The organism is Verrucosispora sioxanthis (genome assembly GCF_010560025.1).
In the GTDB taxonomy this organism is placed as follows: domain Bacteria; phylum Actinomycetota; class Actinomycetes; order Mycobacteriales; family Micromonosporaceae; genus Micromonospora; species Micromonospora palythoicola.
This window is the reverse complement of record NZ_SAIY01000010.1, coordinates 113890-229232: the sequence shown is the minus strand read 5'-3', so window position 1 is coordinate 229232 and position 115343 is coordinate 113890. Positions and strand designations below refer to the sequence as shown.

At 70.1% G+C, this 115343-nt stretch carries 86 protein-coding genes, 2 tRNA genes and 8 pseudogenes (2 of these 96 only partly in view); 31 read left to right on the top strand and 65 right to left on the bottom strand.

Annotated features, from left to right (window positions below; genetic code table 11):
- The 3 genes in view from ENC19_RS25185 to ENC19_RS25175 are tightly spaced (each overlapping or abutting the next) and all read right to left on the bottom strand, a layout consistent with a single transcriptional unit that may run on beyond the window.
- Positions 1-552: the 5' portion of a hypothetical protein gene (locus ENC19_RS25185; RefSeq protein WP_164449528.1), read on the bottom strand. It extends 144 nt beyond the left edge of the window; only the first 552 of its 696 coding nucleotides appear in the window; its start codon is at positions 550-552; its stop codon lies off the left edge, out of view.
- Positions 549-1469, bottom strand: a complete 921-nt coding sequence (locus tag ENC19_RS25180; RefSeq protein WP_164449527.1) for an ABC transporter ATP-binding protein — start codon at positions 1467-1469, stop codon at positions 549-551. Before ENC19_RS25180 ends, ENC19_RS25185 begins: the two co-directional genes overlap by 4 nt.
- A complete protein-coding gene (locus ENC19_RS25175; protein ID WP_235945090.1) occupies positions 1466-1840 on the bottom strand; it encodes a GntR family transcriptional regulator in 375 nt (124 codons plus the stop codon). Before ENC19_RS25175 ends, ENC19_RS25180 begins: the two co-directional genes overlap by 4 nt.
- 137 nt (positions 1841-1977) lie before the next feature.
- Here ENC19_RS25175 and ENC19_RS25170 point away from each other — a divergent pair, with 137 nt between their 5' ends.
- From ENC19_RS25170 to ENC19_RS25165, 3 genes are read left to right on the top strand one after another with little or no spacing between them, the layout of a single operon-like run.
- On the top strand, positions 1978-2421 hold the full coding sequence (locus ENC19_RS25170; protein WP_235945089.1) for a sigma factor: 444 nt from the start codon (positions 1978-1980) through the stop codon (positions 2419-2421).
- Positions 2376-2504: a hypothetical protein gene (locus ENC19_RS31120; protein WP_268968090.1), complete on the top strand. Its 129-nt coding sequence runs from the start codon at positions 2376-2378 to the stop codon at positions 2502-2504. The genes ENC19_RS25170 and ENC19_RS31120 overlap by 46 nt, the downstream gene beginning before the upstream one ends.
- Positions 2501-3664, top strand: coding sequence for a hypothetical protein (locus ENC19_RS25165; RefSeq protein ID WP_164449526.1), 1164 nt, complete (start codon positions 2501-2503; stop codon positions 3662-3664). The genes ENC19_RS31120 and ENC19_RS25165 overlap by 4 nt, the downstream gene beginning before the upstream one ends.
- Before the next feature lie 94 nt (positions 3665-3758).
- On the opposite strand, the gene ENC19_RS25160 is transcribed toward ENC19_RS25165, so the two are convergent.
- Together ENC19_RS25160 and ENC19_RS25155 are read right to left on the bottom strand one after the other, a co-directional pair.
- Positions 3759-4796 (bottom strand): hypothetical protein, encoded by a 1038-nt coding sequence (locus ENC19_RS25160; RefSeq protein ID WP_164449525.1) that lies wholly within the window; start codon positions 4794-4796, stop codon positions 3759-3761.
- On the bottom strand, positions 4796-5065 hold the full coding sequence (locus ENC19_RS25155; RefSeq protein WP_164449524.1) for a hypothetical protein: 270 nt from the start codon (positions 5063-5065) through the stop codon (positions 4796-4798). Before ENC19_RS25155 ends, ENC19_RS25160 begins: the two co-directional genes overlap by 1 nt.
- Before the next feature lie 269 nt (positions 5066-5334).
- On the opposite strand from ENC19_RS25155, the gene ENC19_RS25150 reads away from it, so the two are divergent.
- From ENC19_RS25150 to ENC19_RS25140, 3 genes are all read left to right on the top strand, one after another.
- Positions 5335-5697, top strand: a complete 363-nt coding sequence (locus ENC19_RS25150) for a YciI family protein (protein WP_164449523.1) — start codon at positions 5335-5337, stop codon at positions 5695-5697.
- Positions 5694-6971, top strand: a complete 1278-nt coding sequence (locus tag ENC19_RS25145; RefSeq protein ID WP_164449562.1) for an RNA polymerase sigma factor — start codon at positions 5694-5696, stop codon at positions 6969-6971. Before ENC19_RS25150 ends, ENC19_RS25145 begins: the two co-directional genes overlap by 4 nt.
- Before the next feature lie 77 nt (positions 6972-7048).
- Positions 7049-7738 carry a dihydrofolate reductase family protein gene (locus ENC19_RS25140; RefSeq protein ID WP_164449522.1) on the top strand — a complete coding sequence of 230 codons (690 nt, stop codon included), beginning with the start codon at positions 7049-7051 and terminating at the stop codon, positions 7736-7738.
- Between the two features lie 25 nt (positions 7739-7763).
- Here ENC19_RS25140 and ENC19_RS25135 read toward each other — a convergent pair whose 3' ends face one another.
- Positions 7764-9002 (bottom strand): acyl-CoA thioesterase/bile acid-CoA:amino acid N-acyltransferase family protein, encoded by a 1239-nt coding sequence (locus ENC19_RS25135; RefSeq protein ID WP_164449521.1) that lies wholly within the window; start codon positions 9000-9002, stop codon positions 7764-7766.
- A gap of 42 nt (positions 9003-9044) precedes the next feature.
- Complete coding sequence (locus ENC19_RS25130; protein ID WP_164449561.1) at positions 9045-9941, bottom strand: aminoglycoside phosphotransferase family protein; 897 nt, start codon at positions 9939-9941, stop codon at positions 9045-9047.
- Positions 9942-10128: 187 nt separating this feature from the next.
- Here ENC19_RS25130 and ENC19_RS25125 point away from each other — a divergent pair, with 187 nt between their 5' ends.
- Positions 10129-11214: a hypothetical protein gene (locus tag ENC19_RS25125; RefSeq protein ID WP_235945088.1), complete on the top strand. Its 1086-nt coding sequence runs from the start codon at positions 10129-10131 to the stop codon at positions 11212-11214.
- A gap of 65 nt (positions 11215-11279) precedes the next feature.
- Here the strand turns inward: ENC19_RS25125 and ENC19_RS25120 are convergent.
- Positions 11280-12188: pseudogene (locus ENC19_RS25120) on the bottom strand (LysR substrate-binding domain-containing protein).
- A 70-nt stretch (positions 12189-12258) separates the two neighbouring features.
- Between ENC19_RS25120 and ENC19_RS25115 the strand changes: the two are divergent.
- The 5 genes and pseudogenes from ENC19_RS25115 (at position 12259) to ENC19_RS25095 (ending at position 17868) form a co-directional block, all read left to right on the top strand.
- Positions 12259-13135: pseudogene (locus ENC19_RS25115) on the top strand (dihydrodipicolinate synthase family protein).
- Positions 13136-13251: 116 nt separating this feature from the next.
- Entirely contained in the window at positions 13252-13659 is a 408-nt protein-coding gene (locus ENC19_RS25110) for a YciI family protein (protein WP_164449520.1), read from the top strand.
- Positions 13660-13665: 6 nt separating this feature from the next.
- Positions 13666-14811: an RNA polymerase sigma factor gene (locus ENC19_RS25105; protein WP_164449519.1), complete on the top strand. Its 1146-nt coding sequence runs from the start codon at positions 13666-13668 to the stop codon at positions 14809-14811.
- Between the two features lie 208 nt (positions 14812-15019).
- A complete protein-coding gene (locus ENC19_RS25100; RefSeq protein ID WP_281603296.1) occupies positions 15020-15598 on the top strand; it encodes a LemA family protein in 579 nt (192 codons plus the stop codon).
- Between the two features lie 14 nt (positions 15599-15612).
- Entirely contained in the window at positions 15613-17868 is a 2256-nt protein-coding gene (locus ENC19_RS25095; RefSeq protein ID WP_164449518.1) for a DUF2207 family protein, read from the top strand.
- Positions 17869-17961: 93 nt separating this feature from the next.
- On the opposite strand, the gene ENC19_RS25090 is transcribed toward ENC19_RS25095, so the two are convergent.
- From ENC19_RS25090 to ENC19_RS25055, 8 genes are all read right to left on the bottom strand, one after another.
- Positions 17962-18726: an ABC transporter permease gene (locus ENC19_RS25090; RefSeq protein WP_164449517.1), complete on the bottom strand. Its 765-nt coding sequence runs from the start codon at positions 18724-18726 to the stop codon at positions 17962-17964.
- On the bottom strand, positions 18723-19538 hold the full coding sequence (locus ENC19_RS25085; RefSeq protein ID WP_164449516.1) for an ABC transporter ATP-binding protein: 816 nt from the start codon (positions 19536-19538) through the stop codon (positions 18723-18725). Before ENC19_RS25085 ends, ENC19_RS25090 begins: the two co-directional genes overlap by 4 nt.
- Positions 19535-19915: a DUF1048 domain-containing protein gene (locus ENC19_RS25080; RefSeq protein WP_164449515.1), complete on the bottom strand. Its 381-nt coding sequence runs from the start codon at positions 19913-19915 to the stop codon at positions 19535-19537. Before ENC19_RS25080 ends, ENC19_RS25085 begins: the two co-directional genes overlap by 4 nt.
- 2 nt (positions 19916-19917) lie before the next feature.
- A complete protein-coding gene (locus ENC19_RS25075; RefSeq protein ID WP_164449514.1) occupies positions 19918-20265 on the bottom strand; it encodes a PadR family transcriptional regulator in 348 nt (115 codons plus the stop codon).
- A gap of 370 nt (positions 20266-20635) precedes the next feature.
- Positions 20636-20860, bottom strand: a complete 225-nt coding sequence (locus ENC19_RS25070) for a hypothetical protein (RefSeq protein ID WP_235945087.1) — start codon at positions 20858-20860, stop codon at positions 20636-20638.
- A gap of 267 nt (positions 20861-21127) precedes the next feature.
- Positions 21128-21304, bottom strand: a complete 177-nt coding sequence (gene rpmF, locus ENC19_RS25065) for a 50S ribosomal protein L32 (protein WP_164449513.1) — start codon at positions 21302-21304, stop codon at positions 21128-21130.
- Between the two features lie 282 nt (positions 21305-21586).
- On the bottom strand, positions 21587-22105 hold the full coding sequence (locus tag ENC19_RS25060; RefSeq protein WP_164449512.1) for a 2'-5' RNA ligase family protein: 519 nt from the start codon (positions 22103-22105) through the stop codon (positions 21587-21589).
- Between the two features lie 237 nt (positions 22106-22342).
- Positions 22343-24157: an RICIN domain-containing protein gene (locus ENC19_RS25055; protein WP_164449511.1), complete on the bottom strand. Its 1815-nt coding sequence runs from the start codon at positions 24155-24157 to the stop codon at positions 22343-22345.
- A 495-nt stretch (positions 24158-24652) separates the two neighbouring features.
- On the opposite strand from ENC19_RS25055, the gene ENC19_RS25050 reads away from it, so the two are divergent.
- Positions 24653-25267 carry a sigma-70 family RNA polymerase sigma factor gene (locus tag ENC19_RS25050; protein ID WP_281603293.1) on the top strand — a complete coding sequence of 205 codons (615 nt, stop codon included), beginning with the start codon at positions 24653-24655 and terminating at the stop codon, positions 25265-25267.
- 69 nt (positions 25268-25336) lie between these two features.
- The gene (locus ENC19_RS25045; protein WP_164449509.1) at positions 25337-26074 is read left to right on the top strand and encodes an anti-sigma factor; all 738 of its coding nucleotides are present in this window, start codon (positions 25337-25339) and stop codon (positions 26072-26074) included.
- Here ENC19_RS25045 and ENC19_RS25040 read toward each other — a convergent pair.
- Positions 26026-27141: a CE1758 family FMN-dependent luciferase-like monooxygenase gene (locus tag ENC19_RS25040; RefSeq protein WP_164449508.1), complete on the bottom strand. Its 1116-nt coding sequence runs from the start codon at positions 27139-27141 to the stop codon at positions 26026-26028. The two genes, ENC19_RS25045 and ENC19_RS25040, sit on opposite strands and share 49 nt — an antisense overlap.
- Before the next feature lie 143 nt (positions 27142-27284).
- Between ENC19_RS25040 and ENC19_RS25035 the strand changes: the two genes are divergently transcribed.
- The 3 genes and pseudogenes from ENC19_RS25035 (at position 27285) to ENC19_RS30630 (ending at position 30600) form a co-directional block, all read left to right on the top strand.
- Positions 27285-29039, top strand: a complete 1755-nt coding sequence (locus tag ENC19_RS25035; RefSeq protein ID WP_164449507.1) for a S8 family serine peptidase — start codon at positions 27285-27287, stop codon at positions 29037-29039.
- 109 nt (positions 29040-29148) lie between these two features.
- Positions 29149-29373 (top strand): annotated as a pseudogene (locus ENC19_RS31945) (zf-HC2 domain-containing protein); the annotation flags it as partial.
- A 783-nt stretch (positions 29374-30156) separates the two neighbouring features.
- Entirely contained in the window at positions 30157-30600 is a 444-nt protein-coding gene (locus tag ENC19_RS30630; protein ID WP_216592951.1) for a hypothetical protein, read from the top strand.
- Between the two features lie 83 nt (positions 30601-30683).
- Here the strand turns inward: ENC19_RS30630 and ENC19_RS25025 are convergent, their stop codons facing one another.
- The 6 genes from ENC19_RS25025 to ENC19_RS25000 all read right to left on the bottom strand — a co-directional run bounded on the left by ENC19_RS25025 (position 30684) and on the right by ENC19_RS25000 (position 44885).
- Positions 30684-38288 (bottom strand): hypothetical protein, encoded by a 7605-nt coding sequence (locus tag ENC19_RS25025; RefSeq protein WP_164449505.1) that lies wholly within the window; start codon positions 38286-38288, stop codon positions 30684-30686.
- A gap of 45 nt (positions 38289-38333) precedes the next feature.
- Complete coding sequence (locus ENC19_RS25020) at positions 38334-40544, bottom strand: hypothetical protein (protein WP_164449504.1); 2211 nt, start codon at positions 40542-40544, stop codon at positions 38334-38336.
- A gap of 19 nt (positions 40545-40563) precedes the next feature.
- Positions 40564-40878: a YbaB/EbfC family nucleoid-associated protein gene (locus ENC19_RS25015; RefSeq protein WP_164449503.1), complete on the bottom strand. Its 315-nt coding sequence runs from the start codon at positions 40876-40878 to the stop codon at positions 40564-40566.
- 126 nt (positions 40879-41004) lie between these two features.
- Positions 41005-41316: a WXG100 family type VII secretion target gene (locus ENC19_RS25010; RefSeq protein ID WP_164449502.1), complete on the bottom strand. Its 312-nt coding sequence runs from the start codon at positions 41314-41316 to the stop codon at positions 41005-41007.
- 24 nt (positions 41317-41340) lie between these two features.
- Positions 41341-41661, bottom strand: a complete 321-nt coding sequence (locus ENC19_RS25005) for a WXG100 family type VII secretion target (protein WP_164449501.1) — start codon at positions 41659-41661, stop codon at positions 41341-41343.
- A gap of 164 nt (positions 41662-41825) precedes the next feature.
- Positions 41826-44885, bottom strand: coding sequence for an RHS repeat domain-containing protein (locus ENC19_RS25000; protein ID WP_164449500.1), 3060 nt, complete (start codon positions 44883-44885; stop codon positions 41826-41828).
- A gap of 199 nt (positions 44886-45084) precedes the next feature.
- On the opposite strand from ENC19_RS25000, the gene ENC19_RS31580 reads away from it, so the two are divergent.
- On the top strand, positions 45085-45684 hold the full coding sequence (locus ENC19_RS31580) for a response regulator transcription factor (RefSeq protein ID WP_164449499.1): 600 nt from the start codon (positions 45085-45087) through the stop codon (positions 45682-45684).
- A gap of 18 nt (positions 45685-45702) precedes the next feature.
- Here the strand turns inward: ENC19_RS31580 and ENC19_RS24990 are convergent, their stop codons facing one another.
- From ENC19_RS24990 to ENC19_RS24960, 7 genes are all read right to left on the bottom strand, one after another.
- On the bottom strand, positions 45703-47061 hold the full coding sequence (locus ENC19_RS24990; protein ID WP_164449498.1) for an EsaB/YukD family protein: 1359 nt from the start codon (positions 47059-47061) through the stop codon (positions 45703-45705).
- A 7-nt stretch (positions 47062-47068) separates the two neighbouring features.
- Positions 47069-51091 (bottom strand): type VII secretion protein EccCa, encoded by a 4023-nt coding sequence (eccCa, locus tag ENC19_RS24985; protein ID WP_164449497.1) that lies wholly within the window; start codon positions 51089-51091, stop codon positions 47069-47071.
- A gap of 8 nt (positions 51092-51099) precedes the next feature.
- Positions 51100-53859, bottom strand: a complete 2760-nt coding sequence (locus tag ENC19_RS24980) for a right-handed parallel beta-helix repeat-containing protein (protein WP_164449496.1) — start codon at positions 53857-53859, stop codon at positions 51100-51102.
- The gene (locus tag ENC19_RS24975; protein WP_164449495.1) at positions 53849-54649 is read right to left on the bottom strand and encodes a hypothetical protein; all 801 of its coding nucleotides are present in this window, start codon (positions 54647-54649) and stop codon (positions 53849-53851) included. Before ENC19_RS24975 ends, ENC19_RS24980 begins: the two co-directional genes overlap by 11 nt.
- Before the next feature lie 147 nt (positions 54650-54796).
- Positions 54797-55621, bottom strand: a complete 825-nt coding sequence (locus ENC19_RS24970) for a hypothetical protein (protein ID WP_164449494.1) — start codon at positions 55619-55621, stop codon at positions 54797-54799.
- A 109-nt stretch (positions 55622-55730) separates the two neighbouring features.
- Complete coding sequence (locus ENC19_RS24965; protein WP_164449493.1) at positions 55731-64442, bottom strand: hypothetical protein; 8712 nt, start codon at positions 64440-64442, stop codon at positions 55731-55733.
- Positions 64443-64445: 3 nt separating this feature from the next.
- Entirely contained in the window at positions 64446-64934 is a 489-nt protein-coding gene (locus ENC19_RS24960) for a hypothetical protein (RefSeq protein WP_164449492.1), read from the bottom strand.
- Between the two features lie 125 nt (positions 64935-65059).
- On the opposite strand from ENC19_RS24960, the gene ENC19_RS24955 reads away from it, so the two are divergent.
- Positions 65060-65740, top strand: coding sequence for a hypothetical protein (locus ENC19_RS24955; RefSeq protein ID WP_164449491.1), 681 nt, complete (start codon positions 65060-65062; stop codon positions 65738-65740).
- 166 nt (positions 65741-65906) lie between these two features.
- Complete coding sequence (locus ENC19_RS24950; protein WP_328824376.1) at positions 65907-67001, top strand: hypothetical protein; 1095 nt, start codon at positions 65907-65909, stop codon at positions 66999-67001.
- Positions 67002-67145: 144 nt separating this feature from the next.
- On the opposite strand, the gene ENC19_RS31940 is transcribed toward ENC19_RS24950, so the two are convergent.
- On the bottom strand, positions 67146-67211 hold the full coding sequence (locus ENC19_RS31940) for a hypothetical protein (protein WP_164449557.1): 66 nt from the start codon (positions 67209-67211) through the stop codon (positions 67146-67148).
- Positions 67195-67395 (bottom strand): annotated as a pseudogene (locus ENC19_RS24940) (VapC toxin family PIN domain ribonuclease); the annotation flags it as partial. The gene ENC19_RS31940 and the pseudogene ENC19_RS24940, both read right to left, overlap by 17 nt.
- A gap of 176 nt (positions 67396-67571) precedes the next feature.
- Here ENC19_RS24940 and ENC19_RS24935 point away from each other — a divergent pair.
- From ENC19_RS24935 to ENC19_RS24925, 3 genes are all read left to right on the top strand, one after another.
- Positions 67572-67940, top strand: a complete 369-nt coding sequence (locus tag ENC19_RS24935) for a hypothetical protein (RefSeq protein ID WP_164449490.1) — start codon at positions 67572-67574, stop codon at positions 67938-67940.
- Positions 67941-68385: 445 nt separating this feature from the next.
- Entirely contained in the window at positions 68386-68880 is a 495-nt protein-coding gene (locus ENC19_RS24930; protein ID WP_164449489.1) for a hypothetical protein, read from the top strand.
- A gap of 128 nt (positions 68881-69008) precedes the next feature.
- Positions 69009-70349: a hypothetical protein gene (locus ENC19_RS24925; RefSeq protein ID WP_208021012.1), complete on the top strand. Its 1341-nt coding sequence runs from the start codon at positions 69009-69011 to the stop codon at positions 70347-70349.
- A 158-nt stretch (positions 70350-70507) separates the two neighbouring features.
- Here ENC19_RS24925 and ENC19_RS24920 read toward each other — a convergent pair whose 3' ends face one another.
- The 6 genes from ENC19_RS24920 to ENC19_RS24895 all read right to left on the bottom strand — a co-directional run bounded on the left by ENC19_RS24920 (position 70508) and on the right by ENC19_RS24895 (position 72323).
- Entirely contained in the window at positions 70508-70735 is a 228-nt protein-coding gene (locus tag ENC19_RS24920) for a helix-turn-helix domain-containing protein (RefSeq protein ID WP_281604468.1), read from the bottom strand.
- Positions 70736-70753: 18 nt separating this feature from the next.
- Positions 70754-70999, bottom strand: coding sequence for a hypothetical protein (locus ENC19_RS24915; RefSeq protein ID WP_164449486.1), 246 nt, complete (start codon positions 70997-70999; stop codon positions 70754-70756).
- 87 nt (positions 71000-71086) lie between these two features.
- Positions 71087-71473, bottom strand: a complete 387-nt coding sequence (locus tag ENC19_RS24910) for a hypothetical protein (RefSeq protein WP_164449485.1) — start codon at positions 71471-71473, stop codon at positions 71087-71089.
- Positions 71401-71778 (bottom strand): APC family permease, encoded by a 378-nt coding sequence (locus tag ENC19_RS24905; protein WP_164449484.1) that lies wholly within the window; start codon positions 71776-71778, stop codon positions 71401-71403. The genes ENC19_RS24910 and ENC19_RS24905 overlap by 73 nt, the downstream gene beginning before the upstream one ends.
- A gap of 37 nt (positions 71779-71815) precedes the next feature.
- Complete coding sequence (locus ENC19_RS24900; RefSeq protein WP_164449483.1) at positions 71816-72034, bottom strand: hypothetical protein; 219 nt, start codon at positions 72032-72034, stop codon at positions 71816-71818.
- A gap of 139 nt (positions 72035-72173) precedes the next feature.
- Positions 72174-72323, bottom strand: coding sequence for a hypothetical protein (locus ENC19_RS24895; protein ID WP_164449374.1), 150 nt, complete (start codon positions 72321-72323; stop codon positions 72174-72176).
- Between the two features lie 218 nt (positions 72324-72541).
- On the opposite strand from ENC19_RS24895, the gene ENC19_RS24890 reads away from it, so the two are divergent.
- A complete protein-coding gene (locus tag ENC19_RS24890; protein WP_164449482.1) occupies positions 72542-73771 on the top strand; it encodes an IS110 family RNA-guided transposase in 1230 nt (409 codons plus the stop codon).
- A 464-nt stretch (positions 73772-74235) separates the two neighbouring features.
- On the opposite strand, the pseudogene ENC19_RS24885 reads toward ENC19_RS24890, so the two are convergent.
- The 9 genes and pseudogenes from ENC19_RS24885 to ENC19_RS24845 all read right to left on the bottom strand — a co-directional run.
- Positions 74236-74637: pseudogene (locus tag ENC19_RS24885) on the bottom strand (type II toxin-antitoxin system VapC family toxin); the annotation flags it as partial.
- A complete protein-coding gene (locus ENC19_RS24880) occupies positions 74619-74873 on the bottom strand; it encodes a FitA-like ribbon-helix-helix domain-containing protein (RefSeq protein ID WP_013730933.1) in 255 nt (84 codons plus the stop codon). The pseudogene ENC19_RS24885 and the gene ENC19_RS24880, both read right to left, overlap by 19 nt.
- Before the next feature lie 220 nt (positions 74874-75093).
- Entirely contained in the window at positions 75094-75408 is a 315-nt protein-coding gene (locus ENC19_RS24875) for a transcriptional regulator (protein ID WP_164449481.1), read from the bottom strand.
- Positions 75408-75799, bottom strand: a pseudogene (locus tag ENC19_RS24870) (type II toxin-antitoxin system RelE/ParE family toxin). Before ENC19_RS24870 ends, ENC19_RS24875 begins: the two are co-directional and overlap by 1 nt.
- An 80-nt stretch (positions 75800-75879) precedes the next feature.
- A tRNA-Ile gene (locus ENC19_RS24865) sits at positions 75880-75956 on the bottom strand.
- Positions 75957-76106: 150 nt separating this feature from the next.
- Positions 76107-77804 (bottom strand): M16 family metallopeptidase, encoded by a 1698-nt coding sequence (locus ENC19_RS24860; RefSeq protein WP_164449480.1) that lies wholly within the window; start codon positions 77802-77804, stop codon positions 76107-76109.
- Complete coding sequence (locus ENC19_RS24855; protein WP_235945084.1) at positions 77801-78751, bottom strand: tetratricopeptide repeat protein; 951 nt, start codon at positions 78749-78751, stop codon at positions 77801-77803. The genes ENC19_RS24860 and ENC19_RS24855 overlap by 4 nt, the downstream gene beginning before the upstream one ends.
- A gap of 46 nt (positions 78752-78797) precedes the next feature.
- A pseudogene (locus ENC19_RS24850) lies at positions 78798-80032 on the bottom strand (NAD(P)/FAD-dependent oxidoreductase).
- 289 nt (positions 80033-80321) lie between these two features.
- Positions 80322-80394 (bottom strand) — tRNA-Asn (locus ENC19_RS24845).
- 275 nt (positions 80395-80669) lie between these two features.
- Here ENC19_RS24845 and ENC19_RS24840 point away from each other — a divergent pair.
- Both ENC19_RS24840 and ENC19_RS24835 read left to right on the top strand, forming a co-directional pair.
- A complete protein-coding gene (locus tag ENC19_RS24840; RefSeq protein WP_164449478.1) occupies positions 80670-81053 on the top strand; it encodes a hypothetical protein in 384 nt (127 codons plus the stop codon).
- Positions 81054-81210: 157 nt separating this feature from the next.
- Positions 81211-82389: an ROK family transcriptional regulator gene (locus ENC19_RS24835; protein WP_164449477.1), complete on the top strand. Its 1179-nt coding sequence runs from the start codon at positions 81211-81213 to the stop codon at positions 82387-82389.
- Positions 82390-82434: 45 nt separating this feature from the next.
- Here ENC19_RS24835 and ENC19_RS24830 read toward each other — a convergent pair whose 3' ends face one another.
- The 3 genes from ENC19_RS24830 to ENC19_RS24820 all read right to left on the bottom strand — a co-directional run bounded on the left by ENC19_RS24830 (position 82435) and on the right by ENC19_RS24820 (position 88330).
- A complete protein-coding gene (locus ENC19_RS24830; protein ID WP_164449476.1) occupies positions 82435-83442 on the bottom strand; it encodes a sugar phosphate isomerase/epimerase family protein in 1008 nt (335 codons plus the stop codon).
- A 251-nt stretch (positions 83443-83693) separates the two neighbouring features.
- Entirely contained in the window at positions 83694-85412 is a 1719-nt protein-coding gene (locus ENC19_RS24825; protein ID WP_164449475.1) for a ThuA domain-containing protein, read from the bottom strand.
- A gap of 77 nt (positions 85413-85489) precedes the next feature.
- A complete protein-coding gene (locus ENC19_RS24820; protein WP_164449556.1) occupies positions 85490-88330 on the bottom strand; it encodes a PQQ-dependent sugar dehydrogenase in 2841 nt (946 codons plus the stop codon).
- Positions 88331-88772: 442 nt separating this feature from the next.
- Here ENC19_RS24820 and ENC19_RS24815 point away from each other — a divergent pair, with 442 nt between their 5' ends.
- A complete protein-coding gene (locus ENC19_RS24815) occupies positions 88773-89246 on the top strand; it encodes a hypothetical protein (protein ID WP_164449474.1) in 474 nt (157 codons plus the stop codon).
- 132 nt (positions 89247-89378) lie between these two features.
- A complete protein-coding gene (locus tag ENC19_RS24810; RefSeq protein ID WP_164449473.1) occupies positions 89379-93422 on the top strand; it encodes an SGNH/GDSL hydrolase family protein in 4044 nt (1347 codons plus the stop codon).
- Between the two features lie 65 nt (positions 93423-93487).
- On the opposite strand, the gene ENC19_RS24805 is transcribed toward ENC19_RS24810, so the two are convergent.
- The 15 genes and pseudogenes from ENC19_RS24805 to ENC19_RS24735 form a co-directional block, all read right to left on the bottom strand.
- Positions 93488-93958 (bottom strand): hypothetical protein, encoded by a 471-nt coding sequence (locus ENC19_RS24805; protein WP_164449472.1) that lies wholly within the window; start codon positions 93956-93958, stop codon positions 93488-93490.
- A gap of 207 nt (positions 93959-94165) precedes the next feature.
- Positions 94166-95233, bottom strand: coding sequence for a polyprenyl synthetase family protein (locus tag ENC19_RS24800; RefSeq protein WP_164449471.1), 1068 nt, complete (start codon positions 95231-95233; stop codon positions 94166-94168).
- Positions 95230-96618: an alkaline phosphatase family protein gene (locus ENC19_RS24795; protein WP_164449470.1), complete on the bottom strand. Its 1389-nt coding sequence runs from the start codon at positions 96616-96618 to the stop codon at positions 95230-95232. Before ENC19_RS24795 ends, ENC19_RS24800 begins: the two co-directional genes overlap by 4 nt.
- 58 nt (positions 96619-96676) lie before the next feature.
- The gene (gene eboE, locus ENC19_RS24790; protein ID WP_164449469.1) at positions 96677-97951 is read right to left on the bottom strand and encodes a metabolite traffic protein EboE; all 1275 of its coding nucleotides are present in this window, start codon (positions 97949-97951) and stop codon (positions 96677-96679) included.
- Entirely contained in the window at positions 97951-98802 is an 852-nt protein-coding gene (locus ENC19_RS24785) for a TatD family hydrolase (protein ID WP_164449468.1), read from the bottom strand. The genes eboE and ENC19_RS24785 overlap by 1 nt, the downstream gene beginning before the upstream one ends.
- Positions 98802-99419, bottom strand: coding sequence for an EboA domain-containing protein (locus ENC19_RS24780; protein WP_164449467.1), 618 nt, complete (start codon positions 99417-99419; stop codon positions 98802-98804). The genes ENC19_RS24785 and ENC19_RS24780 overlap by 1 nt, the downstream gene beginning before the upstream one ends.
- Positions 99420-99489: 70 nt before the next feature.
- Positions 99490-100419, bottom strand: coding sequence for a sugar phosphate isomerase/epimerase family protein (locus ENC19_RS24775; RefSeq protein WP_164449466.1), 930 nt, complete (start codon positions 100417-100419; stop codon positions 99490-99492).
- Positions 100416-101391 (bottom strand): annotated as a pseudogene (locus tag ENC19_RS31935) (SCO3242 family prenyltransferase). The gene ENC19_RS24775 and the pseudogene ENC19_RS31935 overlap by 4 nt, the downstream one beginning before the upstream one ends.
- Complete coding sequence (locus ENC19_RS24765; RefSeq protein ID WP_164449465.1) at positions 101375-102535, bottom strand: inositol-3-phosphate synthase; 1161 nt, start codon at positions 102533-102535, stop codon at positions 101375-101377. Before ENC19_RS24765 ends, ENC19_RS31935 begins: the two are co-directional and overlap by 17 nt.
- 501 nt (positions 102536-103036) lie before the next feature.
- Positions 103037-104212, bottom strand: coding sequence for a Gfo/Idh/MocA family protein (locus ENC19_RS24760; RefSeq protein WP_373688945.1), 1176 nt, complete (start codon positions 104210-104212; stop codon positions 103037-103039).
- Between the two features lie 54 nt (positions 104213-104266).
- Positions 104267-105319 carry a substrate-binding domain-containing protein gene (locus ENC19_RS24755; RefSeq protein ID WP_164449463.1) on the bottom strand — a complete coding sequence of 351 codons (1053 nt, stop codon included), beginning with the start codon at positions 105317-105319 and terminating at the stop codon, positions 104267-104269.
- Positions 105320-105408: 89 nt separating this feature from the next.
- Positions 105409-106527, bottom strand: coding sequence for an ABC transporter permease (locus ENC19_RS24750; protein ID WP_164449462.1), 1119 nt, complete (start codon positions 106525-106527; stop codon positions 105409-105411).
- Complete coding sequence (locus tag ENC19_RS24745; protein ID WP_164449461.1) at positions 106524-108098, bottom strand: sugar ABC transporter ATP-binding protein; 1575 nt, start codon at positions 108096-108098, stop codon at positions 106524-106526. Before ENC19_RS24745 ends, ENC19_RS24750 begins: the two co-directional genes overlap by 4 nt.
- Positions 108095-109273 carry an ROK family transcriptional regulator gene (locus ENC19_RS24740; protein ID WP_164449460.1) on the bottom strand — a complete coding sequence of 393 codons (1179 nt, stop codon included), beginning with the start codon at positions 109271-109273 and terminating at the stop codon, positions 108095-108097. Before ENC19_RS24740 ends, ENC19_RS24745 begins: the two co-directional genes overlap by 4 nt.
- A gap of 183 nt (positions 109274-109456) precedes the next feature.
- Positions 109457-110581: a YihY/virulence factor BrkB family protein gene (locus ENC19_RS24735; protein ID WP_235945083.1), complete on the bottom strand. Its 1125-nt coding sequence runs from the start codon at positions 110579-110581 to the stop codon at positions 109457-109459.
- Between the two features lie 699 nt (positions 110582-111280).
- Between ENC19_RS24735 and ENC19_RS24730 the strand changes: the two genes are divergently transcribed.
- From ENC19_RS24730 to ENC19_RS24720, 3 genes are all read left to right on the top strand, one after another.
- Positions 111281-113386, top strand: a complete 2106-nt coding sequence (locus ENC19_RS24730; protein WP_328824372.1) for a TRAP transporter permease — start codon at positions 111281-111283, stop codon at positions 113384-113386.
- Positions 113383-114423 carry a TAXI family TRAP transporter solute-binding subunit gene (locus tag ENC19_RS24725; protein ID WP_166459080.1) on the top strand — a complete coding sequence of 347 codons (1041 nt, stop codon included), beginning with the start codon at positions 113383-113385 and terminating at the stop codon, positions 114421-114423. The genes ENC19_RS24730 and ENC19_RS24725 overlap by 4 nt, the downstream gene beginning before the upstream one ends.
- 62 nt (positions 114424-114485) lie before the next feature.
- A protein-coding gene (locus ENC19_RS24720) for a sensor histidine kinase (RefSeq protein ID WP_164449458.1) crosses the window boundary here: on the top strand, positions 114486-115343 show its start. 1557 nt of this gene lie beyond the right edge of the window; only the first 858 of its 2415 coding nucleotides appear in the window; its start codon is at positions 114486-114488; its stop codon lies off the right edge, out of view.

The following is a 115343-nucleotide window of genomic DNA, read 5'->3' as shown; positions in this document are numbered from 1 at the left end:
GAGCACGACGAGCCCGCCGATTGCGGCCAACGCGACGGTGCTCAGCATCAGCAGGCCGTTGACGCCCCAGCGCTTGAAGACCAGCGCGATCGCGATGCCGATGAAGCCGAGCAGCAGGAACGGGATCGCGAAGGCGAGGAACCGCAGCACCGGATGCTCGACCAGCGGGAAGGGCACGCCGAAGAAGCGCAGGTTGACGCCCCACCCGTCGGTGGCTTCTTCGATCACTGCGAGCAGGTAGAGCACCGCCGCGTAGCTGATCGCCTGCCCGGCGAAGTGGATCACGTTGCCGAGGTAGAAGCTGCGGCGGGAGACGCCGAGCCCGAGCGCGAACGGGAACTCCTGGGTGATCGCGTTGATGCTGGCGACGAACATCACGACGTAGATGCTCATCAGCCCACCGGTGGTCGGCTCGAAGTCGTCGTTCTCGTTCATCGCGCTGAACAGCGCCAGGTTGATGGAGAAACTGAGCGCGAGGATCCCCCAGGGCCAGCCGACCACACTGCGCCAGCCGACGAACTGTAGACGGGCCACGGTCAGGGCGCGGTTCATCGGACGGCCTCCTTGTCGGCCGCGGCGGTGCTACCGGCCGCGTGTCCGTTGTGCGAGGTGGTCAGGCGTACGACGATGTCCTGGAGCGAGGACGCTTCGAGGTCGAGACCCAGCGACCGGGCGCGGTCGTGCGCGGCCGGGCCGAAGTCGCCGCGTACGGTGGCCCGGGCCGTGCCGCCGAGCGAGGCCCGGTGCAGTTCGGTGCCGGTACGGGTGAACTCGTCCACCGCCGCGACCGGGCCGGAGACGGTGACCACCTGGCCGCGCAGGGCCTCCGCCTCGACGTCGAGCAGGAGCCGGCCCTGGTCGATCAGCAGGACGTGCTCGATCAGGTCGCTGACCTCGTCGATGAGATGGGTCGACAGCACGATGGTGCGGGGATGTTCGGCGTAGTCGGCCAGCAGGTGGTCGTAGAAGAGTTGCCGGGCCACGGCGTCCAGGCCCAGGTAGGGCTCGTCGAAGAAGGTGAGTGGGGCGCGTGAGGCGAGCCCGACGACGATGCCGAGCGCGGAGAGCATGCCTCGGGAGAGCTTGCGGACGTTGCGCCCGCGCGGCAACTGGAACACGTCGACCAGCCGCTGGGCGAGTTCCTCGTCCCAGCCTGGATACACCAGGCGGGCCGCCCGCAGGACGTGCGTGACCCGCAGGTGCGACGGGTAGGTCTGGCTCTCCTTGATAAAGGAGATCCGGGAGAGCACCTGTTCGTTCTCGTACGGGTGCTGCCCGAAGACGCTGACCTCGCCGCTGGTGGCGAAGTTCTGCGCGGTGAGGATCTGCATCAGGGTGGTCTTGCCGGCCCCGTTGCGTCCCAGCAGGCCGTGGATCCGATGCTCGGCAAGGGAGAAGCTGACCCCGTCCAGCGCGGTGACTCCCCGGTACCGCTTGGTCAGCTCGGTGACGGTGACGACCGCGCTCATCGGCCCTCCTCCCAAGTGTCGATCATGCTCTTGAGTTCGGCCGGTTCGATGCCGAGCTTGCGCGCCTCGGTCAGCAGCGGCCGGACGTACTGTCGGGCGAACTCGTCGCGGCGCCGGCCGCGGAGCTTCGCCCGGGCGCCGGGAGAGACGAACATGCCGATTCCTCGCTTCTTGTAGAGAGTTCCGTCGTCGACCAGCTTGTTGACCCCCTTGGCGGCGGTCGCGGGGTTGATCCGGTGGAAGGCGGCCAGCTCGTTGGTCGAGGGCACCTGGCTCTCCTCGGCGAGCGTCCCGTCCAGGATCGAGTTCTCCAGCAGCTCCGCGATCTGGAGGAAGATCGGCCGGCCGTCCTCCATCACGTCCTCCACCATCCCCAGTCGCCACACTGGTTGGCTGGTTCATTACTCATGTAATTAACCATGCAACCTGAACGGCGTCGCTGTCAAGGGACGGGTGACGGCGTTAACCTTCCGGCCCGACCGACGCGTCTACCTGTCGGGAGGTACGCATGACCGACAGGTACCCGGCACCACCGGAGGGCTTCGCCGACTTCGTGACGGCCCGGTCCGCCGCGCTGCTGCGCTCCGCCTGGCTGCTCACCGGAGACGCCGGCCGCGCCGAGGACCTGCTCCAGACCGTGCTGGCCGGGGCGTGGCGACGCTGGTCGACCGTGGTCGCGGCCGGGCACCCCGAGGCGTACCTGCGGCGGGCCCTGTTCACCACCTACGTCTCCTGGTGGCGGCGCCGGTGGCGGGCCGAGTTCCCGGCCGCCACGCCACCGGAGGACACCGGACCCAGTGACCTGGCCCGCGAGTCCGCCGACCGGGACGCGGTCCGCCGGGCGCTGGCCCGGCTCAGCCGCCAGCAGCGGGCGATCGTGGTGCTGCGCTACGTCGAGGACCCTCCGTGGAACGGACCGCCCAGGTGCTGGGCTGTTCGCCGAACACGGTGAAGGTGCAGTCGTCGCGTGCCCTGCGCAGCCTGCGTACCGATCCGGACCTGAGCCTGTTCACCAACCGGGAGGTCGTACCGTGACCCGCGACGACGAAGACATCCGAGGACTGCTCGCCGGGGCCGTACCACCGCTGGCCGCACCGCCGGACCGGGTGGCCGAGGTCGGCGTCCGGGTACGCCGGCACCGCCGCCGGATGGCCGGCGGCGCGGCGGCGGCGGTCGCGCTGACCGTCGGCCTGGGCGTGGGCCTGCCGGCGCTTGTGGCCGGTCCCGGACGCGACGACGTCATCCCACTCGTCACCCCCGGCCCGCGCGGTGACGCCAACTGCCCGACCGACCTCGTCGGGCGTCCGGACCTGGCGTCCGTACGCTACGGCGACGACGAGCCGCTGGTGCCGACCGGCGCGGTGGAGATCACCAGCTGCCAGGTTCCGGTCGGTGGCGGACTCCGCCCGGCGGACCGGATCGGCCCCCGGACCCTCACCACCGGCGTCGACGAGATCGTCCGGCTGCTCAACGCCCAGCCACCGACCCAGCAGGACGGTCGAGGTCGACCTCGACCGGACGGCGACTTCGCGTGTGCCCTGATGGCGCGCTACGAGGAGACCGTCCTGGTGCTGCGCTACCCGGACCGGGACCCGGTCACGGTCTGGACGGACGCCAACTGCGGAGTCGCGGTCACCGCCACCCACGGCCGGGGAGCGGACTTCGGGGTGCTCAGGGCGTTCCTCGACAGGTACCGGGCGCAACTGGCCACGACCACCGACCCGGCCACCGTCACCACCCCGGCCTGCGTGGACACCTTTCCCATCGAGCGGATGCGGAAGAACTCCGAGGACTACCCGCTGGATCGGATCAGGCTGAACAACAGCGCCACGTACCCGATCCTGCCGACCCGGCTGATCGAGGTCACCGCCTGCCGGTACGAGGTGCGCGGCGACACCGGCGAGCTGGTCGGGCAGCAGCGGCGGCGCGCCGGGGCGGACGAGGTACGGGCCGTACTCAACCAGGCGTTCGACAGGTCGGCGAAGGGCAGCGACTGCGGCGACTGGCCGGACTACCAGGAGCCCAGTGTCTTCGACACGCTGACCGTGGCCGACGCCACCGGCGAGACTGCCGAGTTCTGGATCCGGCACGAGCCGTGCCGCAGCGCCCGCCACGCCTACAGCTCCAGCCGGCAGCTCAGCGCGCAACTGCTGGCGGCCGTCACGGACCTGCTCGGCCAGCCGCCGTCGCGGTGAGCCGGTGACCCGGGTCGGACCTGACGGGGGTCGGCCCGCCGCGTACGCCGACCCGGTCCGGCAGTCACGCCGGACCGGGCCGGCGTACCGGAACTCAGCCGTACGGCGGCCGGGCGTACGCGGCCCGCAGCGCGGCCAGCCCGGTCGACTTCGGGCTGAGGGTGCCCCAGCCGGAGTTGAAGTAGTTCGTCCGGGCGATCAGCGGGCCGCGCTCGGCGTTGAGCTGGGCGATGGCCGGCGGCACGGTGGCGATCCAGGCCGCCTGGTCGGGAATCTCGATGACCCGTACGCCCCACTCGGCGATGAGCACCGGACGGGACAACGCGACCGGACCCAGATCGGCCACCGCCCAGTCCTTGGTGCGCCGGAACCGTTCCAGCGCGGTGTGGCTGGCATGTGTGGCGTAGACGTTCCACTGGAGGTAGTCCAGCCGGGTCATCAACGCCTCCGGGTGGGTGCGCCGGAAGCAGTCCCGGTTGAAGCCGCCGACCCCGACCGAGAAGGTGCTGCCCTGCGGCAGCCCCTTGGCCTGGAACCAGTTGACGATGTACGTCACCGCCTGCACCGCCCGGGCGTCCGACTCGGCCCAGGTGTACGCCTTGCCGGCCTCCGTGGTGCCGAACTCGTGATCGGTGTCCAGCTCGGAGGCGAGCTGGATGTTCACCCCGAAGCCCATCGTCCGGTACTGCGACAGCGCCCGGGCGAACAACCCGTCGCACTGCCCGGCGATGACCTGGCCGTAGCCGTACGCCTTCGGCCAGACCGCGCCGGGCCGCTGCTGGATGGTCATCGCCGGAGCGGGCACGGTGTACCGCACCCCGTCCACGGTGAAGGTCTGCGGCCCGGTGTCGGGCGCGCCGTAGTGCTTCAGTTCGAGCACCATGTTGATCTGCACCCCGGCCCGCCCCAGAGTGATCAGCCAGGGTCGCTCGTAGCCGGGAAAGATGTAGGCGTCGGCGAAGCTGCGGTACTGGGTCAGCGACCGGAAGTTGCCGCGGGTGATGTCGGCCGTCGGATCCGCACCACCGGAGAGGTAGTAGCCGCCCAGCACCGGCGGCAGCACGGTGTAGGCGACGCTGGCGGTGGCGGTCCGACTGGCGGAGTCGCGCACGGTGACGGTCACCCGTGGCATCACGCCACCGCCCGGAAGACGGCCACCGCGCCGTCGTCGGAGACCCGGGACCAGGTACGCCCCGAGTCGTCGGCGACGGTGACGGTGAGCGGGTCGATCACGGCGGTCACCGAGACTGGGGCGCTGCGGTTGCCCTGCGCGTCGGCCACCGTGACCGTCACGGTGAGCCGCTGGTGGTCCGCGTCGCCGTAGTTGACCGTCAGCAGCATCTGCTCGCCCGGTGAGTAGGTGGTGGGGTTCATCGAGGCGTTGGCGGTGGGAGCGGCCATGGCAGCTCCTTCCTGGCTTGGTCGTCGCGACCAGTGGTGCAACACCCTCGGTGCGGCTGGTCGGCGACGGCGGGCCGGAGCCGGGCGGCGCGGCGGCGCGCCCCGGCGTTTCCGTGCTGGCGGCCGGCGGGACGTCACGGCCCCGACCCGGCCGGAGGATCGGATGTGGCCCGCCATCCGCAGCCTCGCTACCTGCTACAACAATGCGTCGGGGCAGGCCGCGCCGTCCTGTCCGTTTCCGGACATATCGACTCTTATGGAGGCGAGACATGAAGTACCTGATGTTGATCTACGGCAACGAGGAGATCTGGGGCAGCCTGCCGGACGGCGACCTGGCCACGTTGATCGGTGAGGTGGACGCCTTCACCGGGGCACTGCGTGCCTCCGGCGAGCTGGTCGACGTGCAGGGGTTGGAGACACGTCCCCGGTCGGTGCGGATCGTCGCCGACACTCCGGTGGTCACCGACGGGCCGTACCTGGAAGCCAAGGAGTACGTCGGGTCGTACCTCGTGGTGGACGTCGAAGACGAGCAGCGGGCAGTGGAGATCGCCCGTGGCTATCCGGGTCTGCGGTTCGGCACCGCCAGCGGCGGCCTGGAGATCTGGCCGCTGATGACCGGGCCGGACCACTGAGCCTCGACGAGGCCACCGTCGACCTGCTGCGCCGGCTCGCGCCGCAGGTGCTGGCCACCCTCGTGCGTCGGTACGGCGACTTCGGTCGGGCCGAGGACGCCGTGCAGGAGGCGCTCGTCGACGCCGTGGAGAGGTGGCCGCTCGACGGCGTCCCCGAGCAACCGTCGGGCTGGCTGCACACGGTCGCCGCCCGCCGCTACGTCGACCTGGTGCGCACCGAGGTCGCCCGCACCCGCCGCGAGCGTACGGCGCTGGACCTCACCCCCCGCGACACGCTTGTCGCCCCACCGCCCGACGCCGTGCCACCCCGGGACGACCTGCTGGAGCTGTTCCTGCTCTGCTGTCATCCGGTGCTGCCCGCGCCCGCGCAGCTGGCACTGACCCTGCGTGCGGTGGGTGGGCTCACCACCGCCGAGGTCGCCGCCGCCTTCCTGGTGTCGGAGCGGACGATGGGGCAACGGATCTCGCGGGCGAAACTGCGCCTGCGGGAGGCGGGTGCCCGGTTCGCACCGCCACCGACGGCGGAACGCCAGGCCCGGCTGGCCGTCGTACGCCAGGTGCTGTACCTGATGTTCAACGAGGGATACAGCGCAAGCAGCGGCCCTCAACTGCGCCGCGCCGACCTGACCGGGCAGGCGCTGCGGTTGACGCGCCGGCTGCACGAGCAACTGCCCGACGACGCCGAGACGACCGGCCTGCTGGCGTTGATGCTGCTCACCGAGGCCCGTGCGGCGGCCAGGGTCGACCGGAACGGCGATCTGGTGCCGCTGGCGGAGCAGGACCGCCAGGTGTGGGACCAGGTGGCGATCGCCGAGGGTTGCGCACTTGTCGAACGGAGTCTGGCCGTCACGCCACCGGGGCCGTACCGGGTCCAGGCCGCCATCGCGGCGGTGCACGCCGAGGCGCCGAGCGCCGAGGCCACCGACTGGCCCCAGGTGCTCGCGCTGTACGAGGTGCTGGAGCACCTCGCACCCAACCCGGTGGTCACGCTGAACCGGGCGGTGGCGGTGGGCATGGTGCACGGGCCCGTCGCCGGGCTGGCCCTGCTCTGCGAGGTGGAGTCGGGGCCGTTGGCCGGGCACCACCGACTGCACGCCGTCCGCGCCCACCTGCTGGAACTCGCCGACGACCGGCCCGCCGCGGCCGCGCAGTGGCGGGCAGCGGCGCAGCACGCCGGCAGCGACCCCGAGCGGCGGTACCTGCTGCGCCGAGCCGCCACCGCGAGTGACCCGGACCGTCCACCATGTGAACCAGGTCACCTTCGGGGTCGGTAGAAGCGTGCCGTACCGCTCCGATCCACAGGTGGATCGGCACCCACGGTGGGTGCCGTCGCACCCGGGAGGAACAGCACATGACGAAGGTGACCGCCCAACTGTCGGTGTCGCTGGACGGCTGCTACGCCGGCCCGCAGCACGACGGCGTTGGCGACTGGCTGCGGTCGGCGGAGAGCCACGGCTTCTTCCGGGTGACCCGGTGGGCCACCGAGGCGATGGCGTGGCGCGAACGGCAGGGTTTCGCCGGCGGCCGGCACGACGCCGACTCCGAGATCATCGCCGAGTCGTTTGCCGCGGCCGGCGCGTACGTGATGGGTCGCCGGATGGCCGACGGCGGCGAGGTGCCGTGGGGCGACGAACCACCGTTCCGCGCTCCGGTCTTCGTGGTGACCCACCGGCCCCGCCCGACGTTGCACCGCCAGGGTGGCACCAGCTTCACCTACGTCACCGACGGGCTGGCCAGTGCGGTGGCCCAGGCCCGGGCCGCAGCCGGTGACCGGAACGTCGCGGTGGCCGGCGGGGGCAGCCTGGTCCGGCAGGTGCTGCGGGCGGGTCTGCTCGACGAACTGGAGTTGCACGTGGTGCCGGTCGTCCTCGGTGCCGGGCTCCGACTCTTCGACGACCTGGCTCTCGACGACTTCGAGGCGATCGAGCTGACCCCCGAACGGGTACTCGCCAGCCCGCACGTCACCCACGTCCGGTACGCGGTGCGGGGTCGCGCCCCGCTGGTCCTCGACGACCGCGGCCGCGGCACCGGCACCCCGTAGGCCGTGCCGTCGGCCGGTGGCGCCGTCAGCGGGTGGCGAGGAAGCTGAGCACCTCGGACCACCCGTCGCGGCGGGCGGCGGCGTCACCGGCCCGGGAGCCGCCGTGGATCTGCTCGCCGGTGCGGCCCTGGTGCACCGTCTTCGACGGCAGGTACGGGAAGGTGCCCACGCCGTGACCGGCCTCCGGGTAGAGCAGCACCCGGTGGGGTGGACCACCGAGGGCCAGCACCAGCTCGGCGGCGTAGGTCGGCGCGTCCCAGAGCAGGTCGTCCGCCCCGGCGATGGCCAGTACCGGTCCGTCGATCCGGTCGACGGGTATCGGGCCGCTCGGTACCGGCCGGCCACGGTAGGTCCAGGCGGGCGCTCCGGTGTACGGGTAGCCGAGGTGGACGATGCTGCTCGGGGCGTAGGCGACGACGGCGCCTACCAGGTCAGGGCGCTGTTGCGCCAGCAGCAACGCGGCCTCGGTGCCGCGCGAGTAGCTCATCACCGCCACCTCGCCACCGGAGTGCGAGGCGAGACGTTCGGCGGCGGTGACGAAGTACTCCAGCGGGATGTCGTGCAGGCTGTCCGGCAGCCCCGGCGCGCCGAAGTAGCCCAGGCACAGCACCGGGTGCCCGCGGGAGGCGAGCAGCGGCGCGTCGTACAGCCCGCCGACGCCGCCCTCCGAGCCACCGAACCACAACACCCCGCGCCGTCGCGGCACGTCCGGCGGCGGCAGGACGAGCAACCCGTGAACCCCGTCGGCCGCCCGGGTCAGCTCGGTGAAGGAGACCCGACCCGCCGTCCAGTCCCGTCGCACGGTGACGGTGGCGGGCGCCCGCCCGCCACCCGAGGCCGACAGCCGAACCGGGAAGTCACGCCGTACGTGCGGCCAGACCGGTGCGAAGTAGGAGGCGTCGCCGTCCAGCGGATCCATCGACCAGAACAGACCCATCGGGTCGACACCCGAGTAGGAGCCGTGCACCGGTGCGTCCCGCGACACGTCCACCACACCGTCGGCGTCGGCCACGAACGTCGCCGCCGCGCGCCACCGCCGCCCCGCGTGATCCCGGGCCTCGGCGACGATCTCGGCACGTTCCCTCGCGGCCAGCCCACTCACCCGTACCCGCAGCGGCTGGTCGACGAGCGCCACGGCCGGCGTCACGTCCAGCCGCAGGCGCGGCGCGCCGCCCCTGCCCCGATCGCCGACGAGGAGGGTCGCGACCACCAGCCCCACCAGGACGGCGGGCAGGATCCGGGACGTTCTCGACCAACGCGGCATCGATCACACCGTATGTGCGGCTGTCCACCCCCACGACGGGTGCTATTCGGCGAGGATCGCACGGAGGCGGGCCCGGCATTCGGCCACGAACGCCGGGTAGCTGTGCTGGTAGTACGCGATGCCGCTGGCGGCCACGGCGATCGCCCAGGCGCGGGCGCGTAGCCAGGTGGAGTCGTCCACGTCGACGGCGTCGCGGTAGGCGTGGCGGGCCTCGGGCGGCAGATCCCACACCGGGGCGTACTCGGCGTCGGGCAGGCCGACCGACAGGCCACCGAAGTCGATGACCGCGTGCAGTCTGCCGTGTCGGACCAGGAGGTTCGTGGGCCTGAGATCGCCGTGCAGCCACACCTGCGGTCCGGACGGTTCGGGCCGGGCGAGCCCCGCCTGCCACATCCGTTCCAGGGTGTCGACGTCGATCTGCGCGCCGACGATGGTCCGGCAGTCGGCGAGGGCTCGGCCGATCCAGTCGGCACAGGGCCGCAGGTGTCCGCCCCGGTACCAGCTCAGGTCGCCCGTACCGGTCGCCCCCATGAGGTCGACGCCGTGCAGCTCCCGCACCACCCCCGCCAGGTCGGTGCCGAAGGCCGCCCAGTCCGAGACGGTCTGCGGCCCCGCCTCCTCGCCGTCGATCCACCGGTAGACCGACCAGGGAAGCGGGAAGGCGCTGGTGGGAACGCCGGTGTGCAGCGGTTCCGGGATCCGGAAGCCGAGCCGGGGGGCCAGCCGGGGCAGCCAGCGCTGTTCCTTGCGCAGCGACGGCGCCTTCTCGGCGGTGCGCGGCAGCCGTACGAGCAGGTCGGCGCCGAGGCGGTACATCGTGTTGTCGGTGCCCGCGCCCGCCAGGGACAGCGGCAGATGCGCCCACTGTGGACATTGCTGCGTCACCAACGCACTGACGACATCCTCGTCGACCGGAATCTCACCCTGGTGCAGCGGCACACCGAGATCCTCGCGCCGGACGCGCGGGTGGGCCACCCAATTCTCGACGCTGCGGGCGGCGTCGCCGGCCACCCGGTCGGACCGGTGCCGGGCACCCGTCCCGTCGGTTGTAGGCAAGCCGACTGTGACCTTGACCGATACCCGGAACAGTGGAAAAAGCATCGACTACCACCGATTGGAGTGGCCCATGTCTCTCCGACTCCGTCACCTCTGCGCCGCCCTGGCCATGGTGCTGGCCGCGACGCTGGCGGTCCCCGGCGCACCGGCCGCCGCCGCCACCGCCGACCGCTTCGGATTCGCGTACGTCGCCGATCCCACCGTGCCGGTCTGGACACCGCTGCCCGCGGCGTACCAGTTCGGCAGTTGGGCTGCGGGCCCGGTGGCCACCGGCGGCAAGGTCGCCCCCGGCCGTTTCCTGGTGCGGTTTCCGAACATCGGACTGGGCGCCCGTGGCAACGCCCATGTCACCGCCGTGGCCAGGGACGGCCGGTTCTGCCAGCTCGTGCGGTGGGGCAGTTCGGGCGCCGACGAGATCGTCGACGTGCAGTGCTTCCGACCCGGCGGAACCCCGACCGACACCCCGTTCACGGTGTTGTGGACGGTGAGTTCCGGCGTCCTGCCGGCCGGCGTCGGGGCGTACGCCTCGGCGCAGGTGTTGTCTAACGTCCTCGCACAGTCGTACAACTCGGCCGGCGCACCCGTCACCGTCGCCAACGTCGGCGTGGGCATCTACGCGCTGCGCTTCCTGGCGGTCGGCACGGCCGGCACGCTCTCCGGGAACGTGCAGGTGACCGCCCAGCAGCCGAACGCCCAACCACGCCGCTGCAAGATCCTTCGCTGGGGCGCGACCGGCCCGGACGTGCTGGTCTACGTCGCCTGCCATGATCCGGCCACCGGTGCATTGATCAACAGCGACTTCACCGCCTCGTTCCATCGGGAGCGCTCGGTCTACGCGTCGTTCGGCCCACCGAAGTACTTCGGGTACCTCGCGACGCCCTTCGTCGGTCCGACGAACTACTCCCACCCGCTCGGTGTGGGCGCGAACGGCTTCGGTCCCACGGGTCTCGGCACCTACACGGTCAAGTTCCCGGCCCTGCACGAGAAGAGCACCACGGCGCAGGTGACCGCGATCGGTGACGACCCCTCGTACTGCACCATCCAGTCCCGATGGGCGCAGTTCGGCAGCGACGCGGTGCTGCCGGTCTCCTGCTTCAGCAACGCCGGCCGGCCGCAGGACAGCGAGTTCAGCTCGACCTTCTCGTCGAGCGTCTGAGCCCGGCGGTCCCCGCCCAGAGCACGCTGGGCGGGGACCGGCGGCGGGTGCGACGCGGCGGCGTCTCAGGACCCGGTCGGGTGCTCGCCGGGCAGGTCCGAGGCGGCGACCCGCAGCGCGGCGACGCTCGCGGCCACCGCGGGATGGCCACCCGCACCCTGCCGGTAGGCGATCCGGGTACGCCGTCGGATGGTGAGCGGGACCAGAGCCACCCCGGCCGGCGGCCGCCCGACAGCCAGTTGCGGCACCAGACCGACGCCCTGACCGGCGGCGACCAGGGCGAGCACGGCGGTGAAGTCGTCCGCGTGATGACGCACGGTCGGGCGGAAGCCGGCCAGTTCACACGCGTGCAGGGTCACCGAGTGACAGAGCGTGCCCGGGCTGCCCACGATCCAGTCCGCGTCGCGTACCGAGCGCATCGGGTCGCCGGTGAGGTTCCGGTCCGCCCCGACGGCCAGGTGGACCGTCTCCTCCAGCAGTGGCACCGAGTCCAAGGCCGGGCCCGCCTCGACGGGCACGATGTCGTAGTCGTGCACGAGCGCCACGTCGAGGCGGCGGTCGCGCAGCGCGTCGGGCACCGCGACCGGGTCCAACTCGGTGACCATCAGGTCGAGCGCGGGATGGTCACGGCCGAGCGCGACCAGGGCGGGCAGCAGCAGGGTACGCACCGCACTGGGGTACGCGCCGATGCGTACCGTGCCGCAGAGCCCGCCCCGCGCGGCGACGAGAGTCGCGTCGGCCGCCTCCAGCGCGGCGAGGACGACCTCGGCGTGCCGGACCAGCGCCACCCCGGTGGGGGTCAGGGCGACCCGCCGACCGGCCCGCTCCAGCAGCGTCACGCCGGCCTGGCGTTGCAGCGCGGCGAGTTGCTGGGACACGGCGGACGGCGTCTAGGTGTGCGCCTCGGCCACGGCGGCGATGGTGCCGAGGTGGGAAAGATCCCGCAGCAGGCGCAGGCGACGGACGTCAAGCATCAGTTCAGCTTACGTATTCGGTGAGTAATCGGAGCTGGTGCTTCACCTTCTTCGGTCGGAGGCTGGAGGCATGACATCAGCCGGTCTCTACGTACCGATGATCACGCCGTTCGACGAGAGCGGCGCGATCGCACTCGACGCGCTGCGCGCGCTCGCCCAGGAGGTGCTGACCGCCGGCGCGGCCGGTCTGGTCGCCCTCGGCACCACCGCCGAGCCGCACGCCCTCGGCGCCGCCGAGCAGCAGACGGTGGTCGACGCGATCGCCGCCGTCTGTCGGGAGCACCGGGCCGGTCTCCTGGTCGGCGCGCACGCCGCGCCGGAGCTGCGGGCACTCGCCGGGCGGCCCGAGGTCACCGCGGCGCTCTGCCTGGTCCCGCCGTTCCTGCGCCCGGGCGAGGAGGCGGTACTCGCCCACTACACCCGGTTGGCCGAGGAGTCACCGGTGCCGCTGGTCGCGTACCACGTGCCGTACCGCACCGGGCAGCAGCTTGGCGCCGACACTGCGCCGCCTCGCCCGGCTGCCCGGCCTGGTCGGCGTCAAGCACGCGGTCGGCGGCATCGACGCCGACACGATCGCCCTGCTGGCCGACCCGCCCGCCGACTTCGCGGTGCTCTGCGGCGAGGACGCGTACGTCTCACCGCTGCTCGCCCTCGGCGCGGCCGGCGGCATCCTCGCCTCCGCCCATCTCGCCACCGCCGACTACGCCGACCTGGTCACGGCCTGGCGATCCGGCGACGTCGCCCGGGCCCGGCCGCTCGGCCACCGGCTCGCCGCCCTCTCGGCCGCGCTGTTCGCCGAGCCCAACCCCGCCGTGGTCAAGGCGGTGCTGCACGCCCAGGGGCGGATCCCGACACCGCTCGTCCGCCCTCCGCTGCTGCCCGCCACGCCGGCAGCCACCGCCCGGGCGCTGACCTGCCTGGCCGGGGTGCCGGACGAACCGGCGTGAGGGCCGCCGACGAACTTCAGCGAAAAATCTCCCGGCGGCATGTCGAGAAGCCGGGTCGGGCTCCGTCCTCGGTACGAACGCGGCCACAATGGCCCGTACCTGACAAGGAGCATCCGATGGCCAAGTACCTGCTGCTCAAGCACTACCGTGGCGGCCCGACCCCGCTGTACGACGTGCCGATGGACCAGTGGACGCCCGAGGAGATCTCGGCCCACGTGCAGTACATGCGCGACTTCGCAGCTCGGCTCGAAGAGACCGGCGAGTTCGTCGAGGGGCAGGCGCTCTCCCCGGAGGGAACGTTCGTCCGCTACGACGGCGAGGGGCGGCCGCCGGTCACCGACGGTCCGTTCGCCGAGACCAAGGATCTGATCGCCGGCTGGATGGTGATCGACGTCGACACCTACGACCGGGCGTTGGAGCTGGCCGGCGAGCTGTCGGCGGCGCCGGGTGCTGGCGGGAAGCCGCTGCACGAGTGGCTCGAGGTGCGGCCGTTCCTGAACGAGCCGCCGACCATCTCGGAGTGACGCACGGTGGATGAGGCCGTCCTACGGACCCTTACTCCCGCCGTGATCGGCATCCTCGTCCGTCGCGGAGTCGACTTCGCGACGGCCGAGGACGCCGTGCAGGACGCGCTTGTCGAGGCCGTCCGGGCATGGCCGACCGACCCGCCGCGCGACCCGAAGGGCTGGCTGGTCGCCGTGTCCTGGCGAAAGTTCCTCGACGTGGCCCGCGCGGACACCGCACGGCGACGGCGCGAGGCCCTGGTGGAGGTGGAGCCCGCGCCCGGACCGAGCGAGCCGATCGACGACACGCTCGCGCTGTACTTCCTGTGCGCGCATCCGTCGTTGACCCCGGCCTCGGCGGTGGCGCTGACGCTGCGGGCGGTCGGCGGCCTGACCACCCGGCAGATCGCCCGGGCCTACCTGGTGCCGGAGACGACAATGGCGCAGCGGATCAGCCGGGCCAAGCGGACCGTCAGTGGAGTCCGGTTCAACCAGCCCGGCGACGTCGGCACCGTGCTGCGCGTGCTCTACCTGGTCTTCAACGAGGGCTACTCCGGCGATGTCGACCTCGCCGCGGAGGCGATCCGACTCACCCGCCAGCTCGCGGCCAGGATCCGACACGCGGAGGTGGCGGGTCTGCTCGCGCTCATGCTGCTGCACCACGCCCGCCGGGCGGCGCGAACCACCGCCGACGGCCGCCTGGTGCCGCTGGCCGAGCAGGACCGCAGCCGCTGGGACACCCGCCTGATCGCCGAGGGCGTGCAGGTGCTCCAGAACGCCCTGGCCCGCGACCGCCTGGGCGAATTCCAGGCGCAGGCTGCCATCGCCGCGCTGCACGCCGACGCCCGCACGGCCGAGGAGACCGACTGGGTGCAGATCGTCGAGTGGTACGACGAGCTGGTCCGCCTCACCGACAGCCCGGTGGCCCGCCTCAACCGGGCGGTCGCCGTCGGCGAGGCCGACGGACCACGAGCCGGCCTGGCCGCCCTGGCGGGCCTCGACCCCGCCCTGCCCCGGTACGCCGCGGTCGCCGCGTACCTGCACGAGCGGGACGGTGACCTGCCGATCGCGGCACGGCTCTACGCCGAAGCCGCCCGATCGGCGCCCAGCCTGCCCGAAGTCGAACACCTCACGCGGCAGGCCGCCCGACTCAACGCGCTGCTGCGCCGGTAGGTGGTGCATCCACCGCATTGGGCCACCGAGGACAATGCCTTCTTCACGATCGTTCCGTCAGGATCCGGGCGACGTCCACGTTTCCTGCCGCCGCCGGCAGGGTGCCAGCCATTCGCCCGATTGCGGACGGCTTCCGGTGTGCCCATGCTCAGCGTCGACGGGCCGTCGGATCGTCGAGGTGGTCCACGACGGGATTCGGGGAGTTCGGGTGGAGACCGGTTCCATCATCGGGGCCGCAGGGCTGTTCTGCCTGGCGGCGGTGTTGATGATCGGCTGGGCGCTGAGCGCCTACAACCGTCTGGTCCGCCAGCGCAACCAGGTGCAGGCGTCGTGGGCTCAGATCGACGTCCAACTCAAGCGTCGGTACGACCTCGTGCCCAACCTGGTCGAGACGGTCAAGGGTTACGCGGCGCACGAACGCGGCACGCTGGAGGCGGTGCTGGCCGCCCGCACCGGCGCGATGGCCGCCGCCGTCGCGCCCGAGGTCTCCGTCCGCGCGGGCGCCGAGAACGTGTTGACCCAGACGCTCGGTCGGCTGTTCGCGCTGGCGGAGGCGTACCCGGACCTCAAGGCGAACCAGAACTTCGCGGCCCTGCACAGCGAACTGACGCGCACCGAGGACAAGATCGCCTACGCCCGACAGTTCTACAACAGCGCCGTCCAGACGTTGAACACGAGTGTGCAGTCCGTCCCGACCAACCTCATCGCCGGCTTGGGCGGTTTCCGATCGACGGACTACTTCGAGGCCCTCGACGGAGAACGCGCCGCCGTCCAGGTGCGTTCCTGACCGGGACGGGCCCTGTGGATTCCCGACTGTTTCTCGATCTGGTGGCGACCGCGGTCGCACTCGGGGCCTGGTTCGGCGCGTACGGCCTGGTCCGCGGGTTCACCCGGCCGGCCAGTCCGACGCCCGCGCCGGCCACCATGGAACTCGGGACCGAACCACCCGCCGTGGTCAGCCTGCTGGTCAACCGCTGGTCGGTGACCGAGGACGCGGCCGAGTCGACTCTGCTCGACCTGGCCGCCCGTGGCTTCCTCGAGTTGCGTCAACCGGACGACGATCCGATGCGGACCACGCTGCACCTGCCGCCGAGCCCGCCCGACGACAGCGGGCTGCGGCCGTACGAACGCCACGTGCGCGACCGGGTGCGCGGGCTGGCGGTCGACGGCGTGGTACCCCTGACCGCGCTGAGCTTCCGCGACGCCGCGCAGGCAAAGGCGTGGAACAGACGGCTGCGATCACAGGTCGTCGCGGACGCCCGGGCTGCCGGGCTGTCCCGGCGGCGCTTCGGCCCCGCCGTGACCAGCCTGATGACCGCCGCCGCCGGGGTCGTCGCGGTGGTCGTCGTTGTCGTGTTGTGGCACTACAGCAGCTGGCACAGTACCGAGGGGAACCCGGTTGTCGGGGGCGGAATCGTCGTCTTCGGCGTGCTCACCGCCATCGCGGGACTGTCACCGGGCGAGCGCGACACACCCCTCGGCCGTCAGGTGGCCGCACACTGGCTCGGTGTCCGTGACTGGCTACGCGGACACGAGCAGTTCGACGAACTACCACCGGCGTCGGTGGCGATCTGGGACCGCTATCTGAGTTACGGCGCGGCCGTCGGCGCCACCCGACTGACCAGCACGGTCCTCGACCTCGGCATGGGCAACAGGAAACTGGTCTGGTCCTCGCTCGGTGGCACGTGGCACCGGGTCCGGGTACGTTACCCGCGCTTCTCCGCCCGGTACGGCCAGACGCTGCCGAAGCTGCTGCCGCGCGCGGCGATCAGCATCGCGGTGGGCGGGTTCCTGCTGAAGGTCTTCGGCCCCGACTTCGACCTCGTGCCCAACTCGGCCGACCAGGCGGAGCAGATCTTTACGATGGTGACCGCCGGCGTCGTCGTCGTGGGCCTGGTACTGCTGGTGTCTGGTGGCCACACGCTGGTGCGCGGCGTCGCGGACCTCGTCACGGAGCGGACCGTCACCGGCGAGGTGCTGTGGCTAGAGGTGTGGCGCACGACGAACCAGGGTGAGGACCGACCGGCCCGACCATGGCTGCACTACCTGGCGGTGGACGACGGCACCGGCGACCGTACCACGGCCTGGGGCCTGCCCAGCCAGTGGGCCGGCGACTGCCGCGACGGGGACGTCGTCACGATCCGGGTCCGCCCGTGGACCAGGCGAGTGGTCGCCTTCGCGGTCGTCGGTCACAGCCGCTCCCGACGGCTGGTGGAGCGGGAGATCCTGACCGGCGGCGGCGTGAACGAGGTCGTTCGGATCGGCGACACGGTGCGCCGCCCCACCGGACCCTGGTCTGCCCGGGTCCATGAACTACTGCGGCATCTCGCCGCCCAGGGCTTCGCGGCGGCACCCCGGGTACGCGACACCAGCGAGCCCGGCTTCGAGCTCCTCGACTTCCTGCCGGGCGAGGTGTCGAACTATCCACCCACCCCGGCCGCGGCCTCGGTCGAGGCATTGGAGAGTGCGGCCGCGTTGCTGAGGGCGTACCACGACGCGACAGCCGAGTACGCGCGGCGAGCGCCACGCGACGGCTGGCAGGTGGCGGCGACCGAACCGGTGGAGGTCATCTGTCACGGTGACTACGCACCGCACAACTGTGTGCTCGACGGAAACCGCGTCGTCGGCATCATCGACTTCGACCATGCCCAGCCCGGACCCCGGATCTGGGATGTCGCCTACGCGGCCTACCGCTGGGTGCCGATGACCGCACCGGAGAACACGGACGGCTTCGGAACCGTGGAGGAACAGGCCGCCCGGCTCCGCACGTTCTGCGACCGCTACGGGCTGGACGACAGTGCGCGAGCCGACCTGATCGACGTCACGGTGGCCCGGCTGCACGCACTTGTCGACTTCATGCACGCCCAGGCAGCCGCCGGCAACGCCGCCTTCGCCGGTCATCTCGCGGACGGACACCACCTCCAGTACCTCAACGACGCGAGGTACGTACGCGCGCAACGCCTGGTCTTCGAACGTGCCCTGCGTCGCGGCCGATCGGGCGACCTGCGTGACGAGGGCCGCCGCCGTGGCGAGGATCGGCAACCGGGCCACCACTGACCGCTCGGCCGAACTCACCGTCGGCTGGCCGGACCACGCAGAAAAGGCGGCCCCGCATCCACAGGGGACGCGGCGCCGCCTTGCTGCGACCGGCTAGCTGATCTTCCTGCGGTAGATCGCTGTCGCGCCGAGGTACGCGACCACGAGCAGCCCGACGCACCAACCGAGGGCGATCCACAGGTCGTTGCCGACGGGTTCCTGGGCAAACAGCGCGCGGAGAGTGTTCACGATGGACGTGACCGGCTGGTTCTCGGCGAACCACGCGACCGGACCGGGCATCGAGTCGGTGGGGACGAACGCCGAGCTGATGAAGGGCAGGAAGATCAGGGGGTAGCTGAAGCCGCTCGCGCCGTCGATGGTCTTGGCGGTCAGGCCCGGCATCACGGCGATCCAGCTGAGGGCGAGGGTGAACAGGATCAGGATGCCGGCGGCGGCCAGCCAGTTGACCACTGACGCGCCGGTGCGGAATCCCATGATCAGCGCGACGCCGATGACGATCACGAGCGATGCCAGGTTGGCGATGAGCGAGGTCAGGACATGCGCCCAGAGTACGGAGGGCCGCGAGATCGGCATCGACTGGAAGCGCTCGAAGATGCCGGCCTGCATGTCGAGGAACAGACGGTACGCGGTGTAGGCGATGCCGGACGCGATGGTGATGAGCAGGATGCCCGGAAGCATGTAGTTGATGTACGACTCACCGGTGCCGGTGTTGATGGCTCCGCCCAGCACGTACACGAAGAGCAGCAGCAGCGCGATGGGGGTGATCGCGGTGGTGATGATGGTGTCCGGGCTGCGCAGGATGTGGCGCAGGGAGCGGCCGGTGAGGGTTCCGGTGTCGCTGAGAGCATGGGCGGTCATCGGGATTCCTCTCCTGCGGGCGTGGCCGGCTGGTCGGCGGCGGTGTCACTGGTTTCGCCAACGAGGGCGAGGAAGACGTCCTCGAGGCTCGGCTGCTTCTCGATGTACTCGACCTTGGCGGCCGGGAGGAGTTGCTTCAGCTCGGTGAGGGTGCCGTTCTGGATGATCGTGCCCTTGTGCAGGATCGCGATCCGGTCGGCGAGTTGCTCGGCCTCGTCGAGGTACTGCGTGGTCAGCAGGATGGTCGTGCCACCTTGGGCGAGCTGCTTCACCGTCTGCCAGACCTCGATGCGGGCCTGCGGGTCGAGGCCGGTGGTCGGCTCGTCGAGGAAGACGACCGGCGGGTTGCCGACCAGGCTCATCGCGATGTCGAGCCGGCGGCGCATACCGCCGGAGTACGTTCCCGCCTTGCGGTTGCCGGCATCGGTGAGCGAGAAACGGGCGAGCAGATCGTCGGCGGTCGCCCCCGGGTCCTTCAGGTGGCGGAGCTTCGCGACCAGGATCAGATTCTCCCGGCCGGTGAGCACCTCGTCCACCGCGGCGAACTGACCGGTCAGGCTGATCGACTTGCGTACCTCGGCCGGAGCCGAGGAGACGTCGAACCCCTGGACGGTGGCGGTGCCGCTGTCCGCCTTCAGCAACGTCGACAGGATCCGCACCAGCGTGGTCTTGCCGGCGCCGTTCGAGCCGAGCAGCGCGAAGATGCTCCCCGCCGCCACGTCGAAGTCGACGCCCCGCAGCACGTGCAGGTCCTTGAAGGACTTGGTGATGGCCTGCACCCTGATCGCGGGTTCGCGAGCCGTGGTGGTCATTCGCTCTTCTCCTCACCGTTGTTGTGGTCAGCAGCGTCGATCGCCTTCCGCAGGCGCTCGCGCTCCCTGTCAATCCACTGCCTGCTGGCGTACGCCTGCAGGAACGTCTCCGCGAACTCGACCGGGTCGTCGCCGACGATCGCGCGGACCGGCGTTCCGTCGGCGACAGCGCGCTCCCAGAGGTCGACGAAGTCGCCGAACATGGTGGTGAGCGTGTCGCCGTCGAGGATCCCGCCGTGGTACATGAAATACCGGTGCAGCGCCTTCGCCGCGCCACGGTAGGGCTCCGGCAGGGCCTCGATCCGGGCCATGTGGTGCTTGTACTGCTTCTTCTGCTCCAGCGATCCGACGAGCGTCTCGATCCACTTCGCGGCCATGCTCATGCTCCCTTTTCGTGTTGGTTGCCGTTGTGACGGAGTTGCTCGATGCGATCCGTGAGGACGCTCCAGGTCCTCCAGAACTCGGCGAGTTGGTCCCGCCCCTTCGCGTTGAGCGAATACACCTTCCGCGGCGGCCCCTTCTCGGAAGGCACCTTCTCCACGTCCACGAACCCCCGTTGCTCTACACGGACGAGCAGTGCGTAGATGGTGCCTTCCGCGATGTCCGAGAACCCGCGGTCGCGCAGCCACGCGGTGATCTCGTAGCCGTACGCGGACCTGCGGGCCAGGATCGCCAGGACGATGCCTTCGAGGGTGCCCTTCAGCATCTCGGTCAGTTGGTTGCCCATGTCCCCATCTCCTCGCTACCCAGCGACGCTAACTACTGGTAGACAGTATCACTGGGTACCAGTAGATAGCAACAGTGAATACCGCAGAGATCGCCACCGGTGCGAGCGGCGACCTGCACGCGTGGGCCGTGGTGATCGACCGTGACTGCCGCACAGTTGGACAGCACGAGGTCACCGGTAGGCTGCGCCATGGCGAGGAAGAAGCAGCGACAGTTCGGCAATCCCGCACGGCAGGCGGAGGTTGACGCTGCGGCGCGGGCCCACGCCCTCGCGGTACAGGCGGCGACGGTCGCTTCCGTGCAGAAGCGAGGGAGATTCTGCATCCGCCGGGCGGTCAAAGAACCGTCACCACATCCGGATCGGCAGCGCGCTAACCCACGTTGTGGCCGGTGCCTTGCAACCGGTCGACAGTGACATCCAGCCGGCGAAGTACCTCCGTCTCGGTTGTTCCGGTGGCCGCAGCCAGCTCGATGGCCAGCAGGCGACAGACCGTGGCGATTCCGACGGCCGCCTCGACCGGGTTCGGCTCATCGTGCAGCGCCTGCTCGAGTGCGGTCTCAGGTTCTCTGTCCTCGGCAGCCCAGGTGATGACCACTCGTAGGCCGTATCGCAGGCAGCGGAACTGTGTCGGGCAAGCCAGTTACCCGCCTCGCCGCTCATCGTCAGCCCGTAGGGGTGTCAGGCGACCGATGCCCAGTGCGGTGGGCGCGATGACCGGAACCCGACCTGGGGTGCCGAGCCCGGGCACGGCGCTGCCCGGACGGCCCCTCAGGTCGGTCACGTCCTCCCGATCCGCCGCAAACAGCCACGATCCAGCGCTCACAAGCCGACCGGGACGGTGCCCGGACCGGGCGGCGTCGGCTCAGCGCAAGCTGCTCGGATCGATGTGGCCGAGCTGTACGGCGCGGACGAGGCGCCGGGGAACTCGGTAGGTCATGCTGCCGATCTGAATGGGCACCAAGTCGACCGGCACCGCCTTCCAGTTAGCGCGACGATGACGGGTATTGCTGCGAGACATCCGCCGCTTCGGGACAGCCATCGGAACTCCTGCGGGTTGAGCAGTTACAAGATCGGCGACGTGCGACCGGTCAGAACCGGGGCCCCCCAGCTCACTCCGGACCGGGCCACCACCCGCCGACCCCGCATCCGTGCGGGCCGGCGATCGAGAAGCGAGGTCAGCTTCTGCGGCCTCGTCTTCGAGGTCTAGGGAAAACGGTTTTCATAGTACAGAGCAGGGTGGCGTGCCGCGCCCCGTGGGGCTCCGGTCGCGTACGGTCCGGCCGACAACCCAACCCTTGCTGACCCGCAACTCTTCCCCGGGTCAACCGCCGTAACCGGCCAAGGGCTGCACCGACCGGTCGGCGCTGTTGTAACTGCGGGCCGCCACGAACGACCCGGCGGACACGGCTCCCACCACGGCGCGCACCAGCGTCCAGTCGGCGTCTCGGAAGCGAAGCGCGAGGCTGAGGTGCGGCGTCCAACGGCCGGGCTGGTGCCACGGATTATGACCTTCTCCGTCTTCGAGCACCCGCCACACCGCTCGGTGCGTCTCGACCAGTTCAGCGGCGGGCTCCACCAGCCAGACCAGCGACGCACTACCATCGAGCACCGTCACGTCGCCGAGCCGCGCCGGCAGCGGAAGCGCCGCGTCCAACAGAGCGGCGAGGCGGGCAACAGCCCCGGGCGGGAACTCGTCAACCGCGGCGAGAGTCAGGTGCGGACGATTCGACGAATGGGTGTTACGGGCCAGGCTCGGCAGACCGGCCGCAGCGAGCCGGCCCCAGGCCGCCCGGACGGCGGCATCGAGCTCCGCCGAGCAGAGCAGTTCCACCGTCCGCACGACGCCAGGTTAGCAGCGGTGTGCTGGAGCAGTTCCCGTCCTCAGACGAACCCATCAGCCTCGGCCGTGGCACCGTCCGGACCAGCAACGCGTCCCGCCACCGAAGGCAGGGAATCGACTGTCCGCCAGAATGCATCTCGCAGCGTCCGCCAGGAGGACGACCTGGGCCAGACACACCGACCAGTTCCGGGGCCGCGGCGCCCGCCGCCCCGGAACCTCAGCCGGACATTGTCGTGACTACCACTCCGCCTTACCGACGAGAGCCCAGTCATGGTCGTCATTTGTCAGGCACGGGACCATCTGGAGCCGAGCGCCCGAACCTCCGGTCCCCCCGCCGGGAACCTCCATGCACATGTCCGACGCGACGTTGCGCAGCCAGTAGTACTGCCATCCGCCCGAGGTGAGCCGCGGTTCGAGCCGGAAGTACTGGTTGTCCTGGTCGTAACAGCCGGTCACGTTGAGCTGAGCCTCGTTGGGAGCTGCGCCGAGGCCAGGCGGGTCGATGCAATAGCCGTCGTCGGGGTTGCGGATCCAGTAGAGCTGGTAGCCCTCGCTGTCCACGGCACGCGGCACGAACTGCCACTCCTGGTTGTCCGCGGCCTTCTTTACACACACGTCCTGGTTCACCGGTCCGTCGCGCTTGCCCGCGCCGGTGCCGGGTTCGTCGACGCACAGCTTCGTACGATGATTGAAGATGAAGTACGGGCCGTAGCCGCCGGCCGAGCCGCCGGAGTCGGGCGCCTTCACCGGTGGCTGGGCGCGCTTGGGGGTCTCGGTCGCCGCTCCCCCGGTCTTCTTGCCGGTCGCCTCGTCCGCCGCCGCGGACGATGGTGCGGACGGCGACGCATCCGGCTCCCCGGACGGTGACGCGGACGGCGCAGACGTGGGCTTGGCATCCTCGGACTTCTGCGGCACCTTATCCTTGACTGGAACCGTGAGTCGGGTGTCCTTCTCGTACTCGGCCATGTGCGCCATCACCCGGTCGGCGAGATGCGGGACGGAGGTCCGCGGCAGACCACCGGCCTGGCGGATCACCGCAGCTCCCCACTGATAGGCACCGAGAGCCAGCACGTACGGGTCGCCGCCATTCAGCAGTCTCAGTTCCTGGGACAGCCCGCACATGGCCTTACCCATCGACACGACCGCATGCTGCGGATCCCACGCCGAAGCGTCCTTGCTGACGCGATACGTCTGCCATAGCTCGGGAGTGAACTGGGCGATGCCCACTGCACCGTCTGCTGAACGGAGGTTGACGTTGAAGTTCGACAGGGCACGTAGCTGCGCGGCGATTCGCACCGGCGTGATGCCGGAGCAGATCGCCCCCGCCGACTGAATCGCCGGCACCAGGTCGTCCGATACCGGCACAGCGGTCGTTTCCGCAGCCGCGCCGACACCCCCTCGCGGTTTGGTGGCCAACTCGTCGCGGTCGGCGTACCAACTCGCGTATCCGCTGACCCTGTCGACGCGCTGCTGCTGTGCCTTCGGGACTCCCTTGGCCTGCACCACGGCGGCGGCACCGACCTCTTCAGCGGCCACCGCAGCCGGCCACAGGTCACCGTCGAGCCCGCCGGCTCGAACCTGGCCGACCAGCTGACATGTACGGCGTGCGACCGCCGTCACGACCGCGGCCCGATCGGTGACCCGGGCCGACGAGGTCGGCCGCCACTCCGCCCAGGAGGCCGGATCCATCGCGGCGATGTTGCCGTGCGGCCCGCCCTCGGAGAAGCCGGAGGCGGCCATGATCTGAGCGGCGAGCCTCGGCGGGTTCAGACTGGGACAGGACAAGGCGGCAGCGACGATCGCCGGGACGAGGTCCTCCGGCACCGGCTCACCGACCAGCTTGTCGTCGTTCGCGACGGCCGGCACAACGGCGAAGGCCACCGCTCCGAAGAGGATCAGCGTCAGGAACAGGGCCATGATCTCGACTCGCGCCCGCGTCGTGGCCAGCTGACGCCGCCACCGCGCTCGCTTGAGGACATTCTTTTCAGTCATCGACTCACTCTGGGCTGCATATCGGGAAATCTGGCTCTCTTCAGACGGACGAGGCAACATCAGGGTTCAACGACCCAGGAGGAAAATCTGACCCTGGCCGGCTGACCCGAGACGCGGATCGTCACGTGTGCCGCCGCATGCCTCACGCGCCTCGGCGCGGACTACCCGCCACCATCGGGGGTACATCACCGTCAACCATGTACCTCGACGCGACGCTCGTGCGACGACCACATCGGACAAACCTACCCGCTCACGATCTGTAACGGATGCCACAGGCGTGAACTTCATATTTCCGCTTGGGTACCAATGAGTCCATTGTGGGTAGTCACCCCGTTTCGGGGTTATCGGATGAAGTCAGGCTGTGACACTCACGCCGTCGGTCATGCCGAGTCACCGACCTGCCGGGACGGGTGCCTTGTCCCGCAAGAGGGACGTCGATGGCACCCTCCCGCACGAACAGATCTCCCCCGTGGACGCCACTCCCGACCACCGTCCGGCCACCTGACCCCGTGTCCCCGCATTTTGGACTCACGTCCCCGCGTGAATAATGGACGGGTGGTTGACGGCGCCCCTCATCATCGCCTGCCGCCCAGATCGTTGCCCCACGATGCGGACGCCGACGCGCTGCGTCACTTGCAACAGGTCCATGGTCCCGTGCTGCTCAGCTTCCTGACCAGGCTAACGCACGGTGACGTGCACCGGGCCGAGGACATCGTGCAGGAGGCTCTACTGCGGGCCTGGCGTAACCCGGAGGCCCGCAACGCGGACGGGCGGTGGAGTCGCGCCTGGATCTTCCTCGTCGCGAAGCGGATCTTCATCGACCAGGTCCGAGCCTCCGAAGTACGCCCTGCCGAACTCTCGGACGAGCACATCGACATGCATGCCCGTATTGAGGACCCGATCGAGCAGCGGCTGGACGCGCAGGAGGTCCGCGCGGCTCTCAACTCGCTTCCCGAACGGTTACGGATCACTCTTGTCGAAATCTACTTCCAGGAACGTTCGGTGGCCGAGGTCGCCGAGATCCTCGACGTGCCGGCCGGGACAGTGAAGTCACGCACCTTCTATGCCTTGCGGGCACTGCACACGGCCCTGGCCAGTCGTGGATTCGCGGTCCGCCCGGGAAAGGGCTCAGTCGCCGCGGGTGCCGCCAAAAAGCCCGCCGCGTCGTGAACCCACGGCGGTCGCGAGCCATCTACGTGACGCACAGACACTGGTCAAGTAGTGACGCACGGAGGAGGGATGACGGTGCCGGACGATCACGTCGAGGAACGCCTCCTCGGACTGCACTATCTGGGAGAACTCGACGCGGCACAGAGCGATGTCATCCATCGTCACCTGACGGGATGTGCCGCATGTCGAGCCCTGGCGGAGGCACTCGTCGAGACTCTGGCCGCGCTGGCCCTGCTCGGCGACGGTGCCGACGTCGCCCAGCCCCGGCGACGGCCGAAACGCCGGGCATCGGACCGCCGGGCATCGGGCGGACGGGCATCGGGCCACCCCGGCCAGGCCGACCGGCCGCGGGCCTCCCGCCGGGCACGCCTGATCCGCGAGGGTGGTCTGCTGGTCTTCGCGCTGATCCTCGCCAGCCTCGGTCTCGTTGCGGTGGTGCGCGACCCGCCGCCGCCGGACGGACCGGACGTGATGTCGGTCGCCGCCACGGCGACCGATGCCACGTCCGGCGCCTCCGCATCCGTCTTCGTCACCGGAGGCGACAGCGGTGTCGCGATCCGCGCGACCGTCAACGGGCTGCGTTCCGGAACCGCGTACGTGCTCTACGCCGTCACCATCGACGGGCAGAGTCGGCCGGTGCACCGCTGGACCAGCGGCCCGGCCGTCGGGGAGTTGACGGCCGAGTTGGACGGCGTGCATCTCGATGAGCTGTCGTTCTTCACCGTCTCGCCGGAGGCGGGCGGGGTGGTGGTGTCCGTCTACCTGCCCGGTGCCACCGGCGCCCCGACGCCCGTACAGACCGGGTGAGCCGTCGGGTCAGACGGTGACGGTGGTGCGGGAGCACACGCGGGATGCGCCGGTGGACCTGCCACCCCGGACGTTTCCGCACGTAGCACCGGCACTACGTGCTCGCCCAGCAGATCGAGCTGTTCCAGAACGACTTTCAGGGGAAGGCCCGCATGGTCGATGAGAAACATCTGGCGCTGATAGTCGCCAGCGATTTCCCGGAACCCGAGGACCCGGTCGATCACCTGCTGTGGGCTGCCGACCACCAGCGGTGTCGACCTCTGGTACTCCTCCAACGACGGCCCGCCGCCGTAGACCGGAGCGGCGTCGAAGTACGGCCGGAACTCCGCGACCGCGTCCTGGCTGCGGTGCCGGATGAAGGCCTGCCCGCCGAGCCCGACGACGGCCTGACCGACGCCGGACTCGGCGCACCGCGCGCGATAGTGGTCCACCAGTCGGCGGGTGTGCTCCGGCGGCCAGAAGATGTTGTTCGCGAACAGTCCGTCGCCGTAGCGTGCGGCCATGTCGACGCCCTCGGTGCTGCGCGTGACAGCATGCCAGACGAACGGCGGCACCCCGCCGAGTGGACGCGGCGTCGAGGTGAAGTCGTCCAGTTGGGCACGGAACCGCCCGGACCATGTCACCTTGTCCTCACGCCACAACCTGCGCAACAGTTCGTAGTTCTCCACGGCGAGGTCGCGGCTGTCCGCGATCTCCCGGCCGAACCACGGGTACACCCGACCGCTGATCCCGCGGCCCAGCATGACGTCCAACCGACCGTCCGCCAGATGCTGCACCGTCGCGTACTCCTCCGCGATGCGGACCGGGTCGTTCGTGGTGAGCAGCGTGGCTGCAGTCGACAGGAGCAGCCGCTCGGTATTCGCCGCGACGTGGGCCAGCAGAGCGGCGGGCGAGGAGGCGGAATACCCGTCGGTGTGGTGCTCGCCGATGGCGAACACGTCGAGCCCGATCTCCTCGGCCTTGCCCGCGACCGCCGTGATGCCCTTGATCCGTTGGCGGTCGGTCGGCCGGTGACCGGTCCGGGCGTCGGGTGTGCGGTCGCCGATGCTGTAGATGCCGAACTGCATGAGTACTCCCCGGGGAAATGGGCTGGTCCTTGAGACGTCCGGCCGCACCGCCCGGTTCAATCCTGGACAGCTACGACGAAGGTGAAGAACGGATGTCCTTGATCACGCGAGCGGCAGTTCGTGCGGGTTTGGCGGTGAGCGCGGTGACAGCACTGCTCGGGCTCGGCGCAACGGCCGCACACGCCGACGATTACGTGAAGTACTACACGGTCACCTCCTCCCACAACGGCGCGAAGGAGAACCTCAGCGAGATCGCTGAACGCTTCCTCGGCGACTCGGCCCGCTCCTTCGAGCTGTTCAATCTCAACTCCGGCCGGAAACAACCCGACGGCGGCGCGCTCGTGGACCCCGCGCGCCTCAACCCCGGCTGGTTGTTGATCCTTCCGTGGGACGCCGTCGGCGGCGGTGTGCAGTACGGCATCCTGCCCGACACGTCACCGACGACGGCCGTGACTCCGAAGCCGAATACACCCTCGGCGTCGCCTTCCCCCGGGCCGGTCCCGTCGGCCGGCGGGACCGGCACCACCGCACCCGCGCCCACGAAAAGCCCGTCGAGCGGCAACACGACAAGCAAGGGCGGCCGGTGCGCGACCGCGGCCGCGTCCAACAGCGCCCCCAGCTGGGCGGAGCTGCGACTCGCCGCCGACCAGGCATGGCCGCAGAGCCGGGGCAAGGGCCAACTCGTCGCCGTGGTCGACTCCGGCGTCGACGGCAGCCTGCCGCAGCTCACCGGCCACCTTGCCGTCGGCTCGGACATCGTCTCCGACAGTGGCCGGGGCGACACCGACTGCCTCGGCACCGGCACCGCCATGGCGGGGCTCATTGCCGCGCAGGGCGGCTCCGGCGGCAGTGTGACCGGCATCGCGCCTGACTCCACGATCCTGCCCGTCCGGATCGCCGAGACCAGCACTGAGGTGCGGGCCACCGACGCCGCTGCGGGAATCCAGGCGGCGGTCTCCGCTGGCGCCACCGTCATCGCACTGGGATCGTACGTAGACAGCAACGACGAGACCGTCGCGGAAGCCATCGTCGAGGCGGTTGAGCACGACATCGTCGTCGTACTCGGTGCCCTGCCGAAATCCGTCTCGATCAACCCGGAGGCCGCAATCGGCGACGGCACCCTGCGCGTGGGCGGGGTCGGCGTGGACGGTCAGGCCGCCGCCGATTACCTTCTGGGTGGCGTCGACGTGGTCGCGCCGGGTGTCAACGTCAGCAGCATCGGCATCACCGGCACCGGCTCGGTCGCCGGCAGCGGCACCCACTATGCCGTGGCCTTCGTCGCCGGCACCGCCGCGCTGGTCCGGTCCGCATACCCCGAGCTGACTGCTGAGCAGGTCGTCCACCGGGTCAAGGTGACCGCCGACCAGATGGGCACGGGCACCGCGCCCAACGCCAACTTCGGCTGGGGCCTGATCAACCCCGCCCGGTCGGTCACGAAGGTGCTGCCAGAGGAAGCCGTACCTGCCAAAGCCGATGAGCAGGGCTTCACCCGGCTCACCTCCGGATCAACAGGCGGCCGGTCAGCCCTGCTCGTCGTCGTGACGCTGGTCGCTCTCGCTGCGGCCGTCCTGCTGATCTTCCGTATCCGCCGGCTGCTGCGCGGCGAACCGATGCCCGAGGAGGACACGCCCGAGCCGCCCGCCGGAGACGACACCCCGCCCCTTGCCACCCGCCCGCCAACGGTCCGGCCGAGAGAATCGCGGGAGATGGCCGCCATCACTCCCGGGGTCCGACCCGGCGATGATGCCCCGGAAACGCCGGCGTCTCCCCGCCCCGGGGAGCAGGTAAGCGTGCCGGCGGCACCCGCTCCGTCCGAGCCGGGCACGGCTACGCCGCCGACTGCGGCGACCGATCCCAAGGCCTCCGTCGGGGCGAAGTCGGCGCAGACAAAGGAGTGACGACAGCCCAGCCACACGGGGGTTGGGCCCGGTGCCTGGCCCCCGCAGGTGTTCCAGGCAGACATGGCACTCCCTGGACGTCCCTGTTGAGGGACCTTCAGATTCCGGTATGGACCCAGCATGCTCGGCTGAGTCCCGGAAGCCCTCGGCGTGCGGCATGGGCGAGAGACGGATCACGACCCCATCGGGACCCACGACTGGAAGCGAGCGGACCGGGGATTTGATGCACGTGGCGGACGATGCCGAGCACGTCGGGGAGCTGCTCGGTCTCTATCACCTCGACGAACTCGACGCGGAGGCTGCCGCTGCGGTGCGTGCGCATCTCGACAGCTGCGAGGCGTGCCGCGACGAGGCGGCCGAGGTGTGCGATCTGCTCGGTGCGCTCGCCCTGCTGGCCGACGAGCGAGACGCGATCGTCAATGAGTACGGGGCCCTCGGCACGTCGGTGCCCCCGGCATTTCCGCAACGCTTCGCGCCCGTCGAGGAGCCGGAGGACGGGTCTGGCCAGCGGCGCGGCATGCCCTGGCCGCACCGGCCCCGATGGTTCGGCCGCAAACAGGCTTCGGATTCTCCTGCCACGACCCCTCCGGCCGTGACACCTGTCACCATCGCTCCCGCCACCACGCCACCCTTGCCCGCGTCGTCTGCTTCCGCACCGCCGTCCGAGCCCGCGAAGCGTCCCGCCGGTACGCCGGCCGATCCCCCGCCGGCCGCCAATTCGCCGCAGAACGCCACGACTGCCGCAACACCCGCCACCTCGTCGACGGCCGTGGCTTTGCCGGCCGTCGAGCCCGCTGAGCCGCCTGCGGCCCGTACCCCACCGCCCGCCGCTGTCGGACGCAACGCGTCCGTCGGCTCACCGGCAGTGCCGCGTAGGGCCCCGACCGGGCAGGCGCCACCGACCAACCGAGTCGCGCCCGTGGTGAAGATGCCGCGGTCCGACCGACCAGCGCCGGAGGCCGCACCTGCGGTCCCGAGGGTCGCACCGGGGGTGCGGACCAAGCCCGTCGTCCGGCCGGTTCCGTCCGCCGAGCCGGCGCCGGCGGCCGTGCAGCCGCTCGCTGCCACGCCTGCGGTGACTGGACGCCCACGGCCGGTGCGACGTACCCGGGCGTTGGTGATTTCCAGCGGGATGCTCGCCGCCGCATTCGCCGTGGGCGGCCTTTCCGCGAACGCGCTACTGCGCGGCGGCCATGAAGACTCGGCCCCGCCGGGGCTTGGCGTGGTGAGCGTGGCCGCCTCCGCGACCGATGTGGAGAGCGGTGCCGGGATGGCGGTGTCGCTCACCGAGGTGGACGGTTCGGTGCAGGTGCGGGCGACCCTGACGGGTCTGCGGAAGGGCGCCGGATACCGCCTGTATGGCTACGACTTCTGGGGCACCCGATGGGCGGTGGTCAACTGGACCGCGACCGCAGCCGAGATCCAGAAGGTCACCGGCACAGCACCCGTCCGGATCTCGGGCATCTCACACTTCGTGGTGCTGCGCAGTGATCGGAGCACAGCGGTGACCGTGTACCTGCCGCGCGGTGATGCGGTGAACATCGGCCCGACCTCCAGCTGACACGACGGGCTCCGGACGGCGGGCTGCGGACTTTGGACCAGGGCGATGCTCCGGGCCCGGGCCGGCGGGCCCGGGCCCGCCGGTCAACAGTCGTAGACCGCTGCGAGGACACGTTCGAGCTGATTTGCCTCGGCACCCTTACCGACGGATTTCAGGTCCGTGACGACGTCACCGAGGGCGTCGACCCAGGTGCCCTTCATCGCCGCATCCAGGCGCGGCTTGTTCTCCGCGACCCATGACGAAACATCGGTGAACTGGCCGGCGCGGGCCAGGTCGACCGCCTTGAGCAGCGCCGACGTGAAATCGAACTGGTTGCGCTCGGTCGGCTCGGTCGCCCCGCGGCCAACGGCCTCGACCAGCGACTGGAATCTTGCGGTAATCGGGACGTCGCTGCGCACACCGGCGTCGGCCAGCTCGTAGACGGCCGAGATCACCACCTTCGGACGAGCCTGCATCGTCGACTCGTGGTAGCGCGGCACCACGTCGGTCTCGGCGCCAAAGTCCAGCAGTGGCTTCACGATGCCGGCGCGCATACTGGGCCGGACCCGTTCGGCCATCCCCGCGGCCAACTCCCGGTTGCCCTGAGTGAGATAGGTGGCAGGAGCCAACCGGAGACGGTCGTACTGCTCGCGTATGGTAAGGCCACCCCAGACGAGCTCACCGAAGTTCTCGTCGGCGCGGACGATACCCGGGTTCCGGTGCATCCTCGCCACGGCATCCGCAAGCTGTTTGTCGATTTTGTTGCTGGGCTGTTCAGGACGCTGGCTTCGCGGCACCGTACGATCCGCTGGCTGGGCGTGCCAGGGGTTGTCCAAACTGACGGTGAGCCCGCTGGCTCGGGCTGGGGCCGAGTTGACCAGCGCGCCGCCGTAGGGGGCGATCACGTCGAGCAGTGCATCGCTGACGGTTGCCCTGGTGAAGACCGTCACCTGGCTCTGGCCCTGAGCGAACTGCTCGAGCACCTCGTTGAGTTCGGTGAGCTGCCCGGGCGTCGGTGCCTGCCGGGCCGGGGTGCTCAGCCAGAAGTAGACCTGCCCCGGATTATCGTCGGCGAGTTTGAGCAGTTCCCGGGGCGGCGCGCCGTTGGCGACCAGCGCGCCCTTGTCGCTAACCAGGTTCATCGGGGCAGCCTGCGGGCGCGGCATCCGCTCCTGCGCGTCGGCCAGCCAGTTCGGCTTTGCGTCCAGGTCGGACTGGTGGAACGACGAGCCCAAGCTGCTCTGCGCCGACGCTGGCGAGCCCGGGGCGGAGACGACTGGCTCCTCGAACCACACCCGGGTCTGCCGGTGCAGGGCATCGTCGTCAATGCCGGTGTCCTGCACCAGCAGGTCGTGGGGCATTCTCGAGGCGTCCAGTTGCGAGCCGCGGGACGATGCCGGGGCGACCAGATTTTCGGCCCGGGGCAGCCGGTCGGCCTGACCTGGGTGCTTGTAGGCGAACCGATCTAGCGCGGCTTGCAGCATGGCGACCAGCGGCGTACGCACCGCCTCGGCGCGTTCCAGACCGACCGGGACGGCCTGCTCGGGCACGCCGTGGAACCGGTCGATCCCGGCGCGCAACGCGTTGTGGCCGTTGCCGCCGCCCTCGACGCGGATCCGCAGCGGAATGTTCGGCCCGTGGGTCCGTGACAGCTCGGCGGCCTTCCAGGCCACGTTGTCGGCGAACTGACGCAGCGACCACAAGTCCAGTACCGGCTCGGTTCGGCGCGGCTCGAAGCCGACACCGAGCGCCTTCGGCGCCTCGAACGTGAACGGCTTGAGCCATTGCGGGTTGCGGTCGAACTCGGCCTTGAGATTGAACTCGTCAGTGTCCATCCGGCCGGTCGGTGAGAAGGCGCGCGCCCACTCCCACGTCCCGTCCTCGTCATGGACGAACAGGAAATGATATTTATCCGCCCACGGGCGGTGCCACGTGCCGGCCACTCGCACACCCTCGGCGACGTCGCCGGTCGCAGGGTCGCGCACCGTCTCGGTGTAATGGTCGGCACCGATCACCCGGTCCCGCCACCTCTCCATCTGCACGAAGGCGCCGGCGTCGGGCTCCTCCGGCGTGAAGCGCCCGTCGGTCAAGGTGCCCCAGATCCGGGTGCCGTGCAGGTTGATCTTGACATAGGGCCCCGACCCGGACTTTGCGGCGTTGTAGCCGAGGATCTGCCGACCCTGCGAGTCGGTCTGCGGCACCGTGTCGGGAACGGCCTCGTCCGGAACCACGTGCGGAACGGTCGACGGCGTGATCGCGGCGGCCGGGTTCCGGTTTCCGATGACGTCCATAATGACCTGGCGCAGGCTCTCACCGTCGATCCTCGTGGCGGGCTTCGGCGGGAAGAGGGTAAGCACCACGCCGAGGCCGAGCTGGACGGCGAAGTCGCTACCGAGGCCGATCAGGCCGATTAGTTCCGGCTCACCCTTCGCAGCGTTGACGACCTGCTGGAGCGTGTTGACGTCGGTGAGCTTGGCCTTCAACTCCTTGAACAGATCCTGCCAGAGCCGTTCGCCGACCTTGACATAGATCTCCTTCTCCTGAATCGAACCTTTGCCCTGCTGGGCGGCCTTGGCCCTGATGTCGGCGATCTGTTTCGTCAGTACCGTGACACGCTCGTCGAGGTAGCCCTTGAAGATCTTCGTGATACCGGCGGAGACTACCGGCCATCCCGGTACGTATGCGCCGCCGACACCGGCTGCGGCCATGAAGAGGTCGAAGCCCTTGCCGTACGAGATCGCGATCGATCGCGCCATGAGATCCGGCTTGATGTCGGCCAGCAGGAGCGCCTTCGTGCTGCTGTTCTGCTTCTGGAATTCGCTGGCCTGGTACTTCTCGAACGCCGTCAAGGCGGCCATTCCGGCGCCCTTGCCGCCGAGGCTGACAAGTGCCGGAGCAGCCGCCAGGCCGGTGGGCACGAAGACGCCCGCAGTCCATCCGAGTGCGCCCTCGAACAGCCCGACCGTCTGTTCCAGGACTTTCTGCGCCCGACTCTTGTCGTCCCGCACCGCGGCCTTCACCGCGGCGTCGCTGACGAGTTCGCGCATGTGTTTCGCAGTGTGCTCGGCGACCTGCGCATAGTCCTCGACGGCCTCGCGTACCTTGGCCACCTGCCGGTCCGGGGTGACCTGGACCCCGATGCGGGGCCCGGGAATGCTTTCGAGCGCGCCGTGCAGGTGGTGGACCGCGCGCCGCAGTTCGAGGAGATGCTTCTTCACGTGCAGGCGATCACCCAGGGCTGACGTGACGTAGCCCTGCTTACCCAGGTTTTTCAGCGACTTTTCAAGCTGTTCGCCCTGCTCGATCTGGCGCTCCAGCAACATGCGCATCTCGTGGTTGAACAGGCTGTCGACGTCGGCGAGGGGCCGGGCCCGCTTGATGCCGGGTTTCGGGTCGTCGAGTGAGGTCTCCGTAAGAGCGCCCACGATCCGGTCCATTGGAGAATCCACCGGGCCCAGGTGCCGGGCACCGCCCGTTCGCAACCGGTCGAAAGCGCCGACGGCCTCGACCGCACGCGCCATCTCCGCCGGGGTCGGTACGCCCGTGCCCGGCAGGAAGTGGCCGAGCGCCTCGGGTTCCGCGTCGGGCAGCATGCCGGGGCGGTACGCCCGGAACTGGTTAGCGGGGGTCTGTACCAGCCCGGGCCGGCCACCGACCCAGACCGTCTCGGCGGTGAAGATCTTCGCAGGCACGGTGGAGCCGCCGGGCCCCGGCACGACGAAAACCTCGCTGTCCGCACCGACGACGGTCATCTCGGGCCGTAGCCGGAACAGGTCCCGCAGCGTACCGGTGCTGACGACCTCGCAGGCGATGATGTCGGCCGTCGCCGTGCCGGACGGGATCCGCGCGCTGATAGCGTCGGCGGTGACGTAGGTGTCGACACCACTGCGGATACCGCCGCGGACCGTGTCGCCGGTGCCCGCCCGGTAGCCCTCACCCAGGACGGCGAAGGTGCCTGCCGGCAGCCGCAGCGCCGCGAGGTCACGGACGAGTTGGGAGCCGGGCGTGCCGAACACGGCACCGTCGGCATGCGTCATCGGCGTCGTGACGGCCTTACCGGTCAGCGGCTTCAGTGGCGTGGCGGGTGCGGCGAGGTGCCTGCCCTTCCCGGCGCCCCGTGGGTCGTTCCGATCGTAGGGATAGCTCTGCCAATCTTCGTCGTAGTAGACGTAGGAGCCAGTCTGCGGATCATAGATGAACTGCCGACCGCTGGCGTTGGCATAGATCGGCATATCCCGATCGTCCGTGGCGATCTGAGTCATGTTCGCCGTGTCTTGACCAGGGTCGTCGTAGTTCCGAGGAAGGGAGCTGTACGTTGCACCGCCTTGCGTGTAGGTCCCCGACGACGACCCGGCGATGGACGGCTGGCTGTACTGCAGCGGATCCGGCGGAAGGGCCACCTGCCGTCCAAGGTTTTCGTCGAAGTAGGACGTCGAATCAGCTGCCATCTCAACGTCCTCGTAGGCGAACGAATAGCCACCGTCCGTGTCCGCCACACTTTCGGCCACGCTTCCGTCCACGTCGGGCATATCTTCGTCGACATCGTCGAGTCGGCTGGCACCGAATCCAGCCTTGGTCGCACTCCAGTTGGGCTGCTCGAAGCGCTTGTCGAGATGGTTCGCCAGAGTCTTTCGGGGCACACCCAGATAATCGGCGATACTCGTGCGGCCATATATCTGTTGAGCCCAGTTCAGTGTGTCACTGAAGCTGTTCGGGAACTTTCTCGGCTGAAGTGTTTCTTGGTTTTCCCAGCTACTGTACAAACCCGCTTGTGCGAGCGCCTGCCTCAGTGTCTCCTTACCGAAATCGTCAAGATCTGGACGCTTGTTGAAATTCCGTCCAGTCTTGGTCGACGTTACCGAGGACGCCTCGACCCTTCCGCTGCGCGAGGCAACCCGCTTCGTGACGGCGGTCGTTCGGCCGTCCCGCTTCTCGTGGCCGGTCCGGCCGTTGATCAAACGGCTGGCCTGACTGGCACTGATGCCTGCCGCCTCCGCGATTTCAGCGTAGTTGGCCCCGTTGTCATGCGCCGCCTGCATCGCAGCGACATACCGAGCAGAATCGCCGCTCTCGTAGGCTTGACGCACACTCTCCCTGACCTCGTCGAGCAGCACCCGCTGTGGCGGCCTGGCAACAAACGGCTGCACCTTGTTTACACCCAGCGTCCTGTGACGCAGTTCGTTGCTTGCCTGGTCGAGGGTTCTCGCAACACGCGACGGACGCCCATCCTCCTCAAATTCGACTTCGGAGTCTGAAGCCGTGTTATAGCCACGAATCGGCGCGTTTTGCGCATCGATATTTACCTCTAGACCGTTGTTGTCGATGGCATCGTGCGGCGGTTGCTGCCGGGAAAGTGCGGCAACGCTCATCCTCTGATCAAGTGCCCATTTGATGAGCCGGTGCGGGTAAAACCCGACGGCTCCGGTCGGTTCACGGAACGTGTGAGGAAGGTATCTGGCGAGCGACTTCAGGGACTCCTTGTAATACACTCCGAAGTTCGGATTGAAGGTGATGCGAAATCCGCTATCTCGATAATGGCTGAGTGCAGCCCAACAACAAAGACACGGCCTGAACTTTCCCATGACGACGAAAGGGCCCTGAACATCATCCGGTCGCAGGTGCGCGGCGTCAATCGCGAGCAACAGTTTTTGCTCGGCATGTAAGGAATCATCACCACTCGCGCCGTGTCGGAGCATGGCGACCGAGCCGCGGTACTGCGGATCAGTGAGCAGCGATTTGAGTGCCCTGTTGTCTATCTGAGCGGCCTCAGCGAACATTATTTTTGGGTTGTCACGCATAGCGGCCGCCGTGGCAGATGCGCGCCACCCTGCGAAGGCGGCAGCAATTTTGTCGTCGCTCCTGTCCAGGCGGCCACGATATTCATTCGCATCGGTAGTCGAAGGGAGTCTCAAATCCTTCGACCTCAGCGCCAGCACATCCTTGAACCTACTTCCGACCCTTCCCTTCCGGATCGAGTCCTCAATGAGCTCGACGGACGTATTGTAGTTCGTCGCGAAGAGCAGTCGCCCGTTGATGAGCATACCTTGCACCTCAAGATCCCTGGAGGTGCCGCGGTCGTACCTTTCCCGCAAGGAATTGATCGAGTCGAACAGTTGCAGGCTGAGATGGGCGAGAGTTTGCGACTCGAGTTCAGCTTGCTTGTCGCGGGCGTACCGTAGACGCATCTCTTCCGAGGTTCGCCCGTATTGCCCAAGCCGATGCGAATACGTTGACTGCCGAACCATCTTGTCGATGTCATCGACAATCGAGGTCAGCGAGGGCTTCTTGTCGGTCTGGCGAGGCTTCTTTCCGTCGAAGAAACCTGCATAGCGGGCACCGTCCGGGCCGGCGACACCGGCATCCAGCAGGGAACGGACCGCCGATGCCGACTCCACCGCGGTCGCAACCTCGGTGACCGATCCGTTACCGTCCACGAGCAGCATGCGCGCGTCGGCCAGCTCGGCGGCAACCGTCTCCGGAGAACGAACCGTGCCGGCCTCACCTGCCCGAAAGTCGACGGCCCGCAGGCCGTCGACGGTGTGCCGGAAGGCCACCGCGTGACCGATCGCGCCAGGGCGTCCGACCAGAGCGAAGACCGTTGCCCCCCGGGTGCCCTCGGGAGCACCGCGCAACGCCTGCGACACGGTCGACAGCGAGTCGAAGGCTCCCCACTGCCCGTCGGCGACGGCGGCGAACGGGTCCGGTAACGGGTCGGAGGAGCGGGTCAGTCTGCCGGGCAGGGTGGCCAGGTCGTCGGCGGACTGCCCGGTACGGACACTGCCGTACAGGTCGCGGGCGAGGTTGCGTATTCCCGTGACGCACGCGGCGAGGTCGTCGAGATCGACCAGCGGCAGTTGCGCGGCCATCGTTGCCAGACTCGCCGCCGAGCGACCGAGCTGCCCCGGCATGGTGATGGTCATCGCGTCGAACAATTGGGGCAGTCGTGCGGACGCGGCGGTGTCGGCGGAGAATCGGAGCACGGCCAACCCGTCCGGGTCGGCCAGCACGTGATAGGTCGCCGCCCGCGCGCCGGCCGATGCGGTCACGTCGATGACGGCCCGCTCTCCCGGCCGCAACGTGTCAAGGTGGACGAGCAGCGCGGCAAGGCTACGCACCGGGGTCGTCATCCCGGTGGGACGAACCTCAGCCAGGCCGCCGTGGCGCGCGTCCACCACCACGGCGGGCAGACCGATCTCGACGCCGTGGCCGTGGAAGCGGACCTGCCCCGACATCGGGGGGTAGGAGGCCGGGACGACCCCCCTGGCGACCGCCGTCGCCAGGATGTCGACGAGATGCTTCTCCGGTAGCACCCGCACGCCTGTCGCGGACCGGGGATCCGTCACCCTGCCACCGTCGTCGATCGGCAGGACCCGCTGGTCGGCAGGGTCGACAAGGTCGAGGCGGCCGGGCAGGTCGACGGGGAGCCCGAGCCCCGAGCCCACGTCGGCGCGGGTGATCGACCCCGTTCGCTCCGGTGCGAGGATCTGCACCATACGGGCGATCGTCGCCACGTGCTCCCGGGACAGGGCATCAACGATGCGGGTCGCGCCCAGCGAACCCTCGCCCACATGCACCTGCACGATGCCGGGCCGCGCGGGCGTTTCGAGCACCCGCGCAGGCACGCTGGCGGTGGGATCCACACTGAGGTACAAGCCCGAGGCGACCGGGGTCCAGCCTTCGAGACAGATCGCCGGAATCTTGCCAGCCATGAGGCGTGCTCCTGCCAGAAAATCGTCGGGGTGCGGGACCGTGGGTCAGTAGCAGGTGGCGATGTCCTCGATGAGGAGTCTCAGCTCGTTCTGCGTAGGCGGCGGCACGATCGGCTGCACTTCCTGCTTGATGATGTAGTGCCAGGCGACGCGGTCCTCGCCCGTCAGGCAGTCGATCGCCGTGATCTGGGCATGTGGTGAGACACTGCCGCCCCAACGAACCGGGTCGATGGTCTGCAGGAGCGCGGCGGCGACGGTGGCGTGCGCGCGGAAGAACTCGGGCGAGCCCGGGTTGCGCGCGGCGCGTTCCCCCTCCAGCTCGCCTTTAGCGGCCAGCGTGTCCACGACGGCAGCCGGGCCGACCCCGGTTATGGGCTCGGCGAACATCGCCCCAATCAGCTGGCGCAGCCACAGCAGGCCGTCCTGGAAACCGCCCGCCGATCCGGGAACCGGCCGGTTGCTGAGGTAGCCGAAGAACAGAGACTCGTCAGCGAGCGCCGTGTACGGCACCCGGTCGGCGAGCAGCGAGGGATCATTCGGGGTGACCGGCTCGGTGCGAGGATCGTTGGCCGTACGCGACGCCACCTCCAGCAGGACGCCGAACGCCGGCAACGCACGGTCGGGGACGAAGAACGGGTGATCCTCGTGTGCGCGACCGTCCGGACCGAGCGTCGAGGCACGGGCGTGGTACTGATCGACGAGCGCCCGCACCGCGGTGATCGACTCGGGCGTCAGCAGCTCGGCCCGGTTCGCCCGGAAGTACTGCTCGGCCTCCGGCCAGCTCGGCGATGCGATGAATTCGCGCAGCACCTGGGGTGCCGGCACCACCGCGGTCCGGGACGCTTGCCGCCCCGCGTGAACGAGCACGTCGGCGGAGAGCACCGAATAGCGCTCCGGCAGACCCTGGCCGTGCACATCCCAGCCTTCGAGGCCGCCGAGATTGCCCGTGCTGGGCACCACCGTCGCCCCGCCGTACTGGTTGCGGACCAACCACATCAGGTCGTCGTTGTACTCCGTCGCGACCACGACCGGGGCACCGGTGGCGCGCTTCAGTGACTCGTTCAATGCCGCCTTTAGCTCACCGTCCATGGTGGAGCGGCCGTCGAGGGGTTGACCCCGACGCACGTCCACGGCGATGACCGGGCTGTCGAAGCCGAAAACGACATCGAGGATCTGCTTGCGGATGGTGGATCTTGCGGCCTGCGGCCAGGCACCGACCAGCAGCGACTGCCCGTGCGGCCGGGCGTGCATCGACACCAGCGGCACGGCCTCGACGGCGGTTCCGGCGGTCGGGACGTACGGGTTGCCGGATGCGTCGACCAGCAGAGCCGTGGACTTCTGCCGTTCCAGGATCGCGGCGCGTTCATCGTGCGCGCCGTCCAGATCCGCAGGCAGCAACTCCCCATGTGCCAAGGGGTCCGCCCAGTACATCCGTCCGTCACCCGGATCACGGACGAGCCAGAAGGCACGCGGGTTGGCGTCTCCGTCCGGCCAGCCATGGATCAGTGCCGCGGCTGCGCGCCCCGCGGAGAACTCGGACCACACCGTGCCGGGGTCCAGAGAGGCGAGCCGGCCCCGTAGGAGTTCCTGAAGGGTGCCGAGCGAGACCGGGCGGGGCGAGGAGAGCAGCTTGTCGACCTCACCACCGGGCAGGGTGTCGTACAGCGCGTGATGGACGGCCGCCACCGCGGAATGGTCACCCGGCCAGGAGCCGGCCCGTGCGGGGCTGCCGGTCAGCCACCCTCTCAACCGCTCGATCGACGCCGGCACCTGTGAGGTTTTGAGGTCGCTGAGGGCGGCCCGTTGGACCGCCTGGCCCTCCGGCAGCAGCCGGTAGCTCGCCGGCACCGCGTCCGCCGAAGCCTTCAGCCCGTTCACACCGACCGGGAACAGCCGGTCCTCCGGTAGCAGGCCCGGCGCGACGGCATCGACCGGTGCATGCAGCGCCACGCCGAGGTCGCGCTGCACGGCCAGCAGCTTCTCCGGGTCGGTGACCAGCGTGGTGGCGCCCGGGTCGATCAGCGCGACCACCGCGTCCACACCCTTGTCGACGAGGCCGCGTAGGTAGGCACGCAGCCCGGCCGCGCCTGCCTGGTCCATAGGCAGGAAGACCGACACGTCGCCTGAGGTGACCGTCGTCTCGATCAGGCTGGTGAGGCCGGCGTCCAGCGGTGCCGCTGCCGAGCCGGTCCGCAGCACAACCTTGCCCTGACCCGCCATGGTCAGGAATTCGAGACAGTCTTCGAGCACTCCCATGCCGGTTCTCCCCTATCCGCTACCGGCCGAAAGCTGACAGCGCCTCGGTCAGCTGCCCCATCCGCTGCTCGGTCATCTGGCGCAGTTGCGCACCGGCGTCCTTGAGGGCCTCCAGCACGAGATCCTCGACCTCCTCGGGGCGGGCGCGTTCCAGCAGTTCCGGGTCGAGTCGGACGTCGCGGAACTCGGCGTCCGCGGTCATGGTCACAGCCACCGTGCCGTCGTGGGAGGTGCCGACGACCTCACTGGCGGTGAGCCGGTCCCGCATGTCCGCCATCTGCTCCGTGACCATCCGCGCCCGCTCCAGCATTTGGTTCAGATCGTTGGACGCCATCGCGTTACTCCTTCGGCAGGGGTTCACGACACGCTCCCATGGGATGCGGGATCACCTGCCAGGTCCCCGAAGGGGGACGTGCGGAAGCCGCCGCCGGATCCGGCGGCGGCTTCTCGGGGGTTGTGCTCAACTCTTCCAGGTACGAACGTTCGCCCACTCGCCGTCGGCGTAGTTGTTCCACGACACGTTCATCGCTGCGGCGATCTGCCCGAGTACACCGGTCGGACCGAAAAGTCCGTCCGCCGCGATGTTCCACTGGTTCTGTAGTCCCTGGTAGTAGGACTGCGCAGGGCCCTCCCAGGTGTCCTGCAGGGGCGCCAGCTTGGCGATGAGCGCCTCCAACTGGCCGACGATCTCGGTCGCCTTCGTGTTGAGCTGCTGGCCAGCGATCTCAAGTTCTGCGGGAACACGCAGATTGCTCGTGGTGGGGTCTGCCATGGTTCGCTCCTGATCCTGATTCCGCTAGAGCCGGGCGCCGGGGATGTCGCCGTTGACCGCGACCAGACTGGCGATGTTGGCCTCCTCGGCGTCGACGTAGTTGACGAAGTTGCCACGCAGGCCGGATGCGATGTCCGTGAGTGAGCTGTGCAGCATCTTGCCGAAGACGTCGAAGTCGTGCATCAGCATGTTGAACTGGTCCGACGCGACGCCGTGCCAGATCGCCTGGAGGTTCACCACGTAGGACCGCAGCGCCGCCAGCTCACCGTCGATGTGCGTCGCGGTGTTGTCACAGCTCGCCGCCGCATCGGAGATCATCTCCGGTGTTACGAGAATGTGGTCCATCGCCGTTCCTCCCTCGACTCGTCCCTGTCATGGTCCCGGTGTCCACCGCCCCGATGCGAGACTCCTCTTTGGGGGACATCCGCATTGAACCACCTCCGACGTGGCCGAGGCGGCACGGACCGGCGTCGGCCCACAAACTCTTACCCGACCCGGTTGGAAAGCGTTCAATTCTTGGTGTTGGTCAGGTTGCCGGTGTTCGTGCCCTCGGCACCGACGTAGTTGTCGTACGACTTTTGCATCGCCAGGATCGCGTCATCGAGCAGCCCCTTGGTGTCGTCCGCCAGCTTGTTGATGTCTCTGGCGAGTTCCTGGTATTTGGCTCCCGACGGGCTCACCCAGACGATGCCGATCATTTCCTCGAACCACATCCTGATGAGCCTCAGGTCGCCCTCGATCACGTCACGCTCGCGCGTGATCGTCTTGATCGCCTCGCCGAGCTTCGGGATCTCGACGGCGAACTCCGCGTACTCCCCGTCGACGATTTGATAGACTGGCCGGCCGTCCCGGTCGGTACCGACCACTGTGCCGTCACCGAACCTCGACTCGATGATCCCGTCGGACCTGTATCTGATGTCGACGGTGTTGCCGTTGCCGTCGAAGCCGTGGATCGGCCGGCCCTGACCATCGAACTCGTCGTACGTCCAGCCGTTCGACTGCATGGTGGCGACGTCACCGTCGGGGTCGCGGGTGACGATCGTGCCATCGTTGTACGTCCAGACGCTGCTGCCATCATTCGCGTAAACGACCGCCACCGTGGTACCGGTGCCGTCCTCCTTGCCCGCGGTCGGCCGGCCCTGGTCGTCGAACGTGTTGAACGTCCATCCACCAGACTGCATCGCGACGACGTCACCGGCGCCGTTGCGCTGGACAACCGCGCCATCACCGTACTTCCAGGTGCTCGAACCGTCCGGCGCGTAGACGGTCGAGAACTCCTGCGCCGGCTGGCCGTCACGGGCCGGAACCATGCCATGGGTCGGGCGTCCGTCGGCGTCGAACCTGTCGTACGTCGTCCCGTCAGCCATGACCTGTTTGGTGACGTTGCCGTCGGGGGTGCGGTAGACCCTGGTCCCGTCTCCGTCGTACGTCCAGATGCTGCTGCCATCGTCCGCGTACGCGATGCCAACCGACTGCCCCCCGACCACCCCATGCGTCGGACGACCCTCACCATCAAAAACATCGAACACCGCACCATCCGGCGTCTCCTGCCGAACAACCACCCCACCCGCATCACGCTCGACAACAGTGCCATCCCCAAACGTCCAGACACTGCCACCATCAGGCTGGTAGGCGATGCTCACCGACTGGCCATTCACCGTGCCGTGGGTTGGCGCGCCATCGCCGTTGAATCGATCGAAGACCGCACCCTCTGAGGTGGTCATCCGCACCACATCGCCATCGGCGTCACGCTCGACCGTCGTGCCATCGGCAAACCGGTAGGTGCTGGAACCGTCACGGCCATACGAGATATCGACCTGCTGCGGCGCACCTCCGCCCGCACCCGGCAAAGTGCCATGGGTCGGTCTGCCATCGGCAGTGAACCGGTCGAACACCGCACCGTCGGCCGTACCCTGCCGGGTCAGATCACCGGCAGCGTTGCGCTCCACCATCGAGCCGTCCGCGAACCGATAGGTGCTGGACCCGTCGCCGCCATACGAGATATCGACCTGCTGACCATCGATCGTTCCGCGCGTCGGCCTACCATCGGTAGTGAACGCGTCGAACACCGCACCGTCGGCTGTCGTCTGCCGAACAACATCCCCTTCGGCGTTACGCGCGACCGTGCTGCCATCAGCGTACGACCAGGTACTCGCACCGTCTGCCGCGTACGAGATATCAACCGATAGCCCACCAACGGTGCCGTGCGTCGGCTGGCCCTGACCATCGAACCGGTCGAACACTGCACCATCCGCCGTGGTCTGCCGGACCGGATCACCATCGGCGTTCTGCACGGTGACCGTGCCATCGGCGTACGACCAGGTGCTGGAGCCAGCACCGGAATAGGTAATGCCGACCTCTTGCCCACCGACGATGCCATGCGTCGGACGACCCTCACCATCAAAAACATCGAACACCGCGCCATCCGGCGTCTCCTGCCGAACAACCACCCCGTCGAAGTCGCGGGTCACGGTGGTGCCATCGCCGTACGACCAGACGCTGCCGCCGTCAGCCTGGTAGGCGATGTCCACCGACTGGCCATTCACCGTGCCGTGGGTAGGTGCGCCATCGCCGTTAAACCGATTGAAGACCACGCCCTCAGGGGTGGCCATCCGCACCACATCACCAACGGCGTCACGCTCAACCGTCATACCATCCGCGAATCGATAGGTGCTGGAACCATCACCACCATACGAAATATCGACCTGCTGACCATCAATCGTTCCGCGCGTCGGCCTACCATCAACAGCAAACGCGTCGAACACCGCACCATCAGCAGTCGTCTGCCGAACAACATCCCCTTCGGCATCACGCACGACCGTGCTGCCATCAGCAAACGACCACGAACTTGCACCATCCACCGCGTACGAAATACCAACCGACTGGCCATCAATCACACCATGCGTCGGACGACCCTCACCAACGAAAGCATCAAAAGCAGCACCATCAGACGTCACCTCCCCGACAACCGCCCCACCCGAGTCGCGGGTCACGGTGGTGCCATTGCCGTACGACCAGACGCTGCCGCCGTCAGCCTGGTAGGCGATGTCCACCGACTGGCCACCCACCGTGCCGTGGATGGGCGCGCCATCGCCGTTGAACCGATCGAACACCGCACCATCAGACGTCACCTGACGCGTAACACCACCGGCCACATCCCGATCGACCATCGATCCGTCGGCGTACGACCAGGTGCTGTTGCCGTCGCCACCGTACGAGATCGACACCTCCTGCGGCGCACCGCCGTCCGCATCAGGCAGAACCCCGTGGGTAGGCCGCCCGTCGACGGTGAAACGATCAAAGACCGCGCCATCGGGTGTCTGCTGGCGGACGACATCACCATCCGGGTCACGGAAAACCTGCATCCCATCCGCGTACGACCAGATGCTCGAACCGTCCGAGGCATACGAGATCGACACCTGGCCGGAGCCCGGAATGGAGCCGCGGGTGGGCCGGCCATCCGCCGTGAACTGGTCGAACACCGTGCCGTCGGGGAGTTGCTGGCGCAGGATGCGGCCGGCAGCGTCGTAGTCGACCACGGTGCCGTCAGCAAGTTTCTGGGTGGGCACGGCACGCTCCTGCGTTCGATCGTGGGATAGCGACCAGAGCGTATGGGCGGGACCCGAGAAGGAGACAAGACATCCGTTCGGGGACGTCCGAGATTTCCTGGCGGCGCCGTCGAACCGAAGGGGTCTCGCGTACGTCTCAGATGGGTTCCCCTTGCGGCGTGGGAGCCGTCTGGAGGAGCCTGTGTACACGGTCGCGGTGGTGGCGGAGCAGCCGACCTGGCGGGCCGGTCTGGAGAAACTGGCCGGGGACGATCCGAATCTGCGGGTGGCGTCGGCGGTGAGCGACGTCGGTGAGCTGACCGGCCGCTTCGACCTGGTCGTGCTGGATGTGGCCCGGCCGGAGCTGACGGTGAGTGACCTGATCAGGCGGACGATTACGCACGGCCCGGTGCTGGTCAGCGCCGACTGGCCGGGACGTACCGGCCTGATGGAGTCGATCCTCGCGGGTGTGCGCGGCTGTTTGAGCCGGCAGGCGGAGCAGGATGCCGTGCGTGAAGCGATGCGGGTGACCGCCCAAGGTGGTTTCTACCTGTGCCGGCGCCTGGCGGACCGGCTGCCGGAGGAGCTTTCGCGAGGTCCTGCGGAGGAGCCGGGGGCGCTGGCTCCGCGCGAAGTGGAGACGCTGCGGTGGATCGCCTCGGGGTACACGCATTCGCAGATCGCGACCCGGATGGGGTTGTCGCAGGCGACGGTAAACACGTACGCGAAGCGGATCCGCGCGAAGCTGAACGCCGGCAACAAGGCGGAGCTGACCCGTCGCGCCATCGAACTGGGCCACCTTCTGCCCGTCGAAGGCTGAGCCGGGACCAGCATCGCCTCAGAACAGCGTCCGGCCCACCATTGTCAGGTGCCCGAAGGCACCGAAGACACCGATCGTCAGCGGCGCGATCGCCATGGCAGCCCCGGCACCCACGAATTCGGCGCGGCTGCGGCGGATCGGTGGCTTCGGTCCGGAGCCGGTGTGCTTCTTGCGTGGCGGAATGAGCACGCTCATGCCGACGCCGAACAGCACGATGGCGAGCCCCGTGCCTACGAGCAGCGACGACGCGCCGGCACCACCCATCGCCGTGACGGCTGTGGCCAGCAAACCGAACAGTCCGGCGGCGGTGGCGACGCCGAGCATCCACAATTCGGCGGTGAAGGCCGCACCCCGGATGCGGGCGAACAGAGCCAGACAACATACACCCGAGAGGATCACCGCGAGGGCCCGTTCGGAGAGCGCCAGCAACGGAAGGGTGACGCAGAGCGCGGCGGTCGGCCCGCCCATGACCACTGCGGTGGTTCGGGCGGAGCTGTGGACGAGCCCGGTGGTGGCCTCGGCGAAAGATTGCCGTCCGCGCGGCAGTTTCTGGCCCCAGGCGGTGACGGTGGCGGCGAGCCGACGTGAGATCGCCAGCATGCCGATCGCCACGGCGGCGACGACCGCGCTGGATTCGACGGGGTCGGCACCGAGGCTGGCGGTCAGCGCGACCAGGCCGCCGCCGGCGACGAGCGAGAGTTCGATCGCGACGAGCAGGATGTCCCCGAGCATCGCAATGGCCATGAGCATCGCGGTGTTGGCGCCGATGGCGGCACCGGCCCAGCCGGAGAAGGCGAGCCCTTCGGCGACGAGTGCGCCCCCAGTGCCCAGGGCAGGGACAGCCGTCAGTGCCATGAGCTGAATGAGGACCGGCGGGGTGGCCGACTCCTTCTGACGTATGCCCCATGCCACTCCCAGCAGTACGAGGCCGCCGACGGTGAGCCCGATCGCCGCTCCGGTGTCGGCGTTGTGTCGTAGCCCGACGAGCAGCGCTGCGGCCAGCAGGAACAGCAGGCCGACGCCGGTGACGACGGGGCCGGGGTGTGCCGAGCGCAGCCGCAGCTCCTCGGTCTCCTCGGCGACGATCTCGTCGATGTCCTTGACGATGGGCGCCGCCACCGGGCTGCCGGCCAAGTCGTAGAGGTAGAGCACCTCGCCGTCGACAACGCCGGCTTGCAGCAGGCTGGTGTCGAGAGCGAGCGGCCCGGTATCCGGGCGGGACAGCGTCCATACCGGTGGGAGCTGGTCGTTGCTGTCCTGGCCGCACACCTCGGCGAGCCGCCAGGTGAACTCGCCGAGGGGGCTCAGCGACGGGAGGACGATGTCGGCGCTGCGGTAGGTACCCACCACAGTGACACGGGTCTGTTCGTTGGCCATGACGGGGTCACCCCTGGGTGGTTTCGATGAAAGCGGTCTGAATGAGACGGTTGGGCTGGCCGCGGCGGACAAGCACACCTCGGCCCGGTGGCCGTTGTGCCGCCCGTTCATCGCCGAGGACGACGCCCTCCCGAGGATCACCGGAGAGAATCAGGCCACCGCAGCCCATGTCGCGGATGCGGGTGGTGAGCACATCGGACATCCCGGTGCGGATCATCCCGGAGACGCGGCGGGCGAGGACCATGTGCAGGCCGACCTCGCGGGCCTGCGGGATGAACGGCAGGAAGGGTGCGAGGACACTCTGCGGGCCGACAATCAGGTCGTAGTCGTCCACAACGACGTAGATCTCGGTGCCCTCCCACCAGTCGCGCGCCTTGAGCTGTGCGGGGGTGATGTCTGGCGGTGGCACGCGTTCCTTGAGCTTCTCCACCACCTGCTGCACGTACACCTGGGCCGTCCCCGCGTCCCCGGCGTACGCGCCGAGGTGCTCTTCCGGCACGGCGTCCAGGAGGGAGTGCCGGTAGTCGAAGAGGACGACGCGCATGTCGTATGGTGAGGTGCGCGCGGTGAGCCCGGCAAGCCAGGTCCGCAGCAGCGAACTCTTGCCCGCCCCGGCGTCGCCGTAGACGAGGAAGTGCGGGTCGCCGTCCATGAGGTCGAGCCCGACCGTTGAGAGGTCGTGCTCGGCGAGGCCGACCGGTACCGCCGCACCGGGCAGCGGCGACAGGTCGTCGACCAGCACACGCTGCGGTAGCAGCCGGACTGGTGACGCGACCGGGCCGGCCCAGTGCTCGGTAATCTTGGCGAGGGCTTCCTGCTGGGCCTCGCGCAGCCCGTCGCCGGAGTCGACACCGTCGAGGCGGGGCAGCACGAGATGGAAGAAGACACCGGGTGCGCTGATGCCTCGGCCAGCCATGTTGGACGGGATTCGCGCGGCGAGCCGGCGGTTGACGTCGGATTCGGTGCTGTCGTTGAGCCGCAACTCGATGCGGGTGCCGATGCTGTCGCGCAGGGCGGGGCGGATGTCGTTCCAGCGTCCGGAGGTCAGGACGAGATGCACACCGACGCCGAGACCGCGGGCGGCGATCTCGGTGACGTACGCCTCCGCGCTCTCGAACTCGGCCCGCAGCGCCCCCCAGTTGTCGATCAGCAGGAAGACATCGGCTGTCCGTAGCCCGTCCGGTAACAGCCCTGCCTGGCGGCGCTCGCGCAGTTCGGTGATGGACTCGATGCCCAGCTCACGCATTTCCCGCTCGCGTCGTACGATCAGCGTACGGATCTCGGCGAACATGCGGTTGACGAGCTCGGGCTCGTTGCGCCCGGCGACGTTGCCGACATGCGGCGTTCCGGCGTACGGGTGCAGTGTGCCGCCGCCGAAGTCGATGCAGTAGAACTGCAGCTCCTCGGGGGTGTGGGTGAGCATCCCGGACATCATGACGGTACGCAGGAACGTGCTGCGGCCGGTGCGCGGGGCGCCGACGGCAGCGAGGTGCCCGTGCACGCCGCCGAAGTCCATGACCAGGGTTTCCTGGTCCTGTTTGAGCGGCAGGTCGATGAGGCCGATCGGGACGGCAAGGCGGCCGGAGAGCGGCCACACGCGGGCGGCGTAGCCGCGGCCGGCCTTGGGCGCCGGCCGGCCGATGAGGTGGTCGAGGGCCAGTGCGGCGGGCAGCGGTGGCAGCCACACCTGGTGTGCGGGGCTGGCGATGGACTGCAGTCGTTCGGCGAGGACCTGCAGCTCGGTGGGACCGGGTCGGGCGGCCAGTGCCGCGAGTTCGTCGCTGTCGCGTTCGACGACGACGGCGTCGGTGCGCAGGTCGAATGGCACGATGGTGATGTCGCCCCCGCCCGCACCCGCGCCGGCCAGGCGTTCGGCCGGGCTGATGTACGGAGCGGAGACATGGGCGACACGGAACCTCTGGTAGATCGACTCGTCCACCTTCAAGTAGGCGGACCCGGGAATCGAGGGCAGTTTGTACGCGTCCGTCGTGCCGATCACCGTCCGGCTTTCGGCGGCCGAGAACGTACGCAGGCAGATCCGGTACGACAGGTGCGAGTCGAGGCCGCGCAGCTTGCCTTCCTCCAGCCGCTGGGTCGCCATGAGCAGGTGCATGCCCAGTGACCGACCAACCCGGCCGATCTGGACGAACAGTTCGGCGAACTCGGGGCGTCCGGAGAGCAGTTCGCCGAACTCGTCGACGATGATGAGCAGCGTGGGCAGGGGTTCGAGGCGTTCGCCGTCGGGGCCGGTGGCGCCTGCGGCGTGCCGATTCTGGTATTCGCGTACGGTGTCGACGTTTCCGGCGTCGCGCAGGATGCGCTGACGCCGCTGCTGCTCGCCCATGAGCGCGGCGAGGACGCGGTCGATCATCGCCGCGTCGTCGGCCAGGTTGGTGATCAAGCCCGCGACGTGCGGGAGGTCCTTGAGCGGCGCGAACGCCGCACCGCCTTTGAAGTCGATCAGGACGAAGGAGAGCAGTTCCGGCGAGTGCGTCAGTGCCAGGCCGGTGACCAGTGTCCGCAGGAGTTCCGACTTGCCGGAGCCGGTCGCGCCCACGATGAGCCCGTGGGGACCGAAGCCGCCCTGACCGGATTCCTTGATATCCAAGATCACCGTCTGGCCGTCGCCGTCGGTGCCGATCGGTACGCGCAGCAGGCGCGGGTCGCCCGCCCTGATCCAGCGGCTGGTCACATCGGCGCGGCCGGGATCGCTGCCCAGCACCATCTCGCTGAGCGATCGAGTGCGGGTCAGCACCTGCTCCCGCTCGTCGCTGAGCCGCAGCGGGGCGAGGTTGCGGGCGATGATCTCGGCGAGTTGCTGGCTGATCTCGTCGGGCTGGCACCGGTACGCGGGCGTGACGATCGCATCGAGGTCCCCCTCGGTGACGATGTTGCCCTCGCCGTCGAAACGGATACGCAGGTCGACGCGGCCCGGCTCGTCGCGGTCCTGCTCGCTGAGAAAGATCAGCGTGATGCCGAGCTGGTGACCTGCGGCCTGCAGCAGCGCGTTCATGAGATCGGAGCGACCCCAGTCGGAGAACGGCGCAAACCCGGTGAAGAGGACGACGAGGCGGCGCTGCCTGCCCTCGGCGAGGCGCTCGCTACTGAGCATGTTGCGCCGGCTCATCACCTGCTCGTTGCGTCTGGCCAACTCACCGGCGAGGAACGCGCCGAGCACCTCGGGGTCCTCGGCGACCAGCGACACGGTGCCGCTGTCACCTTTGGCGTCGGGCTCGAAGGTGTGCGGCAGCCACTTGGTCCACTCCCACTGCTCGGTGCCGGAGGTTTCGACGGCGATGGTGACGTCGTCGGGCGCGTGGAGCACGCCGATCTGGATCAGCAGGGCACGGGCGAGCACTTCGGTCCGCGGCGGGTCGCCCACGATGCTGATGACGCCGGCCCGGCCCACGTCGACGACCATCGGCTGCTTCTCGACGTGGCCCATCCGGTCGATGAGCCGGTGCGCGGCCTGAAACGAGTCCCAGTCGAAGTCGCCGAGCGGGTCCATGTTGGGGTCCATGCCAAGCGGGGTGGCCAGCCGGACCGCGCCGTGGCCGAGCCGTACCCGGAGGAAGTCCTTGTCGCTCTGCCGCCGCTCCCACACCCGGTGCCGGTTGGCGCTGATCGACCAGAGCCGGTGCGGGTCGGGGTGCGCCAGGACAGCGACCGTACGCTGCGCGGTCGCGACCTCGCGCGCCTCGTCGCGGGCGAGCGCGAGGTGGCGGCGGTACCGGGCACGGGCCCTGCGGGCCTGCTTGCTGTTCGTGCTGCGCTGCGCCATCCGCATGCCGACGACCGCGCCGGTCGAGGTCAGAAAGAACAGCACACCGATGATGATCAACGCGGGCCGACCGAAGGTCACCATGTAGGCGGCCATGCCCACACTGGACAGCAACGGAAGCAGGACACTCCACGCGTTGTTCGACGGGTTCTCCTTGGGCGGCTCCGGCGGGTTCGGGAGGGTGACCGCCTGCGAGGGAAGCTCCGGCAGCAGTAGACGCGCGGGCCGGTGGAACGCCAGACGGCTCATCGGGCTCCTCAGCCTCGAAGGTCGAACGCGATGTCGGTCAGGTCGACGGCTTCCAGGGTGCTCAGCTGCTCGTCGCTCGGGTCGTCGAGCTCCGCGATGCGGCCGGCGTGGTTCTCGGTCATCTCCTGGAACACCTTGCGGGCGAAGCGGCCGTTGCCGAAGCCCTCGCCGCGATCGACCGTGGCGAAGTATTCGGCCAGTCGCGCACTGGCCTTTTCGGACAGCCGGTAGTCATGATCTTCGGCGTGCTTCTCGACGATCCGCACAAGTTCTGTCGCGCTGTAGTCGGCGAAGGTCAGCGTCCGGGAGAAGCGTGAGGACAGGCCGGGGTTGGCGCCGATGAAGCGGCCCATCTGGTCGGGGTAGCCGGCCACGATGACCACGACCTCCTCGCGGTGGTCCTCCATCAGCTTCACGAGCGTGGAGATGGCCTCGTTGCCGAAGTCGCTGCCCTGCCCCTCGGGTACGAGGGCGTACGCCTCGTCGATGAACAGGACGCCGCCGAGCGCCCGCTGGAACGCGGCCTGCGTCTTGGGGGCGGTGTGACCGACGTACTCGCCGACCAACATGCCACGGTCGACCTCGACGAGGTGCCCACTGGCGAGCACGCCGAGCGCCGCCAGCAGTTGACCGTAGAGCCGCGCAACGGTCGTCTTCCCGGTGCCGGGGTTGCCGGCGAAGACCATGTGGCGCGACATGGGCGGCGGCGCCAGCCCGGCTTCCCGGCGACGCTTCACCAGGTGCATCAGTTTGACCATCGTGCCGACGTCCCGTTTGACGCTCACCAGGCCGATGAGCCCGTTCAGCTGATCGATGAGCGGCTGTAGCGGGTCCTCCGGTGCCTCGGTCTCTGCCTCACCGCCGGTCGCGGGGTTCTTCGCCGTGGTGTGCGACGAGGCCGGCACCACCGCCGCGGTTGCCGGCCACATCGCCGAACCGACCCGCTCGCTGTGACACTGTTCGACGACCGGCTCGGCGTCCGCTGCCAGGCTGACATCCTCGTCGGCGTCGAGTACGGCGCAGCGACGCAGCACGGGGTCCGCCTTCGCACCGACGTAGAGCGCCGGATACCCGGTACGGGAGAGGGTCACCTCCTCGGCCTCGCCGTGCGCCCCCGGGCCGAAGTAGAGGCCGTTCTTCTTGACGTTGGCGATCCTCACGCGACGCAGCGCCGGCCGAGCGCCCGTCCACACCGCGAGACCGCTGCCCCCGACCGCCTCGATCGCGCAGTCGTCGAGCACCGGATCGGCGTCGGAGTCCACGAAGACACCCGCCGCCCCGCAACTCGCCACGGTGCTCCTGAGCAGGGTGGGTGCCGAGCCGGCTGCGATCTCCACACCGGTCTGGTCGATGTCGCGCACGGTGCAGTCGACGAGCAAGGGCCGGTGCGGGGTGTCCACCCGTACCCCGTTGCGGCAGTTGGTCACGGTCACCTCGCGCAGGACAGCGTCGGCCGCGTCGTCGACCTGCACACCCGTGAGGTCCGCGTGTTCGACGACGGTGTCCTTCGCGTGCAGCACCGAGCGGCCGGAGGCCCGAATGCCCAACTCGGCGGTCGCGGTGATGGTGACGCCGTGCAGTGTCACCGCTGCGGTCCCGGTGAGATGGACCGCGGTGAAGCCGCTCTCGCGCACCTCCGCGTCGTGCAGTTGCAGCCGGCTGTCGCCGACCGCGAGGACGCCGTTGGCCTTCGAGCCGGTCAGTGCGCCGTTACGCCAGCGCACCTGGGTGTTGTCGCGCAGCGCCACAGCGGTCTGGGTGCTGTTGGTCACCCGTGTCGAGCGGACCGCCAGCCGGCTGTCGTGCGCGGCCAGAATGCCCGCGCTGCCGGCCTGGTCGATGACGCTGTCGTCGAGCAGCGTCATCGACTCGCCACCGGTGACGATGCCCGCGGCTCCGGTGCGGCTGATCTCGCACCGCCGCACCACGACCCCGCCGGTTTCGCCCGGTTCTGCCGGCACCAGGTCGTCGGGCCGTCCCGGGCGCAATGCGGGCCACCAGTCGGCGCCGAGGCCGGCGCTGCCGAGAACGCGTACGCCGTCGCCGCCGATGTCGTGGACGTGGCTGTCGAGCAGGCGCAGGGTGCCGGTTTCGCGCACCTCCACGCCCGCGTCCTCGGCCGAGCCGATGTCACAGGTCCTGAGCACGGCCGTGGCGGTGTCGCCGACCCGGACACCGACCCCCCGCACATCGTTGAGCACCGCGCCGGAAAGCGTCAGGTGCGACGAGCCGCCCGCCGCCACCGCGACGCCGACAATCTTCGTGATGATCAAATTGTCGGCCGCCAGCCGGGCGCCATCGGCCACGCTGAGTGCACACGTCCCGGTCTCCTCGACCGTACAGCCGGTGAGCCTGGCCTCCGAACGGCCCCCGACGTGGACGAACCCCGCGGTCACCCGGCTGGATTCCAGTTCGAGATAGCCGGCCGAGACCACCACAGCGGCATCGCCGGTCCCGCCGCCGCGCACCGTGATGCCGCGCAGGGTTGTCGAGCCGCCACGCACCTGCACCGCAGGCCCGTCCGGCGCAACCAACTCCACCAGGCCGGACTCGTCCTCGGCAACGATTGTCACCTCGTGTTCCAGCACCAGACACTCCCGGTAGGTACCGGGCGAGACCACGACGACCGTGCCGGGTTTGGCGGCACGCGCCGCCGCGCCGATCGTCTTGTGCCGGCTCCAGGCCCTGGTGGACACCCGCTCTACCTTGCCGGTGAGCGGGGTACGGGCGGCGGCGGGAGCACCCGCGGCGAGGAACTCAGGAGACACAGTGCACCCGCACCTGACCGAACGCGACGCGGGCCCGGCTGGTTCCGGAGGCGGCCGAGGCATCGAGGCTGACCGCGATCTGGCCCTGGTGCACCGGGTAGGAGCCGGCGTCGAACCAGGTGCCGGCGTTCGCCTGCTGGTCGATGGTGAAGCTCGCGTACGAGGTTCCGGCCGTGCCTGCCGTGACCGCGTACTTCGCCGCGCCGACCAGCTCCGATCCGGTCTTTGGCACGAAGACGCTGAGAGAGCAGGAGTTGATCTGCTCTCCCGGGGTGAACCACCAGGTCGCTGACTGGCCGGTGACCGGACGGCCGCCCTCGTCGCCGGGTTGCGGCAGCGTCACGGCGGTGCCCTTGCAGCCGTCCTGTGGCCAGCCGCCCGTGCCGGCCGTCCGCCACTGTGCGGTACGACCACGGGCATCGAACCCCCGACCGGCGGCGGCCGCACAGTCCCAGCCGGTGACCGCGTCGAACACCACCGTCGGCCGCACGCTCGGCACGACCGTGATGCCCTTCGCGGCAGCCTCCTGTTCCGGTGTCATCGGCTTGATGAGGTTCCAGAACACGCCGACAACCACCGCGCCGACCGCCACCGCGGCGGTCACCGTGATCAGGGTGGGCATCCGGACGGCCACCCGCTCGCTCGCAGGCCGCTCCGCCGCATGTTCCACGAACGCCCGGACGAACTCGCGGCGCTGGCTGACCTCGGCCGACGCGCGGTGCTCCGGAGCCGGCGGAGCTGCCACCACCGGCCGGCGCACCGGCTGCCCGGCCGTGGTATCCGTGCTCACAGGTCCAGTCATGTTGGTCTTCCGCGCTCCCCGCTCCGTCCGTGACGCACTAGAACGGCCCGCAGCCCGCAGCGGTTCACGGCTGCCCGAATTCCTTCGCCGCTCCTGCGGCCCGTGCCGTGACCGCCTGCATATGGGCGAGCACCGTCAGGCGGCGACGACGTCCGAGGCCGGATCGACGTCCCCCGGCACGAACAGGCACGACAGCGCGCGGTGCAGATCGACCAGATTCGGCTCGGCCGCCACGAAACCGGCCGCCCGGACGTGCGCGAGCAGTTGCCCGTCCGGCGCGACACCGTGCTCGCGCAGGTAGTAGGCGACAGTGTCGGTCCACACCCACGAGCCGTCGGTGCGATAGTTCATCGGCACGGCCCGGCCGCGCTGCGGATCCAGAACGTCCTGCTGTGTCTGGGGGGTGATCACGAAAGTCCGGCCACCGTCGAGGAAACCGAGCACCGCGGCGCGCTCGTCCTCCGCCAGCCGTGGGTGCCACTCGTGGAAATACGGTCCCGCGTCCCGGTCGACGCCGTCGAACACCTGCGCCACGCGCACCGGCTCCGTGGCGTCCAGCGCCCAGAGCAGCGCCGAGGAGGCGAGCGCCGCGCCGGCCGCCGGTGGTGCCGGATCATCGGTCGCCACGCCGATCACCAGGGTGGCGTCCGGGCCGGTCTCGGTCAGGGCGGCACGTACCGCAGCGGTTGCGATTTCCGGGTCGTCCGCCTCCAGCACGTAGACACGGGTGGCCGAACTGCCGGTCGCGGCGGCGAAGCGCCACGAACGCCACAACGCGCGCGTACCCACGGTGGCCCGCACCGCCGCCAGCGCTGCCTCGTCGTAGTCGTTCGTGGCGGCAGTCCACAGCCGCCGGTCCGCGACGGTGAGATCGAGCACAGGCGGCATCACATCACCCAGATCCGGGACGTCCACTCGCAGCGCGCGATGGACGGAGGCGTCGTCGCTGGTGCTGTCCATGCTGCTCGTTCCCCTCAGATGAGGTCCGGTGACCGGACACCGCGCATCATCACCCGGTGCGCGGGGCACGGCCAACCCCCACGAAGAGGGGACACGGCGGGCACCTGCCTCAGCAGTCGTAGACCAGCTCCGCGAAGCTGGTCATCACCGCCCGGTTCTCGTTCGACGGGCTCACGGACGACAGCAGGACGTTGATCAGCTCCGGTTTCGTCGTCCGCAGTAGGCCCTTCGCCGCCGCCAGCACGTCGGTGGCCGAGAGAGGACCGCCGCGTAGCGCCGACTGGGCATACCGGAGAACGCTCGCCAGCGCCGCGTCGGAGCCGACCGGGCCTTCCAGCGCGAGATACAACTCCGGCAGGGCACCACGGACCGCCTCGCCAGCGCCGAACAACCCGAGCAGCAGCCGGTCGCGCGCCGCCGGGTCCGGCTCAGCCAGGAACGCCGCGACGGCTTCACCGTGCCCGGCGAACCAGAGAGTGTCCACGGCGTCGCGGGCCGAGCCGGGATCCAGCTCGGCGGCCCGCACGTCGGACAGCCCGCCTGAGGACGTGTCCAGGCCGGCCGCCGGCCGGACCTCGCTCGGCGGCTCGGGCAGCGGGCTGAGCCAGTGGAATGCCGACTGCCCCGACTCGACCGGCATCCGCTCCACCAGATCGAGACCGGCACCTACTACCGCCTCCGGGACCGTCACACCCGGCTCGCCCACCACGATGAGGGCGTCGCCGGCCTCGATGCCCGAACGAACCCGGGTGGCGAGGTCCAGATCGGGAGTCCCGGCGGGCCGCGCCCACAGCCCCCACGGCAGGTCCTCCATGATCCAGCCCGCCGGCAGCTCGAACAGGCCGGCCCGGCCGCCGGGCCGCAGCCCGTACGGCGTCTCCGGCCGGACGACGGTCGGGCGCACCAGCCAGTGCTCCGCCCAGCGCCGCAGGGTCGGAGTGCCGTCCGCGGTGACCGGCACGGCCCGACGAGACTGTCGTGCGTCGACGGGCGGCTCGGTGTAGGAGACCGTGACACCGTAGCGGTCACCCAGCGTCCGGAGCACAGGCTGCGGTGTCAGCGGGGCGTGCACGACGATCCGGGAACGCTGCACCGGGTCGCTGATCTGGTTGGTGACCTCGGTGAGGAAGCCGGCCAGATCCGCGCCGGGTGCCACGATGACTCGCTGCCCCCCGGCGATCGGAACGAACGAGTCCGCGATCGTGGCCATCGCGTCCGTCGGCGGGGCACCGGGCGTGCGCAGCAGCAGACCGGAAGCTACCACCGCGAAACCGCCCGGCAGCGTCGCCGCCGCATCGTGCAGCGCCTTGCGCAGGGCATCGGTGCTGAGCACATCGTGGCCGGGCAGTTCGACGCTCGCCCGGTCGGCGACCTCGCGTAGACCGGTCGCGACCGCACCGGCCTCCGCCGCGGTCGGCCTGCCCCGGAAGTACCGGTCGTAGCCGACCAACCAGTCGTGAGCGAAGGCGACCGACAGCATGCCGGCCACCGGCGTCGGTGGCAGCGTGTCACGGGCAGTCAGCAGGCCCTCGAAGGCGCGTTCGGCGCGGTGCAGTTCGGTGGTGAGCTGCTCCTGGTGCAACAGGCGGGCAGGCACTGATCCGGCGAGCCCGGCCACCCGGTCGGCCAGTTCCGCGGTGGCCGCCGCGATCGCGATCTCCGTGTTGCCGCCCCGCGCCGCGCGAGCCCGGGCCGCCGTGTCCGCCTCGCGCAGCACCGCCTCGACCTCCCGGGCGATGCGGTTACGCACGTCGACGGTGACCTCACGCCCATCGCGGTGCAAGCCCACGGAGATCTCGGCACGGACAGCGTCGAGGATCGGTCGCGCCGCCTGCTCGTACGCGGTCGGCGGCTCCGCCAGCGGCTCGGCCCCGGCCGTGCCGGCGCTGGCGGCGGTGGCCTGGGCACGGGCGGCGTACTCGCGCAGCCTGTCGTCGTTGAAGTAGTGGGTGATGCTGCGCTCGATCTCGGCGGCGAGGTCTTCCCAGTGCGCGGCCTGAATCTTCGCGAACGGGTCGAGCTTCTCCTTCACCGACGCGCGGAGCTTCTCCGCGGCGGCGGCGAAGAACTCCTGTTGAGCCAGGGCGTACGCCGACTCTGGCGGCTCGTCCCAGCCGTGCTCCTCGGACACGTGCCGGTGCGCTGCCACCGCGGCGGCCACCGCCTCGTCGTGCCGGTGTGCCTGCAGGTGGACGAAGGCGTCCCGGCGAATGCTGGTGCGCAGGTGCTCGTACTGGTGACGCCACTGGGCCTCGGCGTCGACGAAGAGCGAGTCGTAGGCCCGTACCGCCGCCGTGATCGCCGGGGCGAACACCTCCCCGAACCACCGTCGGCCGGTGGTGACGAAGTCCGCGCGAAGCGCGTCGCGCGCCGCCGCAGGCAGGCCGTCGAGCGTCTGGATGCCCGTGTGCCCGGTGTGCGCGGTGGCCTCGGCGACCGCGGTGTCGAAGTCGCGAACCAGGTCGGGACGGTGCCGCTCGGCGAGCGTCGCGGTTTCTAGCCGACGGGCGTGGTCTGCCAACAGGACGTTCGTCTGCTGCTGCCAGCCCTTCGCCCGCTCGGCATCGGTGAGCGCGGCGATCTCGTCCACCGGCCGGCGCAACGCGTCCAGTTGATCCTGGAACGCCTGGCGCTGCAGGTCCTCCAAACCGTAGAAGCGCTTCGTCCGCAGGGCGAGCTGCTCGGCGGCGAACAGCTCTCCGAGGACACGCACCGACAGGTCGGAGAGGTTCTGGTCCAGCGCGTCCGCCCGCCCGGCATCGACCAGCCCGTGGAACTGCGTCGCAGCGCTCTGCGCCGCCGTCCAAGCCGTCTGCGCCATCCTCAGGTCGACTTCGACGCTCCGGAAAAGCCGATCCGTGTACGCCCGCCACACCGCGTCCCGGCCGCCGTCCTCGGCGAAGCGCGCCTCGTCCCCCTGGTAGCGGATGACGTCGTGGTTGTGCAGGACGTCCGCGACGAACGTACGGCGCATCCGGTCCTGCACTGCGGCGGGCAGGTCCAAGCCGTGGTCGTAGTCGACCACGCCGACGGCCCGGGTGAAGAGGTCATCGGCGAGTTCGGCCGCCTCGAACTCCTGAGCGAACCGGACGGAGTCGTCGATCCACCGGTGGCGCAGCAGGTCGTGGAGCACCGGCGGGATCGACTCCGGATCCCGCATCCGGCTCAGCTCGGTCCGGAACTCCTCGTCGGTCACCGAGGTGACCGGGTCGTTCACATCGGTGGTCGCTGCGGGGACGTCCCTGGCGACGGCCTGCTCGATGATCTGCGGCAGGGCGGCGGCTGCGGCGGCGACATAGGCGGGCCACGAGGCGCTATCCGGCCGGTCCCGCCACGACGCGGCGATGCGCGCGTCGTACTCGGCCCGGACCGCCTCCAGGTCCAGGCGCGTCCCCGGGCTCGACATCCGGAACTCGGCGATCCCGGCCCGGAACCGGCTGTCCGCGTCCAACCCGGCCGCGTGCAGGTCACGCTCGGCCGTAACGGCCCCAACGGTACGGTCCGCGATGTCCTTCTCGGCCTGCTCCAGCGGCGTCGACTGAGCCGCCGTACGCGGCGGCGGGTCGGGTAGCGGATCGGCGCGGGTGACCGTGGACGGTGTCGAGATCGGATCGCGCGGCTGCGGCTTCGCCATGAGCAGCGCCTCGCCCGGCCCGGCCGGCAGAATCCCCTCGGGACGGTTCTGCGTGCCGGGCAACAGCTTGGCGTCATCCGTCCGCATCCGGGTGGCGAGGTCGTCCATCACCCGGCCGAAGGTGCTCCTGTTCGCCGCGGTCTGCTCGGCCTCCCGCACCGCCAGTTCGTCGGCGTGCTGCCTCGCGGTGATGATGGAAATCTGCTCGCCGATCTCCAGGCGCGTCTGGTCGACGCTGTCGAAGTCGCCCTTGCGGTACGCCTCCGCCAGCCTGTTCCGGGCGCCGTTGACGACGTCGTCGGCGAGGTCGTAGCCGGACGGCATCGTCAGATCGGCGAGCCGGCCGCCGATGTCTTTCATCTGCCGCGCCTCGCTCAGCTCGGCCCGGAAACCGGCCCGGGCCAGCTGCTGCAGTTCGGCGTCGCTGCCTGCGAGATCCTCGGTGCGCACCTTGTTCGGCGGCACCTCGAACCGGGCGTACATCTCCTCGACGAGGGTCCTGCGTGCCGCGACGCCCCTGGTGTCGCTCAGGATCTCGGAACCCCAGCGATCGTCGATGCCCCTGAGCAGTTGCGCGGTGGCGGCGTCGTCCAGCCCCGCGTCCCCGGCCAGGCCCTTGCCGAAGGTCCGTAGCGCGTCGAAACTCGCAGTGCTCGCCGGTACGTTCGGCATCGCCGGTAGCTCGTCGTGCGGCGGCTGGCCCTTCGGGACGTCCAGTTCGTCGAGCCGGCGGGCGACCTCCTCGGCCCGTGACTGATCCGCCACGTCGTCGGTGCGGCCCATACGCTCCGAGACGGACGGCTCCACCCGCTGCCCGGGCGTGGGCTTGAGCGGGGCCTTCGTGTGCAGCTCGGGCAGCACGTCCCGGCGGAAAGCCTCCTGGATCCGATCCCGGGCGGCGAGTTCCTCAGGCGTACGCGCCCCGGCCGGGGCAGGCGTCGGCTCGGCCGCCGTCACCGTCGACCCCGGCGGGTCGATCGGCTTGCGCAACTCCGCCAGCCGCCTCGCGAGTTCCTGGTCAGCCTCGAGCCCGGCCCTGGCGGCCCGACTGTTCGCAAGAGCCCGCGCCTCGTTCAGCGGGCCGGTGATCTCGTCGATGACAGCGACGTCCCCTTGCCGGTACGCGAGCGTCAGCCGTTCCCGCGCCGTGTCGTCGAACGGCAGTCCGTGGCGCTCGAAGTCGTCGGTGAGCCGTACCTGCCGATCAATCAACCGGTTGGTCCGGCCCCGCGAGTCCAGTTCGTCGCCGTAGACCTGGCGCGCGTGGCGGCCGCTGATACCGCCGTTGATGTCCCGGCTGGCCAGCGTCGCGGCCCGCTCCGGGTCCATGCCCGCCCGGACGGCGATGTTCTCCAGCAGCGTCCGCTTCGCCTCGTCCAGCGAGAGCGTCCCGCCCCACCGCGCCTCGACCTCTGCCCGGATCTCGACGATCTCCTTGGGTGAGAGTCCGGCACGGCCACCAAGATGGTCCGCCGAGCCCAGCAGCTCGTCGAGTTCCTTCGGGCGCAGCTGCGGGAGCGCCTCGAGTCGCTTCACCGCGTCGGCCGTCTCACTCTGGTGGTGCGCCCACTCCTTCTCGGAGGCCACGATGTCGTCGTGGCGCTGCCCCGCCGGCGGCTCGACCCGGGTCGGCTCCACGGGTGTCCTGAGGCCCATGGCCCTCGCCGCGCCCGCTGCGTCCTCGGCGCCGACCCGCTTCTTGAACTCGGCGAGCGGCCCGTCGCGGAAGTCGTGCACGAACTTGTCGCGGGCGGCCTTCTCCGCGGCGGCGTCCGAGGCGGCGACGGCGTCCCGGTCCGCTTTCCACTGCTTGAGCCGGGCCACCTGGTCCTCCATGGCGGCCAGGGACTTCTCGCCAGCTGTGTTCTTCGCGGCTTCCCGGGTGTCGATGGCCTGGTCGAGGTCGCGGGTGATCTTGTCGAGGCTCGTCGCGTCGCCGGAACGCAAGGCCTGGGTCAACTCCTTGCGGATGCTCCCCGTCATCGGGACGCCAGCGTCCTCGGCGTGACCGATGCGCAGGTTCACCAACCGCTCGATCATGCGGTTGTCGTCGGCGAAAGCCTGGAGTTCGGCCTGGAACTCGGTGCGGGCGACCTGCGCGGTCGCGGTGTTCGGCGAGGTCACCCGTTCCGCGAAGCCACGGGCCACGCTCGCATCCATGCCCGCCCGCGCACCGATGCCCTCGATCAGTTCGCGGGTCACGGCCGCCTCGGTGCCCTTACCCAGCACCGCATCGGGGCCGAGGCCGTCCAGCAGCTCGTCGAGCTCGCGCCGGGGCAGCCCTGCCGCAGCGCCGAAGTCCTCGATCATCGCCCTGGGACGTTCCAGGCCCGTCGGCACGGCCGGGAACTCCGCCACCTCCTCGGGCTTCGGCGCACCGGGTTTGCCCTTCGGTGGCTCCGGCAACTCTCCGAGGGATCGTCCTTCGACCAGATTTCCCGCCGAGGACACGTCCCTGCCACCACTGCCCTGTCCGGCGCCAGGGTCTCGTGCCGGCACCTCCGGGAATTCAGGAACTCGGGATCCTGTGATCCGGTCAACCAGCGATCGTGGCGTCTCGACGCCGTCGACCAGGTCGTCGCTCCATCGGACGGCGGCACCGTCGGTCAACCGGTCAAGCCGCTCCTGAAGGGCTGCGTCGGCGGTCTTGCCGCTGCTCGTCATGTCGGGGTTCCGGCCATCCCGCACCCCGAGGACCGGGCTCTGCGAGGCGTCGGTCGGCACCTTGGCCGGCACCGGGGTGGTTTCCACCGCCGGATGGCGCGTTGTTCCCGTACGCGCCTCGGGCGTGTCGGTCCGCGACGGCGGCTCGATGGGACGCCCGACCGGCCTGGGCGTCTCCACCACGGGCACCGGATGCGGCGTGCCGGCACCATTGGGGATGTCGCGCACCGGGGCTGCGCCGGGCTGCACGGCACCGGACCCGGACACGCCGGTCTCGCGCGGCGGTGCGCTCGGGTGACCGGCGTTCGTGCCCGCGGCGCTCACCGGCGTCGACGACACCGCATCCCGTGACGGCACGATCCCGCCGACGGTACGCGTGGGAGCCGTGGTGGCTCCGATGGTTGGCACCTCCGGAGCGACCGCCCGAACCGGCGTGACCGGCACCTCCGGGGCGACCACCCGACCGGGGGCGGTCGGTGCCAGGTGCTCGACTCCGACCGCCCGGGACGGGGGCCAGGTGACGTGCACGCCGGTGGGCAGATCAGCGAGTCCGCCGGGACGCATCGCGGGCGGCAGATTCACGCCGTGCGGCACGGGCACGGGGCCGCTCGTGACGGTGTGGTGCATCCCGCGGCCCTGCCCGGCGGCCGGTACCTCGGCCCTCGGCGTGCCGTGCGCAGAGGAGGCGTTCACCGGCGCGTGCTCGACCGAAGGCGGCACGGAGTTGACCGCGCCCGGTCGCGCCGTGCTGGCCGGTACGTTGTCGCCGAGGTGCGGCGACGGCGTACCCTGCCTGGCCACATTGCTCGGTGCGTGCTCGGCCAGGTTCGGCGGGGAGCCCGTCGTGGCACCGCCGGGGCGTACCCCGTTCGTGGGGACATGCTCACCGAGGCCGGGCGGTGCGGTCGTGACCGGAGCGCCACCGCCGGGCCGGATGACGTTCGTGGGCAGGTGCTCACCCAGGTACGGCGGGGCAGCGGCGGTGCCACCGGGGCCGGGGCGTACGGCCGGGTTGGTGACGTGCCCGCCGGTCGAGGTGGCGTGCAGATCGGACACCGTTCCGCGGGCGCCGACAGTGCCCGTCGAGGCGCTGTCCGGGGTGACGACGCGGCCCGTTCCGTGCGTGTTGGCCATGGAGGCGGCGGTGTCCGCGCCGCTGAGGGCCGTCTGGGGTGGCGGTTGAGCGACCAGGTCGCCACGTCCCGCGACGGTGGCGGCGATGTCGAAGCTGCCACGATGGGACGGCGTGGGGGTGAGCGGCGAGATGTCGCCGATGTCCGTGCTGCCTCGGCCACCCACCGACGACACCGGGGAGACGTCTCCGCCGGCGGAGACGCGCGGAGGCTGGCCGACCCCGACGCCCCGGTCGAGGTTGGCGACCGGCGGGGTGTCACCGGTCGGCACCGTCGGCGCCCGGTTGGCGACGGTGCCGCCCGGTGGGGTGGTGTCGACGTTTAGGGTACCGACCTCCCTCGGGCCCGGCGGCCCACTGATGCCCTTGCCGCCGATGTGTCCCCCGGGGGTGGCGACGGCGGACTGGAGCGTCGGCATCGCCGGGGTGACGATGTTCTCCGAGGTACGCGGGACGGTCTGCGGGGCGGCGTGCTCCGCCGCACGCCCGGCGTTGCCCACCGACCCGGCGCCGGAGTAGACCCGCTGGTCCCCCACCGCGCTGGTGGGTGCGGCACGGCCCGCGCCCGGGAGGACCGGCGGGACGTCGGTGGCGCTGAAGGCGGTCCCGTCGACGCCGACGGTGGGCACGTTCTCCACCGTGCCACCCTGGTAGGGCTGGGGTTTGTCGACCAACGCGCCGTTGGTGGTGACGTCGGTGCTGGAACCGCCGACGGGGGTGGATGCGGGGTTCGGTATGTCACCCGGTCTGCCACCGGTGCCCACCCCCTTGACCGGGACGTTGTTGACGCCGCGAATGGAGAAGAGGCCACCCATGACAGCGGCGATGACGACGCTGATGGCGATGCTGGCGGTGTAGTCGGCGGGTACGCCCACGATGGCGGAGACCACCGCGGTGGTGCCGAACTCCATGGCCACCTGCAGGGTGCCCCACACGATGATGCCGATAGCGACGTCGATGACCGCGGTGACGATCTTGCCGGCGAGCTGGCTCATGGCGGAGAGCAGGCCGGCCAGCAGGCGGCCGAGAGCAGCCAGCATCGGGCCGAGGACCGCAGCGAGTCCGATGGTGAGCAGGCCGAAGAGGGCCAGCACGATCTCGATGATCGTGCGGGCCTTCTCCTTGTCGATCGCCTCCTGGACCTTGTCGGCGTAGTCGTCTAGGAACTTCGCGAACTCGTGGGCGGCCTGCTGCACCTTGCGCAGCTTGAGGTCGACGAGGTTCGTCGCGGTGTCCGCCGAGTGGTGGGCCAGGCCGAACCAGGTGATGTCGTTGTAGGCGGCCATCATGTTGTCGCCCAGCAGCTCCAGGCGATCACCCTGGGCCCGCCAGTCTGCGGCGAGTTGACGCAGTGCCGCGGGATCCGGACGGCCGTCCTGCGGAGCACCCACGGATCAGCTCTCTTCGGGCTTGTGCCAGGGATAGGGGTTGTCGGAGTAGTCCGCCTTGATCGGGTCGAGGGTGGTGTCCTCATTGGCCGGCGGCGGGCTGCCGTCGCTGGCCTCGGGCTCCTGCTCCATCTGCGCGCAGAAGGCGTCCCACATGTCGGTAACGGAATGCTCGGCGTTGTTGTAGTTCGCGGCGGCGACGACCACACCGCTGCGGACCTTGTCCAACAGGCCGGGCGTTTCGACGCCCTCCCCGTCGGCGGTCGGCACGCCGAAGAGCCGTTCCTGGATGTCCTTGAGCCGGGTGTTGAACTCGTCGGCGGCGTCGGCGCTCTCACCGATCCAGCCGATCTTGATGCTCTCCCAGGTTTGGCCGATGGTCTCCCAACATCCGATGAGGTCGGTCATGATGACCTTCATGTGCTCCGCGGCGTAGCGGTGCATCGTCTGCGGCGACACGTAGATCTCGGTCGACGCCAGGTTGTAGTCGGGCATCTCGTCACCCCTGCCGCGGTCCCGGTCCACCTCGTCGACGGGACACTAGCCGGGCGACCGGTGGAGCTTCGAGCCCCCACTTCGGGGACGTTGTCGCCGTCTGTGCTCGCGCGTAAGGGTGCATTATGGAAACCAACGCCGTGCCCGTCGATCTCACCCAAACCTGGGACGAGGCCCGCAACGTCGACGGCGAGGACTCGTCGATCGTCTTCACGCCGCCTGAGTCCGACGGCCACGGTGGCTACGTCGACAACGACGGCAACCCGGTTGACGAGTTCGGGCGGGACATCCCACAGCCCGACGGCAACGGCGGCTGGGTCAACCACGAGGGCGAACCCGTCACCGAGGAAGGCGCGCCACTGCCCGCCGCCGACGGTTCGATCCCCGCGCCGGATCTGGGCGACTGGAAGGTCAGCACCGGTGATATCCGTGACGCCGAGGACCGGATCCTCACGTTGACCAAGACCGAGATCGACCAGTTCGAAAGCTTCCGCGACAGTGTCATGCAGCGGGCCAGCTGGATCTTCTACGCCGAGAACTATGCGGACACCCAGGTTTCCAGACACAGCGGTGATCGGATACAGGGCAACCACTACGCCGCGTGGAGCGACGGCCCGGACGAGTACTACGCGAGTGTCAAGGACCCGCACCCGGAGCAGACCGAGCAGATTCAGTACAACCAGTATCAGCTGCTGCAATCCGTGGGTGGCGTACTCGAACTGGTCGGCCAGTACGTCGCCAAACTCAATAACACCGCGCAGATCTACGCCGCGGCCGACATCAACTCCGCGCCTCCCACCGACTGAACCCCTCACCGGGCCGACCTCCAGAGGCTCACGTCGGAGACGGCCGGCATGTGCGCGACCGCGCCCGCCCAGCCCATCGCCGCGGCTCTCGGCCAGCGCAAGCCGGTCATCGAAAGTGGCACTGTCGAAACGCGAAACCGCTACGATCGGCTGATATTGTACCCGAATGACGAATATGTCAGGCTTCCGCAGAGTTGACCAAGGGGCCGAATTTCACCGATTGTTGTCGCGGGTAGTCGGCTATGCCCCGGACGCCGTGTTCGCCGAAGCACGGTCGGCACTCGCGGAGGGGCGTCTAGCCGACACAGCTAGGGCGATCTGCCGCGTTGCCTCCGCTGCCGGGCTGCGGCCTACCGATGCGGAAATCGCATTGCTCGTGACGGCTGCGCCGGAGGCCAGCGCCGAACTCCTCGACATACAACCGGGCGAATGGCCGTTGCCGTCGATCGAGTTCTTTCCGACTCATCCGGAAGAGGATGAGGTTTTTGCTCCTGAACCTGCCCCGCCGATACTCGATCTCACCGACGCCCCGGATGCGTTCGTTGAAAGCGTCACCGATGACATCGACGAGGGCGCGGTGGCGGCGGTGGACGGGATACCCGGTGCGGTTGCGTTGTGGCGGGCCTGGCGCGCTGGCGGCTACGGCGGCTCGACAGACCTGTTCGCGCGAGTCTTCGTTCTGGCCACCGATCTGCCGGAGGACGAACTCCCCGTGGCAACGGCGCTACTGCAAGAGAAGCTGATTCTGGCGGACGCTGACGAGACGCTGGTCGAGGCGTTCATCCTGGGGCAGGAACTGGCACCGTACCAGCAGCAGGCGTTGGAGGGAGGTGCACTGCTGTGGACTGCGGCGGAACCGCGCCGGGTAACCATCGCCCGGGTTTTCGACGGCGCAGACCCGGAGACCGGGCCCTGGTTCGCTCCAGACCACCCCCGACTGGAGGGTCCGATCCGTGACCAGGCGATCGCCTATCTCTCCGCCGGTCAACTCGTTCTGGCGATCACCCAGCGAACGGCCGACATCGTGACCGGATCCGATGAGCCCGTCGTGCCCATGTCTTACCGGACAGATGGCCAATGGGTATGGACCGACGCGGTCGTCTACTACCTCCAGACCCACGCGGTCGCTCCCGATCAAGACCTCTTGGATCACATGCGGAGTGTCAGCTTCAGTCCGCCGCAGACGGACGAGATCGGTACACACCGGGCACTCGCGGCGCTGTTCAGGCCATCGGCAGTCCTACCGGCTACCGTCGGTTAGTGGGGCGTTCCGGCGGCTCTGCACCGGGGCTGTCGTGCCGCTCGCCGTGGCCTTCCGGCCCGGAGCACATCCTGCACTGGTCGAGCCTTCCCGCCGGATCAGGGATCTGACGAAGATCGCCGTCGTAGGCCGGCCCCGGCCCGGTCAGGGTTCCGTCCGTATCCTGCGGTAGTGCCGGCGGGCTTTCAGCCGGTTACCGCAGGTGGCCATCGAGCACCGAGTGGGCAGCCTTCAGCTCCGCCGCCGCGACGTAGGCTGCGTCATGCGCGGTGACACTGCCCCGCAACTGCCATATCCGGTCAAGCAGCATCGCGACGCCAACCTCGTCGATGACCAACGACGGTAGGGTATCGATCGCCTCCTAAGCCCGAGCAAGGCCCAGCTTCCCACCGAGGTGCAGCACCGCCCACCGGCCGGTGCCGTCCCGGTGTTCCTCCACGCGCACCGACGCTGCCGGGATTCCGCTGTCGTCCAGGTACAGCCACGCGTGTTCGCGGACCTGCGGCTGACCGGGCATCCGGCGATCGTACGCCCCACCAATCCTGATTTTCGACCCGTTGAGGAGGGTCCATGGACCCGATCATTCTGCCTGCACTGCCCACCTACGCGTTCTCGCCGACGCTCGCCGGCCTGCTGTCCCTGGTGTTGACGATCATCCTGCCGATCCTGGCGGCCCTGCTGATGCGGGCGTCCTGGTCGGCGTGGCGTAAGGGTTTCGTGCTGCTCGCCTTGGCCACGGTCAAGAGCTACGTGGAAGCGTGGCTACTCGCCGTCAACGACGCAGTGGCGTTCAATCACGTCACCACCCTGTACTCAGCGCTCGTCACGTTCGGGCTCGCCGTCGCCATGTACCTCGGATTGTTGAAGGGCACCCCCGTTCAGCAGGCGGCGGTACGGGGCGGCATCGTCAACGATCGGCCCCGGCACGCCGAGCCCTGATCCACGTCGCACCGTCTCGGTAGGATCGTCGGCGCGGTGCCGCCGGTGACGTCCCGGTCAGGCACCGACCAGCCTGCAACGCCCCCCCTTCCCGGACATGCCGGGAAGGGGGGCGCTTCCGTCGTTTACGCTGTTAGTGCGGGTGCGATGCCGAGACATCACCGGTGCACCGGGCGACGAAGGGCCATCCGCCGCAGCTCCCAAATGATCACCGCAGGGCCCCGGCGTGGACGCGGGCCACCGGCGCACCAGGGCCACCACGCAAGCCCGCGCCAGCCGTGCCGGCGGTGGGATCGGTGCCCCGCTGCTCGGGCAGAGAGCAGCCGGACTCCCCGTCCACCTTCACAGGTGGGCGGGGAGTTTCGTCGTACCCCGGGCATGGATGTCGCCGACCCGACACCATTACGTCCCGCAACCGGCCGGCTACGGTCGTCACCATCGCCGGATGCGGACCCGACACATTCTCGCCGCCGCCGTGCTGATGCTGCTCGCCGGCTGCGGACCCGACACCACCAGCACACCCGAACCAGCCCCGGCGACACCTGCCGCGAAACCACTCGACGCACGGCGGGTGCTCACGAAACTCAAGGCCGCCGACGTCGGCGTCACCGGCGGCACCATCCAGGACGAGAATACCGACCCGAACAACCTGCTCGGCCGACCCGGCGGCTACACCTCGCGTGCGTCCGCTGACCTGCCCGGCGGGCGACGCGACGAGCCGGTGCACTCCATCAACCGCGGCCTGGTCGTCGAGGTGTTCCCGACCGCCGACGACGCGGACCGGCGGGCCGAGTACATCCAGACGGTCACGAAAGGGATGCCGCTGCTTCCGGCCGAGTACCACTACCGGGCCGACGCCGGCCGGGTGCTGGTGCGGGTGTCAGGGCTGGTCAAGCCGTCACGAGCGGCGAAGGTCGCAGCCGCCGTCGCCGATCTGTAACCATCCCACCCCGGTCATTTGGTACAAAAGGGGAATTCCCCCGGCGCGGGGGGCGACAGTGGGGGTCGATCATGGCGGCGCACAGGAATCGTGTAATCGCGCACCAACGCACATCCGAAACCGCCATCATGATCCTTGTGCTGGCCGCCTTCGGCCCCTACCTTGCGGCCGGCATACGCACCGAACAGGCCGCCGTCTGTGCTGTTGCAGGGCTGGCGCTGCTGGCCGGCGCACATCACCTCCGCGAAACTCCCTCACGGGCAATGCTGGCAATCGCAGCGATGGCAACCTATCTGACCGTGGCCGCATTCGCCGCGGTCGGCCCCACCAGCCAAGCCACCGGTTACGGACCCGTCGGCTTCCTTGCCGGCCTCGACAACCTGCTCCTACCGATTGTCACTCTCACCGCCGGCTACCTGATCGCCGCCGGCCACCCTGACCGGCGGCGCCTCCTACGGATCACCGCACTGACCTTGGTGGCGGCGCTCGCCGTCAACGCGGCCGTGTCCTACCTGATGTTGGTGAGCCCCGGCGACTATGACCAACTGATGTCCGCCTGGTGGACCGGCGATGGTGGGGTATCCACAGCGGAGCGTGCCGCGACGATGGGCCGCTACTCGGGGATCTTCAACCAGCCCGCCGAGGCCGGGGTCGCCTACTCGCTGGGGCTGATCGCCGCCGTGTACGCGCTGCGCCGCCAACCCATGATCCTCGCCGCCGCCGGTGTCGCGCTCACCGTCGGTGGGCTTCTCACTGCATCCAAAATCTTCCTGCTGATCGGGTTGCCTGTCGCGTTGTGGCAGACGTGGATGGGGTCGTCGTGGCACACCCGTGCCGGTACGGTGCTCGCCGTCGGCGGGGTGATGGCGTTGTTCGACCACCAGGCCCGGCAGCCCGATTCACCGATCGGTGGTGTGCTGCTCGGGGCGTGGCTCAACCCGGGAGACCGGGGCGGAGGCCTCCTGTCTCTGTATACGGCGTCACGGTTCGGCGAACAGTCCACCCTCGCCGACACAGCCGGCATCGTTTTGACCCACTCGCCGTGGTTCGGGTTCGGGTTGGGTGGGCTGCGGGTCGCCTACGACAGCGCATGGGTGGAGGCCCTCGTCATGGCTGGCATTGTCGGAGTGGCGGCGCAGGCCGCCATCCTGGCGGTGATGGTGTGGTGCTGGCTTGATGTGCGGCGGTGGGCGGACCCGGCTGCGGTGCGGTTCGGCGCCGGGCTGCTGCTGGTGGTGATTGTCGGGTCGGCGGGTTTGCCCACGACCACGGCGAACAGGGTGTCGTCGGTGGTGTGGTTGTTCGTGGCGCTGCTGCTGGTGTGTCCGCCGATCCCCGGGCGGCGTGCCCTCTGGGCGAAGGATGCGCCGGAGGATACGGCGGCGGGGCGTCCGCTGCGGGTGCTGCCGGTCGACCAGCGACGGCACGAGGTTCGTTGGCCGGGTGTCAAACCGATGGCACGGCAGTGAGCCACCGGCCGGGGTCAAGTTCCCGGTCCGCGCGCTGCCGGTAACCGCAAGGCCACAGTGCGGCGCAGTCCCGGCAGCGGCGCGGCTCGTCATCACACCGACCGTGCCGGGCCGCGAGCGTGCGCCAATGCTCCCGATCCACCCGGGGCAAACTACCCCTAACCGGCAGGTTCCGAACCCTTGCGGGGGCGGCCACCCTTCGTCCAGCCCGCCCTCGACTCGGCCACCAGCCGATCCACGGTCACCTCGTCGGCGTCGTACAGGCGGGCCAAGCACCGCATGTCGGACACCGACACGCCACACTGACCCTGCTCGATGCGCCACACCTTCGACAGCGACCAGCCCGTCTCCGCCGCCACCTGCTCACCAGTCAACCCGCACGCGATCCGCAGCCGCTTCCTCAGTCAGATGTTGACGTTGATGGCGTCGGGGACAGCGTTCGTGGACGGTGTGCCGTGGCCGATACCCGCATACACCTGCGGCCGGGTTTGACGCAGGTGACCGGCCCACATGCCACCGACGGCGGCGGTGCCGACGACGATCGCCGGGAGCAGTAGCGGCAGCAACGACCCGGGGGCGGCACCGAGCAACGATCCGGCGCTGCTGACCATCGCGACGAGCACCACCGAGCCGGTGAGCAACCCCGCCATGGGCGCGATCCGCCACTGCCACAGACCACCGTTGTCCCGGGCGGGTTTCGGTGCGGCCAGGGCTGATGCCGACGCGGCCAGCAGCAGTCACAGCAGCCCCAACGCGCCCAGCGTGGACAGCCACGCGAACATCTGCCCGACCGGGTCCGCGCCGGCCAACGCGAACCCGGCCACCACCACGGCGGCGGTAACGGTCTGGGCCAGTGACCCGCCACGTGGCGCGCTGACCCGGGCGCCGCTGTCCGCTCCGGCGAGTCCGGTCGGTAGCACCGCTTCGCGGGCCATCGCGAACACGTACCGGGCGATCACACTGTGGAAGGCGAGCATCGCGGTGAGGATCGCCAGGATCAGCAGGAGCCCCGCCGCGGTGACCCAGAAGCTGCCGGCCCGGTCGAGGATCGTCAGGGGCAGGTCCGGGTCGGCTGCGGCGGCTTGCCGGGGCTGGTCGGCCCGACGGCCAGGCCCATCGCCCACGCCGCCAGGGCGTACACGCCGCCGAGCACCAGCGCCCCTGTGATGGTGCGGCTGACCGCCCGCCGGTCGACGGTTTCCTCCACGAAGCTGCCGGGGGCGTCGATGCCCATGAGGGAAGCGACGGCGAAGGCGACCGCGCCGCCGATACCGCCGACGGCGAGGCCGGAGGCGGCGAACCCGTCCCACGTGGGTGCGTCGGCCGAGCTGACGCCGACGGCGATGAACACGGCGACGATCAGCAGCGACGCGGTGAGGACACCGGCCAGCAGCAGGGTGGAGCGGACGACCGGCCAGCGGCCGAACACGGCGACCGTGTGTCGGCGTACAGGTTGGCGTGGCCAGTCAGGTACGCGTGAACGTGCCCAACTCGCCGCACCCACCAAGAACCTTCTTGATCAGGCCGAAGCGGTCATCGATCGATGAGCACCACAGCCCGTCGTTGCAGGGTCTGCAGACGACCTTCGTGGCGCTGGGCGCCGCCGAGGCGCGCCCGAGCGGATCGTCGAGCAGGTAGGGGCTGAATGCGCTGCGCGAGCGCTGCGGGTAGTGCTTCGTGAGCAAGCCGACCCGCACCGCAGCCGCGCAGCGGCGAGGAGCGGAAGCGGCGCGGTAGGAGGTTTCAGCAGAGGGGCACCACCACCTACCTCTCGGATCTTGGGCATGAGGCTGGTCCCGTTCGTCCGTGCCTACCTGGGCACGTTCATCCGTACGCCGACACCGTGGCGAGGGCGATACCGGCCCACACTGTCCATGACCCGCCGAGCAGTGCGGCGAGGGTCGCGCCGAGCAGCCCGTAGAGGCTGATCTGGATGGCGTTGTAGGCGAGCAGGGCGACCAGGCCGCCTGCCACGTTACCTTTTTGATCGTCCCCAGCCGGGGACCCTCGGTCGCCCGGCCCGGTATGACTTCCTGCCCCTGTCGTTCGGATGATCCGGGGGTGTTGTCGCTGGGTCGGGTGGCGTCGGCGGACCGCTGATAGGGACACGGCCACCCGTGTTCGGGGTAGGTCTCTTCGTAACGTGGCTGCCGGCAGTCCGACGCCTTGACTGCGGCCGAGGCCACGATGCGATGCGTGGAGGCGGTCTGGTGCGCGACGGTTATGGCGTCTTCCTGGGCTTGGACGTCGGTAAGGGTGATCATCACACGGTCGGGTTGGCCCCGGACGGCAAGCGGCTGCACGACGCGCCGTTGCCGAACACCGAGGTCCGGCTGCGGCAGCTGTTCGACAAACTCGCCCGCCACGGCCGGGTCGTGGTCGTGGTCGTGGTCGATCAGCCTGCCTCGATCGGTGCCTTGCCGGTCGCGGTGGCTCGGGCGTGCGGGCATCAGGTGGCCTATCTGCCTGGCCTGGCGATGCGGCGGATCGCCGATCTGCATCCCGGTTCGGCGAAGACCGACGCCCGTGACGCCTACGTTATCGCGGACGCGGCCCACACTCTGCCGCATACGCTACGGCGGGTCGACACCGGCGACGAGGCCCTGGCTGAGCTGGAAGTCCTCGTCGGCTTTGACGACGACCTCGCCGGCGAGGCCACTCGGGTGTCGAATCGGATCCGGGGCCTGCTAACGCAGATCCATCCCGCCTTAAAACGGGTGCTGGGTCCGAAAGTCCACCACAAGGCGGTCCTGGAGTTGCTGTCGCGTTGTGGCGGTCCGATCGGGCTGCGCAAGGCAGGCCGCCGCAAGCTTCTCTCGATCGCGACAGTGCACGCGCCTCGCATGGGTGAGCGGCTCGTCGCCCAGATCATGACCGCCCTCGACGAGCAGACCGTCACCGTCCCCGGCACCCAAGCCGCCGAAACGATCCTGCCCCGCCTCGCCGACAGCCTCCGCGACATCCTGCGACAACGCGACCAGGCCGCCGGTGAGGTCGAGAGGATGCTTGATGCGCACCCTCTTGCCCCGGTCCTGACCTCGATGCCCGGCATCGGCGTCAGGACCGCCGCCCGGATCCTGCTCGAAGTCGGCGACGGCACCGCCTTCGCCACCCCCGGCCACCTCGCCGCCTACGCCAGCCTCGCCCCCGTCACCCGACGATCCGGCACCAGCATCCGCGGCGAACACCCACCCCGAGGCGGCAACAAGAACCTCAAACGCGCGTTCTTCCTCGCCGCGTTCGCAGCCCTCGCCGACCCCGTCAGCCGCGCCTACTACGACCGCAAACGCGCCGAAGGCAAACGCCACAACGCCGCCCTCATCTGCCTCGCCCGACGCCGCTGCGACGTCCTGTTCGCCATGCTCCGCGACAAGATCCCCTACCAACCACGGCCGACAGATCAGGCACCCATCCCCGCTTGACGAAACCCATAGGGACACCCCCACCAGTCGCCGACGCCGCTGACCTGGACGACGCCATCCAAGCCGGTGCTGCCCACCTCGCGGCAGTACGGCGGCCATCCCGCCGGTTCACTGCCGCCGCTGTGGTCGCGGTTGCGGCGGCGGCATTCGGTTGGGGTGCATTCGCCCTCCACTCCCTGTTCGCGGCGACGGCCGGACCCCCGACGGCGGGTCTCGTCGCCCACGCTGTCGCGGCATCCATCCTGACCATGGTGGGTATCGCCTTCGGCGCGCTGTGGGTGGTGGCGTGGCGGTCCGGCCGCCGCGAGACGGTCCGCGACCAGCTCGCGGCGGACCGGTATGAGCGGCTGCTGGTGGAGATCGGGCAGATGCGGGCAGAACTGCGGGACGGCGACGGGCGTGCGTTGGCTGCGGTGGAACGGGCCCAGCAGCTCATCGGATCGCCGGAGGGTGGGACGGTGCGGCAGCCGGATCTCGCAGCGCACACCGTTGGCCTTGACGAGCCGACCATCACCGGTCACGAGTGGACAGGCCAGCAACTCCGCCGCCGCGACATACGCCGCGTCGTACGCCGTGACATTGCCCCGCAACTGCCACGTCCGATCAAGCAGCGTCGCGGCACCAACCTCGTCGATGACCAACTAAGGCAGGGTCTCGATCGCCTCCTGTGCCCGAGCAAGGCCGAGCTTCCCACCGAGGACCTTGCCTCTGATCACCGACATGACCTCGATCAGAAGATGGCTCGGCGCAGCCCAGTGCGGATCTCCGGTCAGTTCCGCCCGCGCCGCGTCGCCGACCGGCCCGTCGTCAACCAGGGCATCGACCATAGCCGACGCATCCACCACGATCACGCGGCGCTCCCCCACGGTCCGCGCTGCTCCCGCTGGTCATCCAACTCGGCAGCACTCTCCCCCGGCAGGGAACGAGCACCGTCCGACCGGCCGGCGAAGCGATCAAGGGCCGCCGTATTGCGCAGCCGTCGAGCCTGGGTCTCCACCAACTCCAGCAGGTACGCCTGGAGTGACTGCCCACGCGCCTTGGCCTGGGCCGCCAGGGCGTCTCGCACTTCTTCCGGCACGTCCCGAATCTGAAGAGCAACCATGCATTCATTATGCATGCAGTCTCGCTTGCTAGCCAGGAAGGACTCAAACCCTCGATCAACCGGTTCGCATGACGACTACGGCACGGACCCAAAACCGCAGGCCAGAGAAGTACGTGGGCCGGAGGTACCACCATGCGAACCAACCAGCGACTATCGCCGGTGACCCGTTCCCGCTGCGGGCGCGCACGTCAGGAGCGCGGTTCATACGCTCGGCCAAGGATCAGGCGATCTGACGGAGATCGCTGCCATAGTCGAAAATGATCCGCATCCGGGCGCCCAGTGCTCGCGCGTACCGACTCAGGGTCGCGACCTCGTTGGCCTCCAGATCGCCGTTCTCGATCTGACTGACCCGGCCGGGGGTGACCCCCATCAGCTCGGCAACCTGCCGCTGGGTGAGCCCGAGACGCTTACGCTCCTCGGCCAGGTGGAACGCGCTGATCCATGCCTCGGTGCGGGCGCGCTCCACATCGAGCGCGGCGTCGTCCCCGTCGTGCAACTCGGCACGGATGTCGTCCCAGTCATTAAAGTCGCTCATCAGCCCTCCCTCCGCTTCCTCTCAAAGGCGAGCCAGCCCTCGTAGGCGACCTCGGCGACCGGGATCGCTTCCTCACACCATCGAGACCAGTCTCCGGCCTTGTTACCGGCCACCAACAGCACCGCCTGTGACCAGGGATCAAAGACGAACAGAACCAGATCGCGACGTCCCGCCCAGACCTCGGTCGCAGCTCCTTGAGGTTGCCGATGCTCGACCCTCTGAGCGTGTCGACCAACGGACGCCCCAGCCCCGGACCGGTCTCCGCGAGCATGTCGATCGCCACGTTGACCGACCGGTAGGTCGCCGGATCGGTCTGACGGAGCGAGCGCAACCAGTCGCGGACATCGCTGGTCGTTCTGATCGCCCAGTGACGGGCGGGGCCGTGTGGCATGGACCAACTATAGCTCAGCCTATACCTTGAGGCAGCATCCGAACCGCAAACGCGCAGGTCGGCAGCATGATCGCGTTCAATGGTGGGGCGGGCGGGACTCGAACCCGCGACCGAGGGATTATGAGTCCCCTGCTCTAACCGGCTGAGCTACCGCCCCGGCACCGGGCCGGATCTTATCCCGCCCAGTCGATCACCGGCCAACGAACCTTCCCGACCTCCCTGCGGGCCGACGGACCGTACGGTCGGACGCCCGATGCGAGCGCCGTGCGGTGCAGGTCGGGAGGGATCCGGCGGCCACGGCCTCTCCTCACCGGCGTCGCCCTCGTGTCAGCAGCACGATGGGCAACGCGAGGATAACAGTGAGCAGCCAGCCGACCACGACCGCACCCCACAGTACGGCGACGTCCTCCTCGGCGGTGGGACTGATCAGCATGCCGATGGTGAGCAGCAGGGTGAACCCGCCCACTACCAGCGTGGCCAGGCCGCTGAGCACCATCAGCAGGATCTCCCACCCGGCCCGCTTCGGCCGGGTCAGGCGCTCGCGAGCCGCGCGGAGGGCACGCGGTTGGGGAATGCTCTCCGGATCGCGGGGCGGCATGGTGATCTGCCGGTCGATCGGCACCCCGCTGTCGACGACGTGCATCGCCGCCGGGCGCGTGTCGAACAGGGTCGGCTCGATGTGCAGCACGATCGCGTCGTGGCCGATGAGCTGCCGGGCGCCGTCGGGCCAGGCCAGCATCGCGGCGCAGTCGGCGTAGGTGACCGTGAGGGTGCCACCGGCACTGAGGTGGCTGACTCCCTCGGTGCCGATGAGTAGTCGACTGTCGTCGTCGCGGGCGCGGTAGGTGGTGCCCGCGACGGTCGACTCCGACGAGGTGGGCGCGGCGGTGAAGCCAGCCCAGTCGGCGCTGGTCCCGTTCGGCACCATCAGCAGCGCCGAGGCGTACGCCTCCTGGGCGACCTCGTGCAGGTCGGCGAGGGTTACCGCCTTCAGCTGCGCGAGCTGCTCGTCGATGGTGCGGTTCGGCTCGCCGTTGAGCAGGTTGAAGGCGTACGCGGGCAGCCGGGTGGCGTCGGCCTCGGCGGTGGCGTACATGTCGATCCGCTTGGCCACCACGGCGTCGAGGTCGCTCTGCTCGATCCGGCCCACCCGCAGCTTGGCCAGCACGTCGATGAATCCGCCGAGCACGGCGTCCTGCTTCTCGGCCAGCGAGTCGGCCAGGGCCCGCAGGTGGGCCTGGCCGTCGCCACGCGGTTCGTAGCCGCTGCCGATGGTGTAGGAGAGACCGGCGTCCTGGCGCAGCGCCCGGAACAGTTCGCGCTCCAGCACCTCGGCGAAGATGTTCGCGGCGGTGCGGCGCCGCACGACCGCGTCGAGCACCACCGCCCGCGAGCCGTGCACGAAGTACGCCGGGGTGGCCGGCAGCGCCGACGAGGCGGCCGGTACCGGCTGCCGGGTGCCGGCGGGCAGGTCCAGCCGCAGTCCTTCGGGCACCCGGTCACCGGCGATCCAGAGCACCGCGTTCTCCCGGGTGAACCAGCGTGCGGCCCACTGGCGCAGGTCCTCGGCGGTGAGCCTGCCCAGCCCCCACTCCGGGTAGCTGCTGAGCCCGTGGTCGCGGGCGCCGTGGCGCCACAGCGGGATGTCGTCGATGGCCGCGCTTCCCCGGCTGCTCCACTCGGTACGCAGGATGTCCTTCTCCACCTCCAACCGCCCGGTCGGCAGGTCGGTCAGGTTGGCGCAGACGGAGGTGAGGAAGGTGGCGATGTCCGGTGCTGAGCCCTGCATGTGGAAGGTGGTGAAGGTCGGTCCGGTGGCGCCGTTGAAGTGGTAGTCGGCGGTGCCCAGCGGGGCGAGAACGAGGTGTTCGAGCAGGTGGGTGATGCCGTGGCGGGCCAGCGTCTCGTCGGCGGTGCCGACCCGGAAGGTCAGCCCGGCCCGCATCGGCCCGCCGGTGGGGGCGAGCAGGGTCGGCACCCCGTCGGTTTCCAGGTGTTGGATCACGGCCGGCCGCCCTTCGCGTACGCCTTGTCGCGGAACCGCTGGAACTGCGCCACCGCGTCGCCGAAGTAGCCGAACATCGATTCGTCACCGAGGTGTCCGAGGGCGGCGAACTGCTGCGCCGCCGGTGTCCACTCCTGCATGAGGCAGAAGGCGAGGGCGAAGGTGCTGCGTACCTGGACCCAGTCCCAACCGTGGCGGAACTCGGGGTGCCAGATGGAGCGCTGAGCCGCGTCGTGGATCGCGGCGCGCACCTGCTGGCCGCGCAGGAATGCCCGCGCGGCGGACAGGGTGCCGTGGTCGAAGGCCTGCTCCAGGTGCACCTCGACGACGAGGACGGCGTTGGGCGCGCCGGCCGGTGCGGCGTCGGTGCATTCCCGGGCGAAGTCGTACGCCTTCTCCCAGCTGCCGCTCCATTTCGGACAGAGCTGCTGCAACAGGGAGCCCTGCGCCGGCAGGTGGTGCGGGTGCGCGGCGGCGAGCCGGTCGTAGCGGCGCCGGGCCTCGGCCTGGCCCAGTTGCAGGCCGCGGGCGCTGGTGACCCGCTGGGTCCAGGCTGCCGCGTCCTGCGGGTGGCGGGCGGTGGCCTCGATGAGGATCTGCTCGGCCCGGCGCAGATGATCGAAGAACCGGGCGAACTGTGCCCGGCTGACGTCCTGTGCCCGGCTGGCCGTCCGGATCCGCCATCCGGCGTGGATCAGGTGCGCCCCCAGCATGGCCGCGGCCACCGGGTCGTCCGGTTGCTCGGCGAGTGCCTTCCGCAGGAGCGGCTCGGCGTCCGGTGTGTCACCGACCTCGCCGACGAGGACCGTCCGACCGTGGGCGTCCTGGGCGTCGACGAGGGCGCGCAGCGCCGGCCAGTCACCGGCGGCCAGCGCGCCACGGGCGCCGGCCACCTGGGGGTACGCCGCCGCGGCGTCGAACACCGGCGGCGGGAGGGGTGCGGGCATGGCGAGGATCATAAGTGATCATCTTTGGCCCGGTGACCTTGAATTCTCAGTGCTGGCGCAGGTGCCGCAGGGCGGCTCCGGCGGTGCGCCAGCCGCTGGCGAGTGCCCCCTGGATGGACGGGCTGTCGCGGTGGTCACCGGCGACGAACAGTCCGTTTCCCAGCCCCACCGGCTTACGTAGCCGGCCCTGTGGCGGCGGCGCGGCGGGCAGCGCGGCGGGGATCGTGACCGTGGTCAGGTGTTCCCAGTCGGCGGTGGGCCGCCCGTACAGCCGGGTCAGTTCCAGCCGCACGGCCGGCTCGGACGGTACCGACGGCCCGACCACGGAGGTGGCGATCAGGTGCCGGCCGGTGGGCGCGTAGCCGGGCACGGCGTGGGTGACGACGACCGTGTTGGCGACCATCTCGCGGCGGTCGCCGTCGAGCAGCAGGATCGGCTCGTCCAGCGGTGGCTCGCTGGCCGCGTGGTAGAAGGTGGTGTAGGCGTGCATTCGTACCGGCGGCAGGTCCAGCAGCCGGGTGGCGGTGGGTGGGTCGACGGCGACGATGGCGGCCCGGCAGCGCAACTCGCCGGCGGTGGTCCGGACGCGACCGGGTGTCACCTCGGCGACGGGAGTGTGCAGCTCCAGCAGCCCGGTCGGCAGCGGCGCGGCGACGGCCGGGGCAGCGCCGCCATGCCGTCGGCGGGCAGGCCGACCCGGCCCCGGGCGAACGAGCGCAGCACCATCGCCAGGACGTGGCTGGAGGTGGCCAGTTCCCGGTCGAGCAGCACGCCGGAGAGGAACGGACGAAGCAGGTCCTCGATGATCCCGTGGGAGAGGCCCGCGCGGCGCAGCGCCACTTCGGCGGTGGTCTCGGGCCGGGCGAGCAGACGTTCGGGAGGCAGCGTGGCGTAGCTCGCGGCGAGTGCGGCGAAGCGCAGCCGGTCGGGCAGGGAGCCGACGGGGGCCAGGGCGGTGCCCGGACCACCGGCGGGCTCGCGCAACGGGTTGACCAGTCGCAGCAGCCGGTCGCCCTTGCGTACCCGCACCCCGGGAACGAAGAAGCCGAGGTCGAGACGGTCCACGTCGAGCAACGCGCCGAGCCGGGGGTACGCCGTGTTGAGGACCTGAAATCCACGATCGAGCAGGAAGCCGTCGACGGTGTCGGTGGCGACCCGGCCACCAAGCCGGTCGGCGGCCTCTACCAACCGCCAGGACACTCCGGCGCGGTGCAGGCGGCGGGCTGCGGCGAGGCCGGCGAGGCCGCCGCCCACGATCACGACGTCGGTGTCAGCGGGCATGGGGTACGTCGTGCCCTGGTTGTGCCGGTGCGGGCTGGCGGCGGGCGGGGCGCGCCGCCACGGCGGGGCGCGCAGCGGCCTCGGATGGTCGCGGCTCGGCCGAGCCGATCTTCCAGTTTCCGGACATCCCACCCACCGGCTGTCGTCGCAGGATCGACGCGCACCAGCGTAGACGCGTTGGCCGGGTGCCGCCCGCTGAAAGCCCGGCGTCGCGCCGCCGGCCGGATCTGGTGGGACACGAGTGACGCCCACCAGATCCGGCCGGTGGGCGTCGTGGTGAAGTAGGAAGCTCCCCCGTTTGGACTCGAACCAAAAACCTGCCGGTTAACAGCCGGCTGCTCTGCCAATTGAGCTACGGGGGACCGCAACAACGCCCGGAGCGGATCGCTCCGCACCGCGCGCCGGGCACAAGAGTACAGGACGGCGGGGGGTGTTGGTCCAGGGGGTTCATCGGCCACCACCGAGCGACCCGGGGGCGGTTTACCAGACAAATCGTCATCCTGGCACAAGGAGGTATGAGCGGAGAGGAGGATGGGTAGTTAGCTGCCGACGACAGGACGCAGGCGCGAATCGGTCAGTCCCGCCACCCGGCTTCCGGGAGCGGGACGACGGCGCGTCAGGTACGAAAGGAGCCGCCATGCGCGGAAAGATCATGTTCCTTGGCGGGCTGGCTGCAGGGTTCGTCCTGGGCGCCCGTGCCGGCCGGGAGAAGTACGAGGAGTTGGTGGTCCGGGGCCGCAAGGTGCTCGACCACCCGACCGTCCAGGAGGCGGCCGGGGTCGCGCAGGCCCAGGCGAACCGCCTCTACCACGAGGGCAGGGACAAGCTCGGCAACTCCAAGCTGGGCGAGAAGCTGAACTCCAACGGCAAGGAAGGGCTCACCCCGGCCGACGACACGTTCGCCGGTACGCCGGCCACGGCCGGCAGCAAGTCGGGTTCCGGCACGTCGAGCTCCGCTTCGACGTCCACCACCCCCCGCACCAAGCCGACCGGTACCGGAGCCAACGGCAGCACGCTCTGAGCACCTCGGACGGGCCCGGCCACCGACCTCGGTGACCGGGCCCGTCCGTACGCCCGGACGGCAGCGGACCGACGCGGCCAGACGTTGACGCTGTCGGCTTCGGCTGGCCACTGGTTCGAAACACCGCCGTGGAACACTTCGCCCGGAGGTGGTCGAGATGGCCCTGGTCCGGCCGGAGAATCCGCAGCAGGCACGGTTGGTCCGGTTGCTGCGGGACGAGGGCCCCCGGTCCCGGGTGGAGCTGGGTGACCTGCTGCGCCTGTCCCGGACAGCCCTCACCACCGAACTGGGCGGGCTCGTCGCCCGCGGGCTTGTCGAAACCGCCGGGCCGGCGGCGTCCCGGGGCGGGCGCCGGTCGTCGTTGCTGCGCCTCTCCGGCGGCGTGCGTTTCGCCAGCGTGGTCGTCGCCACCGACCAGGTCACCGTCGCCGTCACCGACGGGGAGCTGAACGTGCTCACCGAGGCCAGCGAGGTCGCGGACGTACGCGACGGGCCGGAGCCGGTGATCGGCCGGGCCATCGAGCTGGTCGACAAGCTCCGCGCCGAACTGGGCGTCACCGAACTCACCGGGGTCGGTGTCGCCCTTCCCGGGCCGGTCGACGGCGGCACCTCCACCGCACCGGCCGTCCTGCCTCGGTGGCAGCGCTTTCCGGTCCGGGACGCCTTCGCCGCCGAACTGGGCTGCCCGGTGCTCGTCGACAACGACGCGAACGTGCTCGCCCTCGGCGAGCGGCACGCCGGCATCGGCCGTACCGTCGAGGACTTCCTCTACGTGAAGCTCGGTACGGCGCTCGGCTGCGGGCTGGTGCTCGGCGGATCGCTCTACCGGGGCGCGACCAGTAGCGCGGGCGACATCGCGCACCTACCGCTCGGCGAGGAAGGGCCGCCCTGCGCCTGCGGGGAGGCCGGTTGTCTCGAGGCGTACTGCGGGGATGTCGGGTTGGTCCGGGCGGCACTGGCGGTCGCCCGGTCGGACCGCTCCCCGGTGCTGGCCGCGCGCGTCACCGAGGCGGGCTCGCTCACCGTCGCGGACGTGGTCGCGGCCGCCACCGCCGGTGATCCGGCCACCCAGCTCCTCGTCCGCGACGCCGCCCGCCGGCTCGGTCGGGTGCTGGTGGGTCTGGTCAGCTTCTTCAACCCCGGCATGGTCGTGATCGGCGGCGCACCCGACGGGCTCGGCCACCTGCTGCTCTCCGAGATCCGTGGCGTGGTCTACCGACGGTCGGCGCCGCTGGCCACCGGCACCATGCCGATCGTGCTGTCCGACCTGGCGGGCCGGGCCGCCGTGGTGGGCGCGGCGTACCTGGCCAGCGAACATGTCTTCAGCGCCGGTTGACCACAGGGGGCCGGCTGCGGGCCGGCCCCCGGCGACCGAAGGCGTTCAGTCCTTGCTGCTGAAGGCCGCGTCGAAGGCGGCCGACGGTGCGTCGAAGGCGAGCCGGCGGACGAACTGGAGCGCCTCGGGTGCGCCCACCAGCCGGTCCATCCCGGCGTCCTCCCACTCGATGGAGATCGGGCCGGAGTAACCGATGGCGTTCAGCGCCCGGAAGCAGTCCTCCCACGGCACGTCGCCGTGGCCGGTGGAGACGAAGTCCCAGCCACGGCGCAGGTCCGCCCAGGGCAGGTGCGAGGCCAACCGGCCGCGCCGGCCGTCACCGGTACGCACCTTGGCGTCCTTGCAGTCGACGTGGTAGATCCGGTCGGCGAAGTCGAAGATGAAGTTGACCGGGTCGAGTTCCTGCCAGACGAAGTGCGACGGGTCCCAGTTCAGCCCGAAGGCGGGCCGGTTGCCGATCGCCTCCAGGGTCCGCTTCGTCGTCCAGTAGTCGTACGCGATCTCACTGGGGTGCACCTCGTGGGCGAAACGCACCCCGACCTCGTCGAAGACGTCGAGGATCGGGTTCCACCGGTCGGCGAAGTCCTGGTAGCCGCGCTCGATCATGGCCGGCGGCACCGGCGGGAACATCGCCAGGGTGTGCCAGATCGACGAGCCGGTGAAGCCGACGACGGTGTCCACGCCGAGCTTCGCCGCCGCGCGGGCGGTGTCCTTGATCTCCTCGGCGGCCCGCTGGCGTACCCCTTCGGGCTCGCCGTCGCCCCAGATCCGGGCGGGCAGGATGCCCTGGTGCCGCTCGTCGATCGGGTGGTCGCAGACCGCTTGGCCGACCAGGTGGTTGGAGATGGTGAAGACCTGGAGGTTGTGCTTGGCGAGCGTCTCCCGCTTGCGTTCGACGTACGAGTCGTCGGCCATGGCCTTGTCGACCTCGAAGTGGTCGCCCCAGCAGGCAATCTCCAGGCCGTCGTAGCCCCACTCGGCGGCGAGCCGGCACACCTCGTCGAACGGAAGGTCGGCCCACTGGCCGGTGAACAGCGTGATCGGTCGCGCCATGTGTCCTTTTCCCCTGTCGTGTTGGGGATTCCGTTACCTGCGGGACCGGGGCGAGGGATGACCGGATGGGTGACGGCCTCGACGGTGCACCGGTGGACGCGTTCGCGTCTGGGGCCGACGGGTTGCGCCTCCCGTCGACTCACCGGCCACCTCGCGGTCGCCGTCTCCCACTCTAGGCGGGTCGCGGGCGGTTCGAAAGAGCCCCGGTGCGACGGGGTGACCGTCGCACCGGGGCGGCACAACCTGTTCGGTTACGGCAGGACCCAGCGCTGGTTGGCGCCGGTGTGGCAGGTCCACAGGTGCACGGCCTGCCCGTCGGCGGAGCTGTTGTTCGACACGTCCAGACACTTGCCCGAGTTCGGGTTACGCAACGTGCCGTTGGACTGGGCCGACCAGTTCTGGGCACCGCTGCCGTTGCACGTCCAGAGCTGGATCTTCGTACCGTCGGCCGAGCCGGCACCGTCGACGTCCAGGCACTTGCCCAACGCCCGGATCGTCGAGTTCGGCGTCACCGTCCACGTCTGCGCCGCCGAACCGTTGCAGGTGTAGATCTGGATCTGCGTACCGTCGGCCGTGCCCGCGTTACGCACGTCCAGACACTTGCCGGCCAACCCGGTGATCCGGCCGGTCCGGTCACCGCCCGGCGGCGGGTTCGAGCCGCCGAGTTCCTTGATCCGGATGTTGCGGAACGAGACGTCGTCGCCGGTGCCGTGGTTCTGGATGCCGATGTGCCCGGCGAGCGACCGGACCGGGTCGGTGTTGGTGAAGTCGTTGATCTTCGTGCCGTTCAGGAAGACCTGGAGACGCTCCCCCTCCACCAGCAGCTCGTAGGTGTTCCACTCCCCCGCCGGATTCAGCGCGGCGTCGCGGGCGGCGAGGTCGGCGGACTTGAAGCCGTAGACCGCGCCGGTGGTCCGGTCGGCGGCGTCGGTGGGGTCGATCTGCACCTCGTAGCCGTTGTTGATGGCGGAGTTCGGGTCGCTCGACGGTGGGAAGCCGATGAAGACCCCGGAGTTGTCGTCTCCGGCCACCCGCCAGTCCAGCTTCAGCGAGTAGTTGGTGAACTGCTTGGCGCTGTGCCAGAACAGCCCCATCCCGCCGACCGAGGTCAGGGTGGCGTCGGAGTTGCTGAAGCTGCCCGGCCCGGCCTGGGACCAGCCGCTGGTCGAGCCGTTGTAGAGGGTGGTGTAGCCGGTCTCCGGCCGGCAGTCGGCCTTGGTGCGGCCGGCCGCGTACCGGATGCCGCCGAGCAGGTGCGCCCGGAAGGCCGGTTCGGCGTACGACGCCTGGGTGTGGCCGCCGCCGGTGTAGAAGGACCGACCGCCGTTGTACGTCTTGCACCAGGCGATCGGGTGGTCGGCGCCCATCACCCCGCCCGAGTACGTCGACTCGTTGAGGTTCGCCAGCACCCGCGCCCCGGAGCGGGGGTTGCTCTGGAAGTCGTACCACTCGTCGGTACGGACCCAGTTCTGCGGCAGGTGGGCGGTGGCCGCGTGGGCGCGGTTCTCCACCCGGACGGTGGCCTGCTGGATGGCCGGGTGGGAGCGGAAGTACGCGCCGACCAGGTTGCCGTAGAAGGACCAGCCGTACTCGGTGTCGGCGGCGGAGTGCACGCCGACGTAGCCGCCACCGGAGCCGATGTACGACTCGAACGCGCTCTGCTGGCTGCCGTTGAGCACGTCGCCGGTGGTGTTGAGGAAGATGACCGCCTCGTACTGGGCGAGGTTGCCGGTGGTGAAGACGCCGGCGTCCTCGGTCGCGGTGACGGTGAAGCTGTTCGCCGCGCCCAGGTCGCGGATGGTCTGGGTGCCCACCGCGATGGAGTCGTGCCGGAAGCCGGCCGTCTTGGAGAAGACCAGCACGTCGTACGGGGCGTCGGCGGCGCTGGCCGGGGTGGCGGGGGTGGTGCAGGCGAGTACGGCGAGGGCTGCGGTGGCCAGGCCGACGGTGGTTCGGAGGAGTCTGCGCATGTCGCTCTCCCAACGGTGGTGGTGTCAGGAGGGGCCCTTCACAACACTAGGTGTTCACGAGGGGCCCCTCCTCGGAATCAGGGCAGGGTCCAGCGCTGGTTGGCGTTGGTGTGGCAGGTCCACAAATGCACGGCCTGCCCGTCGGCGGAACTGTTGTTCGACACGTCCAGACACTTGCCCGAGCTCGGGTTACGCAACGTGCCGTTGGACTGGGCCGACCAGTTCTGGGCACCGCTGCCGTTGCACGTCCAGAGCTGGATCTTCGTACCGTCGGCCGAGCCGGCACCGTCGACGTCCAGGCACTTACCGAACGCCCGGATCGTCGAGTTCGGCGTCACCGTCCACGTCTGCGCCGCCGTACCGTTGCAGGTGTAGATCTGGATCTGCGTACCGTCGGCCGTGGCCGCGTTGCGCACGTCCAGACACTTACCGCCCAGGCCGACGATCGGACCGGTTCCGCCCGTGCCACCGCTGCCGGTGGTGAAGGTGAACGAGTCCAGGTCGTAGAGCGAGCCGGTCCCGGTGCCGGCGAAGGTCAGGTAGAGCGTGGTGGTGCCGGACGGCGGGTTGCTGATGCTGCCGGTGACCGAGGTGAAGGTGTCCCAGGCGCCGGTGACCGGGACGGTGGCCGAGCCGAGCACGGTGCCGGTGGCCGAGCCGGCGCGCACCTGGAGGGTGCCGCCGGAGCCGGCCGAGGAGACCCGGGCGCTGAACGACGTCACGTTGTTGATCCGGTACGGCTCGAACGCGATCCAGTCGCCGTTGTTGATGTTGCCGACGGTCTTGCCGCCCTCGGCGGCCGCCTTGTCGAAGGTGGCGATGCCGGCGGAGGTCTTGTAGTGCTCGGCCTGCCGGCTGCGCGGCTGGAGGGTGTGCTGGGTGTGCGTGGTGAGCCCGCCGGCATCGGTGTACTCGGCGTCGAAGATGGCGAAGATGTTCGCCGCGTAGTCGTGCTCCCCGTCCACCGGGATCGTGATCGAACCTGAGCAGCCGTTGCGCGAGGTGATCTGGTGGCCGTGGCTGTCGTGGCCCAGCACGTAGGTCATCTTGACCTTGGTGCAGTCGATGGTGCCGTCCTCCGGGTCGGTCACCGTGATGCTGAACGGCACGGTGTCGCCGAAGGAGAACAGCGATCCGTTGACCGGGCCGTTGATGGTGACCGTCGGCGCGGTGTTACCGACCCGGATCTGCACGCTCGCGGTGCCGGTGGCGCCCTGCGGGTCGCGTACGGTGAGCGTGGCGGTGTAGCTGCCGTTGGTGGTGTAGGTCTTGCTCGGGTTGGCCGACGTCGAGGTGGTGCCGTCGCCGAACGCCCACGAGTAGGTCAACGCCCCACCCTCCGGGTCCGACGACCCGGCCGAGGAGAAGTTCACGGTCAACGGGGCGACCCCGGAGGTCCGGTTCGCCGAGGCGACCGCCGTGGGCGCCCGGTTGCCGCCGGCGACGTAGTCGTAACGGTAGAGCGCCGAGTTGGCGTCGCCGTTGAAGTAGCCGGTGCCGTAGTCGAGCACGTAGAGCGCGCCGTCCGGGCCGAAGGCCATGTCCATGACCTGCTTGCCGTTCCACGGGAACGAGGCGTCGATGGCGCCCACCGAGCCGTCGCTGTTGACGTGGATCGGCTTGATCCAGCCTCGGCCGAACTCACCGGCGAAGAAGAGCCCGTCGAAGCTTTGCGGCCACTTGGTGGTCGACGTCGACGCCGCGTTGTAGCGGTAGACCGGGCCACCGCTCGGCGACTCGGAGCCACCACCGAACTCCGGTGGGCTGCCGGCGTCACCGGCGTAGCGGATCCAGGACGGCTTGGCGGCCGGCAGGGTGGTCAGACCGGTGTTGCGGAACGAGTTGTTCGTCGCGCCGCCGGTGCAGTTGTACTTCGGACCGGCGGTGCCGTTGGCGAAGTTCCACTCGGCGTACGTCTCGTTCGTGGTGTTGGTGCCGGTGCAGTACGGCCAGCCGTAGAAGCCCGGGCCGGTGACCCGGTTGAACTCGACCTGCCCGCTGGGCCCGCGCGCGGAGGTGGAGCCCGAGTCCGGCCCGTAGTCGCCGACGTAGACGACGCCGGTGGCCTTGTCGACGCTCATCCGGAACGGATTGCGGAAGCCCATCGCGTAGATCTCGGGGCGGGTCCGGGCGGTGCCGGGAGCGAACATGTTGCCGGCCGGGATCGAGTACGACCCGTTGGCGTTGACCTTGATCCGCAGGATCTTGCCGCGCAGGTCGTTGGTGTTGGCGGCGCTGCGCTGCGCGTCGTACGCCGGGTTGCGGTTGGTGCGCTCGTCCAGCGGCGAGTAGCCGCCCGAGTCGAACGGGTTGGTGTCGTCGCCGGTGGACAGGTACAGGTTGCCCGCCGCGTCGAAGTCGATGTCGCCGCCGACGTGGCAGCAGATGCCCCGGTCGGCGGGCACGTCGAGGACGTCGACCTTGCTGGACTGGTTGAGCGTGAAGTCGGCGTTGAGGGTGAACCGGGACAGCCGGTTGACCCCCTGCCAGGCGGAGAAGTCGCTGGCGGTGGCCGGCGCGTCGCCGCTCGGGGTGGACAGCGGCGGGGCGTAGTAGAGGTAGATGCGCCGGTTGCTGGCGAAGTTCGGGTCGACGCCGACGCCCTGCAGGCCCTCCTCGTCATGGGTGTAGACCGGCACGGTGCCGATCACCGTCGTGGTGCCGGCCGCGTCGGTGCGACGCAGGGTGCCGTTGCGGGCGGTGTGCAGGACCGAGCGGTCCGGCAGTACCGCGAGGGTCATCGGTTCGCCGACCTCGGCCACTCCCTTGGCGAGGGTGACCTGTTGAAAATCGCTGGCGACGATGGGGTGGGCGCGGGCCGGGGTCGGGTCGGCGACGGCGATCGCGCCGGCGGTGACGACCAGGAGCAGCGCCGAGGCGCTGGTGGACCACCGTGCGGGGTGGTGGGTGGTGCGCATGGTGGACATCGCAGTGCTGTCCCTTCCTGACGAGTGCTTCTGCCAGGGCGGGGCGCGCGCCGTCGCGCCGGATGCCGTAGCGGGGGTGCCGAGGGGGGTCCCGCGCCGCCGGTTCACCTCGACGAAACATTTCGGTGCTGGCGAACACGCTAGGCGACATGACGCGCACATGTCTACAACTTTCGATGAAGTGCGACCGACTTTTGTTTGATCCACTCAAAGTACGACGGTTTTGCTGTCTACATGCGATGGTGTCGATCGATTGACACACTCCTCTACGTCGGTAGGATCTTCGGCAGTTGGGTACCACGTACACGACTACTACGGGGGTAGTGGCAGTGAGGCTGCACAACAGAGAAGACGTGCCAACGCGTGCTGGTGTCGATGCGCTGACGCCACCGTGACCCGCCCAGGCCGGCGGCCTGTCACCCACCGGCTCGTCGTGGCTGTGCCGCTGAGCGCAGTTCTCCTCATCACAAGTGGTTGCGTCGACTCTGCCCACGAGGACGCCCGGGGCAGCATCACGGCACACATCGAGCAGGTCGCGGCCGATGCCACCGAATGGGCCCGCCAGGACCAGACGTCGGGGAGTCCGTCGGGCACCCGGGAGATCCTGGACCGCATCGTCGCCACCGTGCACGCCAACGCCCGTGAGTTGAGTTCGGACGTGACTGAGCCGGACGTTGATGGCATCGGCTCGCTCGGCGAGGTGCGCCTGGTCCTGGAGGGCACCGGCTCGGGCTGGCTCTGGTCCCAGGTAGAGGCCCTTTACATCTTCTGCGCCCGATTCGAGGTGACCCGGTCGCCGGGTCAGCCGCGAATCGTCTCGGCGGAGCTCTTCGACTGCCCACCGGACGCCGTGCCGTCCGGCTGGCGACCCACCGCGCCGGCCGCCCCCTCAGCCACGTCGTCCTGACCTCCTACACCAGCTGCTCGTGCCTGTCGCACGAGCGGCCGTCCCACCCTGCCCGGATCAGGTCAGGTTCGCCCTGCCATCGACCCCCGCGCCGGTCCCGGCGCGGTCCACCCACAGCAGGAAGAGGAGCGAATGCGCACACGAAGGCCCCACCGGGCCGACCAGACCCTCGATGGAACTGCACGCCGAAGAGTCGCCGCGGTAATCGCCGCGCTGCTCACCACCACCACCTTCGGTGCGGTGGCCGGCCCTGCCCAGGCCGCACCGACACCGGCACCCGCACCGGTACCCGCACCGGAGGCGGTTGTCGACGCCGCGCCACAGCCCGCAGCCGAGATCGCCGAGGTGCCTGCGGGCGACCGCGACACGGTGCTGCCGAAGGGCTGGCGTTCCTCGGCCGATCTGGCGTGGACGACCTCCGGTGACAGCCGGGGCTTCCACCTGCTGGTGGCCGAGGAGCGGACCGGATACACCTGGCGGACCGTCGCGTCGCTGAGCGAGCCGACGATCAGCAGCGAACAGTGGATCGGGCGCGCCTGCCTGACCGCGTCCGGCCGCCGGGCGGTCGTGGTCTACCAACCCCGGCACTTCACCAACCGCAGCCACCTGTTCGACCGGGGTGCGTTCGCCGCGGTGGTGGAGATCGGCACCGGGAAGGTGACGAAGCTGGGCCTGAACGTCAGCATCGCGTACTACAACCCGGGCTGCGGAAATGGTGAGACCGCCGTGCTGACCCAGGGCGGCGCGAGCGACCTCGGCCGGACCCGCGTACACCTCGTCGACACCGTACGGGGCACGGTCGTCCGGCGGCAGCAGCTCAGTGGCCAGGTGACCTCGGCGGTCCCGTACGGTGCCAACCTGGCCGCGGCGGAGGGTGGCCGGATCTTCCGACTGGACCGGGACGGTTCCCGCCACACGCTCGCCACCACCCGGGGCGTCGCTGCCTACCTGCGTCCGGACTCCGCCGGAGGAATCACCTGGTTGGAGGCGGCAGACGACGAGACCACCCTGGCGCGCCGGGTGCAGGACGGCCAGGTGCGGGAGTTGGCGCGGGGGCCGTTGACCGGGATCGGCCTCGATCGCGGCACTGATGGCCAGGTCTTTCTGACCGGTGAGCCCACGTCGACCGGGTCGCTGCCCCCGGCGGTCCGCCGGGTGGCCGTGCCGACGTCGACCGAGCTGTCCACGCACGGCCACCTGGCGCTGCGCCGAGCCCCTGTCACCAACGGCACCGCCGCCGCGGTGCCGCCGACCGGCGAAGCGTCGGGTCTCCCGGTCGCACTGCGCGCAGAGGTGTTGGGCACCGGCAAGCAGGTTGACTTCCGGGTGGCCCTTGGTGCTCGGGCGAGCCGGAAGGCGGACGGTGGTCGACGTATCGACCCACAGGTGGCTCGGGCCCACCGGGCCGATGGGGGGCTCCGAGCGCAGGCCAACGGTTCGCCGACCGATCCCGTCGAGCCCGACCGCTACTGCTCCGTGCCGCGCAACGACGTGCGGACGCAGGTCGAACAGCCGCACTGGCGGCAGGTGGAGTGGGCGGCGAACCTGGCGGTACAGGGTGCGCTCACCGTCCAACGTCCGGCGAACTGGCGGCAGTCGGGCCTGCCGGCCTGGTCACCGCAGGGAATGCTGCCGCCGATTCCGCTCGCGGGAGGCGGCCGGGTACCCGCCCAGGTGATGCTCGGCATCCTGGCGCAGGAGTCGAACCTGTGGCAGGCGAGTTGGCACGCCCTCGAAGGGGTGCCCGGCAACCCGTTGGTCGGCAACTACTACGGCATCGCCGACGAGCAGGGCTGGGACATCGACTGGACCGACGCGGACTGCGGCTACGGTGTCGGCCAGGTCACCGACGGAATGCGCATGGCCGGCCGGGGCAAGCCGGGTGAGGTGATCCGCCCGGCGAACGAGCAGCGGGCCATCGCCGTCGACTACGCCACCAACATCGCCGCCAGCCTGCGCATCCTCCAGGACAAGTGGAACCAGACCTACAACCTCGGCATCCGCATGAACGATGCCGATCCGGCCAACCCGGAGAACTGGTGGGCGGCGATCTGGGCCTACAACACCGGGCTGAACCCGCAGGCCATCACCGGGGGAACGGGCTGCTCGCCGGGCCCCAACTGCACCGACGACCGGGGCAACTGGGGCCTCGGCTGGTCGCAGAACATCGCCAATCCGGAGTATCCGTACACCCGGACGCCGTTCCTCGACGGGGACAACGGCAACGGTTCTCCGGGTGACGCAGCCCACCCCGGCGACTGGTCATACCCGGAGAAGGTGATGGGCTGGGCCGCGTACCCGATCGTCAAGTACGACTTCCGGACGCCGAACGAGTACCACGCCGGCTACCTCCAGGCGTGGTGGGTCGACCCGCTGCACCGCACGCAGTCGATCAAACCGCCGCTGGGCACCTTCTGCACCAGCGCCAACAACTGTTCGGTGACCTCGACGTCGACCTCGTGCGGCTACAGCGACTACCACTGCTGGTGGCACTGGCCGGTCGACTGGAAGTCCGGCTGCCAGGTCGCGTGCGGCTACGAGAACATCCGGTTCAGCCCCGGCTCGGCCGAGCCGGCCCGAGGGACACACTATCCACCGAGGTGCGCGGTCAGCGGCCTGCCCGCCGGGGCGTTGATCGTCGACGACCAGCCCAGCTCCGTCGGGATCGTCCGGTCCGACGCATGCCCCACGCCGGTGACGAACAACGGCACCTTCAGCCTCCAGTTCAGCGGCAACGCCTCCGGCCTGTACCCGTCCAAGGCCGACTTCCACCAGATCGGCAGCGGCCTCAACGGGCACTTCTGGTTCGCCCACGAACAGAACGCCGCGTCCGAGCAGACCGACCGCCTCAAGGTCACCGGGACGTGGCGTCTCGGCCGCAGCCTCAACCAGTGGGCGCGGGTGTACGTGCACATGCCGAGTCACGGCGCGCACAGTCAACAGGCGCACTACACGGTCGATCGCGGCGCGAACATCACCAGCAAGCGCCACAAGACCCGCGTGGTGGGCCAGCGTCAGGGCACCAACCGGTGGGTGCCGCTGGGCACCTTCCAGTTCAACGGAGTCCCGCAGGTGTCACTGAGCAACATCACCCGGGGCGTCGATGTCGGTGTCGAGAACGTGGCGTGGGACGCCGTCGCGATCGTGCCGCTGAGCCAGAAGCCGCGCAACTTCGTGGTCGCGCTCGGGGAGTCGTACTCCTCCGGCGAGGGAGCAGCCACCGACGCGTCGACCGACTACTACCACGACTCCAACCACAACGGGGGCGGTGTCCTGGAGCACCGCAACGGCTGTCATCGCTCACAGCATGCCTGGTCGCGTCAGGCGTGGTTGCGGGACGACCCGCAACAACGCTCGATCGGGGCCAGATCGGACGCCTTCGACCCCACGATGGATTATCACCTCATCGCGTGCTCGGGTGCCCGGACGCACAACCTGCTGCCCAGCGGGTCGAATCCGATCAGCGGCGTACAGGTCTCCGACCCCCTGACCGGCGCGCCCTTCCAGACCGCCTGGGGCACCACGGCCCGCCAGCAGGCCCGCGAAGTCTCCCAACTGGACAAGGGGTTCGTGGACGAGAACACCACGCTGGTCACCCTCTCGGTCGGTGGCAACGACGTGGAGTGGTCGGCGGCGATAGAGAACTGCATTCTGCTACCCATCCCGTGCCAGGAGTCGGACATCGACGGTCACCGGGCCGCCGACTACCTGCCCCGGCTCATGGACCGGGAGGGCCGCCAGTCAATCGCCACGGTGCTCCGCGCGATCCGCGTGATGGCCCCGAACGCCCAGATCATGCTCATGGGTTACCCACAACTGTTCTCCAACGATGCGAACTGCGTCGAGTGGCTCGGTTACGGGATCAGCGACTCGGAGGCCGCCTGGACCAACCAGTTGGCTGTCGAGTTGCGCGACGTCCTCAGCGAAGTGGCGATCGCGGCGAACAGCAGCCTCGGCCGGGTTCGCTTCGTCGATCCGATCATCAATGGCGACTTCGCCGGACAGGGGGTCTGCGGCGAACCCGAAACCATTCACGGAATCGTTGCCGCGAAAACGGCGGGTGAGGACCATTCGAAGGTCCAGAACCCGTCTCAACAATCGTTCCACCCGAAGATCAGCGGGGCGGCGAACTACGCGCGATCGTTGAATCGCGAGTTCCGCAACATCGGCCTGTAATGGGATTGGGTGGGTCCGCTTTGGCGGACCCACCCAATCGCGCTACCCAACCGCTGGTCGATGCCCTAGTTCACGAAGGGGCCACAGTTCCAGGTGGACGGCTCGCTGGTGCCAACGCCCCAACAGGCCCGGAAACGCTGGTTGCTGTACTGCACCCAGGGCACGGTCGCCGTGTTGTGGTTGCCGAAATCACCGAACAGCACCTTCTTGGTCTTCGTGTGCGTCGGTAGCCAGCCGTAGCTGCCGTTCACCTGCCGCTCGACCTTCACCCAGACCGGAACGCAGCAGTTGTTGTTGTCGTCCCACACCAGCCGACCCCACCGGGTCGTGCACGCCGAGCCGTACACGTGGACACTGATGTTGCCGTCGTACCGGCTGCTGTTCGGGATCCGTCCCTCGTAGCAGGCGGCCACGGCGGAGTCGCCGGCAGCACCGTCGGAAACACCCGGCGGAGGTGCGGCGTGCACCGCCTGCGGCGCGATTGCAGCCCCGACACCGAGCGCCAGCACCGCCGCGGTCAGCAACCTGACCACCACTGACTTTCGTTTTACCACGAACACCATCTCCCCGCTTCGATTACCGGTTCCGGCGAACCGGACTTGATTTGATCCTAACGATTCATATCGTTGCCATCAATGCCTCGGCCACAATTCTGCGGACGAAATAAAAGTGCAGCATCGGCGTACATTATTGTAAAATGCCGCGCCGCCCGGCCGAACCAGACAAACGTCCGACGCGCGAACTCAGCGCTGACGGTCGATGGCCTGGGCGGCCAACTCCATCAGGGAGGTCCGGCTCTCCGCGGTCACCTCGGTGTGCTCCAACGCCGCCAGCCCGGCCTCGGCACGGACCTGGATCATCTGCTCGATCTTCCGGCGGGCTCCGGTGCGCTCAATGATCTCGCGCAGCTCGGCGGCGCCGTCGGCGTCCAGGTCGGGATTGCCGAACAGCTCGCGCAGCCGGGCGCCCTGCGCCCGGTCGGCGGCGTCGCGGGCCAGCGCCATCATCACCGTCGGCTTGCCCTCGCGCAGGTCGTCCAGTACGGACTTGCCGGTCACCGCCGGGTCACCGAAGACCCCCAGCACGTCGTCGCGGAGCTGGAAGGCGTCCCCGAGCGGGTCACCGAACTCGGCCAGCGCGTCCAGCAGCTCGACGGGTGCACCCGCCAGCGCGGCGCCGATCTGCAACGGCCGGGTGACCGTGTAGCGGGCCGCCTTCATCCGGATCACCGTGAGCGCGCTGGCCACCGAGCCGTCGCCCACCCCGGACACCAGATCGAGATACTCCCCCGCGATCACCTCGGTACGCATCAGCGCGAACACGGCGTACCCCTGGTGCACCTGGTCGGGGCTGAGCCCGCACTCGTGGAACATCTGGTCCGACCAGGCGGCGCAGAGGTCCCCACAGAGCAGGGCGGTGTTGCGCCCGTACGCCTCGGGGTCGCCCCGCCACGACGACCGGGCGTGCAGGTCGGCGAAGATTCGGTGCACCGAGGGCTCGCCCCGGCGACGGTCGCTGCCGTCCAGGATGTCGTCGTGGATGAGCGCGAAGGCGTGGAACAGCTCCAGCGCGGCGGCGGCGGCCACGATCGGCGTGCCGTCCGGGCCACCCGCGCCGCGCCAGCCCCAGTAGCAGAACAGTGGTCGCAGGCGCTTGCCGCCGGCCAGCACGAACCGGTGCAGCGTGGTGAAGACCCCCCGTGGTGCGCCGTCCGGCCAGTCCGGATCCTGCCGGTCGAGGAAGGCCGTCAGCTCGGCGTCGAAGCGGGCCCGCAACCCGGCGGAGTCGACAGGTGCCTCGGCGACCGTCACCGTCCCTCCAATCGGGCCAGCTCCAACAGCAGCCCCTTCACCTCCGTGGCGGCTATCCGGTCCCGGGCCACCGACGCGTCGGAGCAGAGCAGCACCGGCCCGTCGGCCGGATCGGCGGGCAGCCGGCCGTGTGAGCCCCGGACCGCCCGCGCGCCGGCGTCCAACCCGACCACGTTCATCAGGTACCGCAGCCCGAGCTTCTTGCGGGCCAGCGCGGTAGCGGCCCGGCGCTTCGCCGCGCCGGGTCCGGCGGGGTCGAAGAACAGCTCCGCCGGGTCGTACCCCGGCTTGCGGTGGATCTCCACCAGCCGGGCGAAGTCTGGCGCACGCGCGTCGTCGAGCCAGTAGTAGTACGTGAACCAGGCGTCCGGCTCGGCCACCAGCACCAGCTCACCGGCGCGCGGATGGTCCAACCCGTGCGCCACCTTGCCGTCGGCGTCGAGCACCTCGGCCACCCCGGGCAGCCCGGCGCAGAGCTTCGCCACCGCCGGCACGTCGGCCGGGTCACGCACGTACACGTGGGCGACCTGGTGGTCGGCGACCGCGAACGCCCGGGAGGTCCACGGGTCGAGGTACTCCATGCCCACCTGGGTGTGCACCCGCAGCAGCCCCTCGGCGCGCAGCAGCCGGTTGACGTCCACCGGCCGGGACACCTCGGTGATGCCGTACTCCGACAGCACCACCACCGTCGCGTCGCGGGCCTGCGCGGCGTCCAGCAGCGGCGCAAGCACGCCGTCCAACTCGGCCGCCGCGGCGGCGGACCGGGGCGACGACGGGCCGAAGCGTTGCAGGTCGTAGTCCAGGTGCGGCACGTACACCAGGGTCAGGTCGGGCGAGTACCCAGTGAGGATCTGCTCGGCCGCCCGGCAGATCCAACGCGACGACGGCAGGCCCGCGCCCGGTCCCCAGTAGGTGAACAGTGGGAAGGTGCCGAGCCGCTCGGTGAGCGCGTCGTGCAGCTGCGGCGGATCGGTGTAGCAGTCCGGCTCCTTGCGACCGTCGGCGTGGTAGACCGGTCGCGGGGTGACCGTCCAGTCCACGTCCGCGCCCATCGCGTACCACCAGCAGACGTTCGCCACCGTGTAGCCGGGCCGGGCGCGGCGCGCGGCCTGCCACAGCTTCTCCCCGCCGACCAGCGCGTTGTGCTGCCGCCAGAGCAGCACCTCGCCGAGGTCCCGGAAGTACCAGCCGTTGCCGACGATGCCGTGTTCGGCGGGCAGGGCACCGGTGAGGAAGGTCGACTGCACCGAGCAGGTGACCGCCGGCAGCACGGTGCCCAACTCGGCGCGGAACCCGGTGTCGGCGACCGCGCGCAGCCGGGGCATGTGTGCCAGCAGCCGGGGCGTCAGCCCCACCACGTCGAGCACCACCAGCTGCCGACTCATGCTCTGATCCCCTCTGTTCGCGACTGCGGGGCTCGCAACACCGGCTCACTCCTCGCGCTCACCGCGACACCCCCTCTGTTCGCGACTGCGGGGCCAGTCCGAGGGCGACCAACTCGTCCCGGGTGAAGGCCAGTTCGGCGGCGATCCCGGCGGCCAGTTCCGCGTCGGTGCGCGGCCGACGCGCGGCCGGCAGCACCCCCCAGGTGTACGTCTCGACGTCCAGGTGGTCGCACCCCGCGTCGGTGCCGGCGAAGAGCGCGGCCAGCGCGGCGCGCAGCACCGGCAGGGTCGAACCCAGCGGTGGTTCCGGTGGCGCGTGCAGCGGCACGTGGTAGTGCACCCGCCACGGTCCGGGCAGCGCGGCGTCCAGGGCGGCGTCCAGATCGTCGGCCGCCCAGCTCGGATCCGCCGGATCGGCGAGCCCAGGTCCGGCGGTGGGTGCGGCACCGTTGCCGGCGGTCGGTGCGGCACCGTTCGCCGCCGTCGATGCGCTGCCGGTCGCGGCGCAGCCGGCGGTGCGGGTCTGGTGCAGGAAACGCGGCTCGACCCAGCGGCGCAGGGCGGCGGCGTCACCGGCCGGGTCGGTCGCCTCCAACGCGGCGGACACCTGCACCTTCACCACCGGCAGGCCGGCACCGGCCAGCCGCTCCAGGGCGGCGACCGGCTCCTCCCAGGCACAGGCGAGGTGGGCCAGGTCCAGGCAGATCCCGAGACGGTCGGTGTCCACCCCGGACAGCGCGGCGACGGCCTGCGGGGTGCTCTCCACCACGCAACCGGGCTCCGGCTCGAAGCCGACCCGCACCGGCCGACCGGTGTCCCGCTCGACGGCGGCGAGTCCGGCGGCGAGCCGGTCGAGCCGGTGCCGGGCGGCGTCCGCGCGAGCCTGGTCCCACGGCGTACGCCAGGCCAGCGGGAGGGTGGAGACCGAGCCGCGGGCGGCGTCGTCGGGCAGCAGGTCGGCAAGCACCCGGGCCAGGTCGAGGGTGTATCCGAGCCGGTCGTCCGTGGTCCAGTCCGGGCGGTACACCGCCCCCTTGACCACCGGCGCCTGGAAGGCCGCGTACGGGAAACCGTTGAGGGTGACCACCTCCAGCCCGCGTACGGTCAACTCGGTGCGCAACCGGCGACGGGCGGCCGGATCGGCGGCCAGTTCGGCGGCCACCGGGGCGGCCAGCCACAGGCCCAGGCCGAGCGGATCGGCGCCGAGCGTCTCGCGGACCGGCACCGCGTAGCGGTCCAGTTGGGCGACGATGCCGGCGAGGTCCTCGGCGGGGTGCACGTTCGTGCAGTACCCGAGGTGGACGGTCCCCCCACCGGGATGCCGCAGCCGCATCAGCTGCCGCCGCGCAGGATCGAGTTGCCGGCGAAGGTCGGCTCGGCGAGGTCGTCGTCGGTCAGGTCGAGCCGTCCGGACTGCCCGTAGAACTCGACCGGGTTGCGCCACAGCACCCGGTCGACGTCGTCGTCGGTGAAACCGGCACCGAGCATCGCCTCGCCGGTGGCCCGGGTGAGCAGCGGGTCGGAGCGCCCCCAGTCCGCGGCCGAGTTGACCAGCACCCGCTCGGTCCCGTACGCCTTGAGCAGCTCGACCATGCGCGGCGGCGACATCTTGGTGTCCGGGTAGATGGAGAAGCCCAGCCAGCAGCCGGTGTCCCGGACCAGTTTCACGGTCGTCTCGTTGAGGTGGTCGAGCACCACCCGCTGCGGCGCGATGCCGGACTCGGCGACCACGGCCAGGCTGCGCTCGACACCCCGGGCCTTGTCCCGGTGCGGGGTGTGCACCATCGCCGGCAGGTCGTGCGCCACGGCCAGGGCGAGCTGCGCGGCGAAGGCGTCGTCCTCCTCGGGCGTCATCGAGTCGTAGCCGATCTCGCCGACCGCCACCACGCCGTCCTTCTCCAGGTAGCGGGGCAGCTCGTCGAGCACCGGCCGGCAGCGCGGGTCGTTGGCCTCCTTCGGGTTCAACGCGATCGTGGCGTGATGGCGGATCCCGAACTGCCCGGCCCGGAACGGCTCCCACCCGACCAAGGAGTCGAAGTAGTCGGTGAACGAGCCGACGTTCGTGCGCGGCTGGCCCAGCCAGAACGCCGGTTCCACCACTGCCCGGACGCCGGCGGCGGCCATCCGCTCGTAGTCGTCGGTGGTGCGCGACGTCATGTGGATGTGCGGGTCGAAGATCCGCATCACACCTCCCTGGGCTGGGGCTGGCTGGCGGCGGTGAGCCGGTCCAGCAGTTCGGTGGCGTCGGCGGGCATGCTCCGGCCGGCGGCCCGGCGTTCGGCGGCCAGCGCGGCGAGCATCTCCGCCAGTTCCCCGTCCGCGCGCGAGTCGAGGTCGGCCACCGCCGCCAGCGGCACACCGGTGAAGACGCACTTGAGCACCGCCTGCCGCCAGGCCGGCGGGTCGAGGTGGCGGGCGTACGGGCCGAGGGCCGCGGCGACCAGCCGGGTGTCGTTGGTGCGGATCGCGTCGTGCAGCAGCGGCGTGCCGGCCGCGCCGATCGGCAGCATCGGCAACGCCTTGAGCACGGCCCGTTTCTCGGCGGCGTCCCCGGTGCGGTAGAGCGCCCCGGCCTGCTCGGCATGGTCGGTGCGGAGGCTGGCCAGCAGCAGGGCCCGGGCCGCCTCGTCGGCGGTCCAACCGGGCAGGTCGGGCAGGTCGTGTCGGCCGCAGCGCCGGCCGGCCGCCGGGAAGAACCGCGCGATGGCGGTGGGCTCGGCCGCGACACGGTCCAGGGCGGTGGCCAACCAGTCCGGATCGGGTACGCCCCGCAGGGCCGCCCGAAGCTCGTCCACTGTCATCGCGTCTCCTCCCTCGTCCGCCGCCGTCGACGGCCGTGGCGGTACCACCGCGTGCGTCCTTTGCTCTGCTTCACGCCACGCGTCGGTCGTCGTCCGGACAGCGGACGCCTGGTGGTGCGCCGGTTGAAGCAGAGCAAAGGGCGTGCGGCGAGGCGGCGGCGCGCAGGAATTCCAGCGAGTGGGCCGCGACGGTGGGTGCGGCGTGCGAGTGTCGGGGCAGTTCGACCGCCACCAGGCCCCGGTAGCCGATCTCCCGCAGCGCGGCCAGCACCGGCGGGAAGTCGATCTCACCCACGCCGAACTCCAGATGTTCGTGCACCCCGCGCCGCATGTCGTCGATCTGCACGTTGACCAGGTGTGCGGCGACGTCACGGACACAGTCCGCTACCGGCCGTGGCTCCAGACACCGGCAGTGTCCGATGTCGAGGGTGATGCCGAGGCGGGCCGGCGAGCCGAGCACCGCGTGCAGGCGGCGCCAGTCGGCGATGTCCTCGACCAGCATGCCCGGTTCCGGTTCGAACCCCAGCGTCACCCCGACGGCCTCGGCCGCCTCGACGACGGCCGCGCAGCCGGCGACCAGGCGGTCCCAGGCCACCGCCGGAGTGACCGTGTCCGGCCGGACTCCGGCCCAGAACGAGACCGCCTCGGCGCCGAGATCCGCGCCGATCGCCACCGCCCGACGCAGGAACTCGATCCGCAGCGTGGGGTCGTCGTGCAGCAGCGTCGGGGCGTGCTTGTGCCAGGGGTCCAGCAGGAACCGCGCGCCGGTCTCGATCACCAGTCCGAGGCCGAGGTCGGCCAGCCGGCGAGCGACGGCGTCGACGCGCCCCGCGAGTCCGGGCGCGAACGGGTCGAGGTGGTCGTGGTCCAGAGTGAGCGCGACACCGGAGTAGCCGAGGTCGGCGATGACCGCGAGCGCGTCGTCGAGGCGGTGGTTGGCGAAGCCGTTGGTCCCGTACCCGAATCGCAGTCCCTCGGGGGCGGTGGCGGCGGCCGTCATGTCGGTGAGACCTTCCGGGCCAGCCGCCGGCCCAGCGGCGCGGCCGCCGCCACCGCCAGTCCGAGCAGTCCGGACCCGGCGCGGGCGGTCAGCGCCCCCGCAACGCGGGCAGGCCGGTGATGCCGGCGCCGACCGCCGAGCGAACCCGCGCGGCGGTCGGCTCGGCCGCCACCCGCGCCTGCGCGGTGCCGTAGCGGGCGGTGTACCAGGCGGCGAGGACGGCGGGCAGCGCCACCGCCACGGTGCCGAGGGCACGCCGACCGTTCCCGACGTCGCCGGTTCGCTCACCGTCGGTGCGGACGACAGGGGCGCGCCGGCCGGACTCCGCCGGGCCACCGGTGCGGAAGACGTTCGCGGTGAGCCGGCGGCCGGGCGGGAGCGCGGCGCTCGCGGCGACCAGTGCGGTGCCGGCGAGGGTACGCAGCGGCAGGGCCCGGTCGGTGCCGCTGACCTCCCGGCGGGACAGCGCGGTGACGGTCCAGGTGTGCGCGGCGACGGTGACCGCCGCCGGCAACGCCCGCGCCGTCCGGCCCCCGGCGGCACCCAGCAGCACGTCCAGTCCCCGGCAGGTCGCCATCATGGCGGGGCCGGCGGCGGTGTTCTTGGCCGCCAGGTCGTACCCCACACGGCGGCCGCCAGCGGCAACGCGACGGCGGTGGCCCGCCGGCCGCCGGCTGCGGCGGCGAGCCCGACGCCGGCCACGGTGAGACCGGTGGCCAGGCCGACCGCGAGGCCGGGGCTGACCCGGCCGCTCGGTATCGGCCGCTCGGGGCGTTCGACGGCGTCCAGCTCGCGGTCGGCCCAGTCGTTGGCGGCCATGCCGGCCCAGTACAGCAGCACCGACGCGGCGGCGAGGGCGGGGGTACGCGGACCGAGGGCGCCGGCCGCGGCGGCACCGGCGACCACGTCCCCGGGTACGGAGAGCGCGGCCGGGGCGCGGACCAGCTCGGCCAGGTCAGCCACGCGCGGCATCGGTGTCTCCGGCGTCCAGGCTGCCCGCGAACGCGCACAGCCGGTTCCACTGGTCGGCCAGCGAGTGGGTCGCGGTGCCGAGCGGGTCCTTGAAGAAGAAGGCCAGGTCGTCAAGCGGCCCGGTGCGGCCGGCGGCGTGCGCGGCGGCGGTGAGCCGGGCCAGGTCGAGCACGAGTGGGGCGGCCAGCGCCGAGTCGCAGCCGTGCCAGGTGAACTCCAGCCGCATCCCGGTGCCGAGGAAGCCGGCGAAGGTGACCAGATCCCAGGCGGTCTTGAAGTCACCGAGTTCCTCGACGTAGCCGATCCGGGTGTCGCCCTGCGGCAGGTAGCCGAGCGTCTCGCCGAGCACCCGTTGCTTGCTGCGCACCTTGGCGGCGTTGGCGTCGGGGTGGGCCAGGGTGGCGCCGTCGCCGCCGCCGAGCAGGTTGAGCCCGGACCAGGACCGGACGGCGAGGTGGCGCATCGCGAACATCGGGGCGAGCACCGACTTGAGCAGCGTCTCCCCGGTCTTGCCGTCGTGGCCGGCGTGCGGCACGCCGTGGCGGTCGGCCAGCGCGGTGAGCGCCGGCAGCCGCAGACCGGTCGACGGGGTGAAGTCGACGTACGGGCAATCCGCCGTGACGGCCGCGTACGCGTACAGCGAGCTGGGTGGCAGCACCTCGTCGGGCCCGGCGAGGGCGACGCGCAGCGCGTCCGGATCGGCGTGGCCGGGATGTGCCGGGGGGGTCGGTTCGGTGGCGGCGACGTTCACCATCACCACCCGGGCCAGCTCGTGTCGCTGGCGGAACGTGGTGAGGTCGCGGACGATCGCGGCGGCCCGGTCGGCCTGGGTTCCGCCGGTGGGCGCGGGGCGTAGTTCCCGTTCCACGGCGGCCAGTTCCTCGGGCAGCGCGGCCACCAGGCGGGCCGGCAGCACACCGGCGTCGGCGAGCGCCTCGGCGCGCTTGGCGATCGGCGTGGCGACCACGTCGTGGCCGCCGAAGACCAGGTCGGCGAAGCCCGGTAAGGCGGGGGTGTTGACCCCGGGCAGTTCGGTGACGCAGCCGGTCGGCCCGGTCAGCCCGGCACGCAGCGCGAGCGCTCCGACGATGCTGGTGGTCGCGACCGAGCCACGTGCCCCCACCAGCCAGACACCTGTACGCATAGCGCTCCTTCCGGTGCCCAGGAAACCGACATGCATCGATTGAACCTTGATATCAGGAAAAAGCTGAAAAAGATACGGGTTGTGCCGATGCGCCCCGTCCGCCGCCCGCTCCGGTGCGACTCGCCGGCCGGCGTCGAGGTCGGCGGCGACGACGCCGGGCCGGCGTACCGGATGGGTCGGACGGACGGGGCTGGCAGGCAGGGACAGTCGGCGTCTCGCCCCTGCCTCCCCCGCATCCGGCCCGGTCGGGACGACGATGTCCCGATCGGACGACTCGTCGGACGCGGTCCGCCTGGCGGCGGGAGTCTCCAGGTGGACGTTCGGTGAACCGGTCGATGGGCGGCGGCCCTCCGGTGCTGCCGGGGAATCCCGGTCCGGCCGCACCGGAGGAACCGCATTGCTCGTGCCGCCGGTCGCCCGGGGCACGACCTCCGGACCCGACCCGTACCGGCCACGGGGCGCAACCGTGGCCGACCCTCGCCGGTCGGCTCCGGAGGTGGTTCAGGCGGCGACCGGTGCCAGTGACGGCTCCACCTCGGCCCACGAGGAGCCCAGTTCTGCCGAACGGGTCACCGCGTCCAGCACCAGTTGCACCTGCAACGCCTCGTCGAACGAGGGCGACGGGTCGACCCCGGTCGCCACCGCCTCGATGAAGTCGCGCATCTGGTGGGTGAAGGAGTGCTCGTACCCGATGATGTGTCCCGGCGGCCACCAGGCCGACAGGTACGGGTGCTCGGCCTCGGTCACCAGGATCCGGTTGAAACCCTGCTCGGCGGCGGGCCGGGTGGCGTCGAGGAACTCCAGTTCGTTGAGGCGTTCCAGGTCGAAGGCGACACTGCCCAGTGACCCGTTGATCTCCACGCGGAGGGCGTTCTTGCGTCCGGTGGCGAACCGGGTCGCCTCGTACGTGGCGAGCGCCCCGCCGTCCAGCCGGGCCACGAAGATCGCCGCGTCGTCGACGGTGACCGGACCGGTGGCGGCACCGGCCCCGTCGGCCTGCGCCGCCAACCCGCTCGACTCGGCCGGCAACGGCCGCTCCTTGACGAAGGTCTCGGTCACCGCGCTGACCCCGCTGATCAGCTGTCCGGTGACGTACTGGGTCAGGTCGATGATGTGCGCGCCGATGTCACCGAGCGCACCGGAGCCCGACACCTCCTTACGGAGCCGCCAGACCAGGGGGAACTGCGGGTCCACGATCCAGTCCTGCAGGTAGGTAGCCCGGACGTGCCGGATCTCGCCCAACCGCCCGTCGGCGACGAGCTGGCGCATCAGCGCCACCGCGGGCACCCGTCGGTAGTTGAAGCCGCACATCGACCGCGCTCCGCCGGCCCGGGCGGTGGCCGCCGCGGCGGCCATCTCCCGCGCCTCGGCGACCGTGTTGGCCAGTGGCTTCTCGCACAGCACGTGCTTGCCCGCGGCGAGCGCGGCCAGCGCGATCTCGGCGTGGCTGTCACCCGGTGTGCAGATGTCGACCACGTCGATGTCCGGGCGGTTCACCAACTCCCGCCAGTCCGTGGTGTGCTCCTGCCAGCCGAGCCGGTCGGCGGCCTCGGCCACCTTCGCGGAGTCCCGGCCGCAGATGAGCGCCATCCGGGCCCGCGCAGGCAGGTCGTACACCCGGTTCACGGTCCGCCACGCCTGGGAGTGCGCGGCGCCCATGAAGGCGTAGCCGACCATGCCGACCCGCAGTTCGTTCTCTTTCGTGGACAAGGTGGGTCTCCCCCCGTTGTGTCAGAACCCGAGCTTGAGGTAGTCGCTCGCGTTCTCCTTGGTGATCGTTTCGGAGGCGAGGACAATCTCCTTGGGAACCTGGAGTTCCACCAGGTCGGACATGCCCCGGCCCTGGCCGATGAGACGGGCCAGCGAGATGGCCGAGGACGCCATCGACGGGCTGTAGGTCACGGTGGCCTTGAGCACCGTGTTGTCGGCCAGGATGTCCTCCATCGCCTTCTTCGAGCCGGCGCCGCCGACCATGAAGAACTCGTTGCGGCTGGCCTGGCTGATCGCGGCCAGCACGCCGATGCCCTGGTCGTCGTCGTGGTTCCAGATGGCGTCGATCTTCGGCTCGGCCTGCAACAGCTGGCTCGCCTCCTGCTGACCGGAGTCAGCGGTGAACCGCGCCGCCCGGCGGTTCTTCACCTTCAGGCCGTGCTGGGCCAGGGTGTCGTTGAAGCCCTGCGTCCGCTCCTGGGTCAGCTCCAACTCGTCCATCCCGGCGATCTCGGCGATCACCGGGTTGCTCACGCCCTTGGCCTTGAGCTGCTCGGCGATGAAGGTGGCCGCCGAGACGCCCATGCCGTAGTTGTCGCCCTTGATCTGGAGCCGGTACGCCTTGGCGTCCGGGAAGGCCCGGTCCAGGTTGACCACCGGGATGCCGGCCGCCATCGCCTCCAGCCCGAACGAGTTCAGCTCCTTGCCGTCGTGCGGCAGCAGCACGATCACGTCGGGCGTCTGCGAGATCAGGGTGGCCAGTGCGGCCCGCTGGGCCGCCGCGTCCGCGCCGGCTTCGACGATCTTGAACTCCACGTCGGAGTACGCGGCGGCCTGCGCCTTGGCGTTGTTGGTGATCGCGGCGATCCAGCCGTGGTCGGCGGCCGGCGCGGAGAAGCCGATGGTCACCTGCTTGCCGGGCTCGGCGTTGGCGTTGCCGTCGGCCGCCTTGGTCTGCGCCTCGGTCGGTGCCTGCTCGTTGCTGGTGCAACCGGCGAGCAGTACGCCGGCGCCGACGGCCGCGCCCCCGAAGAGCAGCCGGCGCCGCGACATGTCGCGACTGTGCTGGGTCATGACGACCTCCTGGTTATCAAGTGGTGGGGATTTTGGGTGTACGGAGCCCGGCCACCGTCGGTTGCTCGGTGACCCGGATGCAGCGATGGTCAGCTCGTGGTGAGCCGGTTGCGACGGAAGAACTGGGACAGGGTGCCGAACTGGACCTGCTGGATCAGGACGGCGGCGACGATGATGCCGCCCTTGACCATGTTCTGCGCCTCGGTGGAGAGACCGTTGATGGCGAAGAGGTTGGTGATGGTGGCAAAGATGATCACACCGAGCAGGGAGCCGATGATGGTGCCCCGCCCGCCGCTGAGCAGCGTGCCCCCGATGATCACGGCGGCGATCGCGTCCAGCTCGTAGAGGTTCGCCATCGCCGCCTGGGCCGAGGTGGCTTGCGCGGTGAGCATGATGGCGGCGATGCCGCAGCACAGGCCGGACAGCGCGTACAGCAGCAGGGTGTGCAGCCGCACGTTGATGCCGGCCAGTCGGGCGGCCTCCGGGTTGCCGCCGACGGCGACCGTGCGCCGCCCGAAGGTGGTGCGGTTCAGCAGCACCCAGCCTGCGGCCACCACGGCGGCCAGGATGTAGACCAGCAGCGGAATGCCGAGCAGATCGGTGCTGGCGATGCCGTTGATGGTGCTGTTCTGCGAGATCTGGGTCTGCTTCTGCGAGATCTCGGCGGCCAACCCGCGCGCGGCGACCAGCATGGCCAGCGTCGCGATGAACGGCACCAGCCGCCCGTACGCGATGAGCGTCCCGTTGACCAGGCCGACCGCCACCCCGACGATGATCGCGGTGAAGATCATCCCGCCGGCGCCGAAGCTCTGGGTCGCCACCGTGGTGCACCAGACCCCGGCCAGCGCCACGATCGCGCCGACCGAGAGGTCGATGCCACCCCCGATGATCACGAAGGTCATCCCGACGGTGACCACGCCGACCACCGAGGCGAGCTTCAGGATGCTGAGCATGTTCGCCCAGACCCAGTCCGGGTTGGAGTACAGGTCCCAGCGGGTGGCGGCTCCGATCACGAAAAGTGCCAGCAGCACCCCGATCAGGGCGAGATTCCGCTTGGCGCCCTCACCGCCGTCGCCGTGCCACCAGGAGAGCCCGCCGGTGGGGCCCGCCACGGCGGCCGGCGCGGCGTGCCCCGCCGCCTCGGTCTCGGCCGGGTCCACCGGCGGCGACTGCGCCGGCAGCTTGGTCGTGGGCGGACTATCGGTCATGCCGCTGCGCCTTCCATCAGGGACCCCGCCATGACGAGGTCGAGCACCGTGGGTTCGTCGAGTTCGTCGGCGGGGGCGGTACGGACGACCCGTCCCTCCCGCATCACCAGCACCCGGTCGGCCAGGCCGAGCACCTCGGGCACCTCACTGGAGACCAGCAGCACACCGACACCCTGGGCCGCGAGCTGCCGGATCACCTGGTACAGCTCGGCCCGGGCACCGACGTCCACCCCCCGGGTGGGCTCGTCGAGCAGCAGCAGCTTCGTGTCGCCGAGCAGCCAACGACCGACCACCACCTTCTGCTGGTTGCCGCCGGAGAGCGTGCGTACCGCCCGGCGGACGTCGCGCGGGCGCATCTCCAGGCTCTCGGCGATCCGGTCGGCCTCCGCCCGCTCCCGACCCATGTCGGTGAACCCGAAGCGGGCGTAGCGAGCGAAGGTGGCGAGAGTGACGTTGCGGTAGATCGGCTCACCGAGCAGCAGCGCCTGGCTCTTGCGCTCCTCGGGAGCCATGCCCATGCCGGCCTTGACCGCCGCGCCGACGCTGCCGGGTCGCAGTGCCCGGCCGGCCATCCGCACCGAACCGGTCTCGGCCGCCCGCGCACCGTAGATCGTCTCCAGTAGTTCGGAGCGGCCGGAGCCGACCAGGCCCGCGATGCCGACGATCTCTCCCGCCCGGACGGTGAGTGACACGTCGGCGAACTCGCCGCTACGGGTCAACCCGTCGACCTGGAGCAGTTCGTCGCCGACCACGGTGTCGGCGGGACGGTCCGGGAAGACGTACTCGATGTCGCGGCCGGTCATCCGGGAGACCAGGTCGCTGGTCGGGGTCTCGCGGGCCGGCAGGTTCGCCGCCGTGGTCCGGCCGTCCTTGAGTACGGTCACCCGGTCGCCGATCTCGCGGATCTCCTCCAGCCGGTGGGAGATGTAGATGACCGCGATGCCCTGCGCGGTCAGCTCGCGGATGATCCGGAAGAGGTTCTCCACCTCGTCGTGGGCGAGCACCGCGCTCGGCTCGTCCATGATGATCAGCCGGGCCTCGTGGGACAGCGCCCGGGCCATGCTGACCACCTGCTTGCCCGCCGCCGGCAGGGCCCGCACCATCCGGCCCGGCGGGATCTCGGCGTGACCGAGCCGGCCGAGGATCTCGCGGGTACGGCTGGCCATGTGGCCCCGGCGGATGAAGCCGAGCCGGCGCGGCTCGTGCCCCAGGAAGGCGTTCTCCGCCACGGACAGATCCTCGACCAGGTCGAGTTCCTGGTAGATGGTGGCGATCCCGGCGCGCATCGCGGCCTGCGGGTTGGCGAAGGCGACCCGCCCGCCGCGCCACTCGACGTGCCCGGAGTCCTGCCGGTGCACCCCGGCGAGCACCTTGATCAGGGTGGACTTGCCGGCACCGTTCTGCCCGAGCAGGCAGTGCACCTCGCCCGCGCGTACCTCGAGTTGCACCCCGTCCAGTGCGCGTACGCCCGGGAAGGTCTTGACCACGTCGGTCAGGCGCAGCACCACCTCGCCGGTGGTCGTCTCGACCGGCGTGCCGCCGGTGCCGCTCACGGCGTCGTGCCCGGTCATGCCGCCTCCCCGAAGGCCAGGTCGCTGGCGAGTACCGCGGCGCCGGCCACGCCGGCCCGTGGGCCGAGTTCGGAGAGCACCACCGGCAGGTTGCCGGTGGCCAGCGGCAGCGACCGGCGGTACACGACACTGCGGATCTCGGCGAGCAGGATGTGCCCGAGTTGGGCGAGTCCACCGCCGATCACGATCATCGAGGGGTTGGTGAAGCTGACCAGTCCGGCGAGCACGCCGCCGACCCGTCGGCCGCCCTCGCGGATGAGCTGGATGCAGGTCACGTCCCCTTCGAGGGCCCCGGCGGCGACGTCGAGGGCGCTGACCTCACCGTTGGCCTCCAGCCGTTCGGCCAGGGCGGGTGAGGTGCCGGCACGCGCGGCGGCGACGGCGTCCTTGGCCAGGGCGGCGCCGCTGAAGAGTGCCTCCAGGCAGCCGGCGTTGCCGCAGGAGCAGATCGGCCCCTGGGGATCGACCTGGATGTGTCCGATGTCGCCGGCACACCCGTCGGTGCCCCGGTAGACGTCGCCGCTGAGGTAGATCCCGCAGCCGACACCAGTGCCGATCTTGACGAAGAGGAAGTCGTCGACCGAGTGGGCCACCCCGCCGTGCCGTTCGCCGATGGCCATGATGTTCACGTCGTTGTCGACCACCGCCGGGCAGCCGTGCTCGCGGGTGAGCAGCTCGCGGACGGGGAAGCGGTCCCAGCCGGGCATGATCGGCGGCGAGACCGGCACGCCGTCGCGGAAGCTGACCGGGCCGGGCACGCCGACGCCGACCGCGTCGAGTCGCTCGTAGACGCCGTCGACCCGGGCCTTGTGCAGCAGCTCGTTGACGCGCTGGAGGGTCGCCTTGGGGCCGGAGCGGATGTCGGCCGCCTCCGCGTACGCCGCCACCGGCTCCAGTCGGCCGTTGACGACCTCGACGTCGATCGAGCTGGCGCCCAGGTCGACGGCCGCGAAACGCAGCTCCGGACTCAACTCGACAAGCGTCGACCGCCGCCCGCCCCGGGAGGCCGCCTTGCCCGCCTCCGCCACGTAGCCGAGGGCGACCAGCCGCTCCAACTCCGCGAGCAGCCGGGGCCGGGGCATCTCCAACCGGTCGGCGAGTTCGGCCCGTGACAGCGCTCCCTCGTCGCGTAACAACCGCAACAGCCGGACGTGCAGGGGGTCGGCGTTGGGCACGGGCTCACCTCTCCCACCGGGGTGTGCACATCGACGGACTGCCGATGTGTGGTGCCCGACACAGTAGGAGGCTTCGGCCTGCGCTGTCCAGACCTTAGGGCATTCTGACGGCAACTTTTGCCTGATCTAGCAAAAGTTTCGGCGTAACGGAGCGACTAGTTAGGTGTGGATGCGCCCGAAAGATCACTGGGAAGGCGATTCACCACCCTTCGAGCGCAGCTTGCGGTCGTCGCGCAACTCAACATAGGGCTCTCGATCGACCGGTCGGAGGCCACCGCTTATCGCTCGCGCCCGGGCCAACTCGGCATCGAGTTCCGCGCCGAGCAGGATGGCGATGTTGCTCAGCCAGAGCCAGACCAGGAAGATGATCACCCCGGCGAGCGCGCCGTAGGTCTTGTTGTACGAGCCGAAGTTGCCGACGTAGAAGGCGAACAGGCCGGAGACCAGCAGCCACATCAGCACCGCCAGCAGCCCGCCGGGGCTCACCCAGCGGAAGCCGCCCTGGCGGGCGTTCGGCGACGCCCAGTAGAGGATGGCGAACATCAGGCTGACCAGGACCAGCAGCACCGGCCACTTGGCGATGTCCCACACCGTCACGGCCGTACGTCCCACCCCGAGGGCGGCGCCGACCTCCTCGGCGAAGCGGCCGGTGAAGACCACGATCACCGCACTGGCCAACAGCATCACGCCGATCACCGCGGTGACCCCCACCCGGATCGGCAGGGTCTTCCAGATCGGCCGCCCCTCCGGCACGTCGTAGATCGCGTTGGAGGCGCGCATGAAGGCGGCGACATAGCCGGAGGCCGACCAGAAGGCGGCGAGCAGACCGACGATTGCGGTCACACCGGCCAACCCCCCGTTCTGCGAGGCCTGTTCGATGGCGGTGTCGAGGATCTGGCGGATGTTCTGCTCGGGCACCGACTCCGCGACGGTGTCCCGTACCGTCCGGGTGGCCGACGGACCCAGCAGGCCCAGCAGCGAGACCAGCACCAGCAGGCCCGGGAAGATGGAGAGCACGCCGTAGTAGGTGAGCGCGGCGGCCCAGTCGGTCAGGCCGTCGTCGCGGAACTCGCGCACCGTCCGGCGCAGCGCCGCCACCCACTCGCCCCCCGACAGCCGGCCCGGATGTGCGGGCGGGTCAGGGTCGGCGTCCGACTCCGGCCGTTCGGGTGAGGGGCTGTCCGCGTCCGACTCGTCGCGCCGCACCTCGCGGGCGTGCTCGGCACCCGCCTCGTCCCGCCGCACCTCGGGGACGGGGTCGGACCCCGGGTCACGCCGGTCTGGACGGGAAGACTCCTCGGAGGCCATCGCCCCTCCCCTCTGCTGCGCTCACGGTGATCGTGCAGGACACATGCCCAGCCACCGACGGGAAGTAACCCACCCGAACCCGGCACGCGCGGCAGCTCGACCGTCGGCCGGGCTGGTCGCCTCGGCCGGTCCGCGACCGCCGGGCGAAGGTCGAACAGTCGGCATCGAGCCGTGGCCTCACTCTTGGGAAATGCAGCGAACTCGCTTCCCGTCAGCGGGAGCCGGGGCGAATGTGATCACTGCGGAATTGGTCTCGCCATCGCCCGCCGGAGGTCGCCGACAGCCCGGCGATGCGCTCCGGGACGCACTCCGACCGACCGCCCGAGGCCGCCGACCACGTCGCGACCCAGGCGGTTGGAGTCGATACCTACCGTAGTTCGATGCACGGAGCGTAATCACTTGAGTAGATTTTTTGCCTCGCCCAGCCCGCCACGTGGCGGTCGACAATGTGGCAAAACGGACTGCACCGTCACTTCGTCGGGCACCCCGCATCGCCCCCATCGGCACGTCCAGGCCGATCATGAACACTATTCTTAATTGTTTCACTTCGAGTGACACGAAAGAATGTAAAGTCACCCAGCGAAGCGATGTTCGACAATGTCCCCCAACGCGGAGTCAATTCGCGTATCGTCCCCCCTCGTGTCGGCTATCCGATTCACCGAAGATTCCGGACCTCAGCATCACGGCGGGCACAGCCGAGTGGCGGAGGCGGAGACGACCGCCCTGCGGACCGATCCGGCCCTGATCGATCCGACCGAACTCGCCGGCCGGTTCGAGGACGAGAAGCCGGGTCGGGTGTTGACCGGGCCGGTCGCCCTCGTCCTGACCGCGGCCACCCTGGCGATCGGCCTGCTCGCGCTCTGGCAGGTGTTCCGGCCGCTGGCGCAGGGCAGCAAGTACTACCTGATCTTCTTCCTGGCCGGCGTACTCCCGCTGGTCTTCCTCGCCTACCCGGCCGACCTGCGGCTGCCGCGCCGGCTGCGGGCGGTGCTCGCGGGTCGGCCCTCGGCTCCCGACGCGACCGCGACCGGCCGGTCCGGGCCCAGCCGGGTCGACTGGCTGCTGGCCGCCGCGGCGCTGGCCGGCTGCCTGTACCCGGTGCTGCCGATCGCCCTCGCCGGCGGTGGCGGCGGCTACGACGCCTTCCTCGACCGGCAGGGGCTGCTGGTCGGCCTGGACGTGGCGATGGGCACCGTCCTGCTGCTCCTGCTGCTGGAGGGCTGCCGGCGCACCACCGGCTGGATCCTGCCCGCCGTCTGTCTGGTCTTCCTCGGCTACGGCTACTACGGCGGGCTGCTGCCGCAGACCTGGGCGGTGGCGCACGCCGGGCTGGACTTCGGGCAACTGGTCGACGCCTTCTACAACTCCGACAGCGGCTTCTACGGCACCCCGCTGGACGTGGCCGCCACGTACATCGTGCTGTTCACCATCTACGGGGCGGTGCTCGACCTCTCCGGCGCCGGTCGGTTCTTCGTGAACCTCTCCGCCGCGGCGTTCCGGCGCTCGCGCACGGCCGCCGGTCGTACGGCGGTGGCCTCCGGATTCCTGCTCGGCACCGTCTCCGGCTCCGGGGCGGCCACCACCGTCAGCATCGGCGCGGTCACCTGGCCGATCCTGCGTCGCGCCGGGTACCCGCCGGAACGGGCCGGCGGGATGCTCGCCGCCGCCGGCGTGGGCGCCATCCTGTCCCCGCCGACGCTCGGCGCGGCGGCCTTCATCATCGCCGAGTACCTCGGCGTGTCCTACCTCCAGGTGCTCGGCTGGGCGATGGTGCCGACCATCCTCTACTACCTCGGCATCGTGCTCTCCGTGGAGATCGACGCACGTCGCTCCGGAGTGCGTCCGGCAACCCTCGCGGCCGGTTCCGCCTGGCGGCTGCTGGCCCGCTCCGGCTATCACTTCGCCTCCCTGTTCGCCATCGTCGGGCTGCTCGCCGTCGGGCTCTCGGCCACCCGGGCCGTGGTGCTGGCCACCCTCCTCGCGGTCGCCCTGTCCTTCCTGGACCGGGCACACCGGCTCACCCCCGCCCGACTGGTCGCCGCCCTCTCCACCGGCGTACGCGGAGTCCTCGCGGTCACCGTCGTCTGCGCGGCGGCCGGCGTCATCACCGCCACCACCACCAAGACCGGTCTCGGTCCGCAGGCCGCCGCGCTGCTGGTCGGCGCGGCGAGCGCGGTCAGCTCCGAGCCCGCCGTGGTACTCGCGCTGACCGCCCTGCTCGCCGCCGTCGCGCTCAGCCTGCTCGGCCTGGCGGTCCCGGTGACCGCGTCGTTCGTGATCGGCTGGGTGATCATCGGACCGGCCCTGCTCGACCTCGGGGTCGGCGCGCCCGCCGCCGCCATGTTCGTCTTCTACTTCGCGGTGCTGTCCGAGGTGTCGCCGCCCACCGCGCTCGCCGCCGTCGCCGCCGCCGCGGTCACCGGCGGACGGTTGGTGCCGACCATGTGGCACACCCTGCGGTACGCGCTGCCCGCGTACCTGATCCCGCTGGCCTTCGTGGTCACCCCGACCGGCCTCGGCCTGCTCGGCATCGGCGGTCCCCGGCAGATCCTCGTCGCCACCGTCGTCACGGCCCTCGGTGTCGCGGTGCTGGCCGTCGCGGCCGGCGGCTGGCTGCCCGGCGTCGGCCCGGCGGGCGTGCCGGAACGGGTGATCGGCGTGGCCGCCGGCCTGACCCTGCTCTGGCTGCAACCCGTGCCCGCCGCGATCGGTGCCGTGCTGGCCGGCGTCATGACGGTGGGCGTGTTCGTACGTCGCGGATCCACCGGCCCCTCCGGTGGGACGCGAGCCGGATCACCGGCATGACCCAGGAAGGAGACAGTGTGGGACGGATCAACGCGCGGCTCGTGGCGGGGGTGGGAGCCCTCACCCTCGTCGCCGCCGGCGCCGCCGGTTGCGGGGGCCGCCAGGGCGCCGCGGCCACGGACGACGCCGCGAGCGCCGTCACCTGCGAGGTGGCCGAGAACACCCGGGTGGGCATCGCCACCGGTAACGCCACCGGCGTCTACTACGTGGTCGGCAACGCCCTGGCCGGGCAGTTGTCCGACAGCACCGGCGGCCGGTTGACCGGCACCGCGGCCGAGACGGGAGCGTCGGTCCAGAACATCGAACAGCTCGTCGGTGGCCAGTACGACGTGGCCTTCTCGCTGTTCGACACCGCCGTCAACGCGGTGGAGGGCAAGGACAGCTTCAACGCACCGCAGCCGGTCGAGGCGCTGGCGCGGATCTACGACAACTACACCCAGGTGGTCGTCCGGGCCGACTCGGGAATCAACTCGGTGGCCGACATGCGCGGCAAGAAGATCTCGACCGGCTCCCCCAAATCCGGCACCGAGGTCATCGCGAACCGGCTGCTGGAGGCCGCCGGCCTGAACCCCGCCACGGACGTCCAGGCCCAGCGGCTCGACCTCACCAAGACCGTGGAGGGCGTCAAGGACGGCACCGTCGACGGCTTCTTCTGGTCCGGCGGCCTGCCCACCGGCGGCCTCACCGACCTGTTCACCACCGCCGGCGACAAGGTGAGATTCGTCGACGTCACGCCGCTGCTGCCCAAGATGAGCGAACTGAACCCCGCGTACCAGGCCGGCACGATCGGCAAGGACGTGTACTCCACGTCGGCGGACACCCCGACCATCGTGGTCCCGAACGTGCTGCTCGTCCGCAAGGACCTCGACGCCAACGTGGCCTGCGCCATCACCCGGACCGTGTTCGAGAAGAAGGACGCGCTGGCCCAGGCCAATCCCGCCGCCAACGGCATCGCCCTGGCCACCGCCCGCAAGACCGACCCGGTCGGTCTGCACCGGGGTGCGGCCAAGGCGTTGCAGGACCTCGGCGCGAGCTGACCGACGGCGGCCGGGCCGGTACCTCCCCTCCGGCCCGGCCGCCCCTACCTCGGGAGACCCCCGTGCCGCTGTCCTCGCTGGCCCGCGTACGCCGGCACAACCGTCCGTCCGGCCACACCGGCCGACTCTGGTCGGTGCGTACCCAACTGCTCGCACCGATCCTGATCGCCACCGCCGGCCTGCTCGTGCTGGGGGCCATCCAGACCGGTGACGCCCTGGCCGCCTCCACCGACGCCGAACGAGCCCGGGTGCTGGCCGGTACCGCCACCGCCACCGTCTCACTGGTGCACGAGCTGGAACGGGAACTCGGCGAGTCGGCGGCGCTGCGCCAGCGCGGCGGAACCTCCGGCCGCCAACTGGTCGACGCCCAGCGACGCCGGGTCGACGAGGCCAGCGAGCGCTACCAGAGTGCCAGCTCCGACGCTCGCCGTGCCGCGCCGGACCTCGGCCGCGACCTCGACGGCGTGACCGAACACCTCGACCAGCTCGACGAGGCCCGGATCGCCGCGCTCACCACCGACAATGCCGACGCGAGCTACGTGGCGCTCGTGGAGTCGCTGCTCGCCGTCGCCGACGCGCTGCCCGCCCAGCTACGCGACCCCGAGCTGGCCAACCGCGCCCGCGAGGTGGCGGCGGTCGCGGCCCAGGAACACCTGGCGTCGCTGGAACGTGACCTGCTCCGGGCCATCTTCGTGCGAGGTGAGCTGGTCGAGGGCGAACTCGTCCGGCTGGGCCGGCTACGCGGCGCACAGGAGCAGCGGCAGGCCGAGTTCTCCCGGATCGCCGGCGAACGTGCCACCGGCGCGTACACCCGCCTGATCGCCGGCAGCGACGTCTCCACCGCGCGGCGGATGCGCGACAGCGCGTTGAACGCCGACACCGAGCCGGCCGCGTTGGCCGCCGACGGCGACGCCTGGTAC

Bases quoted from the DNA above. Each gene is read 5' to 3' on its own strand.
- ENC19_RS25180 (WP_164449527.1), bottom strand. From the start codon at position 1,469: ATGAGCGCGGTCGTCACCGTCACCGAGCTGACCAAGCGGTACCGGGGA.
- ENC19_RS25175 (WP_235945090.1), bottom strand. From the start codon at position 1,840: ATGGTGGAGGACGTGATGGAGGACGGCCGGCCGATCTTCCTCCAGATC.
- ENC19_RS25170 (WP_235945089.1), top strand. From the start codon at position 1,978: ATGACCGACAGGTACCCGGCACCACCGGAGGGCTTCGCCGACTTCGTG.
- ENC19_RS25160 (WP_164449525.1), bottom strand. From the start codon at position 4,796: ATGCCACGGGTGACCGTCACCGTGCGCGACTCCGCCAGTCGGACCGCC.
- ENC19_RS25155 (WP_164449524.1), bottom strand. From the start codon at position 5,065: ATGGCCGCTCCCACCGCCAACGCCTCGATGAACCCCACCACCTACTCA.
- ENC19_RS25150 (WP_164449523.1), top strand. From the start codon at position 5,335: ATGAAGTACCTGATGTTGATCTACGGCAACGAGGAGATCTGGGGCAGC.
- ENC19_RS25140 (WP_164449522.1), top strand. From the start codon at position 7,049: ATGACGAAGGTGACCGCCCAACTGTCGGTGTCGCTGGACGGCTGCTAC.
- ENC19_RS25135 (WP_164449521.1), bottom strand. From the start codon at position 9,002: ATGCCGCGTTGGTCGAGAACGTCCCGGATCCTGCCCGCCGTCCTGGTG.
- ENC19_RS25125 (WP_235945088.1), top strand. From the start codon at position 10,129: ATGTCTCTCCGACTCCGTCACCTCTGCGCCGCCCTGGCCATGGTGCTG.
- ENC19_RS25110 (WP_164449520.1), top strand. From the start codon at position 13,252: ATGGCCAAGTACCTGCTGCTCAAGCACTACCGTGGCGGCCCGACCCCG.
- ENC19_RS25090 (WP_164449517.1), bottom strand. From the start codon at position 18,726: ATGACCGCCCATGCTCTCAGCGACACCGGAACCCTCACCGGCCGCTCC.
- ENC19_RS25085 (WP_164449516.1), bottom strand. From the start codon at position 19,538: ATGACCACCACGGCTCGCGAACCCGCGATCAGGGTGCAGGCCATCACC.
- ENC19_RS25080 (WP_164449515.1), bottom strand. From the start codon at position 19,915: ATGGCCGCGAAGTGGATCGAGACGCTCGTCGGATCGCTGGAGCAGAAG.
- ENC19_RS25075 (WP_164449514.1), bottom strand. From the start codon at position 20,265: ATGGGCAACCAACTGACCGAGATGCTGAAGGGCACCCTCGAAGGCATC.
- rpmF (WP_164449513.1), bottom strand. From the start codon at position 21,304: ATGGCTGTCCCGAAGCGGCGGATGTCTCGCAGCAATACCCGTCATCGT.
- ENC19_RS25055 (WP_164449511.1), bottom strand. From the start codon at position 24,157: ATGTTGCCTCGTCCGTCTGAAGAGAGCCAGATTTCCCGATATGCAGCC.
- ENC19_RS25045 (WP_164449509.1), top strand. From the start codon at position 25,337: ATGACGGTGCCGGACGATCACGTCGAGGAACGCCTCCTCGGACTGCAC.
- ENC19_RS25040 (WP_164449508.1), bottom strand. From the start codon at position 27,141: ATGCAGTTCGGCATCTACAGCATCGGCGACCGCACACCCGACGCCCGG.
- ENC19_RS25025 (WP_164449505.1), bottom strand. From the start codon at position 38,288: ATGGCTGGCAAGATTCCGGCGATCTGTCTCGAAGGCTGGACCCCGGTC.
- ENC19_RS25020 (WP_164449504.1), bottom strand. From the start codon at position 40,544: ATGGGAGTGCTCGAAGACTGTCTCGAATTCCTGACCATGGCGGGTCAG.
- ENC19_RS25015 (WP_164449503.1), bottom strand. From the start codon at position 40,878: ATGGCGTCCAACGATCTGAACCAAATGCTGGAGCGGGCGCGGATGGTC.
- ENC19_RS25010 (WP_164449502.1), bottom strand. From the start codon at position 41,316: ATGGCAGACCCCACCACGAGCAATCTGCGTGTTCCCGCAGAACTTGAG.
- ENC19_RS25005 (WP_164449501.1), bottom strand. From the start codon at position 41,661: ATGGACCACATTCTCGTAACACCGGAGATGATCTCCGATGCGGCGGCG.
- ENC19_RS24990 (WP_164449498.1), bottom strand. From the start codon at position 47,061: ATGGCCAACGAACAGACCCGTGTCACTGTGGTGGGTACCTACCGCAGC.
- eccCa (WP_164449497.1), bottom strand. From the start codon at position 51,091: ATGAGCCGTCTGGCGTTCCACCGGCCCGCGCGTCTACTGCTGCCGGAG.
- ENC19_RS24970 (WP_164449494.1), bottom strand. From the start codon at position 55,621: ATGGACAGCACCAGCGACGACGCCTCCGTCCATCGCGCGCTGCGAGTG.
- ENC19_RS24960 (WP_164449492.1), bottom strand. From the start codon at position 64,934: ATGCCCGACTACAACCTGGCGTCGACCGAGATCTACGTGTCGCCGCAG.
- ENC19_RS24955 (WP_164449491.1), top strand. From the start codon at position 65,060: ATGGAAACCAACGCCGTGCCCGTCGATCTCACCCAAACCTGGGACGAG.
- ENC19_RS24950 (WP_328824376.1), top strand. From the start codon at position 65,907: ATGACGAATATGTCAGGCTTCCGCAGAGTTGACCAAGGGGCCGAATTT.
- ENC19_RS24935 (WP_164449490.1), top strand. From the start codon at position 67,572: ATGGACCCGATCATTCTGCCTGCACTGCCCACCTACGCGTTCTCGCCG.
- ENC19_RS24930 (WP_164449489.1), top strand. From the start codon at position 68,386: ATGCGGACCCGACACATTCTCGCCGCCGCCGTGCTGATGCTGCTCGCC.
- ENC19_RS24925 (WP_208021012.1), top strand. From the start codon at position 69,009: ATGATCCTTGTGCTGGCCGCCTTCGGCCCCTACCTTGCGGCCGGCATA.
- ENC19_RS24915 (WP_164449486.1), bottom strand. From the start codon at position 70,999: ATGGCGGGGTTGCTCACCGGCTCGGTGGTGCTCGTCGCGATGGTCAGC.
- ENC19_RS24890 (WP_164449482.1), top strand. From the start codon at position 72,542: ATGCGTGGAGGCGGTCTGGTGCGCGACGGTTATGGCGTCTTCCTGGGC.
- ENC19_RS24880 (WP_013730933.1), bottom strand. From the start codon at position 74,873: ATGGTTGCTCTTCAGATTCGGGACGTGCCGGAAGAAGTGCGAGACGCC.
- ENC19_RS24875 (WP_164449481.1), bottom strand. From the start codon at position 75,408: ATGAGCGACTTTAATGACTGGGACGACATCCGTGCCGAGTTGCACGAC.
- ENC19_RS24855 (WP_235945084.1), bottom strand. From the start codon at position 78,751: ATGCCCGCACCCCTCCCGCCGCCGGTGTTCGACGCCGCGGCGGCGTAC.
- ENC19_RS24840 (WP_164449478.1), top strand. From the start codon at position 80,670: ATGCGCGGAAAGATCATGTTCCTTGGCGGGCTGGCTGCAGGGTTCGTC.
- ENC19_RS24835 (WP_164449477.1), top strand. From the start codon at position 81,211: ATGGCCCTGGTCCGGCCGGAGAATCCGCAGCAGGCACGGTTGGTCCGG.
- ENC19_RS24830 (WP_164449476.1), bottom strand. From the start codon at position 83,442: ATGGCGCGACCGATCACGCTGTTCACCGGCCAGTGGGCCGACCTTCCG.
- ENC19_RS24825 (WP_164449475.1), bottom strand. From the start codon at position 85,412: ATGCGCAGACTCCTCCGAACCACCGTCGGCCTGGCCACCGCAGCCCTC.
- ENC19_RS24820 (WP_164449556.1), bottom strand. From the start codon at position 88,330: ATGCGCACCACCCACCACCCCGCACGGTGGTCCACCAGCGCCTCGGCG.
- ENC19_RS24810 (WP_164449473.1), top strand. From the start codon at position 89,379: ATGCGCACACGAAGGCCCCACCGGGCCGACCAGACCCTCGATGGAACT.
- ENC19_RS24795 (WP_164449470.1), bottom strand. From the start codon at position 96,618: ATGAGTCGGCAGCTGGTGGTGCTCGACGTGGTGGGGCTGACGCCCCGG.
- eboE (WP_164449469.1), bottom strand. From the start codon at position 97,951: ATGCGGCTGCGGCATCCCGGTGGGGGGACCGTCCACCTCGGGTACTGC.
- ENC19_RS24785 (WP_164449468.1), bottom strand. From the start codon at position 98,802: ATGCGGATCTTCGACCCGCACATCCACATGACGTCGCGCACCACCGAC.
- ENC19_RS24780 (WP_164449467.1), bottom strand. From the start codon at position 99,419: ATGACAGTGGACGAGCTTCGGGCGGCCCTGCGGGGCGTACCCGATCCG.
- ENC19_RS24775 (WP_164449466.1), bottom strand. From the start codon at position 100,419: ATGACGGCCGCCGCCACCGCCCCCGAGGGACTGCGATTCGGGTACGGG.
- ENC19_RS24765 (WP_164449465.1), bottom strand. From the start codon at position 102,535: ATGCGTACAGGTGTCTGGCTGGTGGGGGCACGTGGCTCGGTCGCGACC.
- ENC19_RS24760 (WP_373688945.1), bottom strand. From the start codon at position 104,212: ATGGTCGGCTACGCCTTCATGGGCGCCGCGCACTCCCAGGCGTGGCGG.
- ENC19_RS24755 (WP_164449463.1), bottom strand. From the start codon at position 105,319: ATGACCCAGCACAGTCGCGACATGTCGCGGCGCCGGCTGCTCTTCGGG.
- ENC19_RS24750 (WP_164449462.1), bottom strand. From the start codon at position 106,527: ATGACCGATAGTCCGCCCACGACCAAGCTGCCGGCGCAGTCGCCGCCG.
- ENC19_RS24745 (WP_164449461.1), bottom strand. From the start codon at position 108,098: ATGACCGGGCACGACGCCGTGAGCGGCACCGGCGGCACGCCGGTCGAG.
- ENC19_RS24735 (WP_235945083.1), bottom strand. From the start codon at position 110,581: ATGGCCTCCGAGGAGTCTTCCCGTCCAGACCGGCGTGACCCGGGGTCC.
- ENC19_RS24725 (WP_166459080.1), top strand. From the start codon at position 113,383: ATGACCCAGGAAGGAGACAGTGTGGGACGGATCAACGCGCGGCTCGTG.